The sequence below is a fragment of the Arcticibacterium sp. SM2516 genome, from assembly GCF_057914865.1.
Genome location: NZ_CP195290.1, coordinates 1,614,803 through 1,730,145, shown reverse-complemented (window position 1 = coordinate 1,730,145; position 115,343 = coordinate 1,614,803). Strand labels below are relative to the sequence as shown.

The window sequence follows — 115,343 nt, the reverse complement described above, 5'->3', positions numbered from 1 at the left end:
TTAATTTCAGGTTATCACCAACCACAACTTTAGCCGTTCTTCTTGTGGTTACGATTTTTTTTCCTGGATTAGGTGTACTTCCTACAACAGGTTTGGTTGTTACTATTTTGGCGGTAGCAGCCGGCATTGCTGTCAATTTCTCTTCTACCTTTTTAGGTGCTGCAGCCTTTACCGTTACTGGAGGTTTTACGGCTGTTGTTGGTTTTGAAACAATGGCACTTTTAGGCTTTTCTTCTACTTTTTTTTTTGGTGAAGAAGGTTTTTCAATTTTAGCTTTTGTCTCGCTTTTTTTCGATTTAGATTTTGGGTCTACTTTTTTTACGGTGGTTTTACCTTTAGTAGACTTATCTTTTGATTTTGTTTTGGCTTCAGGCTTAACCTTTTTAGACTCTTTTTTCTTTTTAGAATCGCTTTTCTTTGAATTTGCTACAAGTGTTAGCTTAGATAAAACTTTACCACTTTCAGAAAGGCCTTTTTTGATGTCAATGGATTTGATTTTTTTAATACTTTTTAGAAATGCTTTTAAGGCTTTCTCGGCCAATTTATTTTTGGACATTACTTTGTTTTTATTTAAATACTGATTATTACAAAGCTAAATGAGCCTTTATAATTTAACAATTAATTAATACTAAATAAAAAATATGGTAATATTGGTAATACTTATTTGACTATTACTTTGATGTAATGTGTTAAAATATCATCAATATGACTTTTCTTTTAAGGATTTTATGGTCTCATTTTTTAAAAATTTTGATAATACGTTGCTAATTAGGGAGAAAACGAGAGCAAATGCGACTTAAAATTTCCTGAAGTAGTCCATGCATTATATTGGAAAAGTATTTTGAGGAATAAAATAGAATGATTCTATTTTAAATATTTATGCATATTAGATTTTATGCCTTTGGAACTAAATCAAAGAACATAGATGTTACATTGCTGAACTCAAATTAACAATAAGAAATGGCAGGTAAAGCAATTGAAATAAACGACGCAAATTTTAAGGAATTAATAGCTTCAAACAAACCAGTTTTGGTGGATTTTTGGGCTGAATGGTGCGGACCTTGTAAGATGATTGGACCAGTAGTTGAAGAAATAGCTGGTGAATACGAAGACCAAGCAATAGTGGGTAAAATGGATGTTGATGCCAATAGTGCCACGCCAATGGAATTCGGAATACGTTCTATTCCTACTTTGATGATTTTCAAAAATGGAGAAATGGTAGATAAAATTGTTGGGGCAGTGCCTAAACACGTTTTGACTCAGAAATTAGAAGCTGCTATGTAATTAGCACATTTAATATATAGAAGCTCGCTTTTTTTACAAAGCGAGCTTTTTTTATGAATAAATAATGGGTAAAAAGTAGGAGCAAAAAGCTTCCGAATTAAGTTCTTTTGACTGTAATGTTAAATACCGAGTAATGGTTGCATACCTTTTCTCAATATTAGATATCCCGCCGCATTGGGATGCAAGCCATCTGAAAACAGATCTTCCTTTATCTTGCCATCGTCATTTAAGAATTCACTTCCCAAATCACCGTATTTCACATTCAAATCTCCCGCTAAAGCTGCCATCAAAACATTGAGGTCTTCTATTCTGCTTTCGAAGGCTCTTCTTGGTAATAAGCCCATTAATCTTATTTCTGATTTTGGCTGTCTCACTTTAATGGCTTCTATCAGCGACTTAAGACCAATAATTATTTCCTCATTTGAATTTAATTGTAAATTATTGGTGCCTATCATTACCAGAATATTTTCAGCAGCAAAACCGTCCATTTCCCCATGGTAAACTCGCCAAAGAACATTCTCAATTCTATCCCAACCATAGGCATAGTTTTTTACCCCCGCTGGTGTAAATATGTTTTCCCAAGAAGCTTCCTCTCTCACCACTTTAGTACGAGGTAAGCCTCCCCAAAAGTGAATGATAGAATTTGCGAGAATAATGGATTTAGGAGGAGCCGTAGCGTTTATTTCTAAGATTTCTGTATGGCGTTTTTCCCAATCGTAATTACCCGGTTCTCTGTATTGTGTGACAGGTATGGTCGTGCTTAATGTACCTTTAGGTTCCTTAAGAATAGTTCTGAGCTTGTTTTCATAAGCTTCGGCATAGTGTTGCATGCCCAAGTCTGTTGGATGAGTACCATCCACCATGTCATCTAATCCTAAGTTTATCTCTTCTTTTGTGAGATAGAATAAATCCTGAATTCCTTCGAATTTCAATTGCTGGAAAGCTTCTCTCAGAACCTTGTTCGCGGTTTGATATTGGTCTTTTCTATGGTCGTTTATCATGGATTCGGTGTAGCCAGCATGTTCTACCACCAGAATAGGCATATTGCTTTTATTTCTTAAGTCTCGAACAGCAGCCATAATTCTATCTTTCAAATCTTCAGATTTATAAATCCCACTTCTTTCCCATGCATCAGGTATCAGGTTTGGTAGGCAATCAAGCACAAAAACTTTGGCATCAATTTCGGTCATTAAATCAATGATAGGAGCATCTAGTCTTCCATTTCCGCTAAAACCTAAATTGATTAATGGTCGGTCCATTTTTCTGCCTAAAATAGAAGTCCAAGCCATACCTGGTCTAGATGCACAGGCACCTTGTGCTATGGAAGTGCCATAAATGACAATGGGCTTTTCTTTTCTAATTGCCAGTGGCTCCAAAATAGCTTGAGCATCTACACCAATTTCCAACCATGAAACTTCATTATACAATGGTAAGAAAAGACGATATTCTCTACCTTGTTTATGGTAAGCATCGTTTGGGTTTAATTGGGTGAAATCGTATTGGCATGTATCTCCAAAACTCCTTTTACCTGCACACCACATTTCTTTGCCTTCGGCGTCTATGGCATATAAATCAACACCGCTAACACCCGTGGCTGGCATATGGTTTAGCTCGAAAACTTTTTCTCCTTTTTGGCTTTTGGTTGTGCCATACCGCACTTTTATTTCTGATGCGTTTGACCTAAACCGTATCATTAGACCAGCAGATTGTCTAGATAAACTCCAGATGGCAGAGCTTACATTTTTTTCTGCTTTTTCAGGGAGTCTTCCATAAGGACTTCCTATTTCATTTGGCCATGCTTGTCCTTCTATCACCTTAATATTACTGTTGGCAGGGTTCCACCAAGTAATTGAAGGGTTTTCTTGGGCTAAAATAGGAAGTGAAAAGCAAAAACAGACAAGTGTAAAAAGTCTTCTCATGGTATTTATTATGCTAGGGTTTATGATAAACGCAAGATAGCCCAAAATGCCTATTTGGAAGAAAAAGCTCTAAATAAATTGGTCTTCCTTCCTATGACGTTTTCTTTGTTTTTAACAAATCAAATTGTTCATTTATGATTATATCATTTTATTACTGGATTCTAAAAAGTTTATGGCTTTGCTCTTGAATAAAAATATAATTTTCCTTTTGTGGTTGAGAACATCCGGAGGTAGTTTCGCATTCGATGGCAAGGCTAATAAAATTTATTTTACCTATATGTGTTTTCCTGCTGAGTGGGTTCGTCCAACTTAGTTCTCAGGATACAGATAGCCATTTTAATGATGTAAGCTTTTCAGATTACGGTAATTTCACTTTTCAAGATGCCAGCCAAAATACGGTTAAACTTCTTTCTTCTGATAAGAAGCATTTAGGGCATGAAGATTACACTTTCGGAATTGAGGAAAAAGAAGAAGACGAAGATGATTTAGTTTCATTTTCTAATCATAGCGAGAGCAGTATTTATCATACTGCTTTTTTTTATGTGTTTAAAGCTGATTTTACCTCTACTTTAAGTGTTTCTAATGGCTTACATTTCAGTGAGTCGCTATCATCTAACAACAAGTATCTCTTATTTCAGGTCTTCCAGATATAAGATAAAATCTATCGGACTTTTAATCTAAAGTCTGATCACCCACTATTTTTTTCTTTCTCAGAAATTCTTTTTAGGCCTGCCTTAAAGAATTAGATATGATGGCATTATTCCGTTCAGTCTTTTCTGAGAACCCCTCATACGTATTACTAAAACTAAATTAAATAATGAAGAAAGTTCTCATGCTCTTAAGCTTGTGTGCATTGTTTTGCACTACAGGCTGCCACTCAGAAAAGGAAAAAGAAGCGGAAGTGGAAACCAAATTTTTGGTCACAAGTCCAATGCTTAAAGACACCACTATTACCAAGGATTATGTCAGCCAAATACACTCGATTCAACACATTGAATTACGAGCTCTAGAAAAAGGATATCTACAAAAGATTTATGTAGATGAAGGACAGTATGTAAGAGAAGGGCAAATGATGTTTCAGATTATGCCAGCCATGTATAAAGCCGAACTGCAAAAAGCTATAGCAGAGACCAATTTTGCAGAAATAGAATTTCAGAATACCAAGTCTTTGGCTGATAGCAATATTGTATCTAAAAATGAATTGGCTCTAGCCAAGGCCAAATTCGATAAAGCCAAGGCAGAACAGTCTATGGCCGAAGTTCACTTAAGTTTTACTCAAATCAAAGCTCCTTTCAGTGGCATTATGGATCATTTCCAAGTGAGACAGGGAAGTTTATTAGATGAAGGTGATTTGCTAACCACCATGTCTGATAATAGCAAAATGTGGGTCTATTTTAATGTTCCTGAAGCAGAATACCTTGATTATAAGGCTAGTTTGGATAAATCAAGCATGCTAAAAGTGAAATTAATGATGGCTAATAATAAGCCATTTGATTACCCTGGAATAGTAGAAACCATAGAGGCAGACTTTAATAATGAAACTGGAAATATTGCCTTTAGAGCAACTTTCCCAAACCCAAAAGGGCTTTTAAGACATGGTGAAACTGGCAATATACAAGTAAGCAAACCACTTAAAAATACCCTTATCATTCCGCAAAAAGCAACTTTTGAGGTTTTGGATAAAATCTATGTCTATGTCGTTGATAAAGATAGTATTATCCGTTCTAGACAAATTAAAATCGCCGCTGAGCTGCCACACTTATTTGCTATTTCTGAAGGTTTGGAGGTAAGCGATAAAATCCTCTTAGAAGGTTTGCGAAAGGTAAAAGAAAACCAAAAAATAGAATTTAAATTCTTAAAACCTGAGGCTGTGATTTCTGATTTAGGTCTGTATGCCGAATAATTAAAATATAGTAGAATTATGTTTAGTAATATCATTCACAGACCTGTATTGGCAATCGTTATTTCGGTTATCATTCTCTTTACAGGCTCGCTAGCAATAAAGCAGTTACCGACATCTCAGTTTCCGGAAATTGCCCCTACCACCGTTAATATATTTATTGCCTACCCAGGTGCAAGTGCAGACATTTTGGTGCAATCCACCTTGATAACACTGGAAAATGCCATTAACGGTACTCAAGATGTGCGTTATATGGCCACAGATGCCACCAGTGCAGGAGAGGCCACGCTTAGGATAGTTTTTGAACCCGGGACAGATCCCAATTTGGCGGTAATTAGGGTAAAAACGAGGGTTGACCAAGTGATGCCTTTACTTCCAGATCTGGTTCAAAGAGAAGGTGTGATCATCACACCCATTCAACCGAGTATGTTGATGTACGTTAACCTTTATAGTACAGACAAAAACCTGGATGAGAAGTTTTTGTACAACTACGCCAACGTAAATATGATCCCTGAAATAAACAGGATTCATGGTGTGGCAAGAACGCAGATTTTGGGTAGTAGACAGTATGCCATGCGTGTTTGGTTAAATCCTGACCGTATGCGTGCTTACAGTATTTCTGCAGAAGAAGTTATGGAAGCTCTGGCCGAGCAAAGTATCATTGGTCGTCCGGGTAGAATTGGGCAAAGTTCTGGTATAGCGGCACAGTCTTTAGAGTATGTTTTAACTTATAAAGGAAGGCTTAATAAACCTGAAGAATACGACAATGTTATTATTAGGGCCAATTCTGAAGGTGAGAGTATAAAACTGAAGGATATAGCCACGGTAGAACTGGGAAGTGAGTTTTTTGATATCTATTCCAATCTAGATGGGCACCCTTCTGCGGCCATTGTACTTAAGCAAAATTTTGGTAGTAATGCTACGGAGGTTATAGCAGATGTGAAGAGTAAACTGGAGGAAATGAAAGAATCATTCCCTCCAGGAGTGGACTATAAAATTAGTTATGATGTTTCTAAGTTCTTAGACGCCTCCATGGAGCAGGTAACACATACGCTTCGTGATGCATTTATCTTAGTGGCCTTGGTGGTATTTATTTTCCTTGGCGACTGGCGTTCTACATTGATTCCTATCATTGCGGTTCCCGTTTCACTTATAGGAGCATTCTTTGTCATGCAACTGTTTGGTCTCTCCATAAACTTAATAACGCTGTTTGCTTTAGTGCTCGCTATTGGTATTGTGGTAGATGATGCCATTGTGGTGGTGGAGGCCGTCCATGCCAAAATGGAGGAAGAACACCTCTCTCCCTATAATGCTGTTAAGAAAGTAATGGGCGAAATTAGTGGTGCTATTATCGCCATCACTTTGGTCATGGTTTCTGTGTTTTTGCCTATTGCATTTATGTCTGGCCCCGTGGGTACTTTTTACCGTCAATTTTCTATTACCATGGCCAGTGCCATTATTCTTTCTGCGGTGGTGGCTTTAACATTGACACCCGTATTGTGTGGCATGATTCTGAAAAATAACCATGGTAAACCAAAGAAAAAGTCCCCAATTGACTGGCTACTAGACAAATTTAATAAAGCTTTTGATAAGCTTACGGGTCGATATGTAAGTTTATTGAGGTTAATAGTTAACAAGCGATTACTAACATTTGTCATTCTTTTAGTCTTTGGTTTTGGGATAGTTTATGTCAATAAAGTTCTTCCTGCTGGTTTTATACCTGGTGAAGATCAAGGTACTATTTATGCCATTATTCAAACCCCTCCAGGTGCTACATTAGAAAGAACCAATAAAGTATCTCAGGAACTTCAAAAAATCTGTGAAGAAATAGAAGGCGTAGAATCGGTGTCTTCTTTGGCAGGTTATGAAATCATGACAGAAGGTAGAGGGTCAAACGCAGGTACATGTTTGATAAACCTTAAAACATGGTCAGAACGAGAGCATACGGTGCATGAGATCATTGAGGAGTTGGAAGAGAAAACAAGGGACTTAGGTGCCGTGGTAGAGTACTTTGAGCCACCAGCTGTTCCAGGTTTTGGTTCTTCTGGAGGTTTCTCCATGCGTTTATTAGATAAAACTAACTCAACGGATTATCAGGAGTTTGATGTGATTAACAAAAACTTCATGGCGGAGCTAGAAAAACGCAAAGAGCTTAGTGGCTTGTTTACTTTCTTTGCTGCCAATTATCCTCAATATGAGTTAGAAATAGATAATCAAACGGCTATGCAAAAAGGTGTTTCTATTGGCGATGCCATGGAAAACCTGAATATTTTGATTGGTAGTACTTATGAGCAAGGCTTCATTCGTTTTGGGCGTTTCTTCAAAGTTTATGTGCAGTCTTCTCCAGAATTTAGAAGACTTCCGTCCGATATCCTTAATCTTTTTGTGAAGAACGACCACGGTGAAATGGTGCCCTATTCTTCTTTTATGAAAATAGTGAAGAAGCAGGGACCAAACGAGATTACGAGGTATAACATGTACAACTCGGCTTCTATTCAAGGGCAGCCTTCAAAAGGATATACGACGGGAGACGCCATAGCGGCCATTAAAACAGTGGCTAAAGAAACACTTCCTAAAGGTTATGATATAGCATGGGAAGGACTTTCTTATGACGAGTCTAACCGTGGGAATGAGTCTATTTATGTATTCTTGGTGGTGTTGATTTTTGTTTACCTAGTGCTAGCCGCTCAGTATGAAAGTTTCCTTTTGCCATTGGCAGTAATATTCTCACTTCCTGTAGGGATATTCGGTTCATTCCTTCTTTTAAAAGCAATGGGTCTTGCCAATGACGTTTACGCTCAGGTTGGACTTATAATGTTGGTGGGTCTTTTAGGGAAAAATGCCGTGTTGATAGTGGAGTTTGCCGTTCAAAAAAGGCAGCAAGGTATGACCGTTTTTGAGGCGGCCATTGAAGGAGCTAAAGTGCGATTTAGGCCTATTTTAATGACTTCTTTTGCCTTTGTTGCCGGTTTAATTCCGTTGGTTATGGCTCATGGAGCAGGAGCCATTGGAAATAAAACCATTGGTGGCTCAGCCATGGGTGGAATGCTTTTCGGGACACTTATTGGGGTTATCATTATTCCAGGCCTGTATTACATTTTTGGCACTATGGCGGATGGTAAACAACTGATTAAAAATGAAGAAAATGAGTCGTTGTCTGGGAAGTTTGTGAGGTCTTTGGAAGAGGAAAGCAAAATTTTAAACAACATCCGTAAGGCCAATGCGAAACTTAAAAAACTTTTAGGTTTAACAAATATAAAAGATGACACAAATGAGTAAAAAGTTAATATATATAGGTTTAACGAGCTTATCTTTGGCATTTACAGCTTGTAAAACCCCACTTTTGGTGGAGAAGAATGTCAATAAATCAATACCTGCGAGTTTTAACGACTCGCAGGATACTGCAAACTCTGGGAAGCTTAAATGGCAGGAATACTTTCAAGATCCTTATCTAACGTCTCTCATAGATACTGCCCTAAGTAATAATCAGGAACTGAACATCATTTTACAGGAGATACAAATCTCACAGAATGAAGTAATGGCCAGAAAAGGGGAGTATATGCCCTTTGTGGATATTAGGGGTGGAGCAGGTTTTGATAAAGTAGGAAGATATACCAGCAAAGGTTCTAGTGAGGCTACCACTGATATAAAACCAGGAAGAGAAACGCCAGACCCCTTACCAGATTTTGGTGTTGGTGCTTATGCCTCTTGGGAAGTAGATATTTGGCACAAACTTAGGAATGCCAAAAAGGCGGCTCTTACGCGTTATTTGGCTAGTGTGGAAGGCAAAAATTTCATGGTGACTAACCTGATAGCTGAAATAGCAAACTCTTATTACGAATTACTGGCCTTAGATAATGAACTAGAAATAGTAAGACAGAATATTGAGATACAGAGTAATGCCCTGAAAATAGTAAGGATGCAGAAAGAAGCTACCCGTGTTACAGAGTTGGCGGTACGTAAGTTTGAAGCGGAAGTTTTTAGTACCAGAAGCCTTCAGTTCAATATTTTGCAGGAAATAGTAGAAGCCGAGAATAGAATCAACTTTTTGGTAGGTAGATATCCCCGGCATATAGACAGGAATTCTAATGGTTTTAACGATTTAAACACGGATGGAGTTCATGCAGGGATACCATCTGAATTGCTACAAAATCGTCCTGATATAAAGCAAGCTGAGCTTCAATTGGCAGCCGCTAAATTGGATATACAAGTGGCTAAAGCCAATTTCTATCCTTCGTTAAGCATTTCGGCAAACTTAGGTTTACAAGCTTTTAATCCGCTTTACTTAGCCAAAATACCTCAGTCTTTAATGACTTCTTTAATAGGGGATATGGTTGGTCCGCTGGTCAATAAAAATGCGATTAAAGCGACCTATTATAATGCAAATGCCGCTCAAATTCAGGCTATTTATAATTATGAAAGAACACTACTCAAATCTTACATTGAAGTAGCGAATAAGCTTTCAAAAATTGATAACCTGAAAAAGAGCTACGATTTGAAAGCATTAGAAGTGGAGGCACTTACGCAGTCTATAGATATTTCAAACCGACTTTTTAGGTCAGCGAGAGCAGATTATATGGAAGTTTTATTGACTCAAAGAGATGCCTTAGAATCCAAGTTTGAGTTGGTAGAAACCAAGAAACAACAAATGAATGCTTTTGTTGGTATTTATCAAGCATTAGGTGGGGGGTGGGAGTGATAAAATTCCCACAAACTCGAGTTATGATTCTCTAATAATTAATTCGAGTTAATGATTTCTTACAGTTAATTAGTTTAGTTTAGAGCACAGCCGCCTTAGTCTTTGACTTTGGGGGCTGTTTTGGTAAAAGAAAAAGAGGCTACCAGTGCAGGCAGCCTCTTTTGGAATACGCATTAAAAAAGACTTAAAACTTTCTATAAGGAGCATCCAAAAATGCATTGGCCTCCTCTTCTTTAAATTTGGCAGTTTCACTGTCCCAATGTAAAGTTTGATTTGGGAATCTTCCTGCAATCACACCTAAAAGAATAGTTTCTGTCAACCTTGAGGCATAAGAGAATGGTGCTGAGCACTTATCTTTACCTAAACAGGCATCCACAAACTGGTGGTAATGTCTTTTACCTTCCACATCATAATCTCTGAAAACATCGCCAATAGCTCCTTTAGCTTTGAGCTCTGAAAGATCTAGTTCTTCATATTTACCATTAACAATTAGTCTTGGTAATTGCATAAAATGCGGCAATAATAATCTGCCTTTTTCGCCAATGAACATGGCACCTTGGTCTGGTAATTCTTCGCCGTTAGGTAAAGCAAGATCGGGGTGGCTTAGTGGAGCATTTACACCGTCATACCATACCCATTTAAGAGATTCGGCGGTATATGGCGTTCCAGGGAACTCATAAGTCACTTTGTTTTCTTCTGGGAAACCAAAACCTGTAGGCTGGCGGCAATCGTTTATGATGGTTCTTGGTACATCTAATGCCAATGCGTTATACGGCGTGTCAAAAATATGAACACCCATATCCCCTAAAGTACCACAGCCATAATCCATAATTTTACGCCAGTTGCCTGGGTGATATTCACCTTCTTTGTAAGGTCTTTCTGGAGAGGTTCCTAACCAAAGGTTCCAATCTAAATTTGCTGGAATAGGATCGCTTCCCATAGGTGCTGGGCCATCATTTCCCCAGTTTTTAGGAGACCATGCTCTTACGGTAGAAACCTTACCTATAATACCCGACTGAATAAGAAGTGTTGCTAATTTATAATCATAAAAAGAGTGTACCTGAATACCCATTTGAGTAATCAGTTTCTTTTTAGCCGCCAGTTTGCTCATGGCTCTCGCTTCAGATACATGGTGGGTAAGCGGCTTTTGACAATAAATCTGCTTGCCCATTTCCATCGCCATCATAGAGGCGGGAGCGTGGCTATGGTCTGGTGTTGAAACTACTACGGCGTCTATCTCCTTGCCCATTTCTTTCAATAAATCTCTATAGTCTTTGTAAATTTTAGCATTGGGGTAAGTACTTTTTACCATATCCAAAGCTTTAGTATCTACATCACATAAAGCAACCACTTCCACAGAAGGGTGAGAAGCTATGGCTTCTAAATCTGCACGGCCCATGCCTCCTAAGCCAATATGGGCTGTTCTTAAAGTCTTCTTTTTGTCCATTGCCCAAATGGCAGATGGCATAACGGTAAGTGACGCCAAAGCAGCGGCACTCTTAAGAAATTCTCTTTTTTTCATTTATTCTGGTTAATAATTGGTCAATAGAATGGTTTAAATGGTTGTTTCATAAATAGGATATTAACTAATGATAGCCAATGGGCTCGTGTTTTTCCAGTTTCCTCTTGTGAAGTCGGGGAAGTTTTGAGGTGCTCCACCACTGGCCACCGAGCGTTCGCTTAGTGGAGATACAGCACTCCAAAGGCAGCCTTCATACATATTTTGGTCTAGTGGAAGGCCGTTTTGGAGACATTCTACAATTCGGTACATCATCATGCCGTCCATGCCACCATGCCCACTATCTTTCGTTTTTTGATTTAGTCTTTTATACAAAGGATGGTCGTACTTGTCATAAAGGAGTTGTAGTTTTTTACCTTCAATCCATTCGTGGTGACTTTCTGTAGCTCCCGGAAAACCACCTTCTAAAGCCACACGCGTAGGGAAACCTGCCAGCGTGCCTGAGGTACCTTGCACCAAATTTAATCTAGAATATGGCCTTGGGCTTGTTTCGTCCCATTGAACCATAACCGTTCGGCCTAGATTGGTTTTAATGATGGAGGTATTTAAATCACCTCCTTTATAATCTAGTTTATTCCATTTGTGGTTTGTGCCATAATTTTTCTCAGCGTATAGCTTTCTACCTAAAGATGGGGTTGAGAAAGAGACCAAGCTTTTGAAGTTGTCATCTTTTCTACCCAAATTCATATATTGAGCTACAGGTCCCAGTCCATGGGTAGGGTAGAGGTTGCCATTTCTGTTGGCATAGTGAGCTGTACGCCAAGAACCCGTACCACGTTCTTCTTCTTTCATTTGGAACCTTAATTCATGAATATATGCGGCTTCCGCATGCAGTAATTCACCTATAACACCCTGGCGACACATGTTTAAAAACATGAGTTCGTCACGGTCATAGTTGACGTTTTCCATCATCATGCAGTGCTTTTGGGTCGCTTCAGAGGTATCTACTATTTCCCACATTTCTTCCAATGTGAGAGCGATAGGTACTTCCACAAAAGCGTGAGCTCCCTGTTTCATGGCTTCAATGGCCATAGGAGCATGATTACTCCAATTGGTGGCAATGAAAACGACATCAGGTTTTACCTCTTGGAGCATGACCTTCCATTTATCTTCTGCTCCAAAGTAAGTTTTTACATTCTTATGTCTTTGACCTTTACCAATTTCTTTGGCTTTGGCCGCCCATTTGGTGGCGTTGTCTTCATATAAATCTGAGATGGCTACCACTTCTGTGCCTTCCATTTCAGCAAAAAACTTCATATGTCCAGGTCCTCTGGAGCCTACACCTATAAATGCGGCTTTTATTTTTGGGAGCTTTGGTGCTGCAAAATTCCCCATGTATTGGGCGGTAGACTTTCTAGCTGTTTGAGCCTCGGCGGCTTGAGCCAAGAGTGAGCCCGCCGTGATAGTAGCTGCGGAAAGTGAGGTTTTTCTAAGGAAGTTTCTTCTGTTGATATTCGTCATAGGTTCAATGATTGGGTTGTTGCTTTAACACTCATAATCAAAACCTTGAAAGTAGGTTTCGAAGCTTTGATTAAACATGAGTTATTAAATTTATTTAAAAATAGAATTTATGACTTAGAATGCCTGACTAATTCCATTATTATTTTGAAGAATTAATTAAAGCCCATACCATATCCGAATAGACATCTTGATTGGTTCCAGTAAGTTTTTCTAAGGTTTCGTAGTAATTTGCATTCCTTTTTGATACGCTCCGCAACGCAGCAATTCCCAAACAACAGCAAAGCCCTTTTCCTTTTCTAGTTTATCTATAATAAGAGCATTTACCACATAATCAACCATTAAATGCTTGTCTTGGCTTTCCCCAAAATTCTCAGGATTTTCTTTATAGTACTTCCAATCAATGTCTTTTTTAGAGGCATATTTAGCCTTAAACTTGTTTAGAATTTCATCCCAAGAATAAGCCCAACTTCCGCCATAAAGATAAGCACAGGCTTCATCCACAGGTCTATTGGTTTTATTCCTATTTATCGCCAAACCGAGCCTGTCATGCCATAAATCATGAGTGTCAAAATTTTCGAAATTAGGGTCGCCTATTCCTTGGATTATAATTTGATCATTATCCAGTGAGGCCATGGTAGAGCCGTGTGTGCGTCCATTATAAGGAGCCATATAATCTATACCAATAAGTTTCAAAAGGTCTATTAGATTTTCTGTAAGATAAATGGCCGTATTTTTTTGAAGAATCTTCAGTTTAGTATCAAATTCCGCTGTTTTATGTACATATGCCAGCGTATTTTCAAAATTGAGATTGGCTTGATAGTAGAAGGTATTGTTCTCAATTTGTTTAGATTTCCAGTGCAGGGTGTTTCTCTTTAGAGGTGATGAGAATTTAAAGTGGTCGGCTTCCTGATGGGCTATCAATTGTAAATTGGCCTTTAAAATAGGTTCCCCATTTTGCACTTGTAAATACGCCATCTGAATAAGATAGGTGCCTTTCTGCTCCTCTACCATATTTAAAAGATAAGGTTGGTAGAGCTTCTCAGTTGTAATGCCTTTCATTTCATCTAAAAGTAGCTGTGTTGATAGTTTTTCAGCCACAAAGAGGTAAGGATTGTCTTTGTCTCCTTTATGAGCCGCTTCTAGAAAATCGTTTAAAGCGTCCTGAAACACAACTCGTTTCAAACTGTCCAAAGGGATTTTGATATTAGGCTGAATGACAAGCTGACCGAAGCCATTATAGAAACAGATGAGCAGTAGAAAGAGTAATTTTGATTTCATGTCTTTAAGTTTTGGTTTGTTAAACCGTAAAAGTGAAGACAGATCCCTATACTTTATGTTAACATTTTTAAAACAAAATGTTATTGATTGTTAACACTTTATGTCGTTTTTTTAGGTTCGCTTGGGTTTTTCGTCTACCAAAATACCTTTTAACATATGCCCTAATATAGGTCGACATTTTTCTTCACAAGCCGGATAAAAAGCACCATGTTTCCAATAGTCGGATTTAGGAGATTTGCCCCACCAAAACTCTGCCATGGCAATGGGCTTCATTTTATGCAGGAAGGCGTATTGAAGTAGTTTTGGCGTAGCACATTCACCTGCACCAGCCGGCGGATTGCAATTGATATTATTCTTAAATATTTCTCGAATATTTTTTCTCTCTCCAAGAGCATTTAGAAAGAAATAGTGGTCAAAAAGCCTATTTTGAAGTGTCTGGGAATACTTTTTTCGAGCATCTTTCAAATCATTGATTTCTTTATAAGAAGCCGTTTTTTGAAGTTTTTTGATGTTTTCTCCCATTCTGGTGAGCTCCTGCATACCTAAATTCAGGAAACTGCCTTCTATCAAAGCATCATAAACGGGTGGTACAAATTTGGCGTGGTTATTTCCACCGGCTAGTTTACCAGAAAAAGCCGATAAATAACCAATTTCACTTTCTTGTGTTTCAACCACCATCACACCAAACATCTTTCCAATGACTGGTCCATCTATTTCTGGCACTAAGCCGAAATTATGAATCCAATCGGCCTGGTTATTGAGGTGTTCTTGAAGTTTTTTTGCTGCTAAAAGGCAAATGTCATCTACTTTATAATCAAAAGGGTATGTAAACTTATGAGGTAAGTTCGGGATATCTGGAGTGTGCTCAAAAGCCGTAAAAAATGGGTCTTTCAAGGTTTACTATATTTAAATTTGGAGCTATTATTCAAAACTTTACCCCAAGACTAGGCTTTTGATTTCAATTTGTTCTGAAATGGCATCCCAAAGTTTCACTCTTTGCTCTAAGGCCTGTTTAGCTACCGTAAAGGTATCCGACCATTTTTCAGAATCTTCTTCACAAAGTACTCTTATCATTTCTAGGGAGAGTGGACCGTGCTCATCACCATCTAGCTCAATATGTCTTTCTAGATAGTAAGTTAGTTTATTATAGTGTTCGTTCTTGGAATCCGCTCCTTTTAAAATCTCCATGAACATATCTGGAATCAGGTCTTCTCTACCAAAAGTAAAGGCTGCAGCCACCAAATGTGGCTGTTCGGTTTCAATAATCCTAAAGGTGAAATTAACAAAGTTAGCCACTTCATCATGTATTTTTAAAGCTCCAAGAGCATCACTGACAGACTCCTTATCTATAATGAGTTCAATAAACCTGTCAATCTCTAATGTACTAGCACCTATTTGGTTCATGGCTTCTAAGTACATTTCAAAATGACTTTTGGCTTCGCCTAATTCATTGATATCGCTCTCTTCTCCATGAACTATTTCGTTGATAAATCTGGCCAAAACAGGATCCTTTTTCGGTGTCCAAGGTATTTCTGTAGTCGTGAGTTTTATTTGAAGGGCTTTCAGCAAAGACATGAAATCCCATACCGCAAAAACATGATTTTCCATAAAGACTTTAATGTCTTCTAGGCTTCTTAGGTTTTCATAAAGTTTGTGCGTTCTTAGCTGATGTCTTAGGTCGCTCAGCTCTTTTTCTATTTCTACTATTCTGTTCATTATAAATGTTCTATAGCTTTTTCATGTTTGTGTTGACAAAGAATAAACGGTTTGCTCATTCATTAGGTTTAAAAAAAATGAAAATCTTCTAAGTTTTTTGCTCTAGATTTTAATAAGTTGAAGTTACCTTCTTAATTACCAATATCTTGTTAAGACATGCCTGATTTTTTCGTTTCGAAATAGAAATATAAGATTATTGAAAAAGCTCTATGGTGTAATCGAACAGTTCTGTACCGCCTGGCTTACCATGGCCCGGGATTACGATTTTAGCATTCCGGTGTTTTGCTTTTAGTTTGGTCACTGTTTCTGGCCAAGCAGCAATATTTGCGTCTCCTAGATAGCCCTTTTTAGCTCCTACTTCCTTAATCAGACAGCCACCAAAAATGACATTGTCTAGCGGGAAAGAGGCTATCACATTATCTCTGGTGTGGCCTTCACCATAGTATTCTGCAAAAACATTTTCTCCGCCTACTTTGAGTTTAAGGATGTCATCAAATCCATGAATGGGCACTAAGAAAGTGGTGCCAATGTGGGCAATGGTGTTATAAGAAGCGTAAGTGGGGACTTTGGCTGCCTGAAACTGAGTTATTCCTCCAATACAGTCGTCGTGAAAATGGGTGGCTACCATTCCCCTAATTTTTGTCTTTAGGCTATCGGAAAGAAAAGCTATTAGTTCCTCTGAGCTACTGCTATCAGAAGGGGTGTCAAAAACCATGCTTTCTCCATTATTTATGACAAACATGCCATTGCAGGCCACTCGCCCAAAATCGTCGGTATTTAGAAACGAAATATGCTGATAAGTATGTTCTGAGAGACGTTTTACAATTAAATCTTCGCTTTGGTAGGCTATAGAATCTATAGCCACCTTGGTAGGTGTTTGTTCAGCAGTTTCGTTTGAAGACTGGCAGCCTATTAAAAAGGCCGAAAATAGGAATATACTGAGGAGTGCTGTTCTTAAACTTATCATGGTTAAATTGGAATCTTTTGAGCGTGCAAGAAAGGCTTAAGGTAGCAAAATGCCTTCAGCTTAAAAAGGGCAGAGCTAAAATGAGTAAAATCTTAAAATTTAATACTGGGATTTTTATATACATGAAGAACATTCCTTATGGAAGTCAATCTCATTTAGGAGCATTAAGCTCATAGTAAGGGGTTATTTTTAGTGAAATGTCACGATTAGGTTTTCAGTATTTTCTGCCTAAATTTAAGTTCTGATATAGTCAAATTTCATTTTCGCCACCTTTGGGAATATTCGCTTACTGCCATAAAGCAAGTGAGTTTTCAAACAAGTTTTGCTGAAAGGTTTAAGTGAAATGCATTGTTTTCTCCTTGAACTGCCAAAAGGAATGCATCTTAAAAATGTTGCCTTCAGGATTATGAACTTTAAGGTTATTCTATTTGTGTTTGGGCTCAGGCAAATCAAAATAAATTCCTTGTGTTCTGTCCAAAGAAGCAGAAATAGTATTGAAATTGTCCTCTGAAGCTAACAAGTCAATATACTTATCTACGATGTTTCCATGTTTGTAGATGATAAAAGTATTTTCTCGGTCTGGGTTTATCTTATTGCGATGAGCTTCCGATTTATGGTCGGTAAAAGAGGGTACGAAAGTCAATGCAGTATGCTGAAGATGGAGCTCAGAACCCAAGTTTTCAAGTTTGGATTGTCGTGCTTCTTGGTTATAGTTTTTTTCATTTCCGTAAACAAAATAGACCTTCAGGTAACTTTTCCGTTTCTCACTTTCTATCTCTAAAAAAGTCAGCCATTTTTTTATATCCTGCCAGTTAGGATTATGGCCTACAAAGTAGATTATGCCGTGATAACGGCCGTATTTACAGACAGGACAGGTTCTGGTTCCTTTGTCTGGTCCATAGGCGTGGAAAGGCGTAAAGGAGGGTTGTGCTTCTCCAATGTTTAAGCCTGAAATGTTATTGACCGTACTTTCTTTTGGATAATTTGGAATGTTTAATCCCAGTACGATATTGTGCTCTACAATTTGTAAATTATCTTTTAAAAGTACTTTTACGACTGCATTTCCACCACGATTTTCCTTAGGATATTTCTTGAAATATGGTATTAGAAATTTATCATCATCAAAGGTGATTTCATCGGTGTAGTATTCATCGGAGACGTCTGGTTCTTTAATAGACAAATGAATATGGGCAGGCATTAATTGCTTGGGATATGGTGCTGGCCGAATGGTTTTAATGGTGTATTTTCCATTTAAATCAGTCTTAACCCAGCCACGAATATGCCCGTGCTTTTTTGCCTGCTCATTCATACCAAGTTTTGGTGAATAATAACCTTCATTATCTGTTTGCCAGTAATAGATAATGACATCAGGTGCCGGCGTCTTTCCGTCTATCTGACATACCGTTCCTGTTATCATAACTTTTTGACCTGTTTCATTCCAGGCAGGGCTGGTGTTTGAGGAAGGAATTTCTTTTGGCATTCCGATATACATCAGTTCACAGCCATCACATCCACCGCCTACTATTTTACTACTTGCTTCTTTCGAAAAGTTAGTCGTTTGACCATTACAGCTCATGGAAAAAAAACATGAAAGCAAAAAGTATTTACTAAAGCTTAACCTGTTCATATTGTCGGGATTTTTGTGTAAAACTCGTGATATAAACTTTCTGTGTTCTAATATAATGGTGCGAGTGGAGTTTAATTTGCGGTGAAACGATGAGAACTATCCAGCTTGGTTTTGAAATCTTGAGCATAACTGCGACTTACTCTCAGCGTAGTATGATCTGTAAGCGTAATGTCGTAGTCTCCGTTTTTACGAGATTTAATGGAAAACACCTTTGTGATATTCACAATATGAGATTTATGTATACGAACAAATTGATCGTGGTCCAGTTGAGATTCAATGGATTTTAGCGTTTCCGCGTGCAAATATTTTTTTGAAACGCCATGAACATTTACATAGGGCGAATTGGCTGTTAAATAGTAAATGTCGCCTACAGGCAAAATTACCTTTTTATTGTGGTCGGAAATTAAGAGGGAACTTAAGCTATTAGTTGTGATTACTTTTTCAGGCGTTGTAGAACCTGAGGGAAGCTTAATCTTGTCAACATTAAATAGAATAATGGCGAAGCTGTAAATGATAAGGGTTTCTAACAAGTAGGCCGATAATCCAAAATGAAAAGTCTGAGCATAAGAAAACGTGTGGTTATAGAAAGTTTTAGATAAAGCCCATACCAATGCTGGATAAGTAATTAAATGCACGGTAATTATTAAACCCGTTAGAAGTAAGTTGGGCTTCATTTTAGCCTTTGACTGCTTCAAGAGTATAAATAAAAAGGGAAGGAACAGTACCCAAAAAGAGCTAAAGAGTAAAGACTCCGAAATGTAAAAAGCCCCGTTTTGAAATTGTGCTGACTCATAATCCAAAGCTATATTTGTTATAATCAACATAAAAAGACCTAATAGAAGTCCATATTTTAGCTTCTTTTTATGTTCGAAAATGTGATATGTCTGTAGAAGTGTCATTGTATTTCGTGGGGTCAAATGGTTCTAATGAGCTTCTATACAATAGTTTGCTTGTAACTTCAATCTACTCATTTTTTTAGCTTAATAAAACCAATTTACATGAACTTAATCTTATGCAAATCAACAAATCGACGTCCAAGATTAAATCCCTGTCTCGTGTGATAACAGAATCAATGCTTGCTATTTTCTTGTATGTTTAGAAGCAAACCAATATTTCTTTTAACATTAAGAAGACTTTTGCAAAGCGAGGGAAATCTTATTAAAAAGCTTCGGGTTTTAGAAATATCTTAGAAACAATATTATACTAATATCTAGGTTTAAAACTTTTAGTTTATGTTCGGAATTATCAACTTTTGGGCGTTTTTATTGAGTGGTATCCTTGTCAATATTGCTCCAGGAGCAGACACCATGTTTATTCTTGGAAGGAGTATTTCTCAAGGCAAGAAATCCGGGATTTATTCTGCTTTGGGCATTTTGGGTGGAGCCCTCATTCATTGTATTATGGCGGCTTTTGGCTTATCCATTTTACTGGCAAAATCTGCCTTAGCTTTTTCTGTAGTAAAGTATCTAGGAGCCGCATATTTGGTGTTTTTAGGATTGAAACTGCTGCTTTCAAAGGAAAGTAAAATGAACATAGAATCGAAAGAAGTGAAAACAGAAAGCCTGAAAAAAGTATTTTGGTCTGGTGTACTTACAGATTTGCTGAATCCAAAAGTGGCCTTATTTTTCTTGGCTTTTTTACCACAATTTATAAACTCAGAATATGCAGATAACGCTATACCTTTCTTGCTTTTGGGTTTTACTTTTCTCTTTACAGGTGCCATTTGGTGTATAGGGGTAGCCATTTTTGCAGCCAAACTTTCTGGCAGTTTTAGAAGTAATCCTAAGATAAAATACTGGCTAGACAAAAGTACGGGAGGGCTGTTCCTAGCTTTGGGTGCTAAACTAGCATTCAGTAAAAGCTGATTTTTGAACCAAATACGATAAAGATTTTAAAGCTGTGACCTTAACTTTGTTTCAGTCACTCATTAATCTTATGCCCATGGCAAAAGTACACCCAGAAATTTCAGAAGAAATAAAGTCTTTTATAGCAGCTCAGCATATGTTTTTTGTGGGTACCGCTATGACAGACGGAAAAGTGAATGTATCTCCAAAAGGGCGAGATTCATTAAGGGTATTGGGACCAAATAAAATCATTTGGAGAAATCTTACTGGTAGCGGAAACGAAACTGCAGCACATCTTCAAAAAGTGAATAGAATGACGCTGATGTGGTGTGCTTTTGAGGGCAAACCTATGATTCTTCGCTGCTATGGTACCACCAAGGTTTATCACGAAAGAGACGATGGATGGGATGAGCGGAATGCTTTATTTCCAGTGAGCAACGGAGCCAGACAACTTTACGAAGTAAACGTGGAAATGGTACAGACTTCCTGTGGTTTTGCCGTGCCGTTTATGGATTTTAAAAAAGAAAGAGACGTCCTAGAAAAATGGGCAGAAAACAAGGGCAGGGATGGCATCAAGGCGTATTGGAAGGAGAAAAACGTCAAGAGTTTTGACGATGAGCCTACTGGTATTTTTGAATAAAAAAGGCTATTAAAGTCAACATACTTTAGTCATTAAAAATAAAAAAGCCTAGGCCTCCAGGGTCTCTAATGATAATATTATCCACTTTCCCTTCTGCGTTAAACGCGGTGATTTCTTCCGTAATGGGGATTTGGAGCGTTCTTATCTTCTTGATAATATCTAAGTTATTTTTACCATTAAAGAAGGTAAGCGAGGGGTTGAAGAATAAGTGAGGGCATGTAAAAGGACTCATCAGACTAATTTTCAAGTCGTTTTCATTCTTTAAAGAAACCCAACTGTCGCTTACAGAACCGGAGATAACTTCAAAGCCAATAATATCAAAAAGCTTGGTGGATAGTGCTAGATTCGGACTCTCTAAACTTATGCCCATGTTGTTTCCTAATACAGACAAATTGAAATTTTCTAGCATTGGATGCTTCAGTTTTTTCTCAATCAGGTAAACCCACATCCCAGAGGGAGTTACAAAAGAATAGTTTTTTTTTAAATCGTTTATCTCGGTAATTTCTTTCAAAGCCTCTAATTCCTTTTGCCATGAGGGTTTGTAAAGCTTAATACCAAGTCGGGCAAAAGGCTCTGGGTTTATTTCAATAACAACCCTTCCGTCTGAAACGGTATTTGAACTCTTGGTATTAAGAGGAGTGAAGTTCAATTTCCGATAGAACTCATTACTAACAAGCTGGTTTCCGGTGGGTGTTTGAATAATGGTTTTCATGAAATTATAGTGGGCTTGGGAGAAGTTATTAGTGAAGTGCCTTACTTTATCTTGGTAGATACGTTATTAAGCGAATAATCGTTTTCGCCGAGTGCGTTTTATTAATGCTTGCTATCGATAATGCATTAAATTGCTCGAAAATTCAATTAAACCCGCTTGATTGGTGCTGATAAATTATATTTGATACCATGAAACTTTATACTTTTAGTCTGCTATACTTAATTCCTTTTTTCTTTTTTTTCGAACAGTCTGAAATGGCAAAAGAGAAAACGAAATTGTCTGATTATGGTTTTTTTAAAGGCATCTTGAGCGAGCTTGTTCCTGCAAACGGTGTGTATCCTTACTCTTTAAAAACACCTCTATTTACAGACTATGCAGAGAAATTCCGATTTGTCGTCCTCCCGGAGGGTGGCAAAATTAATTATGATGAGCTGGAAGTCTTTAATTTTCCGGAAGGCAGCACTTTGATTAAGAATTTCTACATTCCAATAGATTATAAGAAGCCAGAAAAGGGTAGAGGATTGATAGAAACCAGACTCATTAGTAAAAGAGATGGATTTTGGGAATCGCTTCCCTATATCTTGCCTTGAAGGGCTGTTTTTGTCTTGCCGAAATAGTTTAAACGGTACTGTTTTGCTTAAACGATACTGGTATGATTCCAAGACGAGCGGTTTGAAATTTTTCTATAAAGTATAGTTATTTATAGGGCACTTTCGCTTTGAAATGACTTATTGAGATGTTTTAAGTGATAGCGTAATCTATTTAATTATCTTTGCAAAATATTAATAAATCAGAATAATGAAACCTGTTTATAAAGCACACCCTTGGCATGGGATTTCTATTGGAGATGATGCCCCGAATATTGTAAATACCTTTATTGAGATTGTACCTTCTGATACTATCAAATACGAAATCGATAAGGAAACTGGGTATCTATGTATTGATAGACCTCAAAAATATTCCAACATTGTTCCTTCTTTATATGGTTTTATTCCACGAACCTACTGCGGGGCAAGAATAGCGGAATACGCGATAAATAGCGGTGCCGAAGGCGTAACTGCTGGTGATGGCGATCCACTTGATATTTGTGTATTATCCTCTCACCATATTCCACACGGAGATATTTTATTACAAGCCAGACCAATTGGTGGACTGTGTTTAGTAGATAAAGGAGAAGCAGACGACAAGATTATTGCCGTTTTAGTAGGAGACCATATCTATGGAGAATACAAAGATTTGAAAGATATGCCTAAAGACGTAGTGGAAAGACTTAAGCACTATTTCTTAACTTATAAAAACCTTCCACACGAGCCAAAGCACTGTGTTATTGCACATGACTACGGTGTGGAAGAAGCCAAAGAAGTGATTAAAATGGCCATGAGAGACTATAGAGATACTATCTTTAGTCCTATTTAAGGTTATTTAAAAATTCTATCGTGTTTACATTGTCGGCGAAGTCATTTATACTTGGAGTTTGACTTCCGCCAAAAGGAATATGATTCTTGCCGACAATGCACTGAATACTCTCCTCATGCTGTTCTAGCATCTCTTTTAATTGTGCCTCGTTTTCGTACTCTTCATAGAACAAAACACTTATCGGGCTTACCAGATTCTCACTCTTTGTAACTAGAAGAAAGCCATTATCATAATGGTGGTTCATATTTACCAAATAAATTGACTTGTTATAGTCGTAGTTGTTATTGTATTTATGATGAATTTGAATGGTATTCCAGTATTCTATGGCCTGGAAAAACGGCGTGAAATCATAGCCTTTCGGCACAAAAGCTTTCGAGACATTTCTGCATCCCAGACCGAAATATTGGAAAATATCATTACCAAAATCCCTTAATTCCTGTCCTGTTTCGGCTCCATTTAAAACAGCTACCGAGCTTCTGTTTTTTCTAATAATATTGGGCTTTTTACCGAAATAATATTCAAAGTATCTAGAGGAATTATTGCTTCCTGTGGCTATAAAAGCATCGGCGTCATTTAGCCTGTCTGCTATCACTATTTGCTCATTTAGTTCGGGTTCAAATTCTATAAGCTTGGCGATCATTTTACGCATTAAAATGCTATCGGAACTACTTAATTTTAGTAAGGCAACATTTCCTGTAAGCAGAATACACAGTAAATCATGAAAGCCCACTAAGGGAATATTTCCTGCAGAAACCAGCCCTATTTTCTTAGGCTCTGAGTTTTCTATTATGCCAGAGGCAAAGCTCTCTAAAGCCGCTTTGTTAAGAAATTCTTTTCCTATATTCTGTAAAGAAAGTAAGACATTATCTTCCGTAAACCAGCCATTTTCGTTTTTGCACTGGGCAGCCCAATACTTTAAATTTTCTTGATTTGCTTCTGAGGTGAGAAAATCGCCTAATTTTGAAAATGGGACTATTCTTTTTTCTAATGTCATTTTTTTAATGCCGCTTTGCATTTTTTATTATTCGCTACAAAATTACTAAGCTCCTGAAACTTTGTAGGCTTATATTTGTTCTTTATTTGAATAAACAACGGAACTGCAATTTGCTATGGCGATTATTATAACAGACGAATGTATTAACTGTGGAGCATGTGAGCCGGAATGTCCAAATACCGCTATTTACGAGGGTGGTGTTGAATGGACTTGGGCTGGAGGAACGGCATTAGAAGAAGTAGATTTTGGTGATGGCACCATTATCGATGCAAAAGACGATCAAGAACCCGTTTCTGACGAGTTTTATTATATAGTTTCTGATAAGTGTACAGAATGTATGGGTTTCCATGAGGAGCCTCAGTGTGCTGCGGTTTGCCCAGTAGACTGCTGTGTTCCAGATCCAGATAGGGTGGAAGACGAAGAAACACTTTATGCTAAAAAAGCATGGTTACATGCAGAAGCTTAAAAAATAGACCTAATAGGTTGAATTAAAAATCCAGTTGACATTTGTCAGCTGGATTTTTTTTTGTTTTTAAGCTTTGAATATTAACAGATTGACCGAAAACGGTTTTAGCCTTGAGAGCTTAATAAATCATGTGTTTTCTAATGCATGGTATGGGATAAAATGGTCTTGACTTAAGCACTCCATAGGAATAGCCTGCTGCGTTTTATTTTGCGTAGGCACCAGAAGAATAGGTCAGTTCATAACTATGCGTATAGATTTCGAAAACAATACCGAAAGGGTCCTGGACGTAAACCATTTTATAAGGTTTGTCATTGGGATAATATTCTCGGATAGGCATTCTTTGCTTTCCTCCATATGCCACTATCTTTTTAGTTAACTCCTCAATATTTGGGTCTTGAACACTAAAGTGAAATAGGCCAGTATTAAAAGGGCTAAATTCGGGGGCTTCTTTCACGCCATGAGGGAAAGAGAATAGTTCTATTCCAATGCCGTCTGAGGTGGCCAGATGTGCAATTTCAAACTCCTCCCAATCATCACCAAAAACGTCAATACACATTATTCCAATAGCGGTATCGCTCTCTTTCTTTACTACGGCAGGTTCCATAATAACATACCAACCCATTACCTCGGAGTAGAATTTTACGGCATCCGAAATATTAGGAACCGTAATTCCAATATGTGAAAATGATTTTGGATAATTTTTATTTGAATTCATAAGATATATTTTTATTTGAAATACAAAATAAGGCTATATTGTCACCAATCGCAATAACTTACCTAAAAGTGTTATAGTATACTAAAAGAGTTAATAGCTTATTAATAGATAGTTAAGAATAAAATATGAAAGAAGATAATTCCTGTCCGCTTCACTATACCATGACCTTAATTGGAACAAAATGGAAGCCTTTGGTTTTATTTCATCTTTTGGACGGTGCCTTACGCTCTGGAATTTTACAAAAGAAAATTAAAGGGGTTTCTAATAAAATGTTTACGCAAACGCTACGGGAATTAGAGAAAGATGGCCTGGTCATCAGAAAAGTTTTTCCCGTGGTTCCTCCCAGAGTAGAATACGAGCTGAGTGAGAGAGGGAAATCTCTTGAGAACATTTTAAGAAGTTTAGATAGCTGGGGTGCCAAAGATGAGCGGAATGAATGTAAGTGATATATATAAATGGGATGATTATTTTAGGATTAAGATTTGATGCTTTTGATCATATCGAAGACTCACTTGTTTAAAATATCGTTTAACATTTCTACTTGAATCTTCTGCATCTCTAGTAGCTCTTGCTGCTGATGTAGCATCAAATGGTCAATTTTCTCGTGCAAGGTCCTAATCTCTAATTCAGATTTTAGGTTTATCAAATAGTCTTTTTCTGCTTCAATTCTATCTTTCTCGTCCTTTCTATTTTGGCTCATCATAATTACCGGAGCTTGCATCGATGCTAGACATGATAAAATGAGATTCAAAAGAATAAAAGGGTAGGGGTCAAAGCCCTTGTTGGCTAGCCAGTAGATGTTCACACAAATCCAGACCAGAATAAAGAAGCCGAAGGCTATGATAAAAGTCCAGCTCCCGCCAAAAGTTGCCACCTTATCTGCAATTCGCTGACCCAAAGTAGGCTGACTTAACACCAAGCTTGAGCTATCTGTCAACCTTGTGTGATTAGTGATTGACTGAATCACTATTTTTTCTTGCTCTGTTATTTCTTCCAGGTTTTTACCCAAGATTTGGACCAGGTATTTCTCTCTGTAGTAGTTTAATTCCTCTTTAGAAATGCAGCCGTCTTTGGCTATTTCTGGATAGTCTTGGTAAATCAGTTGACTGATACTGTGTCTCAGCGAATTCAAATTCACCCTTTGGTTTTCTAGCAGGCTCTTTCCCGAAATGGCACTTTTGTCCTTATTCATCTCATTATTGTTTTAAAATGTAGGTCATCCTAGCGTTATTTAAGTTAAATACATGCCATTATATACAAACATTTCATTTTAAAGCTAGTTTAATTTGTGGAAGATACTGCTGTTCGAGGTCTTTTTGAGCTCGAATTGATTTTAATATGTCAGCATAATTTAGCGATTAAGGGGCTAGATAGTGGGAGTTCGGGGCATACTTAAATTAAGGTCTTCATGGCTTTTGGTAAACAGGTTTCATAATCGTAATAAGGAATTCTGACCAATTTTCATTTTCCTAAAAATCGTAATTGATATTTTTTGGTAAGGATTCAACCTTTAATTTCATCCACTCTCCATCAACCTTAATAACGACGATGTGATTATCCTTATCATAGAAAATAGTACCATCATCACTGTTTTTTAGTGATTTGTAGTTGACATTCTTAGCACTCTCGCTATAATTTGTTTCGTCATCACCCTCTGGTTGTTCTTTTCTAATGTTATCTACGCCAATTTTCCCTAAGGATAAGGTATTTGTTAATTGTAAAGAGCCGTAAAAGATAGCCTTATCTCTTCCGAAAAGAAAAGAATGTTGTCTTACGTCAGAACCAATGCGAAACCAATTATAGGTAGCATCTGAATGTCCCCATAATGGGCTGTAATAATACATCTCAGCCACAGGTCTTCCTTCTTCAAAATGTTTGTTTACCAGCATTGTAATTCTCGATTTATCGTCACTGGCATAGCCTTCAAAAACATGAAATCCCCAACGTTTTTTGTTTTTTTCTATGCTATTACCTCTCACCTGTATCATATATGGTGTACTTAAAATACCGTCGACAGTGGTATACATTGGAGTAAGTTTGGGGTCAAATCCGAAATAGTATCCTTTCTCACTCCACTTATTCCAGGTACTGTCTATATCAGATGATATAGTGGTTCTGTAGGCATTAGTTACTGCCGAACCTTTGGAAATTTTAAAATACTTATCATGGGTTGATTTAGTATTATGCTGGCCATATCCAAATTTGGAAATAAAAAGAAATGCTGTCAAGATTAATCCAAGTTTCATAAGATTTTATTTTTTAATAATACGGTTACCTGTTTCCAATATAAAGTTTGAACTAAATCTAAGAGGTTTTTAGGGCTTTTATCCGTAGATGCCTTTAGGTAAATATTAATGTGTTAGTTTTTAAGCTTAACTATGAAATAGGCGACAATTAAATTAGGCACCCAACACAACCAAGCGACGATACGATAAGCCGGAAGGAAGTCTCCCAAGGCAATGGTGAGCAAGGGTAGCCATATTCTTAGGGTAACAGCCGCAAAACAGGTGGCATAGCTGTATATCATGAAGTTTTGATGCTGTAGCACATTACCGTTTTTGATGGCTTTAAACCCCATAGCTGTGGTGCTCAGCCACACTAGACCTAAACCGATAAAGCCCGTTTGACTTATAAGTCCACCGGTTGCGTGAAATCCTATATAAATGCCACAGAACCCACTTATTAAGACAGCAAGCATATAGACGGTCCCTATTCTTCTATGCCATATTAAGTGCCGTGTTCTGAGCTTCAAACTAAACTGACTCCAGCCAATGAGAAGTGCTAAACCGCCTAAAAGGATGTGCACATAAAAAGCCGCGTTCCATAAAGTGGCAGCTAACAGTTCTGGAGACTTAGAACCTAACAAACCAAAACGTCTATCAATAAAAAAGTAGATTAAGGGATAAAGTCCAATAAGGATACATAATAAAACAAAAAGGTACCAAGTAAGTTTTTTGAGCAGGCTTTTCATTTAAACGGGTTATAATTATTGCTTAGCTGTCACTTCATTTACTCATAAAAATATGCATTAATTCCGGTTTAATAAACGCACTATTTTCAAGGCAATAGCTGGGGTAATGCGTATTTATTTTCCTGATGCCAGCACCCTGAATCATGCGAAATAAAAGAAATAAGTCCTGCTGATATTAGCGTCAATACAGGAAAATACTTCTTGCAAAAGAAGTAAACAAGAGATAAAGTTTTAAATATTATGTAAGGTTTCGAATGCTATTTTCCAAGAATCGTCAGCTTGTCTTTTCCAGACAATGATGTACGTCCCAAGATTTTTAACAGTGTCCTTGGTTTCCTTATTAATGAAAATTTCATTGAAGCTATTATAAGAAATGGCCATATCGTCAGTTTCTATAATTGTGGGCTCGCCCCGGTCAATCAGCTGAATATTGTATTTCGCATAGATCTCTTTCCATTGTGCTTTAAAGGCGTCCTTTTTTATCAATTCAATGGGAGCGTCTGGATAAATGGCTGTAAACTCATCCTGATAAAAATCCATCCAATCATAATCAAATCTTTCATAGACTTGATAGAGGCTGTCAACCTGTGTTTTGATTTTATTTTTAATTTCAGCCGATGATGTTTTAGGATTTTCTTTTGGCTGGCATCCGATAGTGAAAGAAAAGAGTAAGGTCAGAAGAAATAGATTTATGGCTTTAAAAAGTGTCATGATTGTTGATATTAATGTTTCTAATATGCTGATATCCTTTAAGTCTATCCAAGGATTTTATAATCTAATCTAACATTTTTTTATAGTTTTAATAGCATAATAAGTCTCAATCGTTCAATCAAACACCGACTTGCTTTCTTCTTAATGTTTCCACAGAAAACCCTAAGGATGGAATTTATATATGAGAATTTAATTTAAAAAATAATGAACAAGTACTCCCGCAAAATAACCCACTAAAGCCAACCAACTTATTCTTTTCAGATACCAAATGAAATCGATTTTAAGAATTCCCATAATGGCCACCCCAGAAGCAGAACCTATGATTAACACACTGCCGCCGGTTCCGGCACAGTAGGCCAGTAGCTCCCAGAATAAATGGTCTGGAGGATATGTGCTTAAAGGGTACATTCCCATGGCTCCTGCCACCAAAGGCACATTATCCACTATAGATGAAACTAATCCTATAACCACATTGATGACATAAATATCACCAAAATTTTGGTCAAGGATAGTAGCGAAATCACTTAAATGCCCAGCGGTCTGCAAAGCAGCCACGGCCAAAAGAATTCCTAGGAAAAAAAGGATACTGGTGGTGTCTACTTGTCGGATGATACCTGACACCGTTAGGGCTTGACGGTGTTTGTCAGCTTTGTTTTTATGCATAAACTCCGTTACCACCCAAAGCACGCCCAAACTAAAAAGCATGCCCATAAATGGAGGTAAATGCGTGAAGTTTTTGAAAATAGGCACAAAAAGTAAACCTGCTATGCCCAACCATAGTACCAAATTGGATTCAAATTTATTGGTAAGCACTGCATGCTCGTTTGTTTCCGTTTTGCTTGGCTGCGACACATTGCCACTTTTGATAAAAGAAAGGATAATCAATGGAACAGCTAAACATATAATACTCGGCAAAATAATACTGGAAATAATATTGGCAGCTGTAATTTGTCCACCTATCCACAGCATAATGGTGGTAACATCTCCAATAGGCGACCAAGCACCACCTGCATTGGCAGCGATAACCACTATACCTCCAAAAAACCATAAGTCTTCTTTTTTCTTAACTAGTTTTTTTAGCAAGGTTGCCAGTACTATGGATGTAGTCAGATTGTCCAAAACAGAAGAAAGAATGAATGTAACGATGCTCAATATCCAAAGTAATTTAACCCTGTTGGTCGTTTTTATTTTGGAGGTAATCACCTCAAAGCCGTTGTGGGTGTCAATTAACTCAACAATGGTCATTGCGGCCAATAAAAAAAATAGGATTTGAGCTATTTCTCCGAGATGGTGGATGATATTTTCTTCAAAGAAGTTCTCGCTTAGGCTGGTCTGAAAAATTTGTTCTTGACCTAATACCAGAATTGCCCAACAAACGACCCCTGTAAGAACGGCAGATGCCGCCTTGTCAATACGGAGAGGATGTTCAAGTGCGATGAAAAAGTAGCCAATGACAAAGGCTAGGAGGAGTAAAATATACATTGATTAATTATTTAGGAGCATCGAAGTATGGAGTGATGCCATTCTAAAGCAAATGGACATTCGCTTATCCCTCTTACTAAGGAATAAATGTAGTTGGAAAAATATCTTTTCCAAAGTTTTTTTTTCGACAAACATAAGCACTGCTAAAATCTAGTACTTAGTGTTTTAGTATAGATGGCTTAAGCGGGTATTACGTTTTGTGTTTACGGATTATTCTGGAGAGATTGGCATGTTTTTCTTGCGTATTATGAGACATAATTATACAACCATTTTTAGACCAGAATGGGCTTGAATGGGTTTTCATTTTTAGCTTATATCTGTAAGAATAAAAATTTATAAATGCTGTCTTTTCCTCTCGATACTGGGCTTTATAGAAGGCATTTAATTCTATTCTTGATAATCTGTACGCTGCTTAGGCCAATGCCAAGCCAAATAAACAATAATCAATGTAATTATGCTTTCCACTATGGCGTAAAAAGCATAAAATGCCTGCCATGGTGTAAAACTATTAAAGGCTATGAGAAGCATCATTGCGGTATATAACACACCAAAAACAATGTTCATCCATTTACTAATACTGGGTTTTAAAATTATGGAAAGGGCTATCATACAGGCGGGTATGGCTAACACTATGGAGGCCGCGAATAGTTTAGTAGGGCTGTCTAACATATGGTCTCCACTTATGAGACTATCCATTTTTCCTGGTGTATAGAATTCGAAATAGTCGCCGTATACGTAACAGAACATCAGTGATGTCCAAAGAGCGGCGAGTTTGATTTTGATATTGACCTTTTGATTTTCTAACATGGTGGTGGGCTTGGGTTGGGTTATGTTCTAGGCTAGATGCGGTGCTGTGAGATGAGGTTGCTTTTACCTGATTTCAAGATATTGAACTTTAGGGGTATACAAGGATGAAGACAATATTTACTTTACGTCTAGAACACTAACTATTTATGTGGGATTATTGCTATTTTTAGACTACTTAAACCCAAAGATTTGAATACTAAAAAGTCTCTATTCTTTATCCTCTCTGTTCTTGTTTTGTTCTTTTCAGGCATAAGGCCTACTTCAGATTCCGATTGGTTAAGTTATAATGGAGGAGATGACAGAAATCATTTTTCAAGTCAGCATCAAATAAACACCGAAAACGTTAAAACGCTTAAGGAAGCTTGGCGATATGCTTCCGGTGGTGCGGATGTTGCTACCAATAAAACCCAAATGCAATGTAACCCCATTATTATTGATGGGGTGCTTTATGGTGTTTCTGCAGGTTCTCAGGCCTTTGCGATAGACGCAAAAACAGGCCAAGAAATTTGGAAAACCAACATCCAAATTGAAACATTTAATATGACTAGCCGTGGTTTAACTTATTGGACAGACGGTAAGGAAAGTCGTATTTTCTTTGGTTATGGAGCTTATTTATATGGCCTGAATGCTAAAAATGGTCAGCCCATTACATCATTCGGGAAAAAAGGGAAAATCTATCTGGTGGATGGTGTTAGAAGGCCGGGTGCCGATGAATATTTATCCGTAAATACGCCAGTGGCGGTTTATAAGAACATGCTTATTGTGGGCAGTCGTTTGGCGGAATCTGCTACAGCACTTTTAGGAGATATTCGAGCATTTGATGCCATTTCTGGCAAACTAATCTGGACGTTCCATACCATTCCTAAGCCAGGAGAGTACGGTTATGAGACCTGGGAAAAAGACAACTACCAAAACTTGGGAGGAGCAAATAACTGGATGGGCATGGCGATTGATGCAAAACGGGGAATTGTTTTTGCTCCTACAGGTTCAGCGGCATTCGATTTTTATGGTGGAAACAGAAAGGGAGATAACCTTTTTGCCAACTGTTTAATTGCCTTAGATGCTAAAACAGGAAAGAGACTCTGGCATTTCCAGACCGTTCATCATGATATTTGGGATAGAGATATTCCTGCTCCGCCAAACCTTTTTACGATAAATAAAGACGGGAAAAAGATAGATGTAGTTTCGGTATTAAGTAAGCAGGGTTTTGTTTTTGTTTTCGACAGGGAAACAGGAAAATCAATTTTTCCTATAGAAGAAAGGGCGTTTCCTAATTCTATTATTCCAGGAGAACAAGCTGCTGCTACGCAGCCTATTCCGCTTATCCCTGCACCATTTACACGCCAAAGTTTTACAGAGAAGGACATCAGTTATTTGGCAGAAAATAAGGAAGAAATAAGAGATACCCTGCGGAATGCCAATTCTGGTCAGCCTTTTATTCCATTAGGTTTTAAGAAAACCATATTTTACCCAGGAACAGATGGCGGTGCCCAGTGGGGTGGAGCTGCCGTGGATGAAAACGCAGTGATGTACATTCCTGCCAAGCAGAATCCTGTTTATAGCAGTTTGAGACCGGTAACCAAACAAGCTGGACAAAGTACAGGGAAAATGCTTTATACCCAAAAATGCCAAACATGCCATGGTGAAAACTCCGAAGGAAATGAGGACGGAACGATTCCGGGTATTTTGAATATTACGAAGCGGATGAAAACCGATAAGTTTTATCAAATTCTTAAAAAAGGACGTGGACGAATGCCTTCTTTTTCTCAGATTTCTGATACCGAAAGAAAAGCTATTTTGAACTATCTGAACGGTCAAAACGAAACGGTGAAAAGTGATTCTGAGGATACCAAAACAGAATATGTAGGTACGGGTTATAATAGATGGTATGATAGTCATGGCTACCCTGTGAGTAATCCGCCATGGGGTACGCTGACCGCTATTAATATGCATTCTGGAGAGCATTTATGGCAAGTGCCATTAGGAGAATATCCAGAGTTAACCGCCAGAGGAATACCGCTCACGGGAACAGATAATTACGGTGGTCCTGCCGTTACGGCTGGAAATCTCATTTTTATTGCAGCCACCAAAGATGAAATGTTTCGTGCTTTTGACAGACGAACGGGCGAGCTGCTTTGGCAAGCTAAATTACCAGCAGCGGGCTATTCCTCTCCTAGTGTTTATGCGGTAAATGGTAAACAATATGTGGTGATAGCTTGTGGTGGTGGCAAGCTAAAAACAAAATCAGGAGACTTTTATGTGGCTTTTGCCTTACCCTGATGATGTTCTTTTTTAGGAGCTTTTGTGTGGATGTAGTGTCTTCTTAAATTTCTAAACTTTGAAAGTTCATTAATGTTTCTTGATGGTCTGTAAACAACCCTCAAATACTGGTGGTAGTGGCTATTTTTACTTTCTGATTTCTTATGACTAGATTGCAAAATTAACAGGCTATCCGGCTTACATATGCAACAAAACATTAAGGAATTATTATCAAATCTTGGCTCAGAGCTGTTTGGGACGTTTTAGCCTTTCATGGGTGTGCAAATTTCTATCAAGAAACCATTATTATCTCTGAGGTACCCCACTTTTTGTCCCCACGGTTTTGTTTCGATAGGCTCAAACAATTTCGCACCTTCGTCTATGGCCTTTTGAAAATCGGTCTCAATGTTTTCTGTGCTGAACACCATTTCTACACCAAAAGGCTTGGCGGCGTCTGATATTCTTTCAAATCCAAATTTGAAATTAGCAGCTCCTAAGACCAAGGAGGCAAAGGCAATCGTGGTTTCACCGGATATTAGTTCGGCGTAGTCTTTTTCGGGAGAAATGAATTTCTGACTAAAGCCAAAGGCATTTTCATAGAAGCTTATGGTGGCTGCCACATTTTCTACATAAAGAATGGTATAAGCGTATTTCATATTTTGAAGATGTTATAATCCAAGGTAATTAATTCATCCCAAACACACCCGTTTTAAATGCAAAAAGCAAAGACGAATCTATGCTTTTTTTGAAACTTATAATATTAAGTTTGGGCTAACTGTATGTTCATCGATTCAATTGTATCTGGTATCTTCTTATTTGTTTTCCAAGTTAAATTTTGGGTTGTCACATACCAAATATGCGGTGTGCGTGACACCCATAAACCAATCCTATTTTGTTGATAGATGGCTGGTTATTAACAGGAAAGTTTACGACTTGGATACAATCTCTGTTTATCGGTGGTCTTATCGCTTTATTCTGTCTTCTCCGGCAATATTTATAACACCTGAGCCATCTACCAGCCATTTTTCATCTTTCTGTACCAGTTTTATTTTTAGCTTGAAATCTTCTGAAGAGTCCTTTCCTTTAACGGTAATAAAGGCAGCATCAGGCTCGATTTTCTCTAACTCAAATCCAGCATCTGGGTAATCTTGCCCATCAAAAATAGGGTCGAAGCCTAAACCAAACTCTGGGTCCACTTCTTCCATAAGTTTTTTCACCTCAGTTTTGAAGTTTTCCGTAACGTTAGATTGGCGTTCTACCCAATCCACCAGACTGGTCTCTGAGTTTTCGTTACAGAATTTGACGTAATTATTGATGAAATTAAGGGCTATTTTATCGTCCGGAACGGGAGCTTCTTCCTGAAAAATAGGTGCTGTTTCTTCCCTGACCACAGTGGCTTTTTTAGACGACGTGTTGTCACAAGAGAACAAAATGAATGCAAGTACGATGATGATAGGTTTCAAAATAGGTTTTTTAGTATATGGCAGTCTTTGCCTTATAATGCTTAGGGTTTTCCGAGTCAAATTTAAGCTTAATTCTATGTTTTCATTTTAGAAGTTCGCATATTTTAACCTTAAAGATTTTATGTCTACTGAAATGAAATTCATTATTGGACTCTAGCCTTCTTAGCGGCGACTATTTTTCCTGTAAATTCCTTTAACCCGCTTTATGCATTAGAAAATCTCCCAATTTTATCGGGACCGTAGCTAAATTGCTTCAAATCAGTTCGTAAACGCACTTAAATTTAGTCATCAGAACCCTTCGACAAGCTTAGGGTAGACCGCTATGCTAATCTCCTTTAAATGCCTGATTTATTCCACTTAAAAACTCATTACGATTCTCCAATGCATATACCGGGTTTAAATAATGATGTTCTAAGATTTAGTATAATATCATTAATGGAATTACTTTTTTAAAACCATAAATTCTGTAAATCAGATCATTACTTTCATCTTTGTGGCATGGATTCATTTTGGCTTAAGATAATAATGATGCCCCTGATAATTGCCAGTGTAACATTGGCAGCTAGAAAATGGGGAAATGTGATAGGTGGTGTTATTGCGGGTATGCCATGGGTCGGAGGTGCCATTCTTTATTTTATAGGCATGGAACAAGGCGAGGTCTTTATGATGAAAGCCATTCCAGGCGTTTATGTTGGACTTATAGGTTGGTTAAGTTTCTGTATGACTTATATCGTGATGGGCCAGCGTTTTTCTGCCTTTTTTAGTCTGCTTTCTGGTATGTTGTCTTATATGTTGGTAGGTTCACTTTTTAGAAATTATACCAATAGTATTTCAGTAGTAGGATGGTTTTTAGTGATGATCTGTCTATGTGTATTGTCTTTGACGAACTTTCCGGTTGTAAAGCGAATAGGAAAAAAAGAACCTAAAGATATTCGTTTTGAGATTCCCCTTCGCATGATCATGATAACTGCTTTTGTGCTCACCATCACTTATTTTGCAGAGCTTTTAGGGCCAAATTGGAGTGGTATTTTAACGCCATTTCCTGTCATGACGGCTACTTTAGCTGTTTTTACACATTATACGCAAGGCATGTATCAGGTAAGACTAGCTTTGGTAGGCATGTACACAGGTGTTATTGGTTTCTCTGTTTTTCTTATTTCCATAGCTTATTTTATTCCTACTATGGGTGTAGGGGCTGGTTTTTTAATTGGTTTGGCCATGAATGTGATGGCAACGCTGAGTGCTAAATTTCTTTTTACTCGTTTTCAATTGGTTTAGCGTAAACATAAACCGTGAGTTTAATGGAACTGTTTAAATAATAAAACTCGATTATATGAAGCATATCGTAAATGATGGGTTTCCTTATTATGTAGAACTTACTGGTGAAGGCCATTTTAAAGAGGCTTTTGCTTCAAATGACATCTTTACTTTTTTGGATACCATAAGTGAAAAACATGCTTCTTTTAGGTATGCAGAAGGAAAATGGAGCATCAAGCAGATAGTGGGTCATATAACAGACCACGAACGCATTATGATGTATAGAATTTTGAGGTTTAGCAGAAAAGACAACACACTTTTGTCTGGCTATGACCAAGACCTGATGGTGGATAATAGTAGATTTGATGAATCGAGTTTTGAGAGCCTTTGCACCGATTTTAAAAATGTAAGAGCGGCATCTTTAAGTTTTATATCCTCTTTGTCCGATTCACAGCTAGCACTTATGGGTAAGGTGTGGAAATATGAACTAAGTGTGGAAGGCTTTCTAAAAGCCACTATCGGCCATCAAAAGCACCATTTTAATATTTTAAAAGAAAGGTATTTTTGATATACTCAACCTTGGGGTATAAAAAAGCGGTACCCATTGGCACCGCTTTTTTTGTGATTATATCATCTTAAAGTTTAGCAGCGGTTGGCCTTCAATAGAGGCTACCAAATGGTCTCCTTTGTGTATTTGACCTGTACCCGTAGCTGGAGTTCCTGTAAAAATAAGGTCTTCTGGATAGAGGGTCATAAACTTAGAAACGAAGGCTATAATTTCCGCAAAGTTGTAAATCATCAAACTGGTGTTACCTGTTTGAAGCTCTTTACCGTTGATTTTCAAATCGAAATTAATATTGCCTAAATCGGTAAATTCTGCAATAGGCTTGAAAGTAGATAAGGGTGCACCACCGTCAAAACCTTTACCTAAATCCCAAGGACCCTTTCCTTCTCTAGATGCATCAAAGATGTCTTTAGCCGTAAAATCTATCCCTATTCCTATTTCCGAAATATAAGAGTTGGCTTCGGACTCACTAATGTCTTTACCTGTTTTACCTATTTTAATAACCAGTTCTGCCTCATATCTCAGGTCTTTTGTGAAAGATGGATACGATACGTCTTTGTTGCGTGTTACTAAACTGGATTCAGGTTTTGAAAATATAATCTGATGGCCATTTTTATTGGCATCGATTTCTTCAGCACTGTTTACATAGTTTTTGCCTATCGCTAAAATTTTCATTTTTTGTTTTTGAAATGGGTTGTTAACTAAAAAATTTGACGGTCTAATCTATGTTTATATCGTAAATCAAAACGGCCTTGCCACCCTCACACTTTACACCTTCTGGTGGTGTACTAATGGAACAGTCGCTTGTGATACTCCATTTAGTGTTAAAGGCTTTTTCGGCTTCTTGATGTGCTTTTACCATAGAAAGAAAAAGAGTTAAGTCTATGGTTTTGGAGTAGGCTATGTAGCCTTGAGGTCCACCACAGGCCTTGTTTCCATATTCTGTAAATGCCCAAGTGAAGCTGTTTTCACAGGTAACGCTTTCTGCCATTGCTTTTATAGCTGTAAACTGATTTTGCAGTTGCTGGGCTTCTTCTTGCTGACTTAGTCCTGAGTCTTTATCACAAGAAAAAATAGCCAATAAAATTATAAAAAATCCGAATGCTTTCATTTTCATTTTGAAATGTAACCTCATTAGAAATTGTGATTCCAAATCAGTTTATTAAATCCCCTCTATCTGTAAATTTTCTTCCGTCTCGTCTTCATAGTTGATTTCTGGATAACCAAAGCCAAAGAGGTTGAGAAAGCCTTCTTTATAGCCTGGCAAATCTCCCAAAGCAGGTAAAGTTTCGGTATTGGCCTTTAACCATAGTGCCGCCACTTCTTCCTGTACGTCCGGTCTCATTTCCCAGTCGTCTATTCTTATTCTGCCTTTTTCGTCTGTTTGTAGAGTTCCTTCACCAAAAAGTCTGTCTTCATAAAGACGGTGAATTTGCTCTATACAACCCTCATGAATACCTTTTTCCTTCATCACTTTATACAATAGTGAAATATAAAGTGGTATTACCGGGATGGCGGAGCTGGCCTGTGTCACCAAAGCTTTGTTGACAGATACGTAGGCTTTACCTCCAGTAGAGCTTAGTTTTTCGGTGATTTTAAAAGCCGTTTCTTCCAAATGGTCTTTGGCTCTACCAATGGTTCCTTTTCTGTAAACGGCTTCTGTTAAACTTGGCCCAACATAAGAATAAGCTACGGTTAGTGCGTTTTCTGAAAGTGCGTCTGCAGCCATTAAAGCATCTATCCACATTTCCCAGTCTTCGCCTCCCATTACGGCTACCGTGTTTTCTATTTCTTCCTCACTTGCAGGGCCAATGCTTATTTCTGTAACATTTCCTGTATGGAAATCCACGGTTTTATTGGTGAAAGTGCCTCCAATTGGCTTTAGCACCGAGCGATGAAGCACCTCTGTATCTGGATGCTTTCTTACAGGAGAAGCCAAACTATAAATAACCATGTCAATTTTGCCTAAATCGGCTTTGATAAGTTCAATGGTTTTGTCTTTTACTTCTTTAGAAAATGCATCTCCATTTACGCTTTTGGCGTAAAGACCTTCTTTTTCTGCTTCCTGATGTAAGGCAAGACTATTGTACCAGCCTGGTGATGCTGTTTTTCCTACCTGTGGTGGTTTTTCAAAAAACACACCGATGGTGCTAGCCTTAGAGCCAAACGCACTACTTATTCTAGAAGCTAAACCAAAACCTGTAGAAGCTCCTATGACCAATACTTTTTTAGGTCCTTCTATCTCTTTCTTAGATTTAACGTAAGCTATTTGGTTTAATACCCCCTGCTCGCAGCCCTTTGGGTGGGATGTCAAACAGATGAATCCTCTCATTCTTGGTTCTATAATCATACAGAGTCTCTTATTTTTTTGCAACGTTATTTTATTAACGCTACGGCTGAATTTTATTTAATTGGTCTGAAATATTATTTTGTTCTTCTATTTCAGGCTACAAATATGCTAATTCCACCTAAAAGTATCTATAAAGCTTCTCGATTTAAAAGCTTATTCATGCTTATTATAAATAGGCTTTTGCCCAAGCTTTATTCTTAAACCCAGATTATGCGTTGGGGAATCGTTATGAATAGTTAAAATTCAATAAATCAGACAATTAAAGGAAATTGGCATAGCAGGGCTATGATGATTTCCTTTAATTAGGTTTACGCCTGCACTGAGCCTGACGGACGTGAACTGATTTGTGTTATACTGAGCTTGCCGATGGGAAGCAATTTAGCTAAGGTCCCGATAAAATCGGGAAATTGCCTAATGCATAAAGCGGGTTATAAAGCTCTTTCTATAATGCCAAGGTATTTCGTGCTCCAGATTTAGTTCTTGTGCAGCATTTATAGCGAAATATGGATTTCGTAATTGCTCTCTTGCTATGACCACTAAATCCGCTTTTCCATATACTTATGATGTCATTCGCTTGGATGGCGTCCGATATTCCAGCAGAATTAACTCATCGGTATTTCCATCAGTAACACCTCTGCATCTTGACTAGTCGCTTTGATATCTAATTTTTCTACATCCCATATTCCAAAACCATCTCTTGTTTTAAGAGCTTGATTGTTAATGGTAATATCACCTTTTAATACGAAAGCATAAACACCGTTTGCTTTGTCTTTTAAATTATAGCTAGTTTCAAAATTCTCGTCAAATTTCCCAAGATGAAACCAAGCGTTTTGATGAACCCATACACCTTCGTCTTCAGGGTTTGGAGATAGAATCTGCTGTAAGTTATTTCTTCTATCGGCTGTGTTCAGTGTGATTTGGTCGTATCTCGGGGTTACGTTTCTTTTGTTAGGGAAAATCCATATCTGAAGAAATTTTACGGCCTCACCTTTATTTTTATTGTATTCGCTATGTGTTACACCCGTTCCAGCACTCATTACTTGGATATCTCCTTTTCTAATAACGGTGGTGTTTCCCATGCTATCCTGATGTTCTAAGTCTCCTTCTAAAGGAATACTTACGATTTCCATATTATCATGAGGGTGTCTTCCAAAGCCCATTCCACCACTCACCACGTCATCATTAAGTACTCTTAAAACGCCAAATTTCATTCTCTCTGGATTATGATAGTTAGCAAAACTAAAAGTATGATGAGAGTTTAACCATCCGTGATTTGCCACGCCTCTTGTTTCTGCTTTGTGCAATACTGTATTAGCCATAATAGTTGATTTTGTATTCGGAATATGATTGAATCTTAAAGTGTCAGCGTTTTGGGTAACTGCGGCATCGGCCTTAAGAACACTTCCTGCAGATGCTATCACGGTACTACCTAAAATTCCTTTTCTAATAAATTCGCTCCTATTCATGAATTGTTGTTTGATTAATTTCTAATACAAATCTATAACAGGGGGTAGGTCATTTGCATTGACCTAGTTCAAGAAAACGAGTAACTCTAAAATTATTTTTTCAGCTTTCTTTTTCTTAAGCGGCTCAGGAATTCGGCTGAAATGCCAATATAAGAGGCTATGAGATGCTGAGGAACACGCTGTGGCAGGCTTGGATATTTTAAAAGGAAGTTGTCGTAACGTTCATCTGCAGTAAGGGCAATGTTCTCAAAAAGCCTTTCTTGGTAAGTGGAGAGGTGACGCTGCACCATGAGCCTAAACATCTTTTCTAAGGCAGGATATTTAGTTAGCAGGCTTTCTTTAGCCTGTGGTGTGAGTATAAGAAGCTCCACCGATTCTATGGTTTCAATGAACATTTTAGTTGGCGTTTGTTCTTGGAAACTGGTGATATCACTTACCCACCAATTTTCTGTGGCAAAAGTGAGTATGACTTCAAAACCATTCTGGTCAATAAAATAGGTTTTTATACAACCTTCTATAATGAAGGCTTCAAATTTACAGACATCGCCCTTGTGAAGCAGGATAGTCTTTTTAGGATGCTTTACCGTTTCGAAATAGCTCAGTATGTCCTCATAGTCTCCAGACTGCAGTGGAACACATTGGTTGAGGTATTTTAGTAAATGGCTATGCAAATAAATAAATTTTAGAATTATGATGGCTAAAGATAGCTTTTTAGGGTATATAAACTGGAAATTATTTTGTCGGAATTCTTGAAGCATTTTTTTTGCAAAGATTTAGAATTGTTCGTTTCTGAAAGATTCATTGTTTCTTAATCCTGATATTTAGTACCATGTGCTATCTTTAAAAGTGGTTAGATTGAATCTTTATTGATGCCCTAAAGTGCACAATGTCGATAACGACGGACTAAGAGTCTAAGCTTATCGAAGGCAAAACCTTTTTTTATATTATTGAAGATATGGTTTATTTGAGAGGTTATAAATATTTGACTATAAATTCACTAAATCTATATTTATATTGAACTCAAGTTTTAAAGTAAGCAGTATAAACCGCTTAGTCAGTCTAGACGTAAGTTAGAATAACTTAAAACACAAGAATATGAAATTTAACAGAAAAGCAAGTGCTAACTGGAAAGGCACAGGAATGGAGGGAACGGGTTTAATAAGTACTCAAAGTACAGTTTTAAACAATACAACGCTCTCTTTTAAAACGAGATTTGAAGAAGGAGTGGGTACCAACCCTGAAGAGCTTTTAGGTGCCGCTCATGCAGGGTGTTTTACTATGCAACTTAGTTTTCTGATTTCGGAGGCTGGTTATGTACCTACCAATTTGGATACTAAAGCTACTGTATATTTTGAGGATGGATCTATTCCTAAAATCGAATTGGATTTGGTAGGGGAGGTTCCAAATATCACAAAAGAGGAGTTTGAAACTTTGGCTAAAAAAGCCAAAGAAGTTTGCCCTGTTTCTAAATTAATTAAAGCCGAAATAATTCTGAAATCAGAGTTAAAGTAGGTCTAACTTTAAGAGGAATGTGTTTAAAACACATTCCTTTTTTGTTTTGTAAGTTTCTGGGTATTTCTTCTTCCTTTTTATATGGTATGGTTACATTTTTCTAAATATTCTAAATGAATTTTCAGGTGTGGTATTAAGCTTTTATGCATGAAATTTTACGTTTTTTTTAATGTTATTTCATTAAAAATCAATAGTTTCATTATCCTTAACAACCTAAAGAGCATTTGAATGGAAAAATCTAGTGAAATGGCATCGCCCTCTTTTATTTTCGGTGTCGCCATAGTGTTAATTTGCGTAGGAATTGGCTTCGGTTATTATAAGTATAATAAAAGCAGCACAGCATCTTATCTGATAGAAAACGGGGCTTCCGTTAAAGGTGTAGTCACAGCACTTTCAGCAAGCATTAAAGATTTGGATAAGACCTATCACTATACCTTGGAATATCAATGGGAGGGAGAGACCTTTGTTTATGAAGCTTCCTTTAAATTTGAAGAATATAAAATGGGGCAGGAGCTTATACTTCTAGTCAATCCTAAAGAGCCAGAAAATGCCATCATCAACAGCGATTCTGATATGCAAAAAGGAAGCTATCTATGGTCAATCATTTTGATTGGATTGGGTGTTTTTATTTTCAATTTGGGTATAAAGAGAAGGAATCTTGTCAATTAAGTATCGATTCAAGTGGAATTTACCAATTGAAATTTCAAAATAGCTAAACTAAAATGTCATGGAAATTATCGCAAAAGTATTAATTGGTCTGGTGGCCGTGGAGCATATTTATATTCTTTGGATGGAGATGTTTGCCTGGGAAACAAAAGGAAGGGCTACTTTCAAAGGAGCCATGGCACCAGAAATGTTTAAACCAACCAAAGGTATGGCGGCTAATCAAGGTCTTTATAATGGTTTTTTAGCAGCTGGTCTTATTTGGTCTTTACTTATTCAGAATGCAGAATGGTCAAAAAACGTGTCTATTTTCTTTTTAGGCTGTGTGGCTATAGCAGGAATTTTTGGAGCATTAACGGCTAGTAAGAAGATTTTCTTTGTTCAAGCCAGTCCAGCTTTATTGGCTTTAGGTTTTGTCATTTTGAGCTCGTAATTCAGGTTCTGATAGGGATAAGTTCCGGCTGAGAAAGGTTTTGCTCTTTTGATTTTCCTAAAAGTCGATGGATTAAAGACAAGAATCCGTTTTCATAACAAAATATTTCGGCAAGTGATAAATTTTATGCAAATTGTATGGTCTTAAAACGAGGTACTTAACCCATTCCCTATGCCGAAAATAGAAATAAACGGATGCCAATATCATTATGAAAAAAATGGTGATGGAAAAGAAATTATAATGCTTTCACATGGCCTTTTATGGAGCAAAAAAATGTTTTATAAACAAGTGGCTCATTTTAGTAAGAATTACACCGTGATCACTTATGACCATAAAGGACAAGGGGAATCTGAAATTTCAGAAACCGGTTACGACATGGAAAGCCTTTATGAGGATGCCGTGGCATTGATAGAGAAATTGGAACTTGGCAAGGTTCATTTTGGGGGTTTATCCATGGGTGGTTTTGTGGCGATACGTTTGGCGGCTAGAAGGCCGGATTTGGTGAAATCATGCATTCTTATGGAGACTTCTGCTCAGGCGGAGCCTAATAAATCTAAATACACATTGCTCAACACCATTGTAAAAATGATGGGTGTAAACGTGGTGACCAAACCTGTTATGAAAATCATGTTTGGTAAGACTTTTCTGTATGATATAGATAGAATAGAAGAACGGAAGGAATGGATAGCGGAGCTTCAAAAAAATAAGAAAAGTATAGTTAAAGCCGTAGAAGGGGTAATAGTTAGAAAAGGAGTGGAAGAAGAATTGGGAAACATTAAATGCCCCACGCTTATTTTAGTAGGCACAGAAGATGTGGCCACTACACCTGAAAAAGCCGAGTTTATGCATGAAAACATTCCTCAGTCTAAATTGGTTTATATCCAGAATGGCGGGCATTCTTCGTCTATTGAAGAGCCTGTGGCTTATAATGAAGCTATTGAGTCCTTTTTAGAAAATATTTAAGTAATCAGCTTCCCAAAGCGTATGCAGGTGATGTTTGATGAAAACTTATGATGGATGAGTTTGTTGTATTATATATGATACTTATTGCTTCAATTTGGTAGAAAAACAAAATTCCTTGTTCGATTTACAAGAGGATGTTTCTAGTGAAAGTAGTGAAAAATGGAATGTTCTAAGGTTTTTAGGAGAAAGTACCCGAAGAGAATTAAATATGAGATGAAAAAGAGATAATTCTTGGTTTCTATTTGGGAATTAAGACATGGGACTGGACTAATTACAGTAAAGAGTTTGCAGTAAAAGAGCATTTCGCTTATGGCTACCGTTAAATGCATTAATTTGCTATGTGCGTAATCCGGACTTATGGTATGCCATTTACCACAATGAACGAAGAACATTTTAAATGCTTTGAAGAAGAAAACGGTATAATGCTCAAATGAGCTGGTATGGCTATGCCGTTAAAGACTAGACCTGTGTTGAGACCCACTTCAATCATTACATAATATACTCCCCATCAATACTTTGTATGGGTTCAGGGAGGTTGGATTCTCCCAATGTTTGAAGCATATTGATTTCAATGGTTCTTGTGATGGAGTTTAATGGAACTCCACTAGCGATATCCTCAAAGGGGTTAAGCAATGATTCGCCAATCTTATGTGTAGTTAAGAAAACATATCCTAATAAAGTTCCTGCGGCAATTGACCAAATGCCTATCGATTTGGCGGTAACTATAGTAACGAATACCACAAAAAACCAGATAAAGAAACGCGTATAGTAATTATAGGTAGTCGGGAAAACGGTGTTCGATATTCGCTCTGCTTTTCCCATTTCATTACAAAAGCTAACCTGTATGCTGTTTAAAGCTTGAAATTTAAAACCATCAAGCTCTTTAAGCTCGTATAAATGATTAAGGTCTCTTGTCTGTAGGTTTAAAAGGGCGTTTGCTTTGTTGGCATGCTGATTAACGTAGTGAATATCTTCAGAAGAAATATACTTTTCAAATTCGTTTTCATCCGATTTTCTAAGATTTTGTTTTAAAGCATAAAGGAAAGAAATATGTCTGTAAATAGCTGTTTTAACTTTTCCGTCTCTGTCAATGGTATCTGTATTTGGAAAATGTAGCATTGCTCTCGTCCATGTTCTGGAGTCGTTGACCAAGGCACCCCAAACTTTCCTGGCTTCCCACCATCTATCGTAAGCTTGGTTATTATTAAAACCAATAAAAAAAGCCAACGCTGTACCTAAAACGGAAGGAATCAAAACTAGAATTTCAAAGTCTGGGTGGGTAATCCTAACCAAGTAATAAGATAATACGCAGGTTACTATATTAAAGACAAAGTGTTTCCAAGTGCCAGAAATGATTCGGGTGATACTGATATTCTTTGAGATGATCATTTATTGCGTTTCTTTTAGATGGGTCTTGTCGGTTTGGCAAAATACAAAATGATTGGCTTAAACCCGGTTTCTGCATTGGAGAATCGTAATGAGTTTTAAATTGGAATAAATCAGACATTTAAACGAGATTAGCATAGCAGTTTACCCTGAGCTTTTTGTGGAAGGGTTCTGGTGATTGAGTTTAAATGGGTTTACGCCTGCACTGAGCCTTCCGAAGTGAACTGATTTGAAGCAATTTAGCTACGGTCCCGATAGCTATCGGGAGATTTTCTAATGAATAAAGCGGCTTAAAAACGTTTTTTAAAACTAGAGGAACTCTAGAAATCCTGAGCCTTAATAAACTATCGATAATAAGCAGTTTTTATTTGATTTTAATAGTGCCATTTCGGTATAAATCTAAGGCATTTTTAAGAAGAAGTTCAATCGTTTTAATGGGTAAATCTTCGGTGGGTTTTACCGTAAAGGTCTTCATTCTAGCCCGTGTTCCGGCTACCAGTTCTGGGTGATTAAGGAGTCTTCCTTCCACAAAAAGAAGGTAGGGCTCATCTGTTTTTTTGTCTGTCCATAAGTAACAAAACATCTTCTTTTTGAAACAGAAACAAGGCATGCCATACTTTGTAGTTTCCGTAATATTAGAATCTTGGGAGAGAATAATGCTTCTTAAAGCCAATAAACAACTTTTGTTAGGCTCTGCTTTGTTTAAATAATAATTGTCGTTGTCAAGGGTCACTTTTTTTGAATTTGATTTACTTATAATTTAAACAATTTGGGAATCTTAATCCAATGAAACAATAAAATGCTTTTGCAAAAACTCCTTTACTTGAGTTTTACAAAAGCATCTTAAATGAACGAAAAATGTAATGCTCTATCATTACAACAATCATACTATTATATTGGGCGTTCTCTATTATTCATTACAGATGGTTAATGCCATATTTTGCCTTTAATACCAAATAGAATTTTAACTTTATTAATTTTTCTAAACGGAGATGGCGTCTGGTTTTAATTTGTAATAGTAGGAGTACGAAATCATGAGAATACCCAGAACTATCAAAGGAAACACGGCTTCTAGACCAAACCCATCAACGGCCCAATGGCTAACAGAAGCAAAAAGGAAATCAAACACAAAACCAGCATAAGCCCACTCTTTCAAACGCTTTGGTATTTGAGGAATGATGAGAATAAGTGCTCCTAATACTTTAAAAACGGTTAAAGTAATGCCAAAATAAGGGGGGTAGCCCAAATGACTAATACCTTCTTTTGCCATGTCGGTCTGAGATGTTAATGCAGGCATTACTCCTTCAAACAGAAATATGAGACTCGTGGTAACCCAAAAGAATATTTTCTCTTTTTTCATTTAGTTGCAGATTTCTCCTGATTAATATTGTCCATTGATTGATTAAAACTTAATTCGGTGCCCCTCATTATTTGGTATTGTGATTAAACATCCATCTAACGCCAAAGCGGTCTGAAAGACAACCCCAATAGTCTCCCCAAAACATATCTTGAAGTGGCGTTATATCTGTGGCTCCTTCAGATAAGGCCTTAAAAAGACCTTCTGTTTCTTCTCGAGTATCGGGTTCTAAATTAATGATGGTGTTATTGCCTATTTCCAGTTTATGTCCCATAGACGCCAACATATCGGTTGCCATTAGTCTAAAACCTCCTAAAATAGGTAGACAAATATGCATAATCATTTCCAGTTCATTTTCAGGAAATGGAGGCATGCCTTCTTGTGAAGCAATGTCTCTATTGTACATAATAGGGCCTTCAAATTCTGTTTTGAAAACTGATTTATAAAAGTTAAAGGCTTCTTCGGTATTACCTTGAAAGTGGAGATAAATAGATACGTTTGACATGTTTTTTTCGGTTGATTAATTATTGAAATACAAATTTCATCATTAAAGCTATCTTTAATCTTGTGAAAAAACGACAAAAAAGAGGGCGTTTGCGACAAAAAAAAATACTAAATTTAGCTTAGAAATCTAAAGAATTATAATGAGACGTATTAGTATTTTAGTGCCGGAGTCTTCTGTTCTTCAGGCTATTGCAGACCCTCAATATTTATTTTCAACCGTAAATCAATTCATGACGGCTGCGGGTAGAGAACCGGTGTTTGACGTGCAGCTAGTAGGATTAAAAGCAGCCGTAAAACTAAATGGAGGGCTCTATACCGTCAATACCAATGAGGTATTAAGAAACATAAAAGAGACGGATTTAATACTAATTCCGGCCTTGTTTGGAGATTTAAAGACGGCTATTGAGCAGAATAATGAAGCCATAACATGGATTAAGGCTCATTATGAAAAAGGGGCAGAGGTGGCCTCCTTGTGCTTAGGTGCTTTCCTTCTAGCTTCTACCGGTTTATTGGATGGTAAGAAATGTTCTACCCATTGGGGATTTCAGAATCAGTTGATAGAAATGTTCCCTGAAGTGCAAGTGGTGGAAGGCCAGATTCTTACGGAAGAATCTGGCATTTACACAAGTGGTGGGGCGAATTCTTATTGGCGATTGTTACTGTATTTGGTTGAAAAATATACGGATAGAGCCACAGCCATTTTGGCTTCTAAGTATTTTGCGGTAGATATAGACAGAGAAAGCCAATCCGCCTTTGCGATGTTTCAGGGGCAGAAAAAGCATGAGGACGAAGCCATCATAGTAACACAATCTTTTATAGAGGAGAATACGCAAGAGAAAATTTCTGTGGAGGAATTGGCCAATATGGTTTCTTTGGGCAGAAGGAGTTTTGAAAGACGATTTAAAAAAGCCACAAATAATACGGTTTTAGAGTATATAAATCGGGTAAAAATAGAATCGGCTAAACGCAGTTTTGAAACGAAACAGAAAAATGTAAACGAGGTGATGTATGATGTGGGCTACACAGATACTAAATCCTTTAGAACGGTATTTAAGAAAATAACGGGCTTGACGCCTAAAGCTTATAAAAATAAGTATAATAAGCTCAACCACGCCATAGGATAAATGCTGGAAAATCGATAGCCTAGTTTTCCACTTTTTTTAATGTTTTAATTCTATTAATAAGAGGGTTGAGTGCAACATCCTATTACAAGATAGATTCAAATAGCAATGCTTTTCGTCATGATAGCTAATCAAATCGAAAAGCCTGTTTGATTTCATAGAGCCATGCATCAATTTGTTTTGAGGATGCCTTATCTGCTTGGTCAAAAAAGAAATGTCCTTTTACTTCCAAACCGCAATACGTAAAAATCCCATTATCAGTAGTCAAAGAAAGGGCTTTGTCCATTCCTATAATTTGGTATTCCAGTTTAGATTTTCCGTGGTAGTTGATAATGACCGTTTGCTTTCTTTTTAAACCCGGTTTATGCATTGGAGAATCGTAATAAGTCTTAAAGTGGAAAAAAACAGGCATTTAAACGAGATTATCATAGCGGTTTACCCTGAGCTTTTTGTCGAAGGGTGATTGAGTTTAAATGAGTTTACGAATTGATTTGTGTTACTCAGAGCTTGCCGATGGGAAGCAATTTAGCTATGGTCCCGATAAAATCGGGAGATTTTCTAACGCATAAAGTGGGTTTAATCTCCTGTACTTTCTGCTTCTTTGCCTTCTTCTATAATTTCTTCCACTTTGTCTTTCTCTACGGGCTTGGCTATTTCTTTCTTTTTGGATTCAATGCTGAATTCAGAAAATAACGGAAGATGGTCTGAGCCAATATCTTCCAGCGTGGTCATATTACCAATGGTTATTGCTTTAGAATGATATAGTAGGTCAATTGGAAACCTCAGTAAAAATGGCCTCACTGGAAAAGTCGAAAAAAAGCCCCTTCGCTCTCTGGCATCAATAAGATCAGATGTTCTTGCAAATAATTTGGAAACAGCCGACCAACAAACGCTGTTAAAATCACCTATGACCAGATTAGGCTTATCAGACTTACTTATAATCTTGGCTATACTCATTAACTCACCGTCTTTCTTTTTAGAGGTGGTTTCTTCTGTTGGGCTGGGTGGGGGTGGATGAACACCCCAAAAGACAAACTCATTTTGATTGGTGTCTTCTAAATGTGCTTCAATGCTAGGTCTTTCGTCAGACATTAAATAATGAACCTTAACCTTATTTACTTTTAGCTTGGTATAAAAATGCATACCGTAGGTATTTTCTTTAGCTACTTTTTCCGAAAAACTGTAATCGCTTTCAATTTCCGTCAAAGCTTCTTCCCATGCTTTGTCTGTTTCTATGGTGAGCAAAATTTCTGGTCGGTGCTTTTTTACCGTGTCAATAAGTCTCTGGTATTCCGTATTCGTTTGTAGCACATTTACACTTATAATAGAAACAGAATTGGTGAATTTGGGCTTTTTCCTTTTACCTATTAGTATATAAGGAGAGATGATTCTGAGCTGAAATCCGATGGAAATAAAAAGAGCCAACTGCATAGCCATAACAATTCTGGATTCACTAGACAGCAGAAAAAAACTTAAAACAAATATAATAGACATAAGTACCAAGGACTGGATTCGTATGAAATCAAATGTTCTTACAAACCAATGTTTACCTCCAAATGAGGGCAGAAAGGTTCCTAATACGAGCGGCAAGGCTAAGAGAATTAATGCAATTTCCTCGGTTAGCATATGTTTGATAAGATTAAGTAACTCCGTTGGTATAATATTAACCAATTTCTGTGAGTTACGAATATCATTTCATTTTGGCTTTTGGAAATGTAGCACAAATTTCTTTTTTCACAGCTTATCGGGTGGGCTTTGGTTAGTTTGAAAACTCCGTAAGATCGAGCGGAAATTTTGGTGAAGTAAGCAAGGATTTTTTCATCGTTAAATTCTTTAGAACCAAGTGATAAAATATCAAGGCACATTTTTAAAATAAATGGTCTTTAAATCCGGATTATGCGTTGGGGAATCGTTATGAGTTTTAAAGTACAATAAATCAGACAATTAAAGGAAATTAGCACAGCGGTTTACCCTGATCTTTTTGTCGAAGGGTTCTGGTGATTGCGTTTAAATGGGTCTACGTACTGATTTGAAGCAATTTAGCTGCGGTCCCGATAGCTATCGGGAGATTTCCTAATGCATAAAGCAAAGCGGGTTAAAATATGATTGATATCAAAAAAGCTTTTATTGATAAGGCAATTTTATGTCAAACATTTTTTTAATGTTAAATTACATTATCACAATAAACGATGGGTCCTTGCAGAAAAAATCAACTTATACACTTCTTTTTTTATTGACATTCTTGGCGTCTTGTCAATCTGATCAAGAAACGATGAAGCCCGTAATTCAGGATATAACCGAATCCGTTTACGCTTCAGGTGCTTTAAAAAGTAAGAATCAATATCAGGCCTTTGCTACCGTTAGTGGTATGGTCAATGAGGTTTTTGTGGACGAGGGAGATATGGTAGAAATAGGTTCACCTTTAATTTCTATACTTGATGAAACCCAAAAGCTGAGGACTGAAAATGTAAGATTAACCAGTGAGTTTAATGCTTTAAGTCTTAATCGAGGAAAAATAGAGGAAGCAAAATCTTATGTTAGCTTGACCAAAAGTCAAATGAAAAACGATTCTATAAATTTGGAAAGACAAAAGAACCTTTGGGCACAAAACATTGGGACGAAAGTATCTCTGGAGCAAAAGGAATTGGTTTATAAGAGCTCTATGGCCAATTATGAGTCTGCCAACGAAAAGTTAGAAGCGTTGGATAGGCAATTAAGGTATCTTTCTAGGCAAGCCCAAAACAATCTTTCGATTAGTCATAAAAATAATAACGACTACCTGGTAAAGAGTAAGGTAAATGGCAGAGTTTATCAATTGAACATTGAGAAAGGAGAAGTTACGAGCCCTCAGCTTCCGTTTGCCATTATAGGAGATGATGAGAAGTACGTGTTAGAAATGCAAATTGATGAGTATGATATTGTAACCGTCAAATTAGGAATGCCAGTTTTGGTAGTTTTAAACAGCTATAGAGATTCGGTATTTAATGCAGTAGTCACAAAGATAAATCCCATCATGAATTTACAAAGTAAGACTTTCACCATAGAAGCCGAATTTGTAAACCCACCAGCAGTACTGTATCCCAATATTTCTTTTGAAGCCAATGTGGTGCTTAGTACCAAAAAAGATGCCTTGCTCATACCTAGAAGTTACCTGCTCAATGATTCCATGGTCGTCAGCAAGTCAGGAAAGAAAATCATGGTAAAGACAGGGCTGAAAGATTACCAGATGGTAGAAATTCTATCGGGAATCGGCGTAAATGAAGAAATCGTTCTTCCTGCAGAATGAAAATTAAACTCATTGCAGAGATTTCATTGGCTTTGCTAACAGCACGCTTAAAACAAACAATGGTAGCAGCTTTTGGTGTCACCTTTAGCATTGCCATGTTTATTGCTCTTCTTAGTTTTATGGCTGGCTTAAACGATTTGTTGGATAGCCTCATTCTTAACAGAACGCCCCATGTAAGACTCTATAATGAAATCTTACCTTCCAAGGTGCAGCCGATAGCCCGCTCTAGCCAATTTACACAAGCATATCATTTTATAAGTCATGTAAAGCCCAAAAATGAATTATTGGATATTCACAACAGTGATGCCATTATCAAAGCACTGAAAAATGACCCAAATATTCGTGGCGTGGCTCCCAAAACTACCGTTCCAGTCTTTTATAACATAGGAGATATAAATTTAACCGGTATTATAAACGGAATTGATGTAGAAGAAGAAAACAGGCTTTTTAGTTTCAAAGATTATGTGGTGGAAGGCCAAACCATTGACCTGAAAAATATACCCAATAGTATTATTCTAGGCAAAGGGGCGGCTGACAAAATGCTCGTACACGTGGGTGACAATATTCAAATTACCACAAGTAAAGGGACACCGTTTATATTAAAGGTAGTCGGGTTTTTCCAGTCTGGAATGGAAGAGTTAGACAAAGTACAGAGTTATACCACATTGGGTACCGCACAAAAAATATTGGGGAAGCCAGCCAGCTATGTCACCGATATTCAAGTCAAAATTAAGGATATTACCCAGGCACCAGCTTTGGCAAAAAGTTACCATGAGCTTTTTGATACCGAAGCCATTGACATTCAAACAGCCAATGCTCAATATGAAACAGGAAGCTCGGTACGTACCCTAATATCTTATGCGGTGGGTATCACATTGCTGATTGTCTCGGGTTTTGGAATTTTCAATATTTTGAACATGATGATTTATGAAAAAATGGATTCTATTGCCATTTTAAAAGCCACTGGTTTTTCTGGAAAAGACGTTAATTACATCTTTCTCACCATTGCTTTGACCATCGGTTTAGTGGGAGGTGCATTGGGTCTGGTTTTTGGTTTAGGTTTTTCTGCACTCATAGGCATAATTCCTTTCAATAACGCCTCTATGCCGGCGGTGAAAACCTATCCCATCAATTATAACCCTATGTTTTACGTGATAGGAGCAATATTTTCCATCGTGACTACCTATTTAGCAGGTTATTTTCCTTCTAAAAAAGCAAGTAAAATTGACCCTGTAGATATCATAAGAGGTAAATAGTCATGGATAAAAAGAAAGTTATTGAAGCCGTAGATATTTGTAAGTCATTTCATGACCCTATCACCGTGAAAGTACTGACCGATGTTTGTTTTTCTATCTGTGCAGGGGAGTTTGTCTCGGTAATGGGAAAGTCGGGGTGTGGGAAGTCTACATTGCTCTATATACTCTCTACTATGGATACCAGCTATGAGGGGGAGCTTTTATTAGATGGGGTATCTATGACAAATAAAAAGGACGAAGAATTGGCAAAAGTGCGAAATGAGAAAATCGGTTTTGTATTCCAATTTCACTATTTACTCAGCGAATTTAATAATTTGCAAAATGTGATGTTACCCGGCTTAAAACTGGGTAAATTGTCACCTAAGGAAGTTGAGCATCATGCCTATGATAAATTAAAGATTCTGGGAATTGAAAAAGAAGCATTAAAATATCCCAATCAAATAAGTGGTGGGCAAAAACAGCGTGTGGCTATAGCAAGAGCACTGATAAACGATCCCTTGATTATCATGGGCGATGAACCAACGGGTAATCTGGATAAAAAGAATGGTGATGTGGTTTACGAAATTTTCAAAGAACTAGCCGAGGAATATCAGCAATCTCTTCTTATTGTTACACATGACCCGGATTTTGCTGCTAAAACACATAGAATCATTACAATGGAAGATGGAAGAATTATCAAAACTCCGTTAGATTAACATTTTCTAATATTCCATTTGAATGATTAGAAAATGAGAATATTATATTTTTAACTAAACATGTAACATAATGGATGCAAATAAAAGAATTGGAATATGGATGGATCATTCGGCAGCACATTTAGTCAGTTTGATTAAGTCTGAGGAAATACAAATTATCAACTCAAAGTTTGATTTTGAGATGCAAGATGAAGCAAAACAAAAAAGCGAAAATCTTATGCATAATAAAAGACAGCAAATGTTAGCAGCATTTTATAAGGAAATTGCTGCAGAGATTTTGAAATACGATCATGTATTGCTCTTTGGACCTACCAATGCTAGAGTAGAACTTCACAATTATATAAAAAAAGACTTAAGGTTTAAGGTTATTAAAATAGATGTGTTAGCAGCGGATAAAATGACGGAAGTAGAAAAGAAAATTTTTGTTATAAAACATTTCGAGGGCTAATTTGATCAATATTAAAGGGTGTTCTATTCATGGTTTGAATCGCCATGTATGTCTCTTGCACACCGAGAACTGTCTGCAGATAGAAGAAGTACTTCTGGAAATCTAGGAGATTTTCCAGCAAAGACTGGTTTAAAATGTTGAGTACATGCATTAGGTTTCGAGTCGTCGTATTCTTGCATTTAATGTCGGAAATGCTGCGTTTCTTCTTAAACTCACTGATGGTATTCCTAATTCATAGATACTGCAAAGCTTTCAGAGTTATAAGTGAATGACTGGTATTATTGAAATTTAGTCTCTCCAAAGGAAGTACTACTGAATACATCGGTTTATAACTACCTTTGCATTTCAAAAATTAAAGTTAAAGTGGAGAGTTTTAAACAACTGGGTGTAGGGGAATCATATATAAAAGCATTGGCCGATTTAAAAATAAGTAAGCCTTCTGAAATTCAGCAGAAAGCAATACCCTATTTATTGGCAAATAAAGGCGATTTAATAGGTCAGGCTCCCACAGGGACGGGTAAAACCATTGCCTTCGGTTTACCTCTATTACACTTAGTATCTGAGAACAAGAAAGGAATCCAAGGATTAGTACTAGCTCCAACTAGAGAGTTATGTCAACAAATTGCCAAGCAATTATTCAAATTGACGAAGTACGGCCCTAAAGTATTTACGGAGGCCATTTATGGTGGGGAGAAAATAGAAATACAAATAGCGAATTTAAAACGCCCTACGCAAGTAGTAGTGGCTACGCCAGGTAGATTGCTAGATTTGATAGACAGAGGTGCCATAGATTTAAGTGAAGTAAAAACGCTTATTCTTGATGAGGCGGACGAAATGCTCAGCATGGGTTTCAAAGATGAACTGGAAAGAGTTATGGATACCATTCATAAAAGTAGTGCCAAATGGTTGTTTTCGGCTACTATTCCAGTTGCGTTGCAAAGTCTCATTACAAGATTTATGGATCCAGGCTTACATCGAATTTCAATCAGTAAAAATGTTGAAATCAATAGTAAGATAGAGCACCAGTTTTTTATCTGTGAGCAAAATCAAAAGTTTGATTATTTGTTTGAGTTTTTAAAGTCTCAAGGGGCAGCCAAAGGAATTGTTTTCTGTAGGACCAGAGCAGATACGGAAGTTTTAGCTCGTAAACTCATAGGAAAACATGTTTCGGCCGATGCACTTCATGGCGACTTAGGCCAACGTGACAGAGATAAAGTGATGAGAGCCTTTATCAAAGGTAGAATTAAGGTTTTGGTAGCCACCGATATTTCTGCTAGAGGGGTGGATGTAGAAGACGTGGCTTTTGTGATTCATTACCAATTACCAGAACAAATAGAATCTTACACCCACCGAAGCGGAAGAACCGCGAGAGCAGGAAAAAGAGGGATCTCCATCTGTTTTGTAGATAAGTATGAAATGAAAACCATCAATGAAATAGAAAAAACTTTGAAGATTAATTTTATTAAGATTTAGGTTTAAGCAGCTGGAAAGTATGATTTTGTTCCCATGGTTGAATATTTCAATATGTTTTGGAATATTCTTGGTCGCAGAATAATAGCTAATACCGTAAGTCTGCAGGCTTATATTTTCATTAGAAAGAAATCGGATAGCTTAGTTAGCTTGAATCTTGAAATGAATTTGATGCTCGCCGCAATAGACCCAGAGGGTTCCGTTAATCCATTTGCAAATAATTATGCCACCCCATTCAGGGTGGTAAACACACATTTCAGAAATCTTCTATTCATATTTGCCCCTAAGGGGCTTCTTTTTAGCCACTCATTTTACCAATATTTTAGATGAGCTAATCCCCCAGATATTTAACCTAAAGGCGGTGTAATACGTCCTTTTGTTCGCTACCAACACGGTTCCAAGAAAGTAGTTCATTGAGTATCAAGAAATATGGATGTAATTGTCTGAGCAGTAGCTATATTATATGGTGATTTCTACCGTAGAATAAAAATATTTGTAAGGAATCATAGGAAAAAGTAGCTTTATATAATGATTTGACCCTGAGTATAATATCTAAAAATATACTAATATATATGAAAAAAATCTATTTCATTATAATGAGTTTAAGCGTCTTTAAGAATGGTAATTCGATACTTTTTTTGCTGCTATCTTTTATTTCTTTTCATGGTTATTCCCAAGAAGTTTATAACTCAAAAACCATACAGACTGTCAAGCCGGTGGCGATGAATTTTATGGATCAGTTGGCAGAGTATCAAGCTAATCCTCCCCGTGTTTCTATTGAATATAAAACACCTAAAGAACAACTTTTTATACCGCCCAATCCGATGCCATTTGGGATTTCGGCCAACGAAACAACGGCTAAACCGAAAATTAGTGGCGTAGGAGATGCAGACCTCATGGAACCAAACGGTGCCTATGCACCACCACCAGCTCCTTTTTTAGGATTCACTGCTATCATTGATAATATATCTACCATTCCTCCTGATGTAGCAGGAGCGGTGGGACCCAATCACGTGATGACGACCCTAAATAATGGGATTATGATTCAGAACAAAACGGGAGGAAATGCCACTTTTATAAATGACAACACCTTTTTTACGGTAGAAGAAACAACAAGTATCTATGACCCAAAAATTTTATACGATCGTTATACTAATCGATTCTACTTCATAGATTTAGACGGGGCTAATGAAGCAAGATCCAATATTCTTTTGGCAGTATCACAAACAAGCGATCCAACCGGGGCGTGGAATCAATATCGTTTCAAAACCAATATTGGTGAAACGGATATATGGTTTGACTTTCCCTCGGTAGGGTACAATAAAGATTGGTTGGTGATTTCTGGAAACATGTTTCTGGTCAATGGGACATTTTCTAAAACAAAGTTATTTGTTCTAAAAAAAACTGATATCCTGAATGGGACAGCAACTACACCGACCGAAATAAGTTTTGCTGGAAGCTCATCAGGCTTTACCGTTTCTCCGGCTGTGGTTGATGATAATTCCACAAATTATATTCCTTTATTGACAAATTGGGATAACACTTTAGGTACTTACAAATTATTAAAAATAACGGGTGTTCCACCTTCCGCACCTGTATTGTCAGACGTGGGATTTCCTTCTGTTGGGGGAGCAAATGCGTGGCTTTTTGGCTCCTATTATTATAATGAAGCCCCTCAGAAAGACATGACCTCGCGATATCTTGGTGTTAATTATAATGATCATCGAATGTCCAATATCATACTAAAAAATGGCAAACTTTGGGCTGTCCACCCTGCCTTTCTTTCTTCTACAGGCACGCGTGTTGCAGCGGCTACTTATCGGGGAGCAGTACAATGGCTCAGTATTAATCCTATCACTTCCGCCATCAACGAATGGGGAAAGGTCATTGATATTAATACCACAAGTATGGGGGGTTATAATGTACCCACCAATAGTTTTGCGTTTCCTAGTATTGCTGTCAACGACAATGAGGATGTACTGTTGAATTTTGCACATTTTTCGCCTACAAAATATCCAGGAGCATCCTATGTTTTGCGAATGAATGGTTCAGCAAGTTTTAGTGATGTCTATCTTTTTAAAGAAGGTTTGGAACATTACTATAAAACATATGGCGGAAGCAATAACCGCTGGGGAGATTATTCCATGACGATGGTAGACCCTTCTAATGGTCTTGATTTTTGGTCTATCGGAGAGTATTCTGAAACAAATAATGGAACTCATGATCGATGGGCAACCTACTGGGCAAGAGTAAATGTGACATTACCGAATAGCATTACTATTAACGCCATAGCCAACGACACATTATGTACCCAAAAGAACTATAATATGAATTTTGCAGTAACAGGTACATATAATATAGGGAATTCCTTCACGGCACAATTATCAAATACTTCAGGTTCTTTTTCTTCTCCGGTAAACGTAGGGACATTAAGCGGTACCACAGCAGGCATCCTTATCACAAATGTTCCCATGAGCGTTTTGGGTGGTACTGGGTATAAATTGAGAATTACCTCTAGTAATCCTATAGTGACCAGCACCAATACTACTAATATAGCTATTATTGGAAAAGACCTTGCAATCGGTTCGGCGACTACTCCTCCATTTGAAGCAGTTGAGAACATCACCAGTCAAAATATCAGTATTTCTGGCAATAAAACATATAAGGCAGGTAAATCAATTACCTTATTAGCAACACCTACAACAAGTGTTTCTACAAGCAATGGAGCGGTATTTGAAGCAAAAATTATAGGATGTCCATATTAATACTGCCTGATATACAACCATTTAGCGAGTTTTAGCGTCTTAATAAAAACGATAAGATTATGAAATACTTAAATATATTACTTTTCCCACTAGCTGTCATAATATCTTGTGCCTCGGAAGAGCCAGCCCCTATGGCTGAAGTAGAAATAAAAGCTACCATAGGGCCTTTGTGTCCGGTGGCCAATGTGGACGATCAAACACCCTGTGGTTATAGTGTGGCAAAACTGAACGAAATCTATGGGGCTTATACCTTAAAGATATTAGCGGAAAAAGACGGGTCCGAAGTTTTCTCTGCCAAACTAACATATCCTGCGGTAGTCGTTAAAGAATTGCCCCAGGGGAATTATAATATCAAAGTTAGCAATCAAACAACAACTGTAAATGCAGATATTGAGGCCTTTGTCATTAGTTCGTATGACAAGAAAGTTATTGAGCTGAATATTGATACTGGAATTAGATAATCAGCATGGGCTTTAGCTGTTTTCTGTTTCTAGCCCCAGTGCATTCCAAAGCGTAAAACCGCCCATCAAATTATGCACTTTTTTATAGTTCTTATTGACTAAGATTTTGGAAGCCAAATACCCTCTGGTTCCTTTGGCACAGTATATATAAATCTTTTTATCCTTAGGGATTTCATTAATTCTAGTTCTTAACGAATCTAATGGGATATTCAGGGCAGTTGGAATACCGCCTGCATTCTTAATTTCGTCTGGATTTCTGACGTCAATCAAAAGGTCACTTTCTTTATTATATGCTGTCATTAAATCCATAGCAGAAACGGTCTCAAAGCCACCAGTAATCTCATTTTCGGCAGCATAGCCTGCTACTATCACAGGGTCTTTAGCAGGAGAAAACGGTGGAGCATATGCCAAATCTAAATTTTGTATGTCTTTCAAGGTCAGCTTGGCATATATAGCGGTGGCTAAAACATCTATTCGTTTATCAATACCTTTTTTACCAAAGGCTTCAGCACCTACTATTACTTGTGTTTTGGGTTCATAATAAATAGTAAGGAAAACGTCTGAAGGGTTTGGATAAAAGCTAGGTGTATTTCCTACTATCACGGTGGAGGTTTTGTAAGGAAAATTGTTAGCAAGGGCTTTGGTAGGCACCATACCGGTTCTGGCAACTGTTATATCAAATAACTTGACAATTGCAGTACCATAGGCACCATTAAAAGTGATACAACTTTTACCGCTAACTTGTGCTCCTGCAGCTCTACCTCCTTTGTTAGAGTGGGTTCCCATAGGGAAAAAACCAGTCTCGTTTGTAATTAGGTTTTTGATAGCCGCACAGTCTCCTGCTGCATATACATTGGGTAAAGATGTTTCCATCTTTTCATTGACGATTAATGCTCCGTTTTTAAGCTTCTTGGCAGAAGGTAAGAGAGCGGTATTTGGCCTTACGCCAATTCCGATAATCAAATAGTCTGTCTTGAGTTTTTTACCATTACTCAGTATAAGTTCTGAATCATTAAGGTTTAGCTCTGTAGCGGTAGTGTTAAGGTGTAAATGTATGTCGTTTTGAAGCAGTGTGTTCTTTATTAAAGTAGCATAAGTATCACTTAAAATAGGCAGTACGTTTTCTCCTAACTCAATAATATGAACTGTTTTACCTGTCATTTTGAGGTTTTCTGCGGCCTCAAGGCCAATCAAACCTGCACCTATAATGGCAATAGATTCTTTATTAGAAAGTACTTTATCTTTAATGATTTTATCAAAGTCTTCAATGGTTTTACAGGTAGACCATAAATCACAGGTATCTAGGTTTTTAATAGGTGGAATTAGCGGAGAACCGCCGGTGGCATAAACTAGCTTATCATAAGGGTAACTACCTTTTAGCGTGTGAACTTCCTGCTTTTCGGTATCTATATAGGTAACGGCCTCATTTAGTCTTAAATCTACATTGAATCTTGTTCTTAGTAAATCTGGCTTTACCACCATCAACTTTTCTCTGTCTTTTATTTGACCAGAAAGGGCATAAGGAATGCCACAGGTAGCGTAACTTATGTTCGCTGTTTTTTCGAAAAGTATAATCTCAGCATTTTCGTCTTCTCGTCTTGCTTTGGCAGCGGCAGATGGGCCAGCCGAAAGGCCACCTATTATTATAATTCGTTTTTTCATACCCTCATTTTGATGATTACCAAAAGTAGAATCTGCAGGCCAATTTGAACGTGCTTTTTGTTACATAAATGGCTCTATATGATATCAAACAGTTTTTTTGCGAGGAATGTGAGGACTATAACATACAGACTGCCCGAGCACACTTTTTCTAGAAAACAAGGGTGTAAAATAGTAGAATTCTAATTTCTTAGTTTATTTTGTTCATCTAATTCCATCGCAAGTATTATGAAGACTTTGTTCAATGTTTTTTACGGGATGTTTCTTTCATGCTGTATCTGCATCAATGTAAATGCCCAAGAGCGACTGACAGACTGGCGGAGTTCAATTAACGTATCTTCTAATCCTACAGGTTTTGCCACATTTGGCAATAAGGTCTACTTTGCGGCAGAGGATTACGAAAATGGAATTTCTGTTTGGGAAACAGATGGGACGCCAGAGGGGACTAAGATTTTCCATAAAAAAGAGGGACAGTCCTCTTCATTTTCTTACAAGTCAATTTCTGTTAACGACACACTTTACTATACTTTTGATAATGCCATCTGGAAAGTGACTTTAAAGCAGGCTCGTATTAAAATTGCAGATTTTCCTGCCAAAATATTTAATGGGTTTGCCAAGCCTGTATTAATACAGAATACCATCTTTTTTAGCTTAAATAAGTCTTATGATATTAGTAAAGGGCTTTGGCAGAGCACGTCTAACTTTGAAAAGGAATCGGAAGATAATTACCCTTATAATTATGGAACTATTTATACGGCCGATGATTTCCTTGTATTAAGATACGCTATGAATATTGTCTTTGAACCAGGAAGAAGCCTTGAATTAAGAGATTCTACCAATAGAGCTCTTTTTCTTACGGTGCCACCTGGACATCACTTACTCCATATATATAACTATAATAAAAAAAGATATGCTCTTTTTTCTTACCTAGAAACCAATAGGATTTTTGAAATAACAAATGACTCTTTGGAATTGGTAAATGAGTATAATTTTGCTTATTCTCAAAGCTTTTACGGAACCAAATTTGTAAGTGATGAAAACAAATTAAGTGCTTTCTTTTCAAGTGACAATCACTTTAATTTTTATGAAATTCAGGGAGATTCGGTGACATTGACGAGTAAGTTTCCGAAGAATGATTTAGGAAACGTTGCTTTTGCATATTTAGATTTTAACTCATTCTACTTTGTTAAAACAGATGCAACAGATAGTACAAATAGATTGGGGTATTTAAATTTTGCTGATAGTAGTATTACCTTTCTTGACCAAAAACTTCCAGCGGGAGACGTTAATGAGTTTGCTAGTCCTAAGCTATTAAAGGGCCAAACCGCAGGTTGGATGGGTATTCTTAAGAATCAAGAGTATTACTATTTTTCTCCCGAAGAGAAAAAGTTAATACCAAGACTTAGGGAGCATTATAATAGTGGATTTAATAGGATTGGAGAAAATGAAATAAATGTAGGTAAATCAATTCAGAGGAATGGATTCCCTGATTTAGAAGTTTATAGGTTTGGAGGAGACACATTAAGGTTGAAAAACATCATAAATTTTGGAAAACCAAACCATAGGTATCCCCACTTCTCTTATAACAATGCTCATTATTTTCTATCTAACGATAGCACTCATGACATAGCCCTTTATAGGCTTGATGATAGTTTGAATACGCTAAATTTAGAAAAATCATTAAAGAACACTGCCTTTATACCTAATACGGACAGGCCTATTAGTATAAATGATGGTGCCGGACTGCTTCTGAATAATTATAATTATTCAACGAACGAACTGCTTTATTTACATTTAGACGACACAGGGGTTACATTTGATAGCTTTGAATCCGAATCACCAATTAATTATTTTGTGAATTCAGAAGGGGACGTTGTTCTTGTATATATTCATAAAATTCAAGTTTATGATTATCATGACAAAACGCTAAACACCCTTTATGACGGTGATTTTATAGGTCCAGAATTTAAGTTTTATGAAGATTACATTATTTATACTTCTCATGAAAAGGAGCTTCGAGTTATCAATACAAGAAGCCAAGCCGAAGATATAATTGATAAATCAGCAGGCAAAATTGTGTCACTCTGGAATAATAACTTATTAAGGGTTTCTGAAGATTCTCTTTTCCTTTTTGAATTGGATAACAATATGGCAAAAAGGTTTTTGACTGAAGTTCCTGAGTATGTCGCTTTAGATGAAAATAAATTAAATGACTCTACATTCATAATTAAAAACCACAATACAATTTTCGTTAGTGATGGTTCATGTGAAGGAACCGTAGAAATACTGAAAGATTCTATTTCATCTTCATCCTACTACATACTAGAAAATGGTATTTCTTCCAAAATGATAATTTCGTTTGGTGACAGTATATTGACTTATGGTGATGGAATATCTACCCCTTTTCGGATTAATACTTGGGATCGTTTTTCAGCTATTTTTAGTGAAGAGTCCATCTACTATCTTTCGGGAAATATCAATGTTAGTTCGGACAGCTTAATGAAAGCAAACCTTTTAACGGGGGAGATAGACTTTATAAGATTGATAAAAAGGAATGAGAATCTAGACCGGAATCGTTTAAATACCATTCTGAAAAATATCGAAACAGGAACAATTTACTTTATAGCAGGAAGTTCCTTATTTCATTTGAAAACCGAAGTTGACGATTTGCAGGAAATATCAGTACCCGAAAAACTCTTGTATCCAGGGAATATAATAGCTAACAGTGGCGATTTTGATTTCATTTCTTTTGGGACTAAGTCCTTCCTAATAGATAAAACAACCTCTTCACTCATAGAGTTACCTTATAATGAAACTGTGGTTAATCATTTTGTAAAAGATACAGAAAACCATTGGTTGATTATTAATGATAGTCAGCTCCTGGTTATTAATAAAAATGATGGTTCTTCACAGCTTATTTCAGGGACCTATTCCGGAATTAGTAATTTGATAATTTCTAATTCAAAATTATACGCCATTGCGGAAGAAGAGAAGGAAGGATATCAAATATGGTACTTAGGTGAATATGAAGGCCTCAAAGATATAGTTCCTGAGCCTAAAAAAGCGTTCGGCAAATTACCAGATACTAACTGTTTAGAACCAGTATCTGAAACAGTGCTGGGAACGGAATCAGAAACTGATGTAATTTCAATATACCCAAACCCGTCTAATGGCAAATTTATCTTAAGGTTGAATGAAGAAATAAAAGAGGAACCTCAATTTACTATTTACGACAACTTGGGTAGAGCACATAACTATGAGATGGAGAAAATTGAGAATAATAAATACGAATTTTCAATAAAACCATCTCAGGGTTATATGCGTCTTTTGAAAATATCAATTGGCGATAAGCAGTACATTAAGAGGGTATTGACTTATTGATATAGCATTCTGTAGTAGTTTAAAGTCCTTTAGGTTCAACTTTTTCTACTTTATGCCCTCCCCACTAACCAACCTGAAATTTTCAAAAGATTGTCCTTTTAGTTCTTTTGACCATCTTTCTAATACCGGTTGTTCTAGTTTGAACTCTCTGTATTCGTCTGGGCTCATGATGGGGATGCCTTTTATGATAGGGTATAGGCGTTTGCAGCTATTACACACAAAGAATCCTTCCAATACGTTTTCGTCCAAATCCTTTGTGATTTCTGTTAAAGTAAGGTCTGCCTTATCAAATGGGCAGCATAGTTTTTTTATAGTTTCCGGTCTCATTTTACTTTCTATTTAATTTTTCTTGATATTGTTTTATGGCTAGGTCTGGTGTATCGGAGCTCATTACGCCCGATACTACCGCTACGCCATTGTATTTTAAAGAGCTCAATTTCTCTATGTTTTCTGGCTTTATGCCACCAGCTAGAAATATGGCTTTTGAAAAGATTTCGGAAGCCTGCTGAATGGTTTTAAAATCCACTAAATCGCAGCTATTAGCCGTGGTAGATGGAAATATGGAGCAAAAGGAGATATAATCCATCTGATTTTCGCTCGCCCAATGCACCCATGCTAAATCATTATTACAAGTCAATCCGCTTAAAAAAGGCTTGTTTACTTTCGTCTTTATTACGCTATAATTCTCTGGTATTTCATCAAAATGAACGCCATCTACATCTGTGTTTGAAAGCAAATTCCACCGGTTATTGATAAACACTCGCACACCTTTAGGCTGACAGCGTTCGCACACTTTTTGAACCAAGTCTGGAATGTTTTGCTCTGCGTTAAAATTATCCCAAATCTGTATGGCAGCCAGTTTCTCTTTTAAGCACAAGCTTAATTTGTGCAATAGCAGCTCTTCGTCCATAGAGGGGTCTAGCACCAAGTATATACCAGCATTGCTATTCATCATTTCCATCCTGTATTTATGGCTTTGAAAAATGCCGCCCAGTAAGGGTCATCTTCTAGGTAGATAACATCAGATGTTTTTTCATTTTCTATGATTTTGATGCCTTCTTGTTTTTCTACCAGTTCGCCTACTTCTGTGCAGTTGATATTGGCTACAGCCAAACGATTGATTACATTCTCCACCGCTTCTTTTTTGCAGGTAATTATCATAGCACCAGCACCTATGCAGTTTCTTGGGTCTAGTTCAAATAATTGACAAACTTCCTTTTGAATAGCACCTATTGGCAACTTCTCATTATAGATTTTGGCACCATTATTTGAGGCGGTAGCCAGTTCATAAATGGCTCCCAATACACCGCCTTCGGTTACATCATGCATGGCGGTGATGTCTTTATGCTCATGATTCTTGCCAACGGCAGTAAGAGCATCTTCTAAGGAAGAGGTATGATAAAAAGTTGCACAGGCTTCTTGCTGTATTTCGTTTCCTAGCTTGTTTTTGACCGTTTTAGGAAAACACATCGACAGTATGGCTGCAGATGAAATAGCACAAGTTTTGGTGACCAAAATTGCGTCTCCCGCTTTGGCATATTTAGAAACTAGCATTTGCTCCTTTGGAGCTACGCTTATAAACGTGCCGCCACCTGCTATGGTAGAGTTTTGTCCTTCTATAAAACCTGTGTGCCCGCCCGTTATGGCAATACCGATTTTGGAACAAAAGCCATGCACATAATCCCAGTAAATCTGAAAATCGGCCTTAGAAAATGTGGAAGGGAGATTTAAGACAAACTGACCATACATAGGAGCAAAGCCCGTGGTGGCCATGTCGTTTGCCATGAGTTGTACCGATAGCCAGGCTGATTCCTCCAAACCCAAGCTCGGAATAAGTGAAAGTGGGTCGCTGGTCATGGCCATCGCCATGCCGCCAGGTAAGTCTACCAGCGACACATCTACCCCAAACTGTGGACCCACAGCGACTTCGTCTCTTTTAGAACCACATTTTTGACTGATAAACCGTTCGAATATATGGCTGTCAATTTTGCCTAATTTCTCGCTCATGATGTTAGTCGTTTAGTTTAACGTATAAGCCGAAAAAGTCGCCCAGTGGTAAATTCCACTGCTGTACTGGAAACCAATTTGGCAACCCAGTACAAGTCCATTCTATGGAATAATCTCTGCCTTTTAATGCCTCGTCAATGATTTTGGTCAGCATGGCGGGTGTGTAAAAAGTGGCGGTCAAATAAAAGGGATTCAATCCGAAAACCTCTTGCACTCTTCTACGTACCACTTTGGTAGAGTTTCTGTTCATCATGCCCATGGCTATGCCGCATTTAGCCACACGAGCCGCTTCTCTAATCACTTTTACAGGGTCTTTGTAATATTCAAAAGTGGTAATGAAAGCTAGCGAGTCAAAGGTGTTGTCTTTGAAAGGCATGTGATGCGAATCTGCCATCACCAAGTCTCCGTCAAACAAATCAACCGCTTGAGAAAGCATCAGTGGGGAAATATCTCCTCCGGTGGCTTCAATTCCTATGTTTTTCCACCATCTGGTAAAACGTGCGGTTCCACAGCCAAACTCAAGCAATGTTTTTACTCGCTTGTCTTTAGAAACTAGCTGTTCCATGATTTTCTTTTGCCAAACTTCGGCACGCTTATAACGGCCTTCATACCACTGCTCGTAGGTGTCGGTATGTTCTCTATTGAAAAACCATTCAGGACGGTCTTGCCAGTTTTGGTCTTGCTGCGGAATAAGTACCGATTGTCTTTTTTCTATTTCCATTTTATTTTTTGTTTAAAAACAAAAACTCCACTTAATGGGGTATACCAAAACAGTGGAGCATAAAATGTAATATTTTAAGCTTGCATCCCTCCGTTGGCATTATCCATATCAGGTTTCGGGTATTATCTCAGCTTGGCATTTGCCAGGCACCCCGTGCGTCTTTGCTATGCAAATATAGTATAAAAAGGGAGGGGATGCGGTAAAGAATAGAGGTAGTGTATGTTTGTAATGCGTACTGCGTTTGCCATAAGCTCATTTAGTGCAAAAAAAACAAGATGCGATTGAAATTATGTACCAAGCTTTACCTATATTCGTTCATATAATAAATTATATTATCAAATGATACTCACTGAAGAGCCACATAAAACAACTACAGGTCACTATGACGAGCTTTTGGAAATTCTAGGTAAGAAGTACATTAACGCTACCATTGAAAGCTCATTTGACTTTATAAGTATTGCTTCTAAAGGAATTGACGCCCATGTTATTAGTAATTTTAGAAAGCATTTCTCTATACCAAGAGGCTATGCTGCAGAGCTTTTAAATGTATCTGAGCCAACTGTTTATAGATGGATTCGAGATAGTAAAAAGCTTGATAGAAATTATGCTATTCAGCTTTTCGAATTGACAGATTTATTCCTTTTCGGAGCCGAGGTGTTTGAGAGTAAAGAAAACTTTTTCAAATGGCTAGAACTTCCAAATGCTGCTTTTGGTGGCTTAGAACCTAGAGGACTTCTGGATATACCTGGTGGTATTTCTAAAGTTCGTGACCTTTTGGGAAGAATAGAATATGGTGTTTACAGCTAGGTTTTATGATAGTATATCGTATTGTAAAGCGTAAAAGAGCGACTTACATAAGTGGAACAGGAGCTGCACTTTATCCTGGCAGGTGGAATAAAAAGGGTACGCCTGTTTTATACACGGGAGAAAGTGAAAGTATAGCCTTATTAGAAAACATAGTTCACATTCCGGCTGGAATGACTCCAAAACTAGACCTCCTAACCATCGAAATTCCTGACAATTCAATTTCAGAGTTAAGAATTAAAAACCTACCATCAAACTGGAAACAATTTCCCGCTCCAACCGTTTTGACGGAAATTGGTCAAAAGTGGATTGATGAAGGAAATACAATGGCTTTGAAAGTGCCTAGTAGCATCATAGAAACAGCAAACAATTATATTCTAAATTTTGCTCATAAAGATTTTCATTTAGTGAAAATTTTAGACCGTAGGGAGTTTCATTTCGACGCTAGACTACTTAAATAAGTCCTTTCTACTTTAAATGCTTATCAGCAAAATCTAAATAATTAGCCCAGTCTTCTGGCATAACTTCATGTTTGCCACTTCTTTCATGATAACCTAGCGGCCCTATTTGTCTGGTTTCGTTTAATGCAGGTGGAGTTTCAGAAAGCTTTTTAAAGCCATAGGCTTGGTAAAGCTTAGATGCCTCATATAAACTCAAATACTGTCCTAGGGGGTCACTCCATTGGTCGTCTTCTGCGGTGGCTACGTATAATGCCCTAGGTGCAATTAAAGCTAATAATTGATGTTGGTCAATTGGTAAATTGGCTTCTTTTCCGTTATAGGTTCTAAACTTAGTAGCGAACCAGTGCGGGAAGCTATTGTTGATTCGTTCTACCCTTTCACCATATTCACGTTTAGAAAGAGCAGCTCCACCGCAGCCAGACTCGTTGGAGATAGTCATTTTAAAACGAGGGTCTTGTGCAGATGCCCAAAGTGCAGCTTTGCCTAATCTTGAATGGCCAAAAACAGCTACATTCTTTGCGTCCACGTCATTATCTGTTTCTAGGTAATCCATGGCTTTAGAGAATCCTACCGCCCATGCTCCTATAGTTGCCATGGAAGTTTCGCCAAGAATACTGTGAAGTCCATTTTTAAAACTGTCGTCAAAATCAGGGTCAAGGTCACCGCAATAGATATTTGCTAGTCCGTAACCCCTGTCAATGATTTTTTCAATAGGCCATCTGTAGGCACGCACGCCCCTAGACGTTTCTGTGGCTTTGTTGTTTTCTATGAAAAAGGCTTCCTTATTTGGTACCCAGTTTTCTGAAATAGAAATGCCCGAATCTGTAGACAGAGTATGATTGCCATAGAAGTTCAGACCAAGAAAAACGGGAGCTTTACTAACTGCTTTAGGCGTAAAAAGCATAATAGAAAAGGAATGTTGTTTTCCATTTCTTTCCATAGTACAGACTATTTCCTTTCTAATGGCTTTTCCGTTTAGGGCTTCATTGTCTCGATTAGTTACTTTAAAACTCGTTTTCACACCTTCTAAATCTGTTTTTCCGTACACTTCAGATTCAAAAAGACTCAAAGTTTCTGCACGTCTTTTGTTTTCCCAGTCGTTCACAGTTTTTCCATCTTCTAAAATAGGAGGGAGTTTATAAACAGGAACTTTGTCTTCATTATAATTTGCTGCTTGCTGTGCCATAATAGGGGTGATTAAGAAGGTGCTTATAAAAGCGATGAATAGGTTTTTCATGGGTTGTTTTCTATAGAAATGATTGAGTGTTTAAATTTAAGGAAAATGTGGGAGCAGGATTTGAAATTAGTGGATTTTCTGAGGATGGATTTAAGGACTAAAAGGTTTTACGCAGTAAGCAGGAGGTGCTCAACAGGAACGCCTGCCGCTTCGCTCAAACTGACAATATTAGAGTTGATTTTAAGTCCATTAGATACCCGTACTGTCAGTTCAAGCGACAGTCCCTGCCAGTCGGCAGACTGGGAGAACAGTCTTACAAGGATAATTTATCAGAGTCCTTATCGGAGACTCTCTTAATAGGAATAGAGTATAGCGTTATTTAAAGAAGTGCAAGGAGGTTCTCGTCTACGCTCGAACTGACAATAATAGTGTTGATTTTAAGTCCATTACATACCGTACTGTCAGTTCGAGCGACAGTCCCTGCCAGTCGGTAGACTGGGAGAATAGTCTTTTACAAGGGTGATTTAGCCGAGTCCCCATTGGAGACTCTCTTGACAGGAATAGGGTATAGCGTTATTTAAAGAAGCGTAAGGAGGTTCTCGTCTACGCTCGAACTGACAATAATAGTGTTGATTTTAAGTCCATTACATACCGTTCTGTCAGTTCGAGCGACAGTCGAGAACAGTCATTTTAGGGCAATTTCATAGAGGTTTTTAAGTCGAAAGGTCTCTAAAGGAGATTCTGCTAAAGGAAAAATAGCCCTAAAAACATTTATGTCAACGGACAACCTGATACAGAAATACTTTGAGGAAATGTCATTAAGCACTTCACCGATATGACCGAATAATCAATTTATTAAGCGGTGGTGTTTTTGTTGGTTTAAAACTGTTAGGTTGCGGGAGAGAAAGTGTAGGTAAATAGAAAAGAAAAAAATGAAAACAGCGATTCCAATAAATAAAAGACTATTTGAAATATTTACTCTCTTCACTAGAGAACCATTTGTATTACTTTATACGAAAGAATTGGAATTTTACTCAAATGGAAATGGTGGATTGGTAGGCGTTATAAGTCTTGACTTGATAGATAATGACTATTATGCCTGTATTTTATCAAGAGACAAATCAAAGCAATATCGAGCGGAATTAGTTATAGGGAACATTCTTGAAATTGAAGATGCAAGAGAATGGATTGCTCAAAAAATGGGTAGTAATTCAATAGTTCACCATGATAATAGCTCAGATCATTTTGATATATTTAAAGAATTAAATAACGAAGAAAAACGTCATCCTTATTTTAAATTATTAAAGCAAAACATTGGATTACTTTCAGCCAAAAGTGTTTTAGAGGAAATATCTTATCACTATAAAGATATTGATGGAAATTTCATTGAGCAGTTTCAATCGATAAACGGATTTGATTCTAGAATTTGGGAATTATTTTTATTCTGTTTCTTTAGGGAGCAATTTTTCTCATTTAAGAGAATGTATAATGCCCCCGACTATCTAATTGGAAAATTTGGTAATGATATAGCTGTTGAGGCCGTTATTGTAAGCAGGAAAACAGAATTGAATAAGGTTGAAGTTCAGACGGAGGCGGAAATAGAGAAACTTCTAAGCAATGAGATACCATTACTTTTTTCCAGTGCACTATTTGATAAAATGAAAAAGAAGTATTGGGAAAAGCAACATGTTAAAGGAATACCTTTTGTAATTGCAATTGCTGATTTTCATGATACCATGTCTATGACCTGGACATTCAATGCTTTATTGGAGTATTTATATGGTTACAGATATGAAGATTCTTTTAACGAGAAAGGTAATCTAAATGTTAAAGCAATAAAAATAGAACCCTATACTAAAGTTAACGGTACAAAAATTCCGAGTGGTTTCTTTTTTGAGTCAAATTCAGAGAATGTTAGTGCAGTAATTTTTTCTACATGTGGAACTTTATCGAAATTTAATCGAATGGGTAAACAAGCAGGATTAGGGAGTGAAGATAATATTTTGATTCGAAATGGTACTTACTTTAATCATGAAAGCAATGCCGCAAAACCAATCATGTCTAGTTATAAAGTGGATGAAACAAGCAAAGAAAGTTGGTCTGAGGGAGTTGTGATTTATCACAATCCAAATGCATTAATTCCACTAGATCTAAATTTATTTAACGATAGTGTTGCACAATGTTTTTTTGATGTTAATGATAATTTGATACGAAGTGTCATGCCTAAAATATTTCCGTATAATTCTTTTACTGAAAATGTAATTTTGCAATAGAAAAGCTTTCTGGGGCACCGAATCACTAAGATGCATTTACTTTAGTGTTAACTTGCTTTCAATAAGTAGTTTCTTGTGTAAGAAGCCATTTATCAAAGGATTTTCTGTTATAGGAAACAGACGAAAAAAAATATTTAAAGATGAAAAAGTTAATTGTAATTTTCTCGTTAATTGTTGTTTCATCTTCGCTAATCTCGGCTCAGAGTCTATGTGAACCTAAAACAAAAATGTATAATATTACTTCAAAAACGGGAGTGACTATTAAGTACATTGATTATGTGCTTCCAGGTTTAGACCTTATTTATGGAAAAGCAGATACAAAAGTAAAAAAAATCATAAGTGATGGTATAGTGGGCTATTTTTATGAGATTTCATACGAAAGTACAAAAGGTGCAAAATTGGCATCTATAGAATATCAGGATTTAGTAGATATTTTAATAGCGATGAATACATTAAAAATTGAATCTTAAAACGACCTTTTATTAAGTCCTGATTATTTGGAAAATAAGTTTGTAACGGGGGATGGATTTGAATTAGGTTACAATATTAGCGATGGTAAAGTTCTATGGTTTATAACTCTTGAAAGATGTGATTCTGGTAATTCTATTCGCGTTTATGATTATGAAACCATCGAGTCAGCCTTTAATTTAGCTAAGGATAAAATAGAGAAATTAAGAAGTTAAATTTCCCCTCATCAGAGTCTCCGCTAAGGACTCTCCCAGAGACCTTTGATAGGTTGAACTTAGCCAGTATTGACCCTTCGGATTGTGTGAAAAACTTTATATACAATATGAGTTTAGCAAGACAAAAGGATTTTCGATTATAGAAAAAGCGGAACTCATGAAATAGTATTCTGACGTTGCTCCAGCTTTTATTTAATCTTCGGCTGATAAGAGTAATTTATACATTCGACTATTGAACGAGAGTAAATTTCAGTCTTTTTTGCCCTCGTTAAGAAAAGGAGAGTAGAATTTACCTCTTTCATAGAGACACTATTATATACACCTGAGAACAGACCTAATTTGCACAGAAGAAGCCTTCCTCCTAAAACTCAAACCCAAACCGCACGACCAATCTATTATGGTTTCGGGTTTCTACGCTGGAATAATATTCATCTATTTCCTGAGTGCTTTCCGTTTTAAGGGATTGGTGTTTGTACCCAAAATTTAACACCCAGGCAGAGCCACTTCTAGTCGGAATTTTATAACCAATAGTAGGGGAGATGTTGAGGCCTCCTGATGTTTTGGTAGAAGAATTATCCTCGTGAAGAATGGTAGTACCGTAGCCGGCATCTAAACCCGCAATAATGGCTGCCCCTCCCTCCTTTTTTTGGACTAATTGCCTTCTTAAACCCAACTGAATAGGAACTATTAAGGAGTTATTGAACCAGTCGACCCCTGTGGTGAGACCAACAGCCGTTTTAGGATTAAGGTAAACGCCATTGAAAGTTTGTATAGTAATATTTGCCACATTTTTTACTTCATAGTTTTCTGTATTATGCGTAGGGGCATAATATGAACTGTAACTATAATAAGGATAATAATTGTAGAAATTCTTAACTCGGCCAAACATGCCACCAATTTCGGTGGTGTTAACAAACTGATACTTCTCAAATAATAATTCCGATTCTTTCTCTTGTGCAGAAACTCCCAGCGAGGCAAAAAGGCTTACAGCAACAATTAAGAGGGTAAGTGTGCTTATTAATTTCATAGTCTTAATTTTTTTCAACGCTAATTTTGCTCAATAATTTAAGATTTTTAGGGTCGCTATAGTCGTATTGATATAAACCGTCATTCCCCACCATTAGTAACAAATTTCCTTGCAAAGGAATGACGTCGAAGGCATTGACATCTTTGATGTGCTCTTGTAATTTGATGTCATTGACATTGTTTGCATCAAAACTTTTCAAGCCAAAAGTTCCTTCGCAGATAAATAGTTTTCCATTGTCAATCCCAAGGCCATGAGGATTCTCCATATCGTAGGATTTAATAAGCACTGGACGCGATAAATTCGCGACATTAATCACGTCAAGGCGATTTGGTGCTACACCACACCAGCCTTCTCTTAAGGTTACATAGGCAATGTCGTTTTCAACCACCACTGGGTCGCAGGCACGTGCATGCTCAAATACAGAGAGTCGCTTCGGGCTCATTGGGTTGGCGTTATCAAAAATATGCATGCCTGTATTAGAACCAATAAACAGCTTGTCTTTATATGGAAAAATGGTTTCAATGCCCCAGCCAAGGTTTATGGTGGTGGTAGAGTCTGGGTTTTGCTCATTTTCAATATTGAAGAGCGTCATGTCGTTTTGGGACACTGTATAAAGGTAATCTTCATAAACGGCAAAACGTGCCATAGAGCCTCCCGCACCTGAGTTTGCACCATTTGCTCCTGATGAGGCTGTGGGGCCCTGGAAACTATCATAAAATTCAGGACCCCAATTAGGCCAAGAACCGTATTTAGCACCACAATTGGTTTTAATAGTTTGCGTGACAGTTTTCCATTCATAGTCTATCACAGTTCTACTGTATGTGTCATATTGCCAGGCTATTCCATTATACAGACCACTTTTGAAAACATTTTTTTGACGTCCCACTTCTACTACATTTTTAGGGTCGGTGATGTCTAAAGCCACCATGTCCATATAGCTGTCTACATAAAGTGTGTTGTTTTTTACCGCCATGTCTACCGCCCCCGGAATTTCTATAAATGAAAGCTTGATAGGGTTAGCTGGGTTGGCATTGTCAATAATGTGAACACCTCTTTTGGCATCACTGATAAAAATAAAATTGTCTTTAATATAAATTTTGGCTGGGTTAATCAGCGTTGCTTGTGGAAGCACTCGTACACTAGCTCTTATGCTCTCCAGTGTAAATTTAACAGGAACCATGCGGCGAGAGGTAGTAGTGACTTCGCAATTATCTGTACAGGAAATCATAGTGCTTAAGAGCAGAATGGCGAAACCTGATTTAAGGAATGTAATGGATTTTATCATAAGGGTTTATCAATAAGTATGTGAGTGTGACGAAGTACTTAGGTGAAGTTAATTTTTGTGCAAAAGGTTGTATGAGATTTGGAAATATTTTTTCAAGAATCTTGAAAGGCTCGAAAATGGAAAGTCCTGAGTAATACGAATTTATAGTGGTATTACGCAGGTTACCTTTCTTTTAGATGCTATGGTGTGCTTATTAAAAACGCCTCATAAAGGTGGGTTAGAGGCTATTTCCGACCTATTGGTCCGCATGCGTCATGTGGTTTTCTATGTACCAGTTTCCGTCAATACGTCGCCACTGCGTTAAGTAGTTTCCAGTGAATTCGCCCTGATTAATTCCTTTCCAGGAACCTCTGTCTATGGCAATAGAATCTGCTATGATAACCTGTTTAGATTGGTTATTTGTAAGGCGAAACCCTGTGTCATACACCTCTTCAAAATACTCTATGATAGCAGCTCTGCCATGAATTTCGGGATATCCTGTAGGATTCATGATAGCATCATTTAGAAATATGGATCCAATGGCTTCAAAATCTCCTGCGTTAAAATTTTCAATAAGATTGGGGTTTATTTCTGTTAAGGGAGAGTTGTTCTTTGTGAGGTTCTTAGCTTTTACATATTCCGACATGCCAAAAAGCAGTATGGCTATTGAAAAGAGTAAGATGCTCAGTTTTGAAATGATGTTCATTTTGTTGTTTTTTAAGTTCGAAATAGCCGTATAAACTTTGGAGAATTTCCCGTTTCTGAGTTTATAATCCATGTGGTCGAGCTTATAAGAAAGCTTGCCAAACGAACTGTAAATTTCATAATCTAGGCTTTCAAAAATCAGTTTTATGGTATAGCTTCTGGGCATAACTTCAGCAGATTCTATTCGCTGTATGGTTCGGAGACTCACATTACATTTTTCTGCGAGTTCTCCCTGCGTGAAGCCTTTGGCTAATCTTAATTCTAAAATTTTCTTACCTAAATCTGGTTGGGTCATCATTCCTCTAAAATTCGATACAACATTAGTTTGAACTTAAAGAACATTCAAATTTACAGATTGTATTTGAAACGTCACATAGTAAAAAGGGATATGACATTCGTATGACACTTGCTGTACTTAGTTGATAATAAATATTTTAAAATTCGCCTTTGGGAAGGGTGAAATAATTTTAAAATCTGACAGCAGTACTTATCTGGATAAAAAACTGAATGGTCATAACGAGCACTTCTTCTAATTTTCAGTTAAAAGCATGTCTGATTTTGACTGGGGAGAGACTGGTTTTACATTTAATCAATTTGCTAAAATAGATGGCTTAAAATTTCATGATTGCTGATTTTACGGGTGATAAATTGGCATTCGTAATTGCGTTTGGCGTAGTTCAGTTTTACATTTCCATGATTGGTTACATCCATTTCTAAAGGCAGAAACCTTCCCGCTTTATCGCCTATTGCATTAATTAACGATGCTTTTTTCTTGAAGTAGCAGCAAGGTAAAATCGTTCTGCCAATAACTTTTTAGCTAAACTATAGCCTGAACCTTTAGAGACTCCGGTAATAAACCACACTTTTTTCTGACGCATTATTCTTTGTATTTAATTGATGACCCAAAGTTGGTGTGTTGCACAGAAACCTACTTTTCCATATCTATTGAAGGTTTAGTCAAATCTACTTTTTATTAAAAAAACGAGGTCAAAAAAACTCGCACAGCATAATTTGAATAGGAATATTGGACAAATAGCTCTTCTCCAAAACCTTTAAACCTCATAAAAAATTTATAGCTAAAGAGTCCTTTTTTTAGAAAATAATCAGTCAAAAATTAGCAAGAGTGCCCTTAAAGAATTTCAGAAATTAGTCATTGCTAACGCTTCAGAGGTAAAAGGTTTGTCGCTTAGCGATACCGCACCTGATTTTACATTGGCAAACCCCTTTTGGAAAAATGTATTGTTGGCGGAAGCCTTAAAAGAGGGTTTTGTCATTATTAAGTTTTATCGTGTCCAATGGTGTCCTATCTGTAATCTTGACCTAAGAGAGATACAGAAGAACTTGCCAGAGATTCAGGCATTGGGAGCGACTTTGTTTGCTATTAGTCCACAAAGTCCAGATGGTGCACTTACAGCTGCACAAAAGAATGAATTAGGCTACGAAGTACTCAGTGATGCTCATCAAGAAGTCATTAAAGCTTATAATCTACAGTTTGACCCAGGAGAAGATTATCATCAACGTAGAGATTTGACCAAGGAAAATGGCGACGGTTCTAAAACACTACCGGTTCCAGCCACTTTCATTATCGGTAAAAATGGGAAAGTAGTGGCAGGTCATGTTGAAGCGGATTACACGCAAAGAATGTCTGCATTGGAAGTGGCTTTGAAAGCTTTGTAGGGAGATTTAAGTATTATTTTTTTGGAGGCTCGGTTACGTGGAATTAGCATTGTCGATATAGATTTATAATCTATCCTAAACCCAATTGTCAGTCGCTGCCTGTCGGGAGACTGGGAGAACAGTTTATATTATGGGTAATTTAGCAGATACTCTAACAGTGGATCTTAAGGGAGGCGGGAGAGGCAGAGCTAATTAGTTGATAAGTAAGATGATTTTTGAGCTATAACCGAAGCAACTTCTATGCATGTGTGACTTTGGTTACCAAGTGTCTAAGAAATATAAGTTAAGTTTATAAGTGACGTGAGGGGCTACTATTGAGACTTCACAAGTATCATCTCAAAAATAAACTATAAACAATATTTCTATGAAAAAGTTATCATTTATTGCTGCTATAATAATGCTGGTAGGACTTACTCAATGTAGAGAGGATGAAAATGTAAATAATTATGTTATCCCAATATATTTATATAATACTAGCCCAGAAGATATACATATGTGGATAACACATGAAAGTATTGGCCCAAATAATAAAGTTGAGGCTCAGCATGGAAGAAGGGAAACTGAATTTCAGTTAGAAAAGAACGATTTAACTAATTTACCAGGTGAAACTCCCCAAACTCCTGATGAAAAAGTTACGGTATACATAGGAAGAAACGGAGTAGAGCTAGGATCCAAGCCTTATTATGTAAATAATAAAACCCATTCGTTAAGTTCAACTTGGAATGGAACTTTCCTTGAATAGTAGAGGAGCTGCGTTTATTTAGGCTGTCAGATTCTTGTAGAAGTGGACTCTACTTAGAAATGACGCTGAAAAAAATACTCTGCTCAAGGAGAGCAAAAGGTTTCGCATATTTGTTTATTCCTCCTATCAGAGCTTCCAATAGGGACTCTGACTCTGTAATATTCCTAAATCACCCCTTCCAAAACCTCCCAAACATTCTTAGCTAAGATTTTATGACCTTCTATGGTTGGGTGGATGCCGTCTGTTTGGTTTAGGCTTGGTACTCCGCCTACGCCATCTAACAGAAACGGAATTAGTTTGACATCGTTAGTTTTGGCTAAATCTGTCCAGATATTTTTAAATTCTGTGGTATAGTCTTGTCCCATGTTTGGTGGTATTTGCATACCTGCCAATATGATTTTAGTGTCTGGGTTTTTCTCCCAAACTAGGTCTATAATAGCCTGTAAGTTGGCTTTAGTCTCTTTTAATGGAATTCCTCTTAAGCCGTCGTTTGCTCCAAGTTCCAGCACAAATACATCTACTTTTTGATTAAGCACCCAGTCTAATCTGTTTAATCCGCCCGAAGTGGTTTCACCACTTAAGCCAGCGTTCACCACGGTATAATCCATTTCTAGAGAATCTAGCTTGTTTTGAATTTTGGCTGGAAAAGCCTCCTCTAATCCCACTCCGTAGCCTGCTGTAAGACTGTTGCCAAAAAACAGGATAGTTTTGGAATTATTCTCAGGTTTTGAGGTGTTCTCTGTCTGCGTGCTTGTTTCTTCTTTGGTTTGGGAAGTACATGCTGCCAGTATCAATACTAGAAAAATAGGAATTAACTTATTCATAGGAGATTTTGATGGGTATCGGAATTTCTTCAAAAGATAATTATGACAAAGATATTAAAGGTTAGCCAGCTGGGGAAGTCTTATAGCAGCGGCTCCAGACAATTAACAGTATTAAACGATATTTCATTCGACGTAAGTTCAGGTGCGACGTTTTCTATTGTAGGGCCATCGGGTAGTGGTAAAACAACTTTACTAGGTTTATGTGCAGGTTTAGACAAAGCCGATACAGGAACGGTGGAGCTTTGCGGTAAAACCTTAGAAAGTTTGGACGAAGACCAAAGAGCTTTACTAAGAAATGAGGAAGTAGGTTTTATTTTCCAAGATTTTCAATTATTACCTACTTTAACGGCTCTTGAAAATGTATCGGTGCCCTTAGAGTTGCAAGGTTCTAAGGAAGCTAGCACACGGGCTATGGAGCTTTTAGATAAGGTTGGTTTAGGTGATAGAGTGCATCATTACCCATCACAACTTTCTGGCGGTGAACAGCAGCGAGTAGCTTTGGCAAGGGCTTTTTCTACCAAACCCTCTATTTTATTTGCTGATGAACCTACAGGGAATTTGGACGAAGAAACAGGGGAGAAGGTGATAAAACTCCTTTTTGAACTGAACAAAGAGGCTGGCACCACCTTGGTGATAGTAACCCATGATTTAGAATTAGCCAAAAGAACACAGCAAGTTTTACGACTAAAAGGTGGTAAAATCTTATCAAACGAAATCAACACCATAGTCTAATGCAGCATTCAAAAGCAAATTTTAAATGGCTGCTAAAGATGGCATGGCGAGATGGGAAAGCCAGCGGTAAAAGGCTGTTACTTTTCATGGCATCCATCATTTTGGGAATTGCGGCGGTGGTTTCCATTCAGTCTTTCAGTAAAAACCTAAAAGATAATATCGGCTTACAGTCCAAGGCTCTCATGGGAGCAGATTATTTGATAGACAGTAAGCAGATACCTACTGAAGGTGTTCAAGCGATTATTGACTCTTTAAAGCCTGTTGGTAATGAAGTGAGTTTTGCTTCTATGGCTGCTTTTCCTAGCAAATCTGCCAATAAACTGGTGCAGGTGAGAGGTATTGGTGGGGCTTTTCCTATTTATGGGGAGCTAGAAACTGTTCCTGTTTCTGCGGCTAAAGCATATCAAAGTGGGAATGCTGCATTAGTAGACGCCACGGTGATGCTTCAGTTTGATTTGAAAACAGGAGATAGTGTAAAGGTTGGCAATACCACTTTTCCAATTGTTGGTTCACTAAAATCAGCACCTGGTAGTAATGCTTTTTCTACCACCATGGCACCGCCAGTAGTGTTGCCGTATGAGGCCATGGAAGCAACGGGTTTATTACAATTAGGCAGCCGTGTGGAGTATAATTACTATTTCAAAGCTGCACCAGAATTAGATATTGATGCTCTTGATGATGAAGTAGACCCAAGATTAGATGCTGATAATGCTGATTTTGATTCGCACACTTCGGTGAGTGAGCGACTGGGCAAAAACTATGAAAACTTTGCCAAGTTCTTAAACTTGGTTGCTTTTATTGCTCTATTATTGGGCTGTGTGGGTATAGCGAGTTCGGTACATATTTACATTAAAGAGAAGTTAAAAGCAGTAGCGGTTTTAAAATGTATAGGTGCCACCAGAAGGCAATCTTTTCTTATTTATCTTATCCAGATAGCTGGCTTGGGCTTCTTAGGAGGTATTATTGGAACTATGGCTGGTTTAGGTTTACAGGCTCTCTTCCCAATATTCATTCAGGATTTATTACCGTTTGATGTAGAAATTAGCATTAGCGTTCAGCCTATTATAATGGGCTTGCTTTTGGGTGTTTTTATGTCTGTGCTTTTTGCTTTGCTACCCTTATTGAAAACATGGTTTGTGTCTCCTTTGGAGGTTTTACGTGTTCAGGAAGACAAAAATCCTGCGAGTCAAAAAGCCAGTGCTTTGGTGCTATTGACCATTGTGGTTTTTATATTTCTGTTTTCGCTATGGTTTCTTGAAAGCTGGAAATACGCTTTGGGTTTTGTTGGAGGTATTTTAGTTACTTTCTCCATTTTAGCGGGTGTCTCTTATTTATTTATGAGAGGCATCAAAAAGTATTTCCCTCATTCTTGGGGATTTACGGCACGCCAAAGCTTATTGAATTTGTTCAGGCCAAATAATCAAACCATGGTGTTGATTTTGGCCATTGGTGTAGGTAGCTTTTTGATAAGTACACTTTACTTTACCAAAGATATTTTATTGGCAAAAGCGTCTTTAGAAAACAGTGAAGATAGTCCAAATGTGATTCTTTTGGATATTCAAACCCCTCAAAAGGAAGCGGTGGCTGCTGCCATTCAAAACAAGAAATTGAAAGTATTAGATAACATTCCCATTATCACCATGCGGGTGCATAGCATCAATGGCGTGTCTGCAGATGTGATAAGGGAAGATACCATTTCTAAAAGAGGAAAATGGATAGTGAATCATGAATTCAGAACGACTTATAGAGATTCCTTAATCGCTTCCGAATCTATGGAATCGGGTAAGTGGCCTGTGGCAAGAGAGGGTAATGGTTTAATTCCGATTTCTATCTCGGATAATTTAGCAAAAGATGCTCAATTAGAAGTAGGGGATAGTGTGGTTTTTAATGTGCAAGGCGTTTTAATGAACACGTATGTAGGAGGTGTGAGAACGGTAGATTGGCAAAGAATGCAATTAAACTTTTCAGTGGTTTTTCCATCTGGTATATTAGAAAATGCTCCTCAGTTTACGGTAATGACGACAAATGCTCCTGATGAGCAAATTTCGGCTAGTCTCCAGCAAGAGTTGGTTTCTAACTTCCCAAATGTCACCATTTTGGATTTAAGGCAAGTTTTAGCAACCGTTCAGGGTATTCTTGACAAAATTTCGTGGGTTATTAATTTCATGGCCTTTTTTAGTATTCTCACTGGAATTATAGTGTTGATAGGCTCTGTGAGAACCAGTAAATACCAAAGAATTAAAGAGAGTGTTTTACTACGAACTTTGGGAGCGAAGAGCAAACAGATTTTGAAAATTACCGCTTTAGAATATTTCTATTTAGGTATTTTAGGAACAGGAATAGGTATATTCCTATCCCTGGTGGCGAGTCAGTTATTAGCCTATTTTGTGTTTAAGGCACCATTTGTTCCTTCTTTAGTGCCGTTTTTCGTGCTATTGCCAGGTATAACGGGTATTGTGCTTTTGATAGGATTAAGCAATAGCAGGAGCGTTTTAAACAGTCCACCTTTAGAGGTTTTAAGGAAAGAGGCGGGGTAATTTTTTTAAAAGTTTGTTCTTTTTAGCTAAAGGGAAAAATCCCTCCATGTTATATTTCCGTTCATCTAAATCTAGCGTAACGGCAATATTAATTTATTGATCTACCGCTTATTATCGGTATTATGGGTAACAATAAACTTGTAGACATGAATAAAAAGAAACTTTGTCCTTTAAGCGACTTACAGGATAGAACTCCTATTCATCAAATTATCAATGGTTTGGATCTAGTTTTAACCAAGTTTGATGACAAGATTTCCTTACTTTATGGGCGTTGCCTTCACAGAGGTGCTTTAATGGCAGATGGTTTTGTGGATGGACATAATTTAATGTGCGGACTTCACGGTTGGGATTATCGATTAGACACGGGTGTCAGTGAATACAATAATGAGGAAGCCCTTCACCGTTTTCATACAGAAATAATTGATGGCTGGGTTTGCACGGATGAAGATGAAATCGATGCGTACTTGCTGAAATTTCCTCAACCTTTTAATAGAGATGCCTATCTAGGGGAATTTGCAGATACACATCCAGAAACTACCGAACCTTATACGGCATATATCAAAGATCTTGCTCAGAATGGGCTTTCAAAGCACGGGCACCATGGGCCTTCGGCTTCCATGGGTGTTGACAGAAACCTTTTACCCAAATGGGAAAATATCCAATTTCTCCCTGCTCAATTATCTAAAAGACCGCTTTTTGATGAAGATCCTGTACTTACTAAAGTGGTGATAGGTGTAAAAGCCAAGAAACCCTTAAGACTTGCTATGCCCATTTTTGTCTCGGACATGAGTTTTGGTGCTTTATCCAAGGAAGCCAAGATTGCCTTGGCAAAAGGAGCAGAAATGGCGGGTACGGGTATTTGTAGTGGGGAAGGTGGGATGCTGGAAGAAGAGCAAGAAAGTAACTCCAAATATTTTTATGAACTGGCCTCAGCCAAGTTTGGATTTTCTTGGGAGAAGGTCAAAAAAACGCAGGCTTTTCACTTTAAAGGTGGTCAAGGAGCTAAAACAGGCACTGGAGGGCATTTGCCTGGAAATAAAGTATCAAAGGATATTGCTAAAGTTAGAGGTTTGAAAGAAGGTGAAACCGCCATTTCTCCCGCTGCATTTCCAGATTTGATTACCGCTCAAGATTTTAGAGACTTTGCCAATGAAGTTCGTGTGAGAACGGGCGGAATTCCTGTGGGTTTCAAAATAGCAGCGAGTAGGATTGAAGAAGACATAAAATTTGCCTTAGAGGTGGGTGTGGACTACATCATTTTAGATGGAAGAGGCGGGGGAACGGGTTCTGCTCCTAAAATTCTTAGAGATAACATTAATGTGCCCACCATACCAGCTCTGGCTAGGGCCAGAAAGTTTTTGGATCAATCTGGGGCTTCTGATGTTGCCCTTATCATAACCGGTGGTTTACGCGTGGCTGAAGATTTCGCCAAAGCTTTAATGATGGGAGCAGACGCTGTAGCCGTCTCAAACGCTGCTCTTCAAGCGATTGGTTGTTTAGGTATGAGGGCCTGTGGTACTAATAACTGCCCCGTGGGTATTGCTACGCAAAAAGAGAATCTTAGGAGTAGGCTGAAAATAGAAAGCTCTGCTAAGCAACTTTATAATTTCTTTACCGCTAGCAATGACCTCATAAAAGTGATAGCTCGTTCTTGTGGTCATAACGATATTGGACAGTTCGAAAAGGAAGATTTGAGTACCTTAGATTATGAAATGCATAAATTATCAGGCATTAAATATGCTGGAATAGGATAAAAACCGCACGATGTTCATTAAAAGTCTTTGACATTTAAATATTAAATATATGGAAGAAAGTATCAAGAATATTCATTCAGCGGTTCAATATTTGTCCGCAGCAGGTCAGAGTTTTTTGCCTAAGGAGAAAGATGACAGTCAATCTAATTTGGCTTGGAATGCGGAAACCAACAGTTTGGAAACGAGAGACTTGGGTATGGGTGTGAAATTAATGCTAAGTCTAGAAAGTGGTCTTTTAGCATGGAACAGAACGATTGAAAAAATGGACCTAAGAAGCCATACGCACCAAGAAATATTAGCTTGGTTGACGGATACAAGTACTACTTTGGGTCTTACTAAGCCGTATTTGTTTTCTTTCAGTTATAAATTAGATTATCCCGAAATAGAAGCTGACGATAGATATTCTTTTAATTTAAGCCATTCGGAAAGCCTAGCACAGCATTTTACATTGGCACAAAAAGCGATGATATCTTTTTTGAAAACCAATAGTTTAAGTTCTGAAATACGAGTTTGGCCTCATCATTTTGATATGGGAATTTATACCAAACTAAAAGACCAATTTTTTCTTGGAGCAGGTTTGGCTATTCCAGATTCATTGGAAAATGAGTTTTACTTTTATGTCTCTGGCTGGAAGGATGGAATAGCCCTAGCGACTGAAGACTTACCAAAACTAACAGTAGGTTCATGGCATCCAAACTGGAAAGGTGCTACATTGAAATCAACAAGAGTTTCGGAAATGGCGGTGATAACCTTCCTTAATGAGGTTAAGAATATCTTTATTGCGAATAGTTGAGCGATTCTTGGTGTATCTGAATCTGCTTTGGCAGAAAATTCGTTTCTAAGATAAATCTAAATTAACAGCAAAATGAAGACCGCAATATGGAATGATGAGGTGATTGCAGAGAGTGATGAAACCGTTGTAATAGAAGGCAACCATTATTTTCCGCCAAACACCCTCAAGAAGGAATTTTTCAAAGAAAATGAAACGCATACGACCTGCCACTGGAAAGGTGTGGCTTCTTACTATGACATAGAAGTGAATGGCAAAACCAATAAGGATGCCGCATGGTATTATCCCGAAACATCTGAATTAGCCAAGGGCATAAAAGGTTATGTAGCTTTCTGGAAAGGGGTAAAAGTGTCTTAATTTGAAATACAAATAGGCTTCGGGTTAATATTTATTCATGATTTTAATAAATGACTTCGCTATCAAATCACTTCAGTTGTCTGATGGATGCAAACCACCGTAAGTCAGATTAACCGCTTTTAAGGGGTTAGGATATTCGTCATAATCGGGTTGAAATTCATTTCCTTAAAGTCTGGATAAGTATAATTTTGATATAGACCAAATTCCCGATTTTTCAGTCTTTTGAAATTAACCAAATGCTCATATTTGAAGCCTTTATGGGCATAAAGATCTATTAACTTTAAGTTTTCATGTTTGGAAACGGCATTCGCAAATTGTTCTAAAAATTGCCCGTTTCATCCAAATGGTCTTTTAGGTAGTTGATGGAATCCTCAATGGCCACTCATGTGATGGTTTGGGGTGTAAAAGAGCTAATAGAAATAGAACAATTATGACTTGTTCATATCTAGGTTAAAGATTAGATGCCACCAAAATAATGCATTTTACCAAGTCTTGATTTTGCTAAAAGAAATACGCGATGCGTTTAAGTGTAATTTTAGGGAAAGCTTAAGATGATTTATAGCACTTTAATAGAAAAATGATTCAAACCCATTTGTTTTTTTGAGCCATTTGTACAGCCTCCAGTTTAGAATGCACGTGCAATTTTTGATATATATTTTCTATATGTTTTCTTGCCGTTTTTGGGCTTATGAATAGTAATTCAGCAATTTGGTTGTAGTTTTTGCCTTCCGAAATTTTCTCTAATATTTCTATTTCTCGGGTACTCAAATCAAAAGAGTCAGGGTTCAGTAACTTTTCTTGCTTTGGTTCGTGGCCCTGATTTCGAAGCAATTCCAGTGCTTTTCTGGCTATAATAGGCGACATGGGCGAGCGACCCTCCATAGTATCTTCAATAGCCTGCATTATTTTGGTTGGCTTTTCATCTTTGAGCATATATCCGCTAGCCCCCGCTTTTATGGCATCAAATATTTTAGCTTCACTATCTACCACGGTAAGCATAATGATTTTGATATGAGGGTAGATATTGTTAATCCATCTGGTGGTTTCAATGCCATCCATTTTTGGCATTTCTATGTCCATCAAAATAACGTCCGGAATGGCTTCTCTTACTGCGTCTAAAGCATCTTGCCCGTTATGAGCCATAAAAATAATTTCTAATTCGTCAAAGATTGCCAAGTTATTTGCCACGTTTCGGAGCAAAGCAGGGTTGTCATCTACAATTCCAATCTTGATCATTCTTATTTCTTTTTACAAATGTACTTTTAGATTGTTTATTAGTGCAATAAGGCATTTGCCGTATTCGCTTATTCCGTTTCCGCTATTTCTAAAAAAGGCAGTGAAAATGTCACTGATGTGCCAAAATCAAGCTTGCTCCCTAATTCAAATTTTCCGTGTAAATTTTCGACTCTATTCTTCATATTGAAAAGTCCTAAATGTTCCATTTGCTGAACTTTAAACTGTTGATTAAATCCTATGCCATTATCTTCTATTCTGAATATAATATTTTTGGGGTCAGCTTTGATGCTAATATTGATTTTGGTGGATTTGGCATGTTTCAAAATATTCTGAAGGGCTTCTTGAATGACTCGGAATGCATTTAGGGCTGTTTCAGAGCGTAGTATTTGATTCATTCCGTTTTGGGTACTCACTTCCCATTCTATACTTTCAGGAATCGATTTAACTAAATAATTCTTAAGACGACTAGCGAAGTCTGTAACAAAGATCTCTTCCGTTTGGGTGGCCCAAATGCTATCTCGTAAACTTTGAACGGCGAGCTTTACATTTTCATTTAGGTTTTGAATATTTTCACCGTTCAAGTTTTTTTTGCTTGCCAAATAAGCTGCATTTTCAAGTCCAGTACTGAGGATAGTGAGCTGTGAACCAACATGATCGTGTAAGTCCCTGCTAATACGTTCCTTTTCTTTAAGTAATTTTAATTCATTTTTAATAGCAAGATGCCTTTGTCTCTCTTTTTCAGATAGTAAATTTTTAAAGCTCAAACCCATACCTATCATCAGAATAAGGACATCAAACGAAAAGCAGAGTATTTGAATTTCTTGACCCAGAAACCACTGATTTCTTAAAGCTCCTAAATTTCTTAAATAAGACAGCACTGTGAAAATCAACAAAGGCGTAATGCCTACTAAATACAATCGGGTTCCTATTGGGTTTGTTCTCTTTTTAAGAGCCGTAAAGACAATAATAAAACTGGTAATTACAGAAGAAAAAAAGCTGAATGAAGTGAACATTAAAAGCGGATTGGGCACATAGTTATAATTGGTGGAGTAGTAGGAAATAAGTTCTTTCTGGAGAAATATGCTCAACATTAAAAAAATGGTAAGCCACCAAATAAATTTTAATCCACCGGTAAGCTTATAATTGCCTAAAGTGAACTTTTTAACAAAAAGTAAAAAAGCAAATTGCCCTATCCAAACGGCCCATTCCTTAAACCCAGAACCATCAAATAGAAATGTTCCTTGCTGATAATAAGGCAAATAATTACCGACTACAGCATGAATAAAAAGTAATTCAAAGAAGACATATAAGGTATAATAGAGAAAAGTGAGGTCTTTTGTGAACAGGAACATAAAAAATGAAAAGAATATAATGGGTATGACCAGACCGGTGAACATACCGAAAATGCTTGTAGAGCGAATTTTCTCTTTGTAAAAATCGGATTCATTCCATAGATGTATATTCCCATTTATCAACATAACCTTTTGTGAAAAGCAAGTGTAAATAGTTGAACGATCACCAGACTTTAAGGTGACTGGAAGAATGAAGTTTTGATGTGGATACAGGCGATTTTCAAACATCGTTTTCCACGATAATTTAGCCAATACATGCTGATTGGAATCATAAAACTTTACTGAGTCTAACCAAGGAGATTTTATTTCTAAAAAGTATTTTTTCTCGTGATTAGTTGGATTCTGAATTCTAATTTGAAACCAATGGTTTGCTCTGTCTTTTCCGAAATTAATATCGTCTTGTTCAAATTTCTGAAAAGGAATCTTGCTGATGTCTTTCTCAGTAAATGTCTTATTTATATCCCGGAAATATTCAATTGTATTTTGAGCGGTTGATTGGTTCAGCCACAAACAAAACAGGATAATTAAAAGGGCTTTAAACATTTTAAAAAATAGGGCATTTGCCTTATTGAACACTCCATTTACTATATCAACCTTTGTAAAGTTAAAAACTTAAAAATTACTTTTATGAAAAAACTAATCCTTTTTAGTTTCCTTTTAGCACTAAATATGTCGTGCAAAAAGAAAACAATCACTGCTGACCCAAACCTATCTGAAACGACCTGCTTGGTTCAAAAAATCGGGTATGATGATGGCTTTTATGAAAAGTACTTTTTTGATGCCAATAAAAAGCTTACTAGCTGTGTCTTAACCTATAAAGATGAAGATGGTATCATAGTAGAAGTTCCTTTGAAATATGAATACAACGCTGCCGGTAATCTTTTGAAAACTTTGGGTGAAGATGGATTTACGGATAACTATATATATGATGCGTCTGGAAAACTGATAAGAGTAATTTTTACCGATGACAAAAACGAGATTATTGAGAGTTTTACGGTAACAATGGATTCTCAAAATCGCTTGACAAAAGTAATCGCTCAAAATTTGCAGCTAACGGGATTGTATGAATATAATGGTCTTGATAATGCTCTCTCAAAAGTAGAAGTAAGCTATCAAGGGAAAGTATTTGATCTCTATGAAATTTCCGCCTATGAGAGTGACAAAACAAAGAAGAATTATGACATACCTATTACAGGTCATCCATTTGATCCCACAGTTTTTACAAATGATATGATCTATTTCCCTTTCAATATTAAGCCAAACCAAGGTCTTGCTATGAAAGGAAAGGCATCGACGTCCTATGATGAAAATTGGGAAATGCTCACTAATAATATGAGAGTTTATTATGATTACACTGCTACGAGAAAGTACAACTCGAACAATTTTGTAGTAGAAAGAACTGCAAATGATGCCATAACTAAGGAAGTATATTTGAAATCATTGAATTATTCAAACTGTAACTAATTAAGAAAATGAAAAAATTACTAATAATATCCCTGAGTTTACTATTGATTAATTCCATTTCCATGGAGGCAATTCCTAAACCTAAAAACGCAAAAACAAAGAATGCACGGGTAACAAAAACAATTAACTTGAATCCAATGGCACCTAAACCTGAAAGGAGATTTTAGTAAGTGGACTAATTAATTCTTGTTTACTGCGACTTGGTTTTTACAAGATAATGCCGGTTAACCCTACTTATAAATGCGATAGTAATGCAACTATCACATTTTGAGGCGGCAAAATATTTCAAAATATTCTTTGCTAACATTTAAAGCCCAAAAACTTATTTATGAAAAGGAGATATTTGTTTTTGATTTTTCTTTTTGGAAGTAATTTAATCCAAGCTCAAAATCGATACTTCGACTTGATGAACAGCGAATTAAAGCAAATTGCTTCTGAGGATAGTGAATATGGTTGGATTAAATTTCGTGGTACAACCAAATTGAATGCGACAACTATTTTTGAGAATAACCGCATCGCATTTGGATTATCAAAGAATGATACCATGAAGGTGGCCAAAGTATTTAAGGATGATCTTGAGATGACCCATTACAATTACATTCAATACTATAACGGTATTCCCATAGATGGGGAATCTGTAAATGTTCATCAAGCTAAAAACGGTCAAGTGGTCTCCGCCACAGGTAATTTAAAAACGAATCTTCGATTGCAAACCGTTTATAATATCACTAAAAAACAAGCAATTAATTTGGCATTGAGCTTTGTCAACGCCGAAGAATATATGTGGCAGAACACATTTTTTGAAAACGAATTAAAGCAAAAATATTCAAAATCAGATACTACGTATTACCCTCAAACGCATTTAGTAATCAAAGAAAAACAAAGCATTAGTGGTGGCACCGGAATATTCTATTTGGCATACCGCATGGATATCTATTCTGCATCGCCATTTTATGCTCAACGCATTTTCATTGATGCGAATTCCGGTGAAATTGTTGAAAACTACCCTCTTCAATCTAATTAGTCTCGTATACAGAAACTTTAAGATGCTATGAAAAATATACCTATACTTTCATTTCTGCTAATTGTTTTTGCAAATTTTCAAGTAAAATCTCAATGTGTCAATTTTACGCATTATCAACCTTCAGGTTGGGACAGCAACATAGTGGTTTCGGCGACTACGGGAACAAATTCTTCTGAATCAAGTTTTTATTATAATCAAACGTTGTATTTAGATATAGCTATCCAAAACAACGGCACTTGCAATGCAACACAAGCGGTAACTGCAAATGTTTTTTTAGATGGTGTATTTAAAACTACCCTTAGCTTTCCAGTTTTAAATTCAAATTATTATGCCGGAGTACAAGATTTTGTTATTTCAGGTTCGCTTGGTATAGGTAGTCATACTATTCAGGTTGATATAGATAATCCTAGCCAAATTGCGGAAAGTAATGAATCAGACAATACTTTTTATAGATATTTTACTGTTCTACAAGGTGCTTGTGTATTAACGCCTATTAATACTATTTTTAATGGCAACAGAATAATTAATACAGAACACTATCAAGATACTAATTTCAGGCTAAGAGACCAATGCCAAACCGCAGTAATTAAGGTAAGGAATTGGAATAGTAGTGTTTCTAATCCTAATCCATTTAATCCAGTGGAAATTACTAGCCCAAACAACTCCTGGACAAGTACAACTCAAAGGTTTGGAGGAACTGTTATGTGGGCTGCCAAAACCACATATAATTATTTTAATGCGGTTCATTCAAGAAACTCATATGATGGTACGAATGGTTTGTTGGATTGTTTCGTAAATGCCGTATTTTGGGATGGTAGTTCTAATTATACCAACAATGCATCTATGTCCAATGGAGGAATTATGAAGGTGGGGCTCGGCAATTCTGGAACACTTGCCAGTTCGAATAGTACCTTAGATGTAGTTGCTCATGAATATGCTCATGCCGTTACAGCTTCATCAGCTGCTTTGGTTTATCAAAACGAGTCTGGAGCTTTGAATGAATCATTTAGCGATATTTTCGGAGAATGCGTAGAAAATTATGCATTAGGAAGCAATGATTGGTTAGAAGGTCAAGAAATATCGGTTGGAGCCATTAGAAGCTTGTCAAATCCTAAAGACTTTCGCCATCCAGATACTTATTTAGGTACTAATTGGGCTACTGGTTCAGGTGATAACGGTGGTGTTCATACCAATAGTGGTGTGCAGAATTATTGGTTCTATTTGCTATCTCAAGGGGGATCAGGAACAAACGATAATGGAAATGTATATAATGTAACAGGAATTGGAATAACTAAAGCGAGAGCGATTGCTTTTAGAACATTAACGGTTAATTTGTTCAATCAACCCAATGCCACCTACACCACCGCTAGAACGGCATCAATCCAATCGGCAGAGGAGTTATACGGGGCAAATTCAGTAGAGTCAAATGCCGTTAAAAATGCTTGGTGTGCAGTAGGGTTGGGTGTTTCACCAGCAGCAGTTGCCGCTTTAGGTGGTGGAACATTTTGTAATTCAACAACTGTAACTGCCGCGGGAGGATCGGGAGGTACTATCTATTGGCAAGGGACTAATAGCAATGGAACGTCAACAGCATTTCCTGCAACAAGCATGAGCATAAGTTTATCTGGTACCTATTATTTTAGAGCCTTAAACGGATGTGGTTGGAGTGTGGCAGGAAGCGTAACGGTAACTATAGTTCCTCGTCCTGATGTAGTTTCGGTTTCTGGAAGTGGAACATTTTGTAATTCTACCACTATTACTGCTTCTGGTGGTGCTAATGGCACAATATATTTTCAGGGGACCATTTCCAACGGCACTTTCTTTGGCTCAACTTCATTGAGTCAAGTTCCTACAAGTTCTGGGAATTATTATTTTAGGTCCTATAATTCAACGTGTGGATGGGGTACTCAAGGAAGTGCGTCAGTTACTATTAACACAATTCCAACGGTTACTAATGTTACTGGAAGCGGAACATTTTGTAACAGTGCAACGATATCAGGAACTGGTGGGAGCGGTGGAACGCTCTATTGGCAAGGTACCAACAGTGGCGGTACATCTACTGCTACGCCCTCTACAAGTCAAGAGGTAAATTCATCCGGAATTTATTTTTTTAGGTCATATAATGCTTGTGGTTGGGGTTCTGAAGGAAGTGCCTCTGTTACTATTAATACGCCCTATTCCGTTTCCGTCTTTGGTGGTGGAACATTTTGTAATTCCGCAAACCTAACGGCATCATCTATCGGCGGGTCCATTTACTATCAGGGTACTACCATTGGAGGGACGTCAACAAGTTATCCCTACACTTCTCAAATATCGGTTGGTTCCTCTGGCTCACATTTTTTCAGGGTACTTAATAGCTGTGGATGGGGACCAGAAAGTAGTGCGTCCGTAACTATTAATACGGCTCCTAGCCCTGTAATTGTAAGTGGTGGTGGATTATTTTGTAATAGTGCTACGCTATCAGCAAGCGGAGGCACTGGCGGCACCATTTACTGGCAAGGCACAACTAGTGGCGGTACATCTACAACGCCAAGCTCGGCAAGTCAGGTTGTGAATCAATCCGGCACTTATTATTTCAGAGCCAATAATAGTTGTGGTTGGGGTAACCAAGGAAGTGCCACAGTGAGTATAAATCCAAATAGTTTGACTTTGAGCGGTACGTCTTCAAACGGAATTCAAAAGGCAGGGCAAACAATTACCTCAACTCAAATTATACAGTCGGGTTCAAATGTAACTTACCAGGCTGGAAATAGTATTTTCCTTCAGGGTGCATTCAACGCTGAAACTGGCAGTGTATTTAAGGCTGAAATAAAAAATTGCACTAATTAAGATTATTTTGACTTAACTTAAAGAGTGTAAATTTGTCATTGATTTATTTTTTCGTACGTTTAACTTGGTTTTTGCATTGGAGAATCGTAATGAGTTTTAAATTGGAATAAAAAAGGTATTTAAACAAAATTAGCATAACAGTTTACCCTGAGCTTTTTGTCGAAGGGTTCTTGAGATTGAGTTTAAGTGCGTTTACGGCTGCACTGAGCCTGACGAAGTGAATTAATTTGTGTTAACCTGAGCTTGCCGATAGTAAGCAATTTAGTTACGGTCCCGATAAAATCGGGAGATTTTCTAATGCATAAAACAGGTTGAACCAAAAACAATTTATGAAGACAGAAGCATTGTTTAAACTAAATATTGTGAACTACCCCGAAACATCGGAATTAGCTAAGGACATAAAAGGTTACGTAGCTTTCTGTAAGGGCGTAAAAGTGTCTTAATTTGAAATAAAAATAGGCTTTGGGTTAATATTTCTTCATGATTTTAATAAATGCCTTTGCTATCAAATCATTTCCTTTGTCGGATGGGTGCAAACCATCGTAAGTCAGATTAACCGCTTCTAAAGGGTAAGGATATTCGTCAGAATCGGGATTGAAATTCTTTTCCTTAAAGTCTGGATAAGTATAATTTTGATATAGACCAGATTCTGGATTTTTGAGTCTCTTGAAATTTACCAAATGCTCATATTTGAAGCCTTTATGGTGATAAAGATCTATGAACTTAATGTTTTCATGTCTGGCAATGACGGTAATGGCATTCGCGAATTGTTCTAGAGATTGCCCGTTTTTTTCTTTATAAGAGCCAAAAGCGTTGTTTTTAGTATTGGCAATGTACACAAAATCTACTCTTTTAAGAGGACTTACCAAAATGATGGGTGCATCTGGATTGAGGCCTTTTAATTTGTCAATAATGATGCGGAAGGAGCCATAAAGGGTTTTGAAACCAGTATTATTTTCATAATCAGCCATGGTACCCACTGGTTTTCCTGCCCACCAATCGTTGGTTCCTAAAAAAACAGAGTAGGCATCCGCCTTTTCTATATCCAAATCATGTATTTTTTCGGCAATTCGACTAGCGGTCCAGCCATTGTGACCTTGGTTTATGTAATTGATATAAGGCAGTTTATTTACCACTCTGGTCATATAACCTTCCGTAACACGATTGCCCGTTTCATCCAAATGGTCGTTTAGGTAGGTAATGGAATCTCCTATGGCCACCCACTTTATCGTCTTAGAGGAGAATGAGAATACTAAAAGGCAGAGAAGGGCTAAAAGGAAGTTTCTTTTCATGTTTGGGCTGAATAATTAACCCATAAAACTATGGATTTTTAGACTAAAATCCTGAATGAAATTGTTTTCACATTTTCTAAAATCCAGATAATGTTATGGTGTTTTGGATAATATTTTGACTCCTATCATAGCTCCGAGGGATTTTGAAATAGTCGGAAAGGTTTCATAAAGTGCTAATAATAAGGAATAAATGATTATTTTAGTTTAACAAAAAAGCACCATATCATGAAAAAAGTATCAATTAAGTTATTTTGCTTCCTTTTGTTCTTAACAAGTTTTCATGTTTTCTCTCAATCTGGAATTGTTTTACCTCATGGGATTAAAGTACCGGAAGTTGAAGATTTGGATCAAGTGGTTTCCCCTGTAGAAGGCATGATGGTTTATAGTGAACAGCAAAAAGGATTGTACCTAAGAAAAGGAAGTTCTTGGGAAATATTAAGTGAGGCTGTACTCAACAGCGAGGCTCACATTTTTATAGAAATAGACGGGGAGTCACCTGATTTATATGATGAACTGGTAGGTAAAGGCGTTCACAATTCCGAATCAAAAGTATTGGAGATTGATTTTAATTTTTATAGAGATGCCGCAACCGGACGCACACGAGGGCCCGTTTATTCAAATATAAAATTCAAAAAGAAACTAGGAAGGACCACTTTAAGAATTCAAAGGTCTATTCTATTGGCTTTAGCCTATCCAGAGGTGGTTTTCACTTTTTATGTAAGAGACCCTAATACTTCAACAGATATACCTTACTACAGATACACTTTTGAAAGTGTCAGATTCCTGTCCGACGAAATAATTGGGCCGCATCCTGAATTAAATACCCTCATTCAAAGTTCACCCGTAAGAAATCCTAAGAGCTTGGTGGAGGAAATTAGTCTTGTATTTGACACAATAACAATCGAGGATCTCGTGAATGGTACCTCCTTTGAATATGATATTGAGACTGGGACTGAGTAATTTTAGCATTTCAAAAACTATTTGTTAGTGAATCTATTAGAACAATCAAATTGTTATGATTGTGCTGTAATCAAAACTCAAAATATTCGTTAGGCATAACACCAGCAAGAAATCAAAGTCTACACATAATATGTCCTACACGAATAAGAATCGACGAATAGAAACCTATGATTCTTTTGCTTAATGATTCAGTCTTAAGGTCAGCGAATCGTCCAATGATTCGTTAAAAAAAATCGTCCTGATTGGCTTTTAAAGTTGCTTTGGATGACAGGATATTTCAACCTGGATTATGCATAGGGGAATCGTTATGAGTTTTAAAGTGCAATAAATCAGACAATAAAAGGAAATTAGCATAACGTTTACCTGAGCCTTTTGTCTAAGGATCTTGGTGATTGAGTTTAAATGGGTCTACGTACTGATGGGGAGCAATTTAGCTTCGTTCCCGATAGCTATCGGGAGATTTTCTAATGAATAATTCGGGTTAAACCAAATTATGCGTTCGATAACTGCGTATTGAGAGATTAAATAGCAATAAATCAGACAGTTAAATTTTGAAGCATGTCACAGTTATGGTCACTGAATTGAGTTTGCGGACAGATTTGTGCAAGGCGTAGAATGCTGAATGCCAGTCATTTAAACGAGCGGCTTTCTATTTCGGTTTTAAGAAGCATTTTAGTACAGTTAATTCTGGAGCTTTGGTTGATCCAATCTGTTTTGATATAGAATTCTATAGTGTACTTATTATCCCAGAAACTGACAACAAAGAGCTCAACAATCTTGAAAAATTAATAGAGTAGAAAGAATAGTAAATTGGAAAACCCCTGGCATTTGCTGGGGATTTTTTTTGAGTAGAGAATGATAAAGATTCTCCTTAAGCTGGGCGAATATTAGTTATCTCACCTTTCCCTTTATCAGACAGCGTTTAAAATTAATTGGGATGCTTACAATCAAACAAGTTCTACTGTTTGGGCTTTTTCACAAGGTTTATGTATTTTCACCTACAAAGAAATTAACTAATGAATCAACCGAATTATAAAAAATGCTCTCGTCGTAATTTTATTGGAATTACCGCTGCTACCGGAACTGCCTTTGCTATTTCACCACGCTTCACCTTTGCAGGTATACCAACTTCGTCTAGAAAAGTACGTGTTGGTGTTGTTGGCGGAAGATTTGGACTAGGTTTTCACTTTAATGAGCACCCGAATGTCACCGTCGAAGCAGTTAGCGATCTACGAGCAGATCGACGCTCGGCCTTAATGAAAACCTATAAATGCGAGAAAGCATATAACTCTTTAGAATTATTACTTCAAGACCCAAAAATTGAAGCTGTAGGCATATTTACTCCTGCTCCAGATCATGCCAATCATGTTATTCAAACTTTAAAAGCAGGCAAACATGCATTGTGTGCTGTACCTGCTGCTTTGACTATCGAAGATTGTTATCGAATATTGGAAGCCGTTAAATCTACAGGCAAAAAATATATGATGGCTGAAACCTCTACCTATAGACAAGAAACCATCACCGCCAAGAAGATGTATGCGGAGGGTAAATTTGGCAATATCTTTAGTAGTGCCGCTCAATATTACCATCCAGGGCTTGAAGAGTTGTATTTTAATACGGATGGTTCAGCTACTTGGCGTCACGGACTACCGCCTATGTTGTACCCTACGCACGTCACAGCTTTTTTAATTGCCGTAACTGGTGAACGCTTAACACATGTGACTGGTTTAGGTTGGGGCGATGATGACCCTATCCTCAAAGGCAATCCTTATAACAATCCATTTTGGAATGAAACAGCCTTGTTTAAAACCAATCGCGGAAATTCATTTACTGCCGAAGTATGTTGGCGAGGAGCCTTGTCGCATTGTGAAAAAGGAGAATGGCGTGGCGACAAAATGAGTTATTATATGGGTTATAAAAATGAACCTGTACACACGGTTCATGCAGGTGATAAATTAGTAAAAGATGATGGTGGCTTTACGGTAGCCCACCCCGAACTAAAACCCTATGATCAAGAAAAGTGGTGGGAAACTGATGCATTGCCACAAGCAATGAGACATAGTAGTGGTCATGGCGGTTCTTATACCTTTATTACCCACGAATTTATTTCATCGATACTTGAAGATAGAGAACCGGAGGTGAACATTTATGAAGCTTTGGCTTATACCGCTCCGGGTATCATTGCTCATGAATCAGCAATGAACGGTGGGGAATATAAAAGCATTCCAAATTTTGACATTTAATTAAAAATTTACCTCTTACTAATAATTTTAAAGTGTCCAATCCTGTTTATGAAATCAGTTTATAACAATCCAATCAGCGTAAAAAAAATAGTCAGAGCCTTCATATTTTTCATATTGGTAATCTATGCCTTCTCTAATAGCTCATACGCTCAAAAAGTTGATTCAACATTTTCTCTTTTTGATGGTAGCACACTAAATGGCTGGAAGACAGTAAAATCAGACAATAGCAAATATTGGAAAGTGGCAGATGGAGTTATTATCGGAGGTGATGGAGAAACTAAGATTTCAACCAATACCTACCTTCATACCACCCAAGCCTTTGAGGATTTTGAATTGAGATTCCTATTTAGGATTTCTGGTAACCATGACCAGGGTCTAATAAATAGTGGTGTTCAATACCGTTCCATTATTGAGGGAAATAAAATTGTTGGCTATCAAGCAGATATCGGAAAAGGCTACTGGGGTGATATCTATGATGAGCATCGCCGTGCTAAACTTGTTGGCGGTAATCTTAACATTTTAAAACACATTCTTAATGAAGAAGGTTGGAATAGCTACATAGTAAGATGCAAAGGAAACAAACACGAACTGTATATTAACGGTGTAAAAGTTTCGGAGTATGTTGAGAAAGACCCTGACATTCCCTCAAAAGGGGTCATCGGTTTTCAATTACATAGTGGTGGAAACGCAAAAGTAGAATTCAAGTATATAACCATTACAACTTTGTAATACTGTAATTGACAATCAATTAGTTAACAAATGAATATTAAGAATCTAGCATTAGCCGCAGGTGTTGCTTTCTGTCTAATTATTGGCTGCAAGAAAATGGCGTCGAAATCGGACTCAGAAATAAAAAAGGATGTGGCTCTTGATAAAAAAACTCAGTCAACTAGAACAGAGGCAAATTCACCAGAGAAAGAATTAGCGGGCTTTCAAGTACCCGAGGGCTTTGTTGTAGAACTTGTAGCGAGCGAAAAAGATGGGATAGTCAATCCGATAGATATGACCTTTGACGATGCTGGAAGACTTTGGACTCAAACCGGTTCAATGTATCCACTCGATCCAGTTGCAAATATACAGTGGCAAGATTTATTGAAACTAATGGATAATCCTGAAGCCCAAGAGAATGACCCAAATTTCAAGCGAATTCTTGACTTATACAGAGGTATTACTAAAGGAGATGATAAAATATTGGTCCTTTCAGGTTTGTACGGCAGCTCTAAAATAAAGACTAATGTTTGGGCAGATGGTCTGGCAATTCCGCAAAGTATTTTACCCTATAAAAATGGTGCGTATGTGGCTCAGGGTTCAGAACTATTCTTTTTAAGTGACAGTGATAATGACGGTAAAGCAGATGCCCGAACTCCACTATTCGAAGGATTTGGTTTTACAGACACCCATACCATGTCTCATACATTGGTGCGTGGCCCTGGAGATTGGATACATTTCAGTCAAGGTGCTCTTAATAAAGGAGAAATAAAATCAGTGCTTAGTGGTGTTAAAGTCCGTATTGATTACAGTAAAATAGCTAGGTTTTCTTTAGACGCTGATAAATTAGAGCTTGTCAATGCGGGACTTAATAATATTTGGGGTTTTCAATTACGGGGTAACGGGCAATGGTACGGAACAGAAGCCAATGACATTGGTTATTCAATTGTTCCCATGGAAAATGGCACTGGTTTTCCGGGCATTGGCAATGAGCGTTTGAGACCATATCAACCATGGATGCCCCAATTGCATAATTTTCGCGTTGGAGGGACTGGAATTTCGGGTTTAGCTTTTGCCGATGATAATTCAGGTTCTTTTCCTGACCAATGGAAAGATGTGGCATTTTTAGCAAACCCAATTGCGAGCAATATTAATGCAGTAAGAATAATTCGAAACAATGATGGGTCAATAACCACTAAACATCTTCCAGATTTTTTAACTTCAACAGACGATTGGTTTCGCCCTGTGAACATGGAATTTGGCCCTGACGGTTGTTTATATATAGCAGATTGGTATAACAAAATTGTTTCACATAATGAGTTGCCAACTTCGCATCCCGATCGTGATAAAACACATGGTCGCATTTGGCGTGTAAGACATGTGTCTCAGAAAACTAGAGAGATACCTAATTTTTATGAAGTTCAAACTGATGAACTTGTTGCTTATCTTAAATCGCCTTCATTATGGGCAAAAAGAGCGGCATGGCATCAGATAAGCGATCGTCCTAAAGAAGAAACGAAAGCATTGTTTAAAGATTTATTGGCAATTGTCTCTGACACTTCACAGGACGAAATCACTAGGATATTGGGGCTTTGGTCTTTGGAAGGAATTCGTCATTATGATCCATCGCTGATTTCCAATTTGCTTAATTCCAATTCAGATAACCTCAGGAGGGAAGCGGTACGTTCATTAGCTTCTTTTTCGATTAACATTGATGATTTGGCGAGCTTGCTTGAAAAGGTATCAGAAGACCCTAACCCAATGGTTCGTTCTCAAGTATTAAGAACTTTGGAAGAAATTGGTAAAGCCAATTCGAAAATAATAGCAATATTAATAAATGCATGTAAACCTGAATTGGGAGGAAGCAGCCTCGGAGGCTCTTACGAACGCCTTTTCGAAAGGTATTTGGCGAGAAAAGCACTTGAAAAGTATCCAAAAGAATTATTTGCTTTTATTAACGCTACAGAAGTAAATCAACTTCCTGCAAAGAACGTCATCTGGGCCTCTCAAGCATTGCCGGAAAAAGAACAAAGAGAACATGTTTTTCTGGATTTTTCTAAAAAAGCTGGCTATACATCTTTTGATGAATCTACATTTGTAATGGTTGCTAATATGTTGAATAACCCGGCAATATATCTTGAGCTTGAGCCAATTTTGGGTGCCGAAAAAGGTGCAGAAGCACTTTTATCAATGATAATCAAAAATTTAGATCAAGTTAAATCTATAGAACTTGGCAAAATTTTACAAAAGCCAATTCAATTTTTACTTTCATCGGACGAAGAGTCCAAACAATTTTTAGGGCTAAAAGCGGTTTCATTGCTCAATACTCCAAATGTGAGAGAGGATATTTTGGCCTTGAGCAAGAAAAATACCGATGCCAAAACGATGAGCCTTGTTATTTCGGTTTTAGAAAACAATGCCGAATTGAATACAAAAGCACTTTCAGAATTTGCCAAAAATGAAACTTTAGATCAGTCCACTCGTGCCCTTGCTGCTAGAGCCTTAGCTAAATGCGATATTGCTTTAGCAACCAGTCTTTTAAAAGAATGGTTACCTCCATTAAATCAATCACAACAGCTAGAAATAACTAAAATAGTTTCTGCATCCAAACAAGGTTCCAAAGCACTACTTACACTGTTAAAAGCTAACATTATAGACCAGAGTGCTTTTGATTTGTCAAGTGCCGAACGTGTACACAATTCGGATATAGAAGACGAAGTAGGTTCTGCCTTGTTGGAAGCCGTTATCCTTAGCGTAGAGGACAAGAAAAAGGAATTTAAAGCCAACTTAGAGAAATTTCTAGTCATTGCTGAAAATGGAAACGGTGACGTTAAGAAAGGAAAACAATTGTTTCAAACCTGTTTACTTTGTCATCGTGTTGGAAACAATGGGCAAAATATAGCACCAGCTCTTGATGGCTCAGCCAAACGAGAAAATGAGGCTTTATTAACAGCCATATTGAATCCAGATGCAGCAGTTGAAAGCAGCTATGCAATATATCGTTTGGTACAAAAGGATGGCAATTCTTTGGAAGGCTATCTTTCAAAAAAAGATGATAAGGGAACCAGCATTGCATTTATGGGCGGGAGTACATTATTTGTTTCTAAAGACGCAATAAAGACGGAAGGTTTTTTAGGCGGACGTTCATTTATGCCCAAAGGACTCATAAATAACTATTCGGATGAGCAAGCCGCAGATTTATTGGCTTTCATTAAAACTTTGAAGTAATAAAATTCAAACATTTAACTTTCTAATTCAGAATTCTTTTGGGTTTTCATCGTCAATTATGGGCTAAATGCGGACTAAAATCCAAATAAAAAACCTCAACTACTTAATAATAAGATAGTTGAGGTTTTACAAAGTGGAACTGCAGGGACTACCCCAATCCAATTCCATACAATCTTGGTATATCTATAACAATCTAGTAATAAGTTTCTTGTGACTGTTTTTAATTGTATTAGATTGAATTGTATTCGTTTAAGTTGTATGTTTACGGGAAAAATACGGGAAAAGTTTTCCCGCATAAACAACCCTCACAAATGGCCTCCATTCACTTTTTAGTTCTATCTGATAGAAACCCATCGAACATTTATGTAAGAGTACGTGACTCCAAAAGAGACATTAAAGTCAAAACGCAATTGTTGATTGACCCAGCACTGTGGAGTCACGCAAAAAAGCAGCCTAAGAAGTTGAAAGATGCCAGTATGAAGGTAATATCGGCAAAGCTGAATTCTTTACTTTCTGAAATCTCATCTTCACTTTCCAGTTCTTCGGAAGATGTTGCTATTACCAAAGAATGGCTTGAAGGCATAATCAATAAAAAGGAATCAAAATCAACCCCAAATTACCTAACAGAATATTTTGAGCTCTATTATGAAAAGAGGGTAAATGCTAATGCTAATATAGCCTATTTGAAAAAGGTTAAATCTGTGAAAAATCTGTTGATAAGGTACCAAAGATCGAAAAGGAAAAAGATTGAAATTCGTGATATCGACCATTCGTTTGCAGAGGACTTTGTTTCTTTTATGAATAAGAATGGATATAAGCAGAGCTATATTTTTGGTATGCTAAAGTTTGTGAAGACCGTTTGCAAAGATGCTCAAGTTGCAGGTGTATCAGTAAGTCTTGGTTTAGACCAAGTGAAGACTCAAAATCAAAAAGCTTATAAAATCTATCTAACGCCTGAAGAACTTGAATTGATAAAAAAGGCTGATATGCCATCCGAAAGTCTTTCAAATGCAAGAGATTGGCTTTATATAAGTTGCTTTCTAGGACAGCGAGTTTCCGATTTACTTAGATGCTCCTCTGATAAAATAAAGAATGTGGATGGCGGTCAGGTAATAGACTTAACTCAAAAGAAAACCAAAAAGGAAATAATGGTTGCAATTCTTCCTGAAGTCCATGAGATTCTTGTCCAAAGGAATGGAGAATTTCCATATCCTATTTCTTCCCAGAAGTATAATGAATATATCAAAGAAGTCTGTAAAATTGTAGGAATTTCAAGTATGACAAAAGGAGCAGTTTTTGACGCAGAGACAATGCGAAAAATAGACGGCACTTTTGAGAAATGGCAATTAATCACTTCTCACGTAGGGAGACGTTCCTTTGCGACCAATTATTATGGAAAGTATAGTACACCGTTTTTAATGGCTCAAACGGGGCATTCAACAGAAAGGTCTTTTCTAGAGTACATAGGCAAAGGCCGAATAGATCAAATAAGTCAATTTTTAAAAATGATAAATAATGGATGAGGATTTAATGGCCAAAATAAAGGAAGCGATGTTGAAGAAAGTAGAGCCTCCTAAAGTTACTAAGAAAGTATATGAAATTTTCTCATCATCTTTTAAGTCCATTCTTGATTTTAGATTAGAAGACAACGATGTGTTATTTGACATTAAAATTGCATCTGTTATCAATAAGGTAAAAATGGCAAATATGTCCAATTTGATTCTATGCCCACAAAGTGAATCTCATCCTGATTACGAATTAATTGTAAATAATGAAATTGAGGGGGATTTTGCCCAATCCCAGAGTAACTATAGTTACTCGTTTCCTGTAAAGTTGAAAGATTTGAATGAGTTTAAGCCTAGAGAACTTGGTGAGTTTTATAGAATGTGGATGACTGGTAGACTTAAAAGCAAGCTGAATACTCTTGAGCAATTAGTATATACCTATGGTCAGGTAACGAGCTTAGAAGCATTTCTGAAACAAGAGGTTAATGTAATGAGCACTCTACATTTTGGACTCGAATATTTGCATCATTTTAACAAACTTTATTGTAAAAATGTTAAAGACAAAAAGACTACTGGTAACCCATCCATAATTAAACATTTAAATTATGCCTATCCGTTAATTCTGAATTACTCAGAAATAGTTTGTCATCATTATTCACTTTCTAGTTTTTTAGAAAGTTCAGAATCTAATCCGAAAGATAGAGAGTACCTCTTATATACTGAGGAGGAATACCTTTATACCTTAAATCTTTATAGTTACCAGTTATCAGAATACTTAAGGAAGCTTAGACATGTTAAATTCTATTTATCTTATTATGAGTTTTTAACGAACTTAAAAAAGCTTGATGGAAGTGCTTTTGAAAACATAATAAAATGTACTGAAAATTCTACTTTCTATATTTTTGATAATAGGGAAGCCGAAAATATTTTCTTACTCTATTGTAAGCATAAAAGCTGGGATAAAACCAGTAGTTCTTTCAGTTATGTGCTTTCAAGGCTGAAAGCAGAAGGAAAACTAAACCCAAAAGTTACTAATCAAAAACTATTTGAGTGGATTTGGGGTGTTTATGAAATTAAATTAACCAAACTCAGACCATTTAATTCTATTAAAAATAGTAAATGGCAAGCTATGTATGAAGAGTGTCAACAGATAATTGAGACTAATGTTGTTACTTCAAGCATCAATGAATTTTTAATGTGGGAACATGAACTTAAATTTTTGCGATATTATTATGCTAATAATTAGCCGTTTACATTATTTTGTTAATTTGAAGAGGTGTCATAAAAGCCCAAAAGAGCCATTTTTGAGCTCTTTTTTTACTACTGCCATTTTAAAAATATCCCAAATCTCCGCCATTTCTTTGAGGCCTAATTAAAAAATAATAAACACATGTTAAAACAAGAAAACAGTCTCAATTCAGAGCTACTTACAAGAAAACAAGTAGCCGAACTCTTACAAATAAATTTTTCAACTTTGTATATTTGGACTAAGAATAAAAAGTTGAATTCGTATGGACTATCAAGCAGAGTGTATTACTTACGTTCTGAAGTTCTGGATGCTCTTATTCCATTAAACCATTCGAGCAAAGCCATTGATAAACTCAAAGGTGCTGCATAATATTCTCCTTGCTCCGGTATTTTCAATAAAAGCTATATTGAGGTTCGGGGTGACTATTTGCATAACAAGCTGACTCAGCTTAATTCCATCATGATGGAATACCAATGCAAAGGCCAAATTATAAACTGATAAGGTAAAAGAATAGTACTTCTAAAAGGCAGAAATGCGAAGAAGTATTAAAGTCTCAAAACATTTTTATTGAAACCACCAGACATCATAGGGTGTCTGATAGTAACGACTGTATGACACATTAGTGTCTCTGTTTCTGCTTGTTCCAATAAGTAATATTCGGGGTTTACCTTATTGGTTTATCTTAACGTCGATTCTAGCTGAATAAGGATTCGACATCAAATCAAAATATTATAGAAAACAGAAGTTGGTGAAGACATGAAAAATAAACTTACACAGACAGGCTTATTTGGTACCGAAAAGGCTATAGAAGCCTTTAGGAAAGCCTCAATACTAGAAAAAGCTCATGAAAAGAGCTATGTAATTGCTACAGACTCAGGAATTAGAGAGTTAGGTTCTTTCGAGACTACCGCAAAATTCAAAAGTCAAAGCATTACCCAAGTAGACATCTATCGCAGAAATGGTCCAAAGCCATTATCAAATCCAAACTCCATAGATAATCTACTTTTTCAGAAAGATGGAGTAAACGCTTATAATGGCTACCTATCGCCAGCCACTAAACGGAATTTAGAACAAATGCTACAAGTATGGCTGACGGCTATTGAACTTAATGTAGACCTGAAACAACAGCCTAAAGAAGTGAACAAAAGTGCCGTATTTCCTACGTTCGTGACCTTAACGCTACCTTCCCAGCAGATTCACGGAGATAATGACATAAAGGCTCATATGCTTCATCCATTTTTGGATTGGCTAAAGATGTCTGCCGATGATAATTATAAGCGAGGAGGGCTCAAAGGACAGCAGAAAGGCTTTGGAGTGAAAGCATACTTCTGGAGAGCCGAACCTCAGAAAAATGGTAACATTCATTTTCATATTTTGGTAGACCGCTTTATTCCTTGGGAGAGGATTCGCCAAAAATGGAATGAGATAGTAGAAAAGCATGGTTATATCACCAGATATAAGTACGTTAATCAGTATTTTCATAGAAATGGCTTTCGTATGGATGAAGAGCAGATGAGGTATGATAAGGAGAATTTAATCAGAATGGCTGAAGTAGTTCAGAAGAAGAGAGCCATTCCATATAAGGTTCATCCGGTTTTTAAATCGTACTTGGAAGTAGTAGCCAAGACAGGGAAACCGCTGAGGCTTAATATGATTTCTGCTGCCGTAAAGGAAAAGCAGTTTAGGGCGTATGAGGAAGCTGTAAAGTGCGACTGGACTAATCCAAACACCACGGACATACATGGTATTCAAAATTTAGATTCAATAGCAGCATACGTCATTAAATACGTCACTAAGAAACCTACGGAATTGCCTATCAAGGACAATCAAGAGTTAAAGTTTTCGGAAGAATTTAAAAGAGATTGTATTAGTACCTATGAATACATTGAAAACGAACTTACAGGAGAAGTGGAAAAGAAGGAAGTGGATATGCAATTCTATATTCCTCAATTTGAAGAAAGGCGGATTAATGGACGTTTATGGGGCTGTGCTGATATCTTAAGAGGAATGAAGCTAGGGGAGAAACAATTGCTTTATGAAGATGAAAATGGCTATAAGTATATTTATGAAATTTCTCCTGAGATAGAAAATGAGATTGAGTATGTACCATTACCTGGTCAGCGTAAAGAAGAATTTGAAGTAGTTGCTCCTGCTAAAAAGCCATTTTACCAGCTCAAGTATTTCACAAAGGTTGTGGAAGAAAGTCTTGTAGTTGCTCCCTCAAACAGAGACCAACCGCCAATCTATACCGAAAAGGAAGTGGTATGCCAAATGACCAAAAATTACTTAGATATAATTATCAATAAAGTAGGTCCACAGGTGGTGAATTCTGCCAGTCTTAAAGTTGGCCCTTCCTTTGAAAGAATGCGAGGGAAAATCATTCCATTAAATCCTGAAAAGCTAGGCTTTAAACCCAAAAAAGGTAGAAAAAAGGCACATGTACAGCACGGGAAAATAATGGAAAGGTATGCTCCAGACCTTTTTAAGGAATACATAAATTTTCATAGGCATATATTCTATTGCATCTACGGAGATATCGCTTAAGCGTTCAATTTATCATCAACTCATTCCGCTTCTTTTTAACTCCTTCATTTGGAGGATGGGTGGACAATTTATGGTAATTAAAGAGCTTCGACAGCAATTCTTTGAAGTGTAAATGCTACAAAAGAAAAGGTAAAAGTGTGTTCGGGAAACTGAACGCACTTTTAACAGTGTCGCCAAAATGTAGGATTTCCTTATTTGCTAAACCCTTGTCAATTAGTGTATTATTTACTAGAAAATAAATTTAAAATATGAAAAGTAGAAAGATAAGTGTTCGTCTGCCCTTGGGTCTTAATGATTTTATAGAAAAGGAAGTACTGTATGAGAATACAACTATTTCAAAATGGGTTGTATCAGCCCTTGAAAAGGTACAAGAAAATGCTGAAGTCGAAAAGGAACTTGCAATAGTTGAAAATGAGAAATTGGAGATTGAAAACCATTCAGAACCTAATGAAAAGGAGGTAGAATGGTCCTTCTTTCTAATGTTCGTTTTCATAGTTGCCGTTCTTTATGGCTTATTTAGAAAGGTCATTAATGCATGAAAAAGGACTATTTGTCTTTAGGGAAAGGACGCCTAATGGATGGTTTAATGTTGGCCTCCATTTCGTCAATTCCCTCTTGCGTAAAAGGTCGAATAATGTTTATGAAATAAGTCACAGAATGATATAAAACATCATCTCCCACTGGCACCCTTTGCTCCGGAATCAGTGGCCCCCTTTGACCGGAATATTCAAGACCAATTCTTAAGACTTTCTTTTAATTCTGGTTTTTCAATACTACAAATAGGTTTCTTGTTGCCAAGAAGTTTAGATAAGGAGTTCCGGTATCTTGATTAAAGATTATGGGGCTCCTTTTTCGTTTTATCATTAAAAGATTATTGAAGAAAGGCATCATTTTGCTAAGCGGCATTCTTTAGGGTATTTTTCCCCTTTTAGCTTGATAAATTATTGAGCAATTTGCTGATACTTTACAAAAATGAAGATGAATGAGTGATGTATTGATAAAAAATGAGGCTTCCGTGTGAATGCCTTAAATCTAATAGATTAACATTTTAACAGCTGTAAAATGATGAATATAAAAACCTCGATTTCTATTCTTCTGTTCTGTTTTTCAACGGGAGAACTCTATTGCCAAGAATATCTTCATCAAATGATTAACAGTATTATAAATACTGAAAAGCCTATTTCATATGTTGGTATTGCTAATAATTTTAATTCCTTAGTTCCAATTAGAAGAATACCATTAAGCGATGGAGAAGGAGAAAGCGGTTATGTTGTTGAACCGAATCTAACATTTAGGTATGCTCTAGCCTCCAAAAGGAAAACAGGAAATTCTATTCCCGATAGAAAGATTACTCCTTTTTTTGGTTACAGTCGTATTTATTTGGAGTATTCATTTCATACAAGAGTTGTTAAAGGTGAATCGAGTCCAATTCTCCCGCCAACTAATAGATTTGGCTTAGGTTATGAAAAAGTATTTGGATTAAAGAAAGATGGAGCCAAAATGGATTTCTCGCTAATTAGTTTTAAAGCGGACTCAATATCTGAACATGCTATAAATGATATAAAGGTTCCATATTCATTTTTCAAATTTGAAACTTATTATCATCATTTTTCAAATGGACAAGGTCCAGGGGTATATCTGATTGATTCATTGGAAGGAGCATTAAATAGAAATAATTATCTCACGGGTGATTTTTCAACAAACTTTTGGCGGTTTGGCCTCAGTCACCATTACTATAAGCCTAATTACTATCATCAAGCTTTGATGTTAAGTTATCAGATGGAAACTGGCACCGACCTTGGATTTTTATCCTTTCGTAAAGAGCAAGAAAATAGATATGGTAGAAAAAGAATTAATTTAACTTCAATTTCCAGTTTCGCTATCCCTCATTTAAAAGAGCGAAATTATCATTGGTTTGATCAATTTGATTTAAGACTTGAGCTTTCAACTATTTTGGATTCCGATGCAAAACTATTTCAGTTTCCATATGATAAAAAATTTCGAACAGCTTTTCACTTGTATGCTCAGTTGCCCATAACTCCGGTTCCGGCTCTTAGTTTAATGTTTCACTATTTCAGGGGAAGGGATTACTTGAATGTAAGGTATGATGACCCCGTAAGTGCCTTTCAATTTGGGATAGGTGTTGAATTATTTAGAAATTCGTTAAAATTTGGGGATGATGAATTCCATCAGCTTAATCGACCTAGAAAATCATTATTATAATGAGGTTTGGTAAGCTATACACCTTTTCCTACTAGACCAATTTTTAATACTTCTTTACCCTTTTTATTTAGAGTTTTTAGGAAAATGAGCACTTTAATTCAAGTGTCGGACATGAATCAAAGTGGATAACGGCACACTATGTTTCGTTCACCTAGCAATTAGTGACGAATCGGGCGAAACGTTGGCGAAACATGGCGAAACATTAACGTTTCGCCCATGTTTCGTTTAACGATTCTCACAATGTTTCGTCAAATGATTCGCCAAATCGAAGGAAATGATTCGTTACGACACGTAATAGAATTGTTTTTGTCGGACAATTCATTTTGTGGTTTTATTTAAAGGTAGAAAAACAGCAATATCCGCTAATCTTCTAAAAGTTTTAGTAATTATTTTAAGGCTCATAGACCTTCCTGTTCTCATTTTTGAGGTCAAGATGGTGGAAGATATTTCATAGAAGTTATTTGAGCAATTTAGTGCATATCCATATGGCACAGGAAATACTATAAGGAACAGCTTTGAGACCTGCCAATACTCTCACAAATAATGCAGGAGGGTGTTAACTTATCCTAAACTAAAAGGATACCGTTTTACATTTAGCGTAAGGATAATCAGCCAATGGTATTTGCTGGAATCTATGATTTTGCCATTTTGGATGGAATTCACCAAAAGACGGTATCAATAATTACAACAAGTGCCAACTCTTTTATGGCAAAAATTCACAATAAAGACGTAATTCATAAGCCATTTGAAGAGCCTGACCCTAGAATGCCGGTTGTTTTAGAAAAGGAGGATTTCGAAAAATGGTTAACTGGTGAAGATTACAGTAAACTTATGGTACCATTACCTGAAGGCAAATTAAAAGCACATACTGTGAAGAAACTTAGAAATAAGTTTGGAATAGTTAGCCACCCTGAAATTCTAGACAAGTACTACTACAAAGAATTGCCTGATGGTGTAGATTCCATTAAGCCACCACCAAATCAATAGGGGTTATTTTGAAAATAAGAACTAAGCATGTTCTTTCACTTTCTATTCTTCGAAATGACCTGACCTAAAATTTGATTTTTGTGGTTTCCTACATCCCATTTGAATTCAAATAAGGTTTGTGTCCTACACGAATCAAAGTGGACAACGGCACACTATGTTTCTTTCACCAAGCAATTCGTGACGAAACGGGCGACACGTTGGCGACACGTGGCGAAACATGTACGAAACATTAAAGTGTCGCCAATGTTTCGTTTAACGTTTCTCACAATGTTTCGTCAACTGATTCGTCAAATCGAAGGAAATGATTCGTTACGAAACGCAATAGAAATAAGTGTGTCCGACATTTAGTTTTATTAGAATCATAGTGACTTCATTGGATTTTATAAGTGATCATACTTAGCTACCTATTTCCCTTTCCAAATACCTTCTTTTTAGAGAAAAATACACTCTGGATACCAATTTTATTTAGTATTTAATATGCTCTATTTTTAGTTTTTTGAAAAGACTATTCTAACAGTATTAGGGTGTTTTTCCCATGTTTTTGTATATGGTGTATGCATTACATTTGATTAATGTTTTTCTTAAAAACTTTAAGCCATGAAAAAAATATTAGTCGGTTATCTAATTCTTACATGTTTTAATTCGATGGCTCATGGGGAGCTAGGAACAAGACTAGAAAACGCAGTTACAACAACTGATTCAACAATGCTAGAAAGCCCTAAACGAGCACCGGTTGAGACTACAAGTTCAAATAAAACCAAGGAAATACCTGATGAAGACTTTGAACGACCATTTAACTTTTTTGCTTCTGCTGGAGCTGGAATGAGGTTTGGAACATTATACGATGTTGCTATTTCCCCTGTTGACAATAATGTTCAATTTGAAAAAATATCGAGAATGCAAACTAGATTTTCAATGGGACTTGTATGGAATCCATTTGAAAACAATACGGATAAAAATGTAAAAGCTTATACTAATGCTATTACGAAAGCCATGGAAAAACGAATTAGTACTAGTAACATAAAAGCAAATAGGAATAATCTGGCCGTAGCCTTACTTTTAAATATAGCCAACTTGTCTTTTTCTTCTGGTTCTGTTAATACATCTTCACCTATTGATGTAGGTTTTGGGTTAGGTTATAGAAAGGATAAATTTTTAATCCTAGGTACTGTTGAGTTTACACCTATCAGAACACCCAGACAGTATTTTGTCAAAAATTATCGAGATAAAAAAAAGCCCCTCATATTATATGGTTCTGAAGAGGCTTCCAGAACAATCAGTATAGATGATAATACTTTATTTTATAATAAATTATATGCCTCGATTGGACTTAAGATGTCTTATTCTTTCACCTCAGAAAAGGAGAAGGACTAATGTCATAAACAGAGAAATTACTCACATCTTCATCCCAAACATCTTATCATCCAGTTCCTTCCAGTTTGGTATGTGCTTAGATAATTCTGCCCAGAAAGCCTTTGAGTGGTCTTTTATCTTGGTGTGTACAAGTTCATGGACTATGAGATAGTCTATCAAAGAAAACGGCAATTTAATAGCATCAAAATTGATAATGATGGTGTTCTTAGGTGTGCAGCTGCCCCAACGCTTCTCTAACTTTCGGAATTTCACTTCTTCATAAGTCAATCCCGTAGTTTTTGACCACTTCCTTATTCTTGGCGTAATTTTTTCAGTCGCTTTTGTTCTGAAAAATGCCTTTAATGCCGAATTAAGGTCTTCTTGATTATTTAGCTGATTTGGAAGATGAATTTTGAACGTGGACTCTGTAAAATCTATGTCTACTTTTTGTAGATTATCATTGATTATTAGCTCTGTGTAATATCTACGGCCTAAATATTGAATTCTAGCTCCTGTTACTATTTCCTCTTCGCTTATTGACCGTACCAGCTCTAGTTTGTCTAGAATCCACCTTGCTTTCTTTAAAACTAGCTTATCAGAAATTTCAATTGCCACAGGCTTGCCTTTAAGCGTAACACCCCGACCTTTTTCTACGGTTATATAGTGTGATTTTAGCTCTGGTTTCTCAGAGATATTGTATTCTATGGTGGTATTTCCGTATTGTACGCTAGGCATCCTTATTTTTGATTAATACGCTTATCAGTTCCTTTGCCTTAGCTTTTGCCTCTATGCGTTCCATTTTAGCTGTCTTAAAGTACCTTACTAATTTATTCTCTATGTCCTTTTTAACTTGGCCCTTTCCATGCCAACCTATAATATTTAATTCGCCATTTATGAGGTCAAAAAACGTTCTTGTGGCATCTTCCGCATCCTCGGCAAAAATGGTTTTCATGGAGTTGTAGACGGCTTTCTGACTATCTGTAACAAAACCTTTCTCTTCTCCTTCTTTTATATCATCTATGATTATATCTTGAATATCAGCATAGGCTTTTAGTAGTTCTGTATTATTTATGCGTTCGTTTTCCCTCATTTTTAGCAACTCATCCAGTCTTTGAGCCAAAGGCTTATAAAAATCAGGATTTTTGTCCAATCCTACTTTTATGGTATGCTTCAGGTTATTTCTCATTTTCAACTCCTTAGTGGCAGGGGAGGCGTTCATGATTTCTTCCTTGAACTTATCTTTATCTATAACCGATATGGGCTCAGCCAACAAACTATTCACACCTAAGGAGGTCAAATGCTCATCTATCATAGATTGAAGCATTTTACTCTCTTCTTTTGTCACTTTTAGTTCTTCATCATCTGGAAAAGCATTAGCTGCTCTTATTCTAAGCTCATTAAACAGCTTAAAATCCGATTGAAAACGCATTGCTGCCACATTGGGCAATACGATGTTCACAGACTTATTAAACTGCTTTAAAAGCATCTTAAACTCATCTCTTTTATTGATAGGCTCTATGAACTGCAACCCTTTATCTAAAAACCTTTCTCGCTCATAGTTGCGGTCTATCTTCATTGGCTTGAAAAAATCCAGCATTTTGGCATGATTCATTTCAAGCAATGGGATTTCTTCACTCAGGTTTTTAAGAATATCGTCCGGTCTTAAGTCTCCAGAGAATATTTCTAATGCCTGAATTAAATAGGCCGTGATGCCACAATAATCAATAATATATCCTGCATTTTTTCCTTTTCCAGAGCGATTAACTCGTGCAATGGCTTGTAATAGATTATGCTCTTTAAGTGGCTTGTCTAAATACAAACATGAGGCAATAGGTACATCATAACCTGTTAAAAGCATGTCTGAGACTATTAAGAAAGCAGTATTATCAAACTTCTTTTTACCGGACTTATCATTGTCATTTTCGTCCCCGAAAGGCAGTTTAAAATCTTCTGTAACGGTTTTAATAGTCTCTGGGGCTACTAACCATACTGGTTTAAGGTTATTTGGATGCGTTTTATTCCATTCTATGGCTCCGTAATAGTCCTTGGCTATTTCATCACTTTTAGGTGAACCTATACTCACCACTACTTTGGATTCAAAACCATGTATGCCTTTTTCCTTAAGTTTTTGTAAGGTTTCTTGGTATCGAATGGCAGCCTCTCTTCCAGAGCATACTATCATGGCCTTATGACCATCAGGAAAGATTTTGGTGCTGTAATGTTCTATTAAATGAATACATATATCTTCAATTCTGTCTTTTGAAAGCTGGTATTTCCGTAGGGCTGCTTTCTTTAACTTCTCTTTCTTCTCATTAGAAGCTTCGCTAAAGTTTTTTTCAAAGTCCTTATCTAGCTCTTCTTTTTTTACATCCAATTTGGCTATGCCTTCATCATACAATAAGGCCACCGTGGCACCATCTGCCACAGACTCTTTTATGGTATAAACGTCTATATATTCACCACCGTAAAACTCGGCTAGCGTAGACTTATCTTCTTTAGATATAGGAGTACCTGTAAACGCCACAAATTTGGCATTGGGCAATACTGTACGCATAAAAGAAGCTAAAAAGCCATAATGACTTCTGTGTGCTTCGTCTACCAGAATGTATAGGTTTTCTTTAGTAGAAAGTTGCTCTAAATCTATTTCCGTTCTTTCTATTTCTATCCATTTACCATTTTTCAGCTCTTTGGTAATTTTGATTAGTTTTTTACCATCAATGTGCTTTTCAATAAGAAAATTGCCAACTTCCTCTTCTTCCGTTTGGTCTGTAGCATCGGTGGCCTCCTTATCCGTTTCTTGAAACTTCTGTAGGGTAGTGGTGATGATTCCGCCATAGTCGTTTCTTAAAAGTTTATCTAGATGAACTACCGAAGACGCCTGATGTACATTCTTAAAACCAACGTTTTGGAATGTATTGGTAATCTGTCTGTCCAAATCTTTACGGTCGGTCATTATCATTACCGTAGGATTATCAAAACCAAACTCAGGTGCTTGTAGTTTTCTGGCAACATAAGCCATGGTGATAGACTTACCAGAACCTTGGGTATGCCAAACCACGCCACCTTGCCCTGCTTGCAGTTTTTCTATGGTTCTGTTGGTAGCTCTTATTTGCTGATATCTCGGTAGCTTTTTGATGGTTCTACCTTCATCTAATTCAAAAATCACAAAATGCCTGATAATATCTAAAAAGGTGTTTTTTCTGAAAATGGAGTAAATGAGTTTGGCCTGTTCAGAAGTATCTTCTTCTAAGAATGAAAGGTTATCGTCTTTTTTGGTTCTGAAAACCGAATAAAACTGTGAAGGTGCATTTATGGCTCCATATTTACCACCTAATTGCCAAAGGCCAACACAGATTTGGTTATAATGAAAAAGCCTTTCAGAATTTTCTTGATAGTATTTGATGTCTGAAAAAGCCTTATCCCATGCCGTTTCTGCTTTAGGAGATTTACATTCTATTAGTCCTATGGGCAAGCCATTGATGTAAACCATAATATCAGGCACAGAATGCTGATAAATGCCATGGAATTTCATTTGGTTTACCACCAGAAAATCATTGTTATCAGGGTCGTTATAATCAATGTAGCTAACAGCATGAAAATCTTCTTTGCCATCAATTACCTGTTTTACAGAAAAAGTCTCACCTTTTAAAAGCTCCCACACCTTCTGGTTAATTTCCATCAATGAGGCTCCATTAACTGTGGTGATGGCTGCATAGGCCTTATTAAGGTTGTTATCGTTTATCCATGGGTTTAACCTCTTAATAGCTGGCTCTAATTTATCTTTTAAAACCACCTCTGTTATGCCCTCCCGATTATCAGATACTTGAGCATTATAGTAGCTGTATCCCATTTTTTGGAAAAGCTCTATGGCGGGTAGCTCGCTGTAAATGTATTCGGGGTTAGAATTCATGTATTTTTTTGATTTTTGTATACGTTTTTCAAAATTATGTAAACATCATACAGTCAGTTATTTATAGATAATGTTAACTAGTTATCGCCCACTTATCGCCCATTTATCACCCATTTATATCGTTTTTATTACGCTTTTGGGCGATAAAGTATTTTCTCCCTCTATTTACTCCTTCGGCCTCAATGGTTTCAGCCTCAACCATCTCATCCAATTTACGCTTGATTCGTTTTCTGCTTATTTCCTTACCAATACGCTCGTTTATGTCACTTATTGAGCTTTTAGTGTACAAGCCTAAGTCATGCAATATTAAATGCTCTAGTCTGTGTGATTCTATTCCTTTGAGGTCTGTTTTACCCTTATAATCCACCTGCCTCAACATTTTAGGGTTAACAAAATACTCTGTTCCTTTTGTTTTACCTTTAGAAAGAATCACCTCATACTTTGTAAGTTTCCCTAACCACTTTTGCAAAGAATCATCATTTTTGATACTTAGTTTGCTAGTAAGATCAGTACTTGAAATAGACCCATTTTGGGCTATAAGGCCAAGGCTAATAATTTCTTTCTGAGTCAACAGGTAATCATCATTCACCTTGGTCATTAAACGTACAACTTCACTGCTTAAAACATTTTTCCGTATAGTTATCACAACCCTATCGTCCCACTCTTCTACCATTGGCTCAGGTTTTCCGTTGAACATTAGAAGTTCATATACTTTATCGAAACCACTACCTTCTTTTTCCATAAGCTTCAAATCGTAAAACACCTTGGCCAAATGGGCATTCCGATGTACGGACTTGTTGATAATATTCTCTGGTGTAACACCAAGGGGGAGCCTACCAGGAGAGTGTATTTC

At 37.1% G+C, this 115,343-nt stretch carries 103 protein-coding genes, 1 pseudogene and 1 riboswitch (2 of these 105 running past the window's edge); of the genes and pseudogenes, 55 read left to right on the top strand and 49 right to left on the bottom strand.

Features of this window, described 5'->3' with window-relative positions:
• Positions 1-556, bottom strand: partial view of a hypothetical protein gene (locus ACSBFT_RS07185; RefSeq protein ID WP_489604077.1) — the 5' portion only. 242 nt of this gene lie to the left of the window's left edge; only the first 556 of its 798 coding nucleotides appear in the window; the start codon lies at positions 554-556; the stop codon falls past the left edge of the window.
• A gap of 404 nt (positions 557-960) precedes the next feature.
• On the opposite strand from ACSBFT_RS07185, the gene trxA reads away from it, so the two are divergent.
• A complete protein-coding gene (gene trxA / locus ACSBFT_RS07180; RefSeq protein ID WP_463044870.1) occupies positions 961-1,284 on the top strand; it encodes a thioredoxin in 324 nt (107 codons plus the stop codon).
• 119 nt (positions 1,285-1,403) lie between these two features.
• Here the strand turns inward: trxA and ACSBFT_RS07175 are convergent, their stop codons facing one another.
• Positions 1,404-3,203, bottom strand: a complete 1,800-nt coding sequence (locus tag ACSBFT_RS07175) for an SGNH/GDSL hydrolase family protein (RefSeq protein ID WP_489604076.1) — start codon at positions 3,201-3,203, stop codon at positions 1,404-1,406.
• 245 nt (positions 3,204-3,448) lie between these two features.
• Here ACSBFT_RS07175 and ACSBFT_RS07170 point away from each other — a divergent pair, with 245 nt between their 5' ends.
• The 4 genes from ACSBFT_RS07170 (at position 3,449) to ACSBFT_RS07155 (ending at position 9,802) form a co-directional block, all read left to right on the top strand.
• Entirely contained in the window at positions 3,449-3,856 is a 408-nt protein-coding gene (locus ACSBFT_RS07170) for a hypothetical protein (protein WP_463044872.1), read from the top strand.
• Between the two features lie 164 nt (positions 3,857-4,020).
• Positions 4,021-5,106, top strand: a complete 1,086-nt coding sequence (locus ACSBFT_RS07165; RefSeq protein WP_489604075.1) for an efflux RND transporter periplasmic adaptor subunit — start codon at positions 4,021-4,023, stop codon at positions 5,104-5,106.
• Positions 5,107-5,124: 18 nt separating this feature from the next.
• Positions 5,125-8,382 carry an efflux RND transporter permease subunit gene (locus ACSBFT_RS07160; RefSeq protein ID WP_489604074.1) on the top strand — a complete coding sequence of 1,086 codons (3,258 nt, stop codon included), beginning with the start codon at positions 5,125-5,127 and terminating at the stop codon, positions 8,380-8,382.
• Entirely contained in the window at positions 8,375-9,802 is a 1,428-nt protein-coding gene (locus ACSBFT_RS07155) for a TolC family protein (RefSeq protein WP_489604073.1), read from the top strand. Before ACSBFT_RS07160 ends, ACSBFT_RS07155 begins: the two co-directional genes overlap by 8 nt.
• A gap of 184 nt (positions 9,803-9,986) precedes the next feature.
• Here ACSBFT_RS07155 and ACSBFT_RS07150 read toward each other — a convergent pair whose 3' ends face one another.
• The 8 genes from ACSBFT_RS07150 to ACSBFT_RS07115 all read right to left on the bottom strand — a co-directional run bounded on the left by ACSBFT_RS07150 (position 9,987) and on the right by ACSBFT_RS07115 (position 19,269).
• Positions 9,987-11,324 (bottom strand): Gfo/Idh/MocA family protein, encoded by a 1,338-nt coding sequence (locus ACSBFT_RS07150; RefSeq protein ID WP_489604072.1) that lies wholly within the window; start codon positions 11,322-11,324, stop codon positions 9,987-9,989.
• A 60-nt stretch (positions 11,325-11,384) separates the two neighbouring features.
• Positions 11,385-12,782 (bottom strand): Gfo/Idh/MocA family protein, encoded by a 1,398-nt coding sequence (locus ACSBFT_RS07145; protein WP_489604071.1) that lies wholly within the window; start codon positions 12,780-12,782, stop codon positions 11,385-11,387.
• A 210-nt stretch (positions 12,783-12,992) separates the two neighbouring features.
• Complete coding sequence (locus ACSBFT_RS07140) at positions 12,993-14,060, bottom strand: hypothetical protein (RefSeq protein WP_489604070.1); 1,068 nt, start codon at positions 14,058-14,060, stop codon at positions 12,993-12,995.
• A gap of 111 nt (positions 14,061-14,171) precedes the next feature.
• Complete coding sequence (locus tag ACSBFT_RS07135) at positions 14,172-14,954, bottom strand: pseudouridylate synthase (RefSeq protein WP_489604069.1); 783 nt, start codon at positions 14,952-14,954, stop codon at positions 14,172-14,174.
• 39 nt (positions 14,955-14,993) lie between these two features.
• The gene (locus tag ACSBFT_RS07130) at positions 14,994-15,776 is read right to left on the bottom strand and encodes a DUF3050 domain-containing protein (RefSeq protein WP_489604068.1); all 783 of its coding nucleotides are present in this window, start codon (positions 15,774-15,776) and stop codon (positions 14,994-14,996) included.
• Positions 15,777-15,969: 193 nt separating this feature from the next.
• Positions 15,970-16,743, bottom strand: a complete 774-nt coding sequence (gene bla, locus ACSBFT_RS07125) for a subclass B1 metallo-beta-lactamase (protein WP_489604067.1) — start codon at positions 16,741-16,743, stop codon at positions 15,970-15,972.
• Between the two features lie 424 nt (positions 16,744-17,167).
• Positions 17,168-18,370: a dioxygenase family protein gene (locus ACSBFT_RS07120; RefSeq protein WP_489604066.1), complete on the bottom strand. Its 1,203-nt coding sequence runs from the start codon at positions 18,368-18,370 to the stop codon at positions 17,168-17,170.
• A gap of 71 nt (positions 18,371-18,441) precedes the next feature.
• Positions 18,442-19,269, bottom strand: coding sequence for a LytTR family DNA-binding domain-containing protein (locus tag ACSBFT_RS07115; RefSeq protein WP_489604065.1), 828 nt, complete (start codon positions 19,267-19,269; stop codon positions 18,442-18,444).
• 333 nt (positions 19,270-19,602) lie between these two features.
• Between ACSBFT_RS07115 and ACSBFT_RS07110 the strand changes: the two genes are divergently transcribed.
• Positions 19,603-20,235 (top strand): LysE family translocator, encoded by a 633-nt coding sequence (locus ACSBFT_RS07110; protein ID WP_489604064.1) that lies wholly within the window; start codon positions 19,603-19,605, stop codon positions 20,233-20,235.
• A gap of 76 nt (positions 20,236-20,311) precedes the next feature.
• Entirely contained in the window at positions 20,312-20,854 is a 543-nt protein-coding gene (locus tag ACSBFT_RS07105) for a pyridoxamine 5'-phosphate oxidase family protein (protein WP_489604063.1), read from the top strand.
• A gap of 25 nt (positions 20,855-20,879) precedes the next feature.
• Here ACSBFT_RS07105 and ACSBFT_RS07100 read toward each other — a convergent pair whose 3' ends face one another.
• Complete coding sequence (locus tag ACSBFT_RS07100; RefSeq protein WP_489604062.1) at positions 20,880-21,566, bottom strand: hypothetical protein; 687 nt, start codon at positions 21,564-21,566, stop codon at positions 20,880-20,882.
• A 254-nt stretch (positions 21,567-21,820) separates the two neighbouring features.
• On the opposite strand from ACSBFT_RS07100, the gene ACSBFT_RS07095 reads away from it, so the two are divergent.
• Both ACSBFT_RS07095 and ACSBFT_RS07090 read left to right on the top strand, forming a co-directional pair.
• Positions 21,821-22,156, top strand: coding sequence for a hypothetical protein (locus ACSBFT_RS07095; protein ID WP_489604061.1), 336 nt, complete (start codon positions 21,821-21,823; stop codon positions 22,154-22,156).
• A gap of 208 nt (positions 22,157-22,364) precedes the next feature.
• On the top strand, positions 22,365-22,982 hold the full coding sequence (locus tag ACSBFT_RS07090) for an inorganic pyrophosphatase (RefSeq protein WP_463047923.1): 618 nt from the start codon (positions 22,365-22,367) through the stop codon (positions 22,980-22,982).
• Here the strand turns inward: ACSBFT_RS07090 and ACSBFT_RS07085 are convergent.
• Positions 22,975-23,976, bottom strand: a complete 1,002-nt coding sequence (locus ACSBFT_RS07085; protein WP_489604060.1) for an acyl-CoA reductase — start codon at positions 23,974-23,976, stop codon at positions 22,975-22,977. The genes ACSBFT_RS07090 and ACSBFT_RS07085 overlap by 8 nt on opposite strands.
• Positions 23,977-24,091: 115 nt before the next feature.
• Here ACSBFT_RS07085 and ACSBFT_RS07080 point away from each other — a divergent pair, with 115 nt between their 5' ends.
• Complete coding sequence (locus ACSBFT_RS07080) at positions 24,092-24,442, top strand: 4Fe-4S dicluster domain-containing protein (protein ID WP_463047925.1); 351 nt, start codon at positions 24,092-24,094, stop codon at positions 24,440-24,442.
• Positions 24,443-24,644: 202 nt separating this feature from the next.
• Here ACSBFT_RS07080 and ACSBFT_RS07075 read toward each other — a convergent pair whose 3' ends face one another.
• Complete coding sequence (locus ACSBFT_RS07075) at positions 24,645-25,157, bottom strand: VOC family protein (RefSeq protein WP_489604059.1); 513 nt, start codon at positions 25,155-25,157, stop codon at positions 24,645-24,647.
• Positions 25,158-25,282: 125 nt separating this feature from the next.
• Between ACSBFT_RS07075 and ACSBFT_RS07070 the strand changes: the two genes are divergently transcribed.
• On the top strand, positions 25,283-25,603 hold the full coding sequence (locus tag ACSBFT_RS07070; RefSeq protein ID WP_463047927.1) for a winged helix-turn-helix transcriptional regulator: 321 nt from the start codon (positions 25,283-25,285) through the stop codon (positions 25,601-25,603).
• 62 nt (positions 25,604-25,665) lie between these two features.
• On the opposite strand, the gene ACSBFT_RS07065 is transcribed toward ACSBFT_RS07070, so the two are convergent.
• From ACSBFT_RS07065 to ACSBFT_RS07040, 6 genes are all read right to left on the bottom strand, one after another.
• A complete protein-coding gene (locus ACSBFT_RS07065; protein ID WP_463047928.1) occupies positions 25,666-26,349 on the bottom strand; it encodes a DUF1003 domain-containing protein in 684 nt (227 codons plus the stop codon).
• A 277-nt stretch (positions 26,350-26,626) separates the two neighbouring features.
• The gene (locus ACSBFT_RS07060; protein WP_489604058.1) at positions 26,627-27,403 is read right to left on the bottom strand and encodes a hypothetical protein; all 777 of its coding nucleotides are present in this window, start codon (positions 27,401-27,403) and stop codon (positions 26,627-26,629) included.
• Between the two features lie 113 nt (positions 27,404-27,516).
• Positions 27,517-28,128, bottom strand: a complete 612-nt coding sequence (locus ACSBFT_RS07055; protein ID WP_489604057.1) for a DUF2306 domain-containing protein — start codon at positions 28,126-28,128, stop codon at positions 27,517-27,519.
• A 231-nt stretch (positions 28,129-28,359) separates the two neighbouring features.
• Entirely contained in the window at positions 28,360-28,839 is a 480-nt protein-coding gene (locus tag ACSBFT_RS07050) for a YybH family protein (protein WP_489604056.1), read from the bottom strand.
• Between the two features lie 189 nt (positions 28,840-29,028).
• Entirely contained in the window at positions 29,029-30,321 is a 1,293-nt protein-coding gene (gene nhaD, locus ACSBFT_RS07045) for a sodium:proton antiporter NhaD (RefSeq protein ID WP_489604055.1), read from the bottom strand.
• A 387-nt stretch (positions 30,322-30,708) separates the two neighbouring features.
• Complete coding sequence (locus tag ACSBFT_RS07040; RefSeq protein ID WP_463047933.1) at positions 30,709-31,128, bottom strand: DUF6326 family protein; 420 nt, start codon at positions 31,126-31,128, stop codon at positions 30,709-30,711.
• 189 nt (positions 31,129-31,317) lie between these two features.
• Between ACSBFT_RS07040 and ACSBFT_RS07035 the strand changes: the two genes are divergently transcribed.
• A complete protein-coding gene (locus tag ACSBFT_RS07035; protein WP_489604054.1) occupies positions 31,318-33,408 on the top strand; it encodes an outer membrane protein assembly factor BamB family protein in 2,091 nt (696 codons plus the stop codon).
• Positions 33,409-33,650: 242 nt separating this feature from the next.
• On the opposite strand, the gene ACSBFT_RS07030 is transcribed toward ACSBFT_RS07035, so the two are convergent.
• Positions 33,651-34,043 carry a VOC family protein gene (locus tag ACSBFT_RS07030; RefSeq protein ID WP_463047935.1) on the bottom strand — a complete coding sequence of 131 codons (393 nt, stop codon included), beginning with the start codon at positions 34,041-34,043 and terminating at the stop codon, positions 33,651-33,653.
• 306 nt (positions 34,044-34,349) lie between these two features.
• A complete protein-coding gene (locus ACSBFT_RS07025; RefSeq protein ID WP_489604053.1) occupies positions 34,350-34,850 on the bottom strand; it encodes a YqhG/Tai3 family protein in 501 nt (166 codons plus the stop codon).
• Between the two features lie 525 nt (positions 34,851-35,375).
• Between ACSBFT_RS07025 and ACSBFT_RS07020 the strand changes: the two genes are divergently transcribed.
• Both ACSBFT_RS07020 and ACSBFT_RS07015 read left to right on the top strand, forming a co-directional pair.
• On the top strand, positions 35,376-36,128 hold the full coding sequence (locus ACSBFT_RS07020) for a hypothetical protein (protein WP_489604052.1): 753 nt from the start codon (positions 35,376-35,378) through the stop codon (positions 36,126-36,128).
• Positions 36,129-36,183: 55 nt separating this feature from the next.
• Positions 36,184-36,675, top strand: a complete 492-nt coding sequence (locus ACSBFT_RS07015) for a DinB family protein (RefSeq protein ID WP_489604051.1) — start codon at positions 36,184-36,186, stop codon at positions 36,673-36,675.
• A 57-nt stretch (positions 36,676-36,732) separates the two neighbouring features.
• Here the strand turns inward: ACSBFT_RS07015 and ACSBFT_RS07010 are convergent, their stop codons facing one another.
• From ACSBFT_RS07010 to ACSBFT_RS06990, 5 genes are all read right to left on the bottom strand, one after another.
• The gene (locus ACSBFT_RS07010; protein WP_489604050.1) at positions 36,733-37,347 is read right to left on the bottom strand and encodes a fumarylacetoacetate hydrolase family protein; all 615 of its coding nucleotides are present in this window, start codon (positions 37,345-37,347) and stop codon (positions 36,733-36,735) included.
• A gap of 43 nt (positions 37,348-37,390) precedes the next feature.
• The gene (locus tag ACSBFT_RS07005) at positions 37,391-37,783 is read right to left on the bottom strand and encodes a hypothetical protein (protein ID WP_463047941.1); all 393 of its coding nucleotides are present in this window, start codon (positions 37,781-37,783) and stop codon (positions 37,391-37,393) included.
• Between the two features lie 51 nt (positions 37,784-37,834).
• Positions 37,835-39,022, bottom strand: a complete 1,188-nt coding sequence (gene fabV / locus ACSBFT_RS07000) for an enoyl-ACP reductase FabV (protein WP_489604049.1) — start codon at positions 39,020-39,022, stop codon at positions 37,835-37,837.
• 602 nt (positions 39,023-39,624) lie between these two features.
• A complete protein-coding gene (locus tag ACSBFT_RS06995) occupies positions 39,625-40,341 on the bottom strand; it encodes a pirin family protein (protein WP_463047960.1) in 717 nt (238 codons plus the stop codon).
• A gap of 239 nt (positions 40,342-40,580) precedes the next feature.
• Positions 40,581-41,246, bottom strand: a complete 666-nt coding sequence (locus ACSBFT_RS06990; RefSeq protein ID WP_489604048.1) for a Crp/Fnr family transcriptional regulator — start codon at positions 41,244-41,246, stop codon at positions 40,581-40,583.
• Positions 41,247-41,583: 337 nt separating this feature from the next.
• Between ACSBFT_RS06990 and ACSBFT_RS06985 the strand changes: the two genes are divergently transcribed.
• The 4 genes from ACSBFT_RS06985 (at position 41,584) to ACSBFT_RS06970 (ending at position 44,059) form a co-directional block, all read left to right on the top strand.
• Complete coding sequence (locus tag ACSBFT_RS06985) at positions 41,584-42,000, top strand: OsmC family protein (RefSeq protein WP_489604047.1); 417 nt, start codon at positions 41,584-41,586, stop codon at positions 41,998-42,000.
• Between the two features lie 228 nt (positions 42,001-42,228).
• The gene (locus ACSBFT_RS06980; protein ID WP_463047945.1) at positions 42,229-42,669 is read left to right on the top strand and encodes a DUF3592 domain-containing protein; all 441 of its coding nucleotides are present in this window, start codon (positions 42,229-42,231) and stop codon (positions 42,667-42,669) included.
• Positions 42,670-42,727: 58 nt separating this feature from the next.
• Positions 42,728-43,096 carry a DUF1304 domain-containing protein gene (locus ACSBFT_RS06975; protein WP_489604046.1) on the top strand — a complete coding sequence of 123 codons (369 nt, stop codon included), beginning with the start codon at positions 42,728-42,730 and terminating at the stop codon, positions 43,094-43,096.
• Between the two features lie 171 nt (positions 43,097-43,267).
• Positions 43,268-44,059 carry an alpha/beta fold hydrolase gene (locus ACSBFT_RS06970; RefSeq protein ID WP_463047947.1) on the top strand — a complete coding sequence of 264 codons (792 nt, stop codon included), beginning with the start codon at positions 43,268-43,270 and terminating at the stop codon, positions 44,057-44,059.
• 489 nt (positions 44,060-44,548) lie between these two features.
• Here ACSBFT_RS06970 and ACSBFT_RS06965 read toward each other — a convergent pair whose 3' ends face one another.
• The 4 genes from ACSBFT_RS06965 to ACSBFT_RS06950 form a co-directional block, all read right to left on the bottom strand.
• The gene (locus tag ACSBFT_RS06965; protein ID WP_489604045.1) at positions 44,549-45,448 is read right to left on the bottom strand and encodes a bestrophin family protein; all 900 of its coding nucleotides are present in this window, start codon (positions 45,446-45,448) and stop codon (positions 44,549-44,551) included.
• Between the two features lie 361 nt (positions 45,449-45,809).
• A complete protein-coding gene (locus ACSBFT_RS06960; protein WP_489604044.1) occupies positions 45,810-46,178 on the bottom strand; it encodes a DUF1801 domain-containing protein in 369 nt (122 codons plus the stop codon).
• A gap of 249 nt (positions 46,179-46,427) precedes the next feature.
• Complete coding sequence (locus ACSBFT_RS06955) at positions 46,428-46,805, bottom strand: DoxX family protein (RefSeq protein ID WP_489604043.1); 378 nt, start codon at positions 46,803-46,805, stop codon at positions 46,428-46,430.
• 67 nt (positions 46,806-46,872) lie between these two features.
• Entirely contained in the window at positions 46,873-47,307 is a 435-nt protein-coding gene (locus ACSBFT_RS06950; RefSeq protein WP_463047951.1) for a VOC family protein, read from the bottom strand.
• A gap of 139 nt (positions 47,308-47,446) precedes the next feature.
• Between ACSBFT_RS06950 and ACSBFT_RS06945 the strand changes: the two genes are divergently transcribed.
• Entirely contained in the window at positions 47,447-48,430 is a 984-nt protein-coding gene (locus ACSBFT_RS06945) for a GlxA family transcriptional regulator (RefSeq protein WP_489604042.1), read from the top strand.
• A gap of 124 nt (positions 48,431-48,554) precedes the next feature.
• Here the strand turns inward: ACSBFT_RS06945 and ACSBFT_RS06940 are convergent, their stop codons facing one another.
• Positions 48,555-48,839 carry a hypothetical protein gene (locus ACSBFT_RS06940; protein ID WP_489604041.1) on the bottom strand — a complete coding sequence of 95 codons (285 nt, stop codon included), beginning with the start codon at positions 48,837-48,839 and terminating at the stop codon, positions 48,555-48,557.
• A gap of 164 nt (positions 48,840-49,003) precedes the next feature.
• A complete protein-coding gene (locus tag ACSBFT_RS06935) occupies positions 49,004-50,098 on the bottom strand; it encodes an endonuclease/exonuclease/phosphatase family protein (protein WP_489604040.1) in 1,095 nt (364 codons plus the stop codon).
• Between the two features lie 601 nt (positions 50,099-50,699).
• Here ACSBFT_RS06935 and ACSBFT_RS06930 point away from each other — a divergent pair.
• From ACSBFT_RS06930 to ACSBFT_RS06900, 7 genes are all read left to right on the top strand, one after another.
• A complete protein-coding gene (locus ACSBFT_RS06930; RefSeq protein WP_489604039.1) occupies positions 50,700-51,713 on the top strand; it encodes an efflux RND transporter periplasmic adaptor subunit in 1,014 nt (337 codons plus the stop codon).
• On the top strand, positions 51,710-52,969 hold the full coding sequence (locus tag ACSBFT_RS06925; RefSeq protein ID WP_489604038.1) for an ABC transporter permease: 1,260 nt from the start codon (positions 51,710-51,712) through the stop codon (positions 52,967-52,969). Before ACSBFT_RS06930 ends, ACSBFT_RS06925 begins: the two co-directional genes overlap by 4 nt.
• Positions 52,970-52,971: 2 nt before the next feature.
• Positions 52,972-53,664 (top strand): ABC transporter ATP-binding protein, encoded by a 693-nt coding sequence (locus ACSBFT_RS06920; protein ID WP_489604037.1) that lies wholly within the window; start codon positions 52,972-52,974, stop codon positions 53,662-53,664.
• A 70-nt stretch (positions 53,665-53,734) separates the two neighbouring features.
• Entirely contained in the window at positions 53,735-54,112 is a 378-nt protein-coding gene (locus tag ACSBFT_RS06915) for a hypothetical protein (protein ID WP_463047958.1), read from the top strand.
• 363 nt (positions 54,113-54,475) lie between these two features.
• Positions 54,476-55,585, top strand: coding sequence for a DEAD/DEAH box helicase (locus ACSBFT_RS06910; protein ID WP_489604036.1), 1,110 nt, complete (start codon positions 54,476-54,478; stop codon positions 55,583-55,585).
• 569 nt (positions 55,586-56,154) lie between these two features.
• Complete coding sequence (locus ACSBFT_RS06905; RefSeq protein WP_489604035.1) at positions 56,155-58,347, top strand: hypothetical protein; 2,193 nt, start codon at positions 56,155-56,157, stop codon at positions 58,345-58,347.
• Between the two features lie 59 nt (positions 58,348-58,406).
• A complete protein-coding gene (locus tag ACSBFT_RS06900) occupies positions 58,407-58,808 on the top strand; it encodes a hypothetical protein (protein ID WP_463044553.1) in 402 nt (133 codons plus the stop codon).
• A 12-nt stretch (positions 58,809-58,820) separates the two neighbouring features.
• Here the strand turns inward: ACSBFT_RS06900 and ACSBFT_RS06895 are convergent, their stop codons facing one another.
• Entirely contained in the window at positions 58,821-60,470 is a 1,650-nt protein-coding gene (locus ACSBFT_RS06895; protein WP_489604034.1) for an FAD-dependent oxidoreductase, read from the bottom strand.
• A gap of 225 nt (positions 60,471-60,695) precedes the next feature.
• Here ACSBFT_RS06895 and ACSBFT_RS06890 point away from each other — a divergent pair, with 225 nt between their 5' ends.
• Positions 60,696-63,848 carry a T9SS type A sorting domain-containing protein gene (locus ACSBFT_RS06890; RefSeq protein WP_489604033.1) on the top strand — a complete coding sequence of 1,051 codons (3,153 nt, stop codon included), beginning with the start codon at positions 60,696-60,698 and terminating at the stop codon, positions 63,846-63,848.
• Between the two features lie 45 nt (positions 63,849-63,893).
• Here ACSBFT_RS06890 and ACSBFT_RS06885 read toward each other — a convergent pair whose 3' ends face one another.
• From ACSBFT_RS06885 to ACSBFT_RS06870, 4 genes are read right to left on the bottom strand one after another with little or no spacing between them, the layout of a single operon-like run.
• Positions 63,894-64,175: a Trm112 family protein gene (locus ACSBFT_RS06885; RefSeq protein WP_489604032.1), complete on the bottom strand. Its 282-nt coding sequence runs from the start codon at positions 64,173-64,175 to the stop codon at positions 63,894-63,896.
• Position 64,176: 1 nt separating this feature from the next.
• Positions 64,177-64,803 carry a thiamine phosphate synthase gene (locus ACSBFT_RS06880; RefSeq protein WP_489604031.1) on the bottom strand — a complete coding sequence of 209 codons (627 nt, stop codon included), beginning with the start codon at positions 64,801-64,803 and terminating at the stop codon, positions 64,177-64,179.
• Positions 64,800-65,855: an AIR synthase family protein gene (locus ACSBFT_RS06875; protein WP_489604030.1), complete on the bottom strand. Its 1,056-nt coding sequence runs from the start codon at positions 65,853-65,855 to the stop codon at positions 64,800-64,802. The genes ACSBFT_RS06880 and ACSBFT_RS06875 overlap by 4 nt, the downstream gene beginning before the upstream one ends.
• 4 nt (positions 65,856-65,859) lie before the next feature.
• Entirely contained in the window at positions 65,860-66,576 is a 717-nt protein-coding gene (locus ACSBFT_RS06870; RefSeq protein WP_489604029.1) for a class I SAM-dependent methyltransferase, read from the bottom strand.
• A 68-nt stretch (positions 66,577-66,644) separates the two neighbouring features.
• A riboswitch (TPP riboswitch) is annotated at positions 66,645-66,740 on the bottom strand.
• Positions 66,741-66,915: 175 nt separating this feature from the next.
• Here ACSBFT_RS06870 and ACSBFT_RS06865 point away from each other — a divergent pair.
• Both ACSBFT_RS06865 and ACSBFT_RS06860 read left to right on the top strand, forming a co-directional pair.
• Positions 66,916-67,383 (top strand): Xre family toxin-antitoxin system antitoxin, encoded by a 468-nt coding sequence (locus ACSBFT_RS06865; protein ID WP_489604028.1) that lies wholly within the window; start codon positions 66,916-66,918, stop codon positions 67,381-67,383.
• Between the two features lie 5 nt (positions 67,384-67,388).
• Entirely contained in the window at positions 67,389-67,841 is a 453-nt protein-coding gene (locus ACSBFT_RS06860) for an RES family NAD+ phosphorylase (protein ID WP_489604027.1), read from the top strand.
• Positions 67,842-67,848: 7 nt separating this feature from the next.
• Here the strand turns inward: ACSBFT_RS06860 and ACSBFT_RS06855 are convergent, their stop codons facing one another.
• Positions 67,849-69,078, bottom strand: a complete 1,230-nt coding sequence (locus ACSBFT_RS06855) for an alpha/beta hydrolase family protein (protein WP_489604026.1) — start codon at positions 69,076-69,078, stop codon at positions 67,849-67,851.
• A gap of 872 nt (positions 69,079-69,950) precedes the next feature.
• Here ACSBFT_RS06855 and ACSBFT_RS06850 point away from each other — a divergent pair.
• The 3 genes from ACSBFT_RS06850 to ACSBFT_RS06840 all read left to right on the top strand — a co-directional run bounded on the left by ACSBFT_RS06850 (position 69,951) and on the right by ACSBFT_RS06840 (position 71,974).
• Positions 69,951-71,291 carry a glycosaminoglycan attachment site gene (locus ACSBFT_RS06850; RefSeq protein ID WP_463044544.1) on the top strand — a complete coding sequence of 447 codons (1,341 nt, stop codon included), beginning with the start codon at positions 69,951-69,953 and terminating at the stop codon, positions 71,289-71,291.
• A 227-nt stretch (positions 71,292-71,518) separates the two neighbouring features.
• Positions 71,519-71,761, top strand: a complete 243-nt coding sequence (locus tag ACSBFT_RS06845) for a hypothetical protein (protein WP_463044543.1) — start codon at positions 71,519-71,521, stop codon at positions 71,759-71,761.
• A gap of 27 nt (positions 71,762-71,788) precedes the next feature.
• On the top strand, positions 71,789-71,974 hold the full coding sequence (locus ACSBFT_RS06840; RefSeq protein WP_463044542.1) for a hypothetical protein: 186 nt from the start codon (positions 71,789-71,791) through the stop codon (positions 71,972-71,974).
• A 361-nt stretch (positions 71,975-72,335) separates the two neighbouring features.
• On the opposite strand, the gene ACSBFT_RS06835 is transcribed toward ACSBFT_RS06840, so the two are convergent.
• From ACSBFT_RS06835 to ACSBFT_RS06820, 4 genes are all read right to left on the bottom strand, one after another.
• Positions 72,336-73,001: a hypothetical protein gene (locus ACSBFT_RS06835; protein ID WP_489604025.1), complete on the bottom strand. Its 666-nt coding sequence runs from the start codon at positions 72,999-73,001 to the stop codon at positions 72,336-72,338.
• A 4-nt stretch (positions 73,002-73,005) separates the two neighbouring features.
• Complete coding sequence (locus ACSBFT_RS06830; RefSeq protein WP_489604024.1) at positions 73,006-74,286, bottom strand: LVIVD repeat-containing protein; 1,281 nt, start codon at positions 74,284-74,286, stop codon at positions 73,006-73,008.
• A gap of 235 nt (positions 74,287-74,521) precedes the next feature.
• A complete protein-coding gene (locus ACSBFT_RS06825; RefSeq protein ID WP_489604023.1) occupies positions 74,522-75,268 on the bottom strand; it encodes a helix-turn-helix domain-containing protein in 747 nt (248 codons plus the stop codon).
• Positions 75,269-75,725: 457 nt separating this feature from the next.
• Positions 75,726-75,848, bottom strand: coding sequence for a hypothetical protein (locus ACSBFT_RS06820; protein WP_489604022.1), 123 nt, complete (start codon positions 75,846-75,848; stop codon positions 75,726-75,728).
• A 301-nt stretch (positions 75,849-76,149) separates the two neighbouring features.
• Between ACSBFT_RS06820 and ACSBFT_RS06815 the strand changes: the two genes are divergently transcribed.
• The gene (locus ACSBFT_RS06815) at positions 76,150-76,647 is read left to right on the top strand and encodes a peroxiredoxin-like family protein (protein WP_489604021.1); all 498 of its coding nucleotides are present in this window, start codon (positions 76,150-76,152) and stop codon (positions 76,645-76,647) included.
• 364 nt (positions 76,648-77,011) lie between these two features.
• Entirely contained in the window at positions 77,012-77,389 is a 378-nt protein-coding gene (locus ACSBFT_RS06810; RefSeq protein WP_489604020.1) for a hypothetical protein, read from the top strand.
• A 164-nt stretch (positions 77,390-77,553) separates the two neighbouring features.
• Here ACSBFT_RS06810 and ACSBFT_RS06805 read toward each other — a convergent pair whose 3' ends face one another.
• Positions 77,554-78,213: an arylesterase gene (locus ACSBFT_RS06805; RefSeq protein WP_489604019.1), complete on the bottom strand. Its 660-nt coding sequence runs from the start codon at positions 78,211-78,213 to the stop codon at positions 77,554-77,556.
• Between the two features lie 42 nt (positions 78,214-78,255).
• Between ACSBFT_RS06805 and ACSBFT_RS06800 the strand changes: the two genes are divergently transcribed.
• The 5 genes from ACSBFT_RS06800 (at position 78,256) to ACSBFT_RS06780 (ending at position 84,383) form a co-directional block, all read left to right on the top strand.
• A complete protein-coding gene (locus tag ACSBFT_RS06800; RefSeq protein ID WP_489604018.1) occupies positions 78,256-78,945 on the top strand; it encodes an ABC transporter ATP-binding protein in 690 nt (229 codons plus the stop codon).
• Entirely contained in the window at positions 78,945-81,482 is a 2,538-nt protein-coding gene (locus ACSBFT_RS06795) for an ABC transporter permease (protein WP_489604017.1), read from the top strand. The genes ACSBFT_RS06800 and ACSBFT_RS06795 overlap by 1 nt, the downstream gene beginning before the upstream one ends.
• A gap of 146 nt (positions 81,483-81,628) precedes the next feature.
• On the top strand, positions 81,629-83,236 hold the full coding sequence (locus ACSBFT_RS06790; protein ID WP_489604016.1) for a glutamate synthase-related protein: 1,608 nt from the start codon (positions 81,629-81,631) through the stop codon (positions 83,234-83,236).
• A gap of 49 nt (positions 83,237-83,285) precedes the next feature.
• Positions 83,286-84,029: a hypothetical protein gene (locus ACSBFT_RS06785; protein WP_463044531.1), complete on the top strand. Its 744-nt coding sequence runs from the start codon at positions 83,286-83,288 to the stop codon at positions 84,027-84,029.
• A 72-nt stretch (positions 84,030-84,101) separates the two neighbouring features.
• Complete coding sequence (locus ACSBFT_RS06780) at positions 84,102-84,383, top strand: DUF427 domain-containing protein (RefSeq protein WP_463044530.1); 282 nt, start codon at positions 84,102-84,104, stop codon at positions 84,381-84,383.
• A 582-nt stretch (positions 84,384-84,965) separates the two neighbouring features.
• Here ACSBFT_RS06780 and ACSBFT_RS06775 read toward each other — a convergent pair.
• Together ACSBFT_RS06775 and ACSBFT_RS06770 are read right to left on the bottom strand one after the other, a co-directional pair.
• On the bottom strand, positions 84,966-85,619 hold the full coding sequence (locus ACSBFT_RS06775) for a response regulator transcription factor (protein ID WP_463044529.1): 654 nt from the start codon (positions 85,617-85,619) through the stop codon (positions 84,966-84,968).
• Positions 85,620-85,687: 68 nt separating this feature from the next.
• On the bottom strand, positions 85,688-87,514 hold the full coding sequence (locus ACSBFT_RS06770) for a sensor histidine kinase (RefSeq protein WP_489604015.1): 1,827 nt from the start codon (positions 87,512-87,514) through the stop codon (positions 85,688-85,690).
• A gap of 84 nt (positions 87,515-87,598) precedes the next feature.
• Here ACSBFT_RS06770 and ACSBFT_RS06765 point away from each other — a divergent pair, with 84 nt between their 5' ends.
• The 4 genes from ACSBFT_RS06765 (at position 87,599) to ACSBFT_RS06750 (ending at position 92,288) form a co-directional block, all read left to right on the top strand.
• Complete coding sequence (locus ACSBFT_RS06765) at positions 87,599-88,435, top strand: hypothetical protein (RefSeq protein WP_489604014.1); 837 nt, start codon at positions 87,599-87,601, stop codon at positions 88,433-88,435.
• A gap of 8 nt (positions 88,436-88,443) precedes the next feature.
• Positions 88,444-88,602, top strand: a complete 159-nt coding sequence (locus ACSBFT_RS06760; protein WP_489604013.1) for a hypothetical protein — start codon at positions 88,444-88,446, stop codon at positions 88,600-88,602.
• A gap of 161 nt (positions 88,603-88,763) precedes the next feature.
• A complete protein-coding gene (locus ACSBFT_RS06755) occupies positions 88,764-89,459 on the top strand; it encodes a hypothetical protein (RefSeq protein WP_489604012.1) in 696 nt (231 codons plus the stop codon).
• Positions 89,460-89,486: 27 nt separating this feature from the next.
• Positions 89,487-92,288, top strand: a complete 2,802-nt coding sequence (locus ACSBFT_RS06750) for a M4 family metallopeptidase (protein WP_489604011.1) — start codon at positions 89,487-89,489, stop codon at positions 92,286-92,288.
• Between the two features lie 467 nt (positions 92,289-92,755).
• Here ACSBFT_RS06750 and ACSBFT_RS06745 read toward each other — a convergent pair whose 3' ends face one another.
• The gene (locus ACSBFT_RS06745; protein ID WP_489604010.1) at positions 92,756-93,580 is read right to left on the bottom strand and encodes an SGNH/GDSL hydrolase family protein; all 825 of its coding nucleotides are present in this window, start codon (positions 93,578-93,580) and stop codon (positions 92,756-92,758) included.
• A 225-nt stretch (positions 93,581-93,805) separates the two neighbouring features.
• Here ACSBFT_RS06745 and ACSBFT_RS06740 point away from each other — a divergent pair, with 225 nt between their 5' ends.
• From ACSBFT_RS06740 to ACSBFT_RS06685, 12 genes and pseudogenes are all read left to right on the top strand, one after another.
• Positions 93,806-94,540, top strand: a complete 735-nt coding sequence (locus ACSBFT_RS06740) for an Hcp family type VI secretion system effector (RefSeq protein WP_489604009.1) — start codon at positions 93,806-93,808, stop codon at positions 94,538-94,540.
• 1,016 nt (positions 94,541-95,556) lie between these two features.
• The gene (locus ACSBFT_RS06735; protein ID WP_489604008.1) at positions 95,557-96,783 is read left to right on the top strand and encodes a Gfo/Idh/MocA family protein; all 1,227 of its coding nucleotides are present in this window, start codon (positions 95,557-95,559) and stop codon (positions 96,781-96,783) included.
• Positions 96,784-96,831: 48 nt separating this feature from the next.
• A complete protein-coding gene (locus ACSBFT_RS06730; RefSeq protein WP_489604007.1) occupies positions 96,832-97,512 on the top strand; it encodes a 3-keto-disaccharide hydrolase in 681 nt (226 codons plus the stop codon).
• Positions 97,513-97,542: 30 nt separating this feature from the next.
• Positions 97,543-100,719 (top strand): DUF7133 domain-containing protein, encoded by a 3,177-nt coding sequence (locus ACSBFT_RS06725; RefSeq protein WP_489604006.1) that lies wholly within the window; start codon positions 97,543-97,545, stop codon positions 100,717-100,719.
• A gap of 311 nt (positions 100,720-101,030) precedes the next feature.
• On the top strand, positions 101,031-102,242 hold the full coding sequence (locus tag ACSBFT_RS06720) for a phage integrase SAM-like domain-containing protein (RefSeq protein WP_489604005.1): 1,212 nt from the start codon (positions 101,031-101,033) through the stop codon (positions 102,240-102,242).
• Entirely contained in the window at positions 102,235-103,470 is a 1,236-nt protein-coding gene (locus tag ACSBFT_RS06715; protein ID WP_489604004.1) for a hypothetical protein, read from the top strand. Before ACSBFT_RS06720 ends, ACSBFT_RS06715 begins: the two co-directional genes overlap by 8 nt.
• A gap of 144 nt (positions 103,471-103,614) precedes the next feature.
• A complete protein-coding gene (locus ACSBFT_RS06710; RefSeq protein ID WP_489604003.1) occupies positions 103,615-103,842 on the top strand; it encodes a helix-turn-helix domain-containing protein in 228 nt (75 codons plus the stop codon).
• Between the two features lie 387 nt (positions 103,843-104,229).
• A complete protein-coding gene (locus tag ACSBFT_RS06705; protein ID WP_489604002.1) occupies positions 104,230-106,017 on the top strand; it encodes a rolling circle replication-associated protein in 1,788 nt (595 codons plus the stop codon).
• A gap of 248 nt (positions 106,018-106,265) precedes the next feature.
• Entirely contained in the window at positions 106,266-106,556 is a 291-nt protein-coding gene (locus tag ACSBFT_RS06700; protein ID WP_489604001.1) for a hypothetical protein, read from the top strand.
• A 523-nt stretch (positions 106,557-107,079) separates the two neighbouring features.
• A complete protein-coding gene (locus tag ACSBFT_RS06695; protein ID WP_489604000.1) occupies positions 107,080-108,240 on the top strand; it encodes a hypothetical protein in 1,161 nt (386 codons plus the stop codon).
• A gap of 609 nt (positions 108,241-108,849) precedes the next feature.
• A pseudogene (locus ACSBFT_RS06690) lies at positions 108,850-109,227 on the top strand (SOS response-associated peptidase family protein); the annotation flags it as partial.
• Positions 109,228-109,824: 597 nt separating this feature from the next.
• Positions 109,825-110,601, top strand: a complete 777-nt coding sequence (locus ACSBFT_RS06685) for a hypothetical protein (protein WP_489603999.1) — start codon at positions 109,825-109,827, stop codon at positions 110,599-110,601.
• Between the two features lie 21 nt (positions 110,602-110,622).
• Here the strand turns inward: ACSBFT_RS06685 and ACSBFT_RS06680 are convergent, their stop codons facing one another.
• The 3 genes from ACSBFT_RS06680 to ACSBFT_RS06670 form a co-directional block, all read right to left on the bottom strand.
• Positions 110,623-111,315: a M48 family metallopeptidase gene (locus tag ACSBFT_RS06680; protein WP_489603998.1), complete on the bottom strand. Its 693-nt coding sequence runs from the start codon at positions 111,313-111,315 to the stop codon at positions 110,623-110,625.
• Positions 111,308-114,490 (bottom strand): type I restriction endonuclease subunit R, encoded by a 3,183-nt coding sequence (locus ACSBFT_RS06675; protein ID WP_489603997.1) that lies wholly within the window; start codon positions 114,488-114,490, stop codon positions 111,308-111,310. The genes ACSBFT_RS06680 and ACSBFT_RS06675 overlap by 8 nt, the downstream gene beginning before the upstream one ends.
• A gap of 106 nt (positions 114,491-114,596) precedes the next feature.
• On the bottom strand, positions 114,597-115,343 hold the end of the coding sequence (locus ACSBFT_RS06670; RefSeq protein ID WP_489603996.1) for an ATP-binding protein. 918 nt of this gene lie beyond the right edge of the window; 747 of the gene's 1,665 nt are visible here — the last part of the coding sequence; its start codon lies beyond the right edge, outside the window; its stop codon occupies positions 114,597-114,599.

Bases quoted from the DNA above. Each gene is read 5' to 3' on its own strand.
- trxA (WP_463044870.1), top strand. From the start codon at position 961: ATGGCAGGTAAAGCAATTGAAATAAACGACGCAAATTTTAAGGAATTA.
- ACSBFT_RS07175 (WP_489604076.1), bottom strand. From the start codon at position 3,203: ATGAGAAGACTTTTTACACTTGTCTGTTTTTGCTTTTCACTTCCTATT.
- ACSBFT_RS07170 (WP_463044872.1), top strand. From the start codon at position 3,449: ATGGCAAGGCTAATAAAATTTATTTTACCTATATGTGTTTTCCTGCTG.
- ACSBFT_RS07165 (WP_489604075.1), top strand. From the start codon at position 4,021: ATGAAGAAAGTTCTCATGCTCTTAAGCTTGTGTGCATTGTTTTGCACT.
- ACSBFT_RS07160 (WP_489604074.1), top strand. From the start codon at position 5,125: ATGTTTAGTAATATCATTCACAGACCTGTATTGGCAATCGTTATTTCG.
- ACSBFT_RS07155 (WP_489604073.1), top strand. From the start codon at position 8,375: ATGAGTAAAAAGTTAATATATATAGGTTTAACGAGCTTATCTTTGGCA.
- ACSBFT_RS07150 (WP_489604072.1), bottom strand. From the start codon at position 11,324: ATGAAAAAAAGAGAATTTCTTAAGAGTGCCGCTGCTTTGGCGTCACTT.
- ACSBFT_RS07145 (WP_489604071.1), bottom strand. From the start codon at position 12,782: ATGACGAATATCAACAGAAGAAACTTCCTTAGAAAAACCTCACTTTCC.
- ACSBFT_RS07140 (WP_489604070.1), bottom strand. From the start codon at position 14,060: ATGAAATCAAAATTACTCTTTCTACTGCTCATCTGTTTCTATAATGGC.
- ACSBFT_RS07130 (WP_489604068.1), bottom strand. From the start codon at position 15,776: ATGAACAGAATAGTAGAAATAGAAAAAGAGCTGAGCGACCTAAGACAT.
- bla (WP_489604067.1), bottom strand. From the start codon at position 16,743: ATGATAAGTTTAAGAACAGCACTCCTCAGTATATTCCTATTTTCGGCC.
- ACSBFT_RS07120 (WP_489604066.1), bottom strand. From the start codon at position 18,370: ATGAACAGGTTAAGCTTTAGTAAATACTTTTTGCTTTCATGTTTTTTT.
- ACSBFT_RS07115 (WP_489604065.1), bottom strand. From the start codon at position 19,269: ATGACACTTCTACAGACATATCACATTTTCGAACATAAAAAGAAGCTA.
- ACSBFT_RS07110 (WP_489604064.1), top strand. From the start codon at position 19,603: ATGTTCGGAATTATCAACTTTTGGGCGTTTTTATTGAGTGGTATCCTT.
- ACSBFT_RS07105 (WP_489604063.1), top strand. From the start codon at position 20,312: ATGGCAAAAGTACACCCAGAAATTTCAGAAGAAATAAAGTCTTTTATA.
- ACSBFT_RS07100 (WP_489604062.1), bottom strand. From the start codon at position 21,566: ATGAAAACCATTATTCAAACACCCACCGGAAACCAGCTTGTTAGTAAT.
- ACSBFT_RS07095 (WP_489604061.1), top strand. From the start codon at position 21,821: ATGGCAAAAGAGAAAACGAAATTGTCTGATTATGGTTTTTTTAAAGGC.
- ACSBFT_RS07090 (WP_463047923.1), top strand. From the start codon at position 22,365: ATGAAACCTGTTTATAAAGCACACCCTTGGCATGGGATTTCTATTGGA.
- ACSBFT_RS07085 (WP_489604060.1), bottom strand. From the start codon at position 23,976: ATGACATTAGAAAAAAGAATAGTCCCATTTTCAAAATTAGGCGATTTT.
- ACSBFT_RS07080 (WP_463047925.1), top strand. From the start codon at position 24,092: ATGGCGATTATTATAACAGACGAATGTATTAACTGTGGAGCATGTGAG.
- ACSBFT_RS07075 (WP_489604059.1), bottom strand. From the start codon at position 25,157: ATGAATTCAAATAAAAATTATCCAAAATCATTTTCACATATTGGAATT.
- ACSBFT_RS07070 (WP_463047927.1), top strand. From the start codon at position 25,283: ATGAAAGAAGATAATTCCTGTCCGCTTCACTATACCATGACCTTAATT.
- ACSBFT_RS07065 (WP_463047928.1), bottom strand. From the start codon at position 26,349: ATGAATAAGGACAAAAGTGCCATTTCGGGAAAGAGCCTGCTAGAAAAC.
- ACSBFT_RS07060 (WP_489604058.1), bottom strand. From the start codon at position 27,403: ATGAAACTTGGATTAATCTTGACAGCATTTCTTTTTATTTCCAAATTT.
- ACSBFT_RS07055 (WP_489604057.1), bottom strand. From the start codon at position 28,128: ATGAAAAGCCTGCTCAAAAAACTTACTTGGTACCTTTTTGTTTTATTA.
- ACSBFT_RS07050 (WP_489604056.1), bottom strand. From the start codon at position 28,839: ATGACACTTTTTAAAGCCATAAATCTATTTCTTCTGACCTTACTCTTT.
- nhaD (WP_489604055.1), bottom strand. From the start codon at position 30,321: ATGTATATTTTACTCCTCCTAGCCTTTGTCATTGGCTACTTTTTCATC.
- ACSBFT_RS07040 (WP_463047933.1), bottom strand. From the start codon at position 31,128: ATGTTAGAAAATCAAAAGGTCAATATCAAAATCAAACTCGCCGCTCTT.
- ACSBFT_RS07030 (WP_463047935.1), bottom strand. From the start codon at position 34,043: ATGAAATACGCTTATACCATTCTTTATGTAGAAAATGTGGCAGCCACC.
- ACSBFT_RS07020 (WP_489604052.1), top strand. From the start codon at position 35,376: ATGATGCCCCTGATAATTGCCAGTGTAACATTGGCAGCTAGAAAATGG.
- ACSBFT_RS07015 (WP_489604051.1), top strand. From the start codon at position 36,184: ATGAAGCATATCGTAAATGATGGGTTTCCTTATTATGTAGAACTTACT.
- ACSBFT_RS07010 (WP_489604050.1), bottom strand. From the start codon at position 37,347: ATGAAAATTTTAGCGATAGGCAAAAACTATGTAAACAGTGCTGAAGAA.
- ACSBFT_RS07005 (WP_463047941.1), bottom strand. From the start codon at position 37,783: ATGAAAGCATTCGGATTTTTTATAATTTTATTGGCTATTTTTTCTTGT.
- fabV (WP_489604049.1), bottom strand. From the start codon at position 39,022: ATGATTATAGAACCAAGAATGAGAGGATTCATCTGTTTGACATCCCAC.
- ACSBFT_RS06995 (WP_463047960.1), bottom strand. From the start codon at position 40,341: ATGGCTAATACAGTATTGCACAAAGCAGAAACAAGAGGCGTGGCAAAT.
- ACSBFT_RS06990 (WP_489604048.1), bottom strand. From the start codon at position 41,246: ATGCTTCAAGAATTCCGACAAAATAATTTCCAGTTTATATACCCTAAA.
- ACSBFT_RS06985 (WP_489604047.1), top strand. From the start codon at position 41,584: ATGAAATTTAACAGAAAAGCAAGTGCTAACTGGAAAGGCACAGGAATG.
- ACSBFT_RS06980 (WP_463047945.1), top strand. From the start codon at position 42,229: ATGGAAAAATCTAGTGAAATGGCATCGCCCTCTTTTATTTTCGGTGTC.
- ACSBFT_RS06975 (WP_489604046.1), top strand. From the start codon at position 42,728: ATGGAAATTATCGCAAAAGTATTAATTGGTCTGGTGGCCGTGGAGCAT.
- ACSBFT_RS06970 (WP_463047947.1), top strand. From the start codon at position 43,268: ATGCCGAAAATAGAAATAAACGGATGCCAATATCATTATGAAAAAAAT.
- ACSBFT_RS06965 (WP_489604045.1), bottom strand. From the start codon at position 45,448: ATGATCATCTCAAAGAATATCAGTATCACCCGAATCATTTCTGGCACT.
- ACSBFT_RS06955 (WP_489604043.1), bottom strand. From the start codon at position 46,805: ATGAAAAAAGAGAAAATATTCTTTTGGGTTACCACGAGTCTCATATTT.
- ACSBFT_RS06950 (WP_463047951.1), bottom strand. From the start codon at position 47,307: ATGTCAAACGTATCTATTTATCTCCACTTTCAAGGTAATACCGAAGAA.
- ACSBFT_RS06945 (WP_489604042.1), top strand. From the start codon at position 47,447: ATGAGACGTATTAGTATTTTAGTGCCGGAGTCTTCTGTTCTTCAGGCT.
- ACSBFT_RS06940 (WP_489604041.1), bottom strand. From the start codon at position 48,839: ATGCCTGTTTTTTTCCACTTTAAGACTTATTACGATTCTCCAATGCAT.
- ACSBFT_RS06930 (WP_489604039.1), top strand. From the start codon at position 50,700: ATGAAGCCCGTAATTCAGGATATAACCGAATCCGTTTACGCTTCAGGT.
- ACSBFT_RS06925 (WP_489604038.1), top strand. From the start codon at position 51,710: ATGAAAATTAAACTCATTGCAGAGATTTCATTGGCTTTGCTAACAGCA.
- ACSBFT_RS06920 (WP_489604037.1), top strand. From the start codon at position 52,972: ATGGATAAAAAGAAAGTTATTGAAGCCGTAGATATTTGTAAGTCATTT.
- ACSBFT_RS06915 (WP_463047958.1), top strand. From the start codon at position 53,735: ATGGATGCAAATAAAAGAATTGGAATATGGATGGATCATTCGGCAGCA.
- ACSBFT_RS06905 (WP_489604035.1), top strand. From the start codon at position 56,155: ATGAAAAAAATCTATTTCATTATAATGAGTTTAAGCGTCTTTAAGAAT.
- ACSBFT_RS06900 (WP_463044553.1), top strand. From the start codon at position 58,407: ATGAAATACTTAAATATATTACTTTTCCCACTAGCTGTCATAATATCT.
- ACSBFT_RS06895 (WP_489604034.1), bottom strand. From the start codon at position 60,470: ATGAAAAAACGAATTATAATAATAGGTGGCCTTTCGGCTGGCCCATCT.
- ACSBFT_RS06890 (WP_489604033.1), top strand. From the start codon at position 60,696: ATGAAGACTTTGTTCAATGTTTTTTACGGGATGTTTCTTTCATGCTGT.
- ACSBFT_RS06885 (WP_489604032.1), bottom strand. From the start codon at position 64,175: ATGAGACCGGAAACTATAAAAAAACTATGCTGCCCATTTGATAAGGCA.
- ACSBFT_RS06880 (WP_489604031.1), bottom strand. From the start codon at position 64,803: ATGATGAATAGCAATGCTGGTATATACTTGGTGCTAGACCCCTCTATG.
- ACSBFT_RS06875 (WP_489604030.1), bottom strand. From the start codon at position 65,855: ATGAGCGAGAAATTAGGCAAAATTGACAGCCATATATTCGAACGGTTT.
- ACSBFT_RS06870 (WP_489604029.1), bottom strand. From the start codon at position 66,576: ATGGAAATAGAAAAAAGACAATCGGTACTTATTCCGCAGCAAGACCAA.
- ACSBFT_RS06865 (WP_489604028.1), top strand. From the start codon at position 66,916: ATGATACTCACTGAAGAGCCACATAAAACAACTACAGGTCACTATGAC.
- ACSBFT_RS06860 (WP_489604027.1), top strand. From the start codon at position 67,389: ATGATAGTATATCGTATTGTAAAGCGTAAAAGAGCGACTTACATAAGT.
- ACSBFT_RS06855 (WP_489604026.1), bottom strand. From the start codon at position 69,078: ATGAAAAACCTATTCATCGCTTTTATAAGCACCTTCTTAATCACCCCT.
- ACSBFT_RS06850 (WP_463044544.1), top strand. From the start codon at position 69,951: ATGAAAACAGCGATTCCAATAAATAAAAGACTATTTGAAATATTTACT.
- ACSBFT_RS06845 (WP_463044543.1), top strand. From the start codon at position 71,519: ATGTATAATATTACTTCAAAAACGGGAGTGACTATTAAGTACATTGAT.
- ACSBFT_RS06835 (WP_489604025.1), bottom strand. From the start codon at position 73,001: ATGAAATTAATAAGCACACTTACCCTCTTAATTGTTGCTGTAAGCCTT.
- ACSBFT_RS06830 (WP_489604024.1), bottom strand. From the start codon at position 74,286: ATGATAAAATCCATTACATTCCTTAAATCAGGTTTCGCCATTCTGCTC.
- ACSBFT_RS06825 (WP_489604023.1), bottom strand. From the start codon at position 75,268: ATGATGACCCAACCAGATTTAGGTAAGAAAATTTTAGAATTAAGATTA.
- ACSBFT_RS06820 (WP_489604022.1), bottom strand. From the start codon at position 75,848: ATGCGTCAGAAAAAAGTGTGGTTTATTACCGGAGTCTCTAAAGGTTCA.
- ACSBFT_RS06810 (WP_489604020.1), top strand. From the start codon at position 77,012: ATGAAAAAGTTATCATTTATTGCTGCTATAATAATGCTGGTAGGACTT.
- ACSBFT_RS06805 (WP_489604019.1), bottom strand. From the start codon at position 78,213: ATGAATAAGTTAATTCCTATTTTTCTAGTATTGATACTGGCAGCATGT.
- ACSBFT_RS06800 (WP_489604018.1), top strand. From the start codon at position 78,256: ATGACAAAGATATTAAAGGTTAGCCAGCTGGGGAAGTCTTATAGCAGC.
- ACSBFT_RS06795 (WP_489604017.1), top strand. From the start codon at position 78,945: ATGCAGCATTCAAAAGCAAATTTTAAATGGCTGCTAAAGATGGCATGG.
- ACSBFT_RS06790 (WP_489604016.1), top strand. From the start codon at position 81,629: ATGAATAAAAAGAAACTTTGTCCTTTAAGCGACTTACAGGATAGAACT.
- ACSBFT_RS06785 (WP_463044531.1), top strand. From the start codon at position 83,286: ATGGAAGAAAGTATCAAGAATATTCATTCAGCGGTTCAATATTTGTCC.
- ACSBFT_RS06780 (WP_463044530.1), top strand. From the start codon at position 84,102: ATGAAGACCGCAATATGGAATGATGAGGTGATTGCAGAGAGTGATGAA.
- ACSBFT_RS06775 (WP_463044529.1), bottom strand. From the start codon at position 85,619: ATGATCAAGATTGGAATTGTAGATGACAACCCTGCTTTGCTCCGAAAC.
- ACSBFT_RS06770 (WP_489604015.1), bottom strand. From the start codon at position 87,514: ATGTTTAAAGCCCTTTTAATTATCCTGTTTTGTTTGTGGCTGAACCAA.
- ACSBFT_RS06765 (WP_489604014.1), top strand. From the start codon at position 87,599: ATGAAAAAACTAATCCTTTTTAGTTTCCTTTTAGCACTAAATATGTCG.
- ACSBFT_RS06760 (WP_489604013.1), top strand. From the start codon at position 88,444: ATGAAAAAATTACTAATAATATCCCTGAGTTTACTATTGATTAATTCC.
- ACSBFT_RS06755 (WP_489604012.1), top strand. From the start codon at position 88,764: ATGAAAAGGAGATATTTGTTTTTGATTTTTCTTTTTGGAAGTAATTTA.
- ACSBFT_RS06750 (WP_489604011.1), top strand. From the start codon at position 89,487: ATGAAAAATATACCTATACTTTCATTTCTGCTAATTGTTTTTGCAAAT.
- ACSBFT_RS06745 (WP_489604010.1), bottom strand. From the start codon at position 93,580: ATGAAAAGAAACTTCCTTTTAGCCCTTCTCTGCCTTTTAGTATTCTCA.
- ACSBFT_RS06740 (WP_489604009.1), top strand. From the start codon at position 93,806: ATGAAAAAAGTATCAATTAAGTTATTTTGCTTCCTTTTGTTCTTAACA.
- ACSBFT_RS06735 (WP_489604008.1), top strand. From the start codon at position 95,557: ATGAATCAACCGAATTATAAAAAATGCTCTCGTCGTAATTTTATTGGA.
- ACSBFT_RS06730 (WP_489604007.1), top strand. From the start codon at position 96,832: ATGAAATCAGTTTATAACAATCCAATCAGCGTAAAAAAAATAGTCAGA.
- ACSBFT_RS06725 (WP_489604006.1), top strand. From the start codon at position 97,543: ATGAATATTAAGAATCTAGCATTAGCCGCAGGTGTTGCTTTCTGTCTA.
- ACSBFT_RS06720 (WP_489604005.1), top strand. From the start codon at position 101,031: ATGGCCTCCATTCACTTTTTAGTTCTATCTGATAGAAACCCATCGAAC.
- ACSBFT_RS06715 (WP_489604004.1), top strand. From the start codon at position 102,235: ATGGATGAGGATTTAATGGCCAAAATAAAGGAAGCGATGTTGAAGAAA.
- ACSBFT_RS06710 (WP_489604003.1), top strand. From the start codon at position 103,615: ATGTTAAAACAAGAAAACAGTCTCAATTCAGAGCTACTTACAAGAAAA.
- ACSBFT_RS06705 (WP_489604002.1), top strand. From the start codon at position 104,230: ATGAAAAATAAACTTACACAGACAGGCTTATTTGGTACCGAAAAGGCT.
- ACSBFT_RS06700 (WP_489604001.1), top strand. From the start codon at position 106,266: ATGAAAAGTAGAAAGATAAGTGTTCGTCTGCCCTTGGGTCTTAATGAT.
- ACSBFT_RS06695 (WP_489604000.1), top strand. From the start codon at position 107,080: ATGATGAATATAAAAACCTCGATTTCTATTCTTCTGTTCTGTTTTTCA.
- ACSBFT_RS06685 (WP_489603999.1), top strand. From the start codon at position 109,825: ATGAAAAAAATATTAGTCGGTTATCTAATTCTTACATGTTTTAATTCG.
- ACSBFT_RS06680 (WP_489603998.1), bottom strand. From the start codon at position 111,315: ATGCCTAGCGTACAATACGGAAATACCACCATAGAATACAATATCTCT.
- ACSBFT_RS06675 (WP_489603997.1), bottom strand. From the start codon at position 114,490: ATGAATTCTAACCCCGAATACATTTACAGCGAGCTACCCGCCATAGAG.